At 56.3% G+C, this 81,409-nt stretch carries 73 protein-coding genes, 1 pseudogene and 1 riboswitch; of the genes and pseudogenes, 51 read left to right on the top strand and 23 right to left on the bottom strand.

What is annotated here, in order from left to right; all coding sequences use genetic code 11:
• Positions 1–2 precede the first annotated feature (2 nt).
• A complete protein-coding gene (locus DC28_RS14980) occupies positions 3–1,205 on the bottom strand; it encodes an IS256 family transposase (RefSeq protein WP_037545877.1) in 1,203 nt (400 codons plus the stop codon).
• A 104-nt stretch (positions 1,206–1,309) separates the two neighbouring features.
• On the opposite strand from DC28_RS14980, the gene DC28_RS15985 reads away from it, so the two are divergent.
• Positions 1,310–1,744, top strand: coding sequence for a GDSL-type esterase/lipase family protein (locus DC28_RS15985; protein ID WP_052078973.1), 435 nt, complete (start codon positions 1,310–1,312; stop codon positions 1,742–1,744).
• A 197-nt stretch (positions 1,745–1,941) separates the two neighbouring features.
• Entirely contained in the window at positions 1,942–2,628 is a 687-nt protein-coding gene (locus tag DC28_RS14970) for a DUF4386 domain-containing protein (RefSeq protein ID WP_037550448.1), read from the top strand.
• Positions 2,629–3,127: 499 nt separating this feature from the next.
• Here DC28_RS14970 and DC28_RS14965 read toward each other — a convergent pair whose 3' ends face one another.
• Both DC28_RS14965 and DC28_RS14960 read right to left on the bottom strand, forming a co-directional pair.
• Positions 3,128–4,405, bottom strand: a complete 1,278-nt coding sequence (locus tag DC28_RS14965; protein ID WP_037550445.1) for an ArsB/NhaD family transporter — start codon at positions 4,403–4,405, stop codon at positions 3,128–3,130.
• A complete protein-coding gene (locus tag DC28_RS14960; protein ID WP_037550442.1) occupies positions 4,402–5,295 on the bottom strand; it encodes a CBS domain-containing protein in 894 nt (297 codons plus the stop codon). The genes DC28_RS14965 and DC28_RS14960 overlap by 4 nt, the downstream gene beginning before the upstream one ends.
• Positions 5,296–5,603: 308 nt before the next feature.
• On the opposite strand from DC28_RS14960, the gene DC28_RS14955 reads away from it, so the two are divergent.
• From DC28_RS14955 to DC28_RS14935, 5 genes are all read left to right on the top strand, one after another.
• Complete coding sequence (locus DC28_RS14955; protein ID WP_037550439.1) at positions 5,604–6,023, top strand: GFA family protein; 420 nt, start codon at positions 5,604–5,606, stop codon at positions 6,021–6,023.
• A complete protein-coding gene (locus DC28_RS14950; protein ID WP_202962985.1) occupies positions 6,013–7,026 on the top strand; it encodes a serine hydrolase domain-containing protein in 1,014 nt (337 codons plus the stop codon). Before DC28_RS14955 ends, DC28_RS14950 begins: the two co-directional genes overlap by 11 nt.
• A gap of 61 nt (positions 7,027–7,087) precedes the next feature.
• Positions 7,088–7,795 (top strand): polysaccharide deacetylase family protein, encoded by a 708-nt coding sequence (locus DC28_RS14945; protein ID WP_037550437.1) that lies wholly within the window; start codon positions 7,088–7,090, stop codon positions 7,793–7,795.
• A 21-nt stretch (positions 7,796–7,816) separates the two neighbouring features.
• Positions 7,817–8,764 carry a carbon-nitrogen hydrolase family protein gene (locus tag DC28_RS14940; protein ID WP_238565831.1) on the top strand — a complete coding sequence of 316 codons (948 nt, stop codon included), beginning with the start codon at positions 7,817–7,819 and terminating at the stop codon, positions 8,762–8,764.
• 9 nt (positions 8,765–8,773) lie between these two features.
• On the top strand, positions 8,774–9,712 hold the full coding sequence (locus DC28_RS14935) for a hypothetical protein (RefSeq protein WP_202962984.1): 939 nt from the start codon (positions 8,774–8,776) through the stop codon (positions 9,710–9,712).
• 43 nt (positions 9,713–9,755) lie between these two features.
• Here DC28_RS14935 and DC28_RS14930 read toward each other — a convergent pair whose 3' ends face one another.
• Complete coding sequence (locus tag DC28_RS14930) at positions 9,756–11,045, bottom strand: helix-turn-helix transcriptional regulator (RefSeq protein WP_037550434.1); 1,290 nt, start codon at positions 11,043–11,045, stop codon at positions 9,756–9,758.
• 146 nt (positions 11,046–11,191) lie between these two features.
• Between DC28_RS14930 and DC28_RS14925 the strand changes: the two are divergent.
• Positions 11,192–11,521, top strand: a pseudogene (locus DC28_RS14925) (putative immunity protein); the annotation flags it as partial.
• Between the two features lie 45 nt (positions 11,522–11,566).
• Here the strand turns inward: DC28_RS14925 and DC28_RS14920 are convergent.
• Entirely contained in the window at positions 11,567–11,929 is a 363-nt protein-coding gene (locus tag DC28_RS14920) for a hypothetical protein (protein ID WP_037550431.1), read from the bottom strand.
• 341 nt (positions 11,930–12,270) lie between these two features.
• Between DC28_RS14920 and DC28_RS14915 the strand changes: the two genes are divergently transcribed.
• The 6 genes from DC28_RS14915 (at position 12,271) to DC28_RS14890 (ending at position 15,368) form a co-directional block, all read left to right on the top strand.
• Positions 12,271–12,621 carry a DUF4180 domain-containing protein gene (locus DC28_RS14915; RefSeq protein WP_052078971.1) on the top strand — a complete coding sequence of 117 codons (351 nt, stop codon included), beginning with the start codon at positions 12,271–12,273 and terminating at the stop codon, positions 12,619–12,621.
• A 56-nt stretch (positions 12,622–12,677) separates the two neighbouring features.
• Positions 12,678–13,199, top strand: a complete 522-nt coding sequence (locus DC28_RS14910; RefSeq protein WP_052078970.1) for a GrpB family protein — start codon at positions 12,678–12,680, stop codon at positions 13,197–13,199.
• A 138-nt stretch (positions 13,200–13,337) separates the two neighbouring features.
• A complete protein-coding gene (locus DC28_RS14905; RefSeq protein ID WP_037550429.1) occupies positions 13,338–13,760 on the top strand; it encodes a DUF3795 domain-containing protein in 423 nt (140 codons plus the stop codon).
• 11 nt (positions 13,761–13,771) lie between these two features.
• Complete coding sequence (locus DC28_RS14900) at positions 13,772–14,179, top strand: DUF5946 family protein (RefSeq protein ID WP_037550427.1); 408 nt, start codon at positions 13,772–13,774, stop codon at positions 14,177–14,179.
• A gap of 68 nt (positions 14,180–14,247) precedes the next feature.
• Positions 14,248–14,790 carry a GNAT family N-acetyltransferase gene (locus DC28_RS14895; protein WP_037550424.1) on the top strand — a complete coding sequence of 181 codons (543 nt, stop codon included), beginning with the start codon at positions 14,248–14,250 and terminating at the stop codon, positions 14,788–14,790.
• A gap of 173 nt (positions 14,791–14,963) precedes the next feature.
• The gene (locus DC28_RS14890) at positions 14,964–15,368 is read left to right on the top strand and encodes a DUF1801 domain-containing protein (RefSeq protein ID WP_037550421.1); all 405 of its coding nucleotides are present in this window, start codon (positions 14,964–14,966) and stop codon (positions 15,366–15,368) included.
• Positions 15,369–15,422: 54 nt separating this feature from the next.
• Here DC28_RS14890 and DC28_RS14885 read toward each other — a convergent pair whose 3' ends face one another.
• Complete coding sequence (locus DC28_RS14885; RefSeq protein WP_052078969.1) at positions 15,423–15,938, bottom strand: DinB family protein; 516 nt, start codon at positions 15,936–15,938, stop codon at positions 15,423–15,425.
• 115 nt (positions 15,939–16,053) lie between these two features.
• On the opposite strand from DC28_RS14885, the gene DC28_RS14880 reads away from it, so the two are divergent.
• The 12 genes from DC28_RS14880 (at position 16,054) to DC28_RS16320 (ending at position 31,580) form a co-directional block, all read left to right on the top strand.
• Positions 16,054–16,542: an arsinothricin resistance N-acetyltransferase ArsN1 family B gene (locus DC28_RS14880; RefSeq protein WP_037550418.1), complete on the top strand. Its 489-nt coding sequence runs from the start codon at positions 16,054–16,056 to the stop codon at positions 16,540–16,542.
• A gap of 127 nt (positions 16,543–16,669) precedes the next feature.
• Complete coding sequence (locus DC28_RS14875; RefSeq protein ID WP_037550416.1) at positions 16,670–17,548, top strand: GNAT family N-acetyltransferase; 879 nt, start codon at positions 16,670–16,672, stop codon at positions 17,546–17,548.
• Between the two features lie 55 nt (positions 17,549–17,603).
• Entirely contained in the window at positions 17,604–18,347 is a 744-nt protein-coding gene (locus tag DC28_RS14870) for a tetratricopeptide repeat protein (protein WP_037550413.1), read from the top strand.
• Positions 18,348–18,458: 111 nt separating this feature from the next.
• Positions 18,459–18,896, top strand: coding sequence for a VOC family protein (locus tag DC28_RS14865; protein WP_037550411.1), 438 nt, complete (start codon positions 18,459–18,461; stop codon positions 18,894–18,896).
• A gap of 362 nt (positions 18,897–19,258) precedes the next feature.
• Positions 19,259–20,446 carry an ROK family transcriptional regulator gene (locus DC28_RS14860; protein WP_037550408.1) on the top strand — a complete coding sequence of 396 codons (1,188 nt, stop codon included), beginning with the start codon at positions 19,259–19,261 and terminating at the stop codon, positions 20,444–20,446.
• A gap of 3 nt (positions 20,447–20,449) precedes the next feature.
• Positions 20,450–21,343, top strand: coding sequence for a carbohydrate ABC transporter permease (locus tag DC28_RS14855; RefSeq protein ID WP_037550405.1), 894 nt, complete (start codon positions 20,450–20,452; stop codon positions 21,341–21,343).
• Entirely contained in the window at positions 21,333–22,187 is an 855-nt protein-coding gene (locus tag DC28_RS14850; RefSeq protein ID WP_052078968.1) for a carbohydrate ABC transporter permease, read from the top strand. The genes DC28_RS14855 and DC28_RS14850 overlap by 11 nt, the downstream gene beginning before the upstream one ends.
• 77 nt (positions 22,188–22,264) lie before the next feature.
• Positions 22,265–23,533, top strand: a complete 1,269-nt coding sequence (locus tag DC28_RS14845) for an ABC transporter substrate-binding protein (protein WP_037550403.1) — start codon at positions 22,265–22,267, stop codon at positions 23,531–23,533.
• A 121-nt stretch (positions 23,534–23,654) separates the two neighbouring features.
• On the top strand, positions 23,655–26,192 hold the full coding sequence (locus DC28_RS15980; RefSeq protein WP_052078967.1) for a glycoside hydrolase family 31 protein: 2,538 nt from the start codon (positions 23,655–23,657) through the stop codon (positions 26,190–26,192).
• 17 nt (positions 26,193–26,209) lie between these two features.
• Positions 26,210–28,570 carry a glycoside hydrolase family 31 protein gene (locus DC28_RS15975; RefSeq protein ID WP_052078966.1) on the top strand — a complete coding sequence of 787 codons (2,361 nt, stop codon included), beginning with the start codon at positions 26,210–26,212 and terminating at the stop codon, positions 28,568–28,570.
• 235 nt (positions 28,571–28,805) lie between these two features.
• A riboswitch (NiCo riboswitch) is annotated at positions 28,806–28,906 on the top strand.
• 46 nt (positions 28,907–28,952) lie between these two features.
• Positions 28,953–30,149, top strand: coding sequence for a cation diffusion facilitator family transporter (locus DC28_RS14825; protein ID WP_081942251.1), 1,197 nt, complete (start codon positions 28,953–28,955; stop codon positions 30,147–30,149).
• A gap of 396 nt (positions 30,150–30,545) precedes the next feature.
• Positions 30,546–31,580 carry a YiiD C-terminal domain-containing protein gene (locus tag DC28_RS16320; RefSeq protein WP_081942250.1) on the top strand — a complete coding sequence of 345 codons (1,035 nt, stop codon included), beginning with the start codon at positions 30,546–30,548 and terminating at the stop codon, positions 31,578–31,580.
• A gap of 30 nt (positions 31,581–31,610) precedes the next feature.
• On the opposite strand, the gene DC28_RS14815 is transcribed toward DC28_RS16320, so the two are convergent.
• Genes DC28_RS14815 through DC28_RS14805 form a run of 3 tightly spaced genes read right to left on the bottom strand, consistent with a single transcriptional unit; the run spans position 31,611 to position 33,816 of the window.
• Positions 31,611–32,969 (bottom strand): serine hydrolase domain-containing protein, encoded by a 1,359-nt coding sequence (locus DC28_RS14815; protein WP_037550399.1) that lies wholly within the window; start codon positions 32,967–32,969, stop codon positions 31,611–31,613.
• Positions 32,966–33,184, bottom strand: coding sequence for a helix-turn-helix domain-containing protein (locus DC28_RS14810; protein WP_037550397.1), 219 nt, complete (start codon positions 33,182–33,184; stop codon positions 32,966–32,968). The genes DC28_RS14815 and DC28_RS14810 overlap by 4 nt, the downstream gene beginning before the upstream one ends.
• The gene (locus tag DC28_RS14805) at positions 33,184–33,816 is read right to left on the bottom strand and encodes a hypothetical protein (RefSeq protein ID WP_037550394.1); all 633 of its coding nucleotides are present in this window, start codon (positions 33,814–33,816) and stop codon (positions 33,184–33,186) included. Before DC28_RS14805 ends, DC28_RS14810 begins: the two co-directional genes overlap by 1 nt.
• A 229-nt stretch (positions 33,817–34,045) precedes the next feature.
• On the opposite strand from DC28_RS14805, the gene DC28_RS14800 reads away from it, so the two are divergent.
• The 3 genes from DC28_RS14800 (at position 34,046) to DC28_RS14790 (ending at position 36,260) form a co-directional block, all read left to right on the top strand.
• A complete protein-coding gene (locus DC28_RS14800; RefSeq protein WP_037550391.1) occupies positions 34,046–34,549 on the top strand; it encodes a DUF5946 family protein in 504 nt (167 codons plus the stop codon).
• Between the two features lie 39 nt (positions 34,550–34,588).
• Entirely contained in the window at positions 34,589–35,392 is an 804-nt protein-coding gene (locus DC28_RS14795) for an SDR family oxidoreductase (protein ID WP_052078965.1), read from the top strand.
• A gap of 289 nt (positions 35,393–35,681) precedes the next feature.
• Positions 35,682–36,260: an ACT domain-containing protein gene (locus DC28_RS14790; RefSeq protein ID WP_037550388.1), complete on the top strand. Its 579-nt coding sequence runs from the start codon at positions 35,682–35,684 to the stop codon at positions 36,258–36,260.
• Here DC28_RS14790 and mdh read toward each other — a convergent pair.
• Positions 36,257–37,186: a malate dehydrogenase gene (gene mdh / locus DC28_RS14785; RefSeq protein WP_037550385.1), complete on the bottom strand. Its 930-nt coding sequence runs from the start codon at positions 37,184–37,186 to the stop codon at positions 36,257–36,259. The two genes, DC28_RS14790 and mdh, sit on opposite strands and share 4 nt — an antisense overlap.
• A 17-nt stretch (positions 37,187–37,203) precedes the next feature.
• A complete protein-coding gene (locus DC28_RS14780) occupies positions 37,204–38,112 on the bottom strand; it encodes a malate dehydrogenase (protein WP_037550382.1) in 909 nt (302 codons plus the stop codon).
• Between the two features lie 369 nt (positions 38,113–38,481).
• Between DC28_RS14780 and DC28_RS14775 the strand changes: the two genes are divergently transcribed.
• Together DC28_RS14775 and DC28_RS14770 are read left to right on the top strand one after the other, a co-directional pair.
• Complete coding sequence (locus tag DC28_RS14775; RefSeq protein WP_037550379.1) at positions 38,482–39,888, top strand: class II fumarate hydratase; 1,407 nt, start codon at positions 38,482–38,484, stop codon at positions 39,886–39,888.
• Positions 39,889–39,973: 85 nt separating this feature from the next.
• Complete coding sequence (locus DC28_RS14770) at positions 39,974–40,654, top strand: tetratricopeptide repeat protein (protein WP_037550376.1); 681 nt, start codon at positions 39,974–39,976, stop codon at positions 40,652–40,654.
• 189 nt (positions 40,655–40,843) lie between these two features.
• On the opposite strand, the gene DC28_RS14765 is transcribed toward DC28_RS14770, so the two are convergent.
• Both DC28_RS14765 and DC28_RS14760 read right to left on the bottom strand, forming a co-directional pair.
• On the bottom strand, positions 40,844–41,590 hold the full coding sequence (locus DC28_RS14765; RefSeq protein WP_037550373.1) for a TylF/MycF/NovP-related O-methyltransferase: 747 nt from the start codon (positions 41,588–41,590) through the stop codon (positions 40,844–40,846).
• Positions 41,587–42,582 (bottom strand): quinone oxidoreductase family protein, encoded by a 996-nt coding sequence (locus tag DC28_RS14760; RefSeq protein WP_037550591.1) that lies wholly within the window; start codon positions 42,580–42,582, stop codon positions 41,587–41,589. The genes DC28_RS14765 and DC28_RS14760 overlap by 4 nt, the downstream gene beginning before the upstream one ends.
• Before the next feature lie 288 nt (positions 42,583–42,870).
• Here DC28_RS14760 and DC28_RS14755 point away from each other — a divergent pair, with 288 nt between their 5' ends.
• From DC28_RS14755 to DC28_RS14715, 9 genes are all read left to right on the top strand, one after another.
• Positions 42,871–44,202 (top strand): TrkH family potassium uptake protein, encoded by a 1,332-nt coding sequence (locus DC28_RS14755; protein WP_037550369.1) that lies wholly within the window; start codon positions 42,871–42,873, stop codon positions 44,200–44,202.
• Positions 44,199–44,915, top strand: coding sequence for a potassium channel family protein (locus DC28_RS14750; RefSeq protein ID WP_037550366.1), 717 nt, complete (start codon positions 44,199–44,201; stop codon positions 44,913–44,915). The genes DC28_RS14755 and DC28_RS14750 overlap by 4 nt, the downstream gene beginning before the upstream one ends.
• Before the next feature lie 123 nt (positions 44,916–45,038).
• Positions 45,039–45,824, top strand: coding sequence for a helix-turn-helix transcriptional regulator (locus DC28_RS14745; RefSeq protein WP_037550363.1), 786 nt, complete (start codon positions 45,039–45,041; stop codon positions 45,822–45,824).
• A 134-nt stretch (positions 45,825–45,958) separates the two neighbouring features.
• Complete coding sequence (locus DC28_RS14740) at positions 45,959–46,378, top strand: GreA/GreB family elongation factor (RefSeq protein WP_037550588.1); 420 nt, start codon at positions 45,959–45,961, stop codon at positions 46,376–46,378.
• 138 nt (positions 46,379–46,516) lie between these two features.
• Complete coding sequence (locus DC28_RS14735) at positions 46,517–48,085, top strand: MFS transporter (RefSeq protein ID WP_052078962.1); 1,569 nt, start codon at positions 46,517–46,519, stop codon at positions 48,083–48,085.
• 124 nt (positions 48,086–48,209) lie between these two features.
• Positions 48,210–48,812, top strand: a complete 603-nt coding sequence (locus DC28_RS14730; RefSeq protein ID WP_037550360.1) for an MEDS domain-containing protein — start codon at positions 48,210–48,212, stop codon at positions 48,810–48,812.
• 15 nt (positions 48,813–48,827) lie between these two features.
• Entirely contained in the window at positions 48,828–50,033 is a 1,206-nt protein-coding gene (locus DC28_RS14725; protein WP_037550358.1) for a sensor histidine kinase, read from the top strand.
• Positions 50,033–50,827: a 2-oxo acid dehydrogenase subunit E2 gene (locus DC28_RS14720; protein ID WP_037550356.1), complete on the top strand. Its 795-nt coding sequence runs from the start codon at positions 50,033–50,035 to the stop codon at positions 50,825–50,827. Before DC28_RS14725 ends, DC28_RS14720 begins: the two co-directional genes overlap by 1 nt.
• Before the next feature lie 150 nt (positions 50,828–50,977).
• Positions 50,978–51,457 (top strand): TrmO family methyltransferase domain-containing protein, encoded by a 480-nt coding sequence (locus DC28_RS14715; RefSeq protein WP_037550354.1) that lies wholly within the window; start codon positions 50,978–50,980, stop codon positions 51,455–51,457.
• Positions 51,458–51,588: 131 nt separating this feature from the next.
• Here the strand turns inward: DC28_RS14715 and DC28_RS14710 are convergent, their stop codons facing one another.
• From DC28_RS14710 to DC28_RS14700, 3 genes are all read right to left on the bottom strand, one after another.
• Entirely contained in the window at positions 51,589–52,617 is a 1,029-nt protein-coding gene (locus DC28_RS14710; RefSeq protein ID WP_037550352.1) for an Ig-like domain-containing protein, read from the bottom strand.
• Between the two features lie 141 nt (positions 52,618–52,758).
• Positions 52,759–55,017: an NADP-dependent isocitrate dehydrogenase gene (locus DC28_RS14705; RefSeq protein WP_037550349.1), complete on the bottom strand. Its 2,259-nt coding sequence runs from the start codon at positions 55,015–55,017 to the stop codon at positions 52,759–52,761.
• 79 nt (positions 55,018–55,096) lie between these two features.
• A complete protein-coding gene (locus DC28_RS14700; RefSeq protein ID WP_162180252.1) occupies positions 55,097–55,711 on the bottom strand; it encodes a TetR/AcrR family transcriptional regulator in 615 nt (204 codons plus the stop codon).
• A 112-nt stretch (positions 55,712–55,823) separates the two neighbouring features.
• On the opposite strand from DC28_RS14700, the gene DC28_RS14695 reads away from it, so the two are divergent.
• A complete protein-coding gene (locus DC28_RS14695) occupies positions 55,824–56,432 on the top strand; it encodes an NAD(P)H-dependent oxidoreductase (protein ID WP_037550346.1) in 609 nt (202 codons plus the stop codon).
• Here DC28_RS14695 and DC28_RS14690 read toward each other — a convergent pair.
• The gene (locus tag DC28_RS14690; protein ID WP_037550343.1) at positions 56,419–56,661 is read right to left on the bottom strand and encodes a hypothetical protein; all 243 of its coding nucleotides are present in this window, start codon (positions 56,659–56,661) and stop codon (positions 56,419–56,421) included. The genes DC28_RS14695 and DC28_RS14690 overlap by 14 nt on opposite strands.
• 248 nt (positions 56,662–56,909) lie before the next feature.
• A complete protein-coding gene (locus tag DC28_RS14685) occupies positions 56,910–57,914 on the bottom strand; it encodes a LacI family DNA-binding transcriptional regulator (protein ID WP_037550340.1) in 1,005 nt (334 codons plus the stop codon).
• A gap of 295 nt (positions 57,915–58,209) precedes the next feature.
• Here DC28_RS14685 and DC28_RS14680 point away from each other — a divergent pair, with 295 nt between their 5' ends.
• The 6 genes from DC28_RS14680 (at position 58,210) to DC28_RS14655 (ending at position 65,212) form a co-directional block, all read left to right on the top strand.
• Positions 58,210–59,604 carry an ABC transporter substrate-binding protein gene (locus DC28_RS14680; RefSeq protein WP_037550337.1) on the top strand — a complete coding sequence of 465 codons (1,395 nt, stop codon included), beginning with the start codon at positions 58,210–58,212 and terminating at the stop codon, positions 59,602–59,604.
• A gap of 70 nt (positions 59,605–59,674) precedes the next feature.
• Complete coding sequence (locus DC28_RS14675) at positions 59,675–60,559, top strand: carbohydrate ABC transporter permease (protein WP_037550334.1); 885 nt, start codon at positions 59,675–59,677, stop codon at positions 60,557–60,559.
• A gap of 9 nt (positions 60,560–60,568) precedes the next feature.
• On the top strand, positions 60,569–61,390 hold the full coding sequence (locus DC28_RS14670; RefSeq protein ID WP_037550331.1) for a carbohydrate ABC transporter permease: 822 nt from the start codon (positions 60,569–60,571) through the stop codon (positions 61,388–61,390).
• An 8-nt stretch (positions 61,391–61,398) separates the two neighbouring features.
• Entirely contained in the window at positions 61,399–63,087 is a 1,689-nt protein-coding gene (locus DC28_RS14665; RefSeq protein ID WP_052078960.1) for an alpha-amylase family glycosyl hydrolase, read from the top strand.
• A gap of 134 nt (positions 63,088–63,221) precedes the next feature.
• Positions 63,222–64,283 (top strand): glycoside hydrolase family 130 protein, encoded by a 1,062-nt coding sequence (locus tag DC28_RS14660; protein ID WP_037550328.1) that lies wholly within the window; start codon positions 63,222–63,224, stop codon positions 64,281–64,283.
• Positions 64,280–65,212, top strand: coding sequence for a DUF1861 family protein (locus DC28_RS14655; RefSeq protein ID WP_037550326.1), 933 nt, complete (start codon positions 64,280–64,282; stop codon positions 65,210–65,212). The genes DC28_RS14660 and DC28_RS14655 overlap by 4 nt, the downstream gene beginning before the upstream one ends.
• A gap of 11 nt (positions 65,213–65,223) precedes the next feature.
• Here DC28_RS14655 and DC28_RS14650 read toward each other — a convergent pair whose 3' ends face one another.
• On the bottom strand, positions 65,224–65,442 hold the full coding sequence (locus DC28_RS14650) for a hypothetical protein (protein ID WP_037550323.1): 219 nt from the start codon (positions 65,440–65,442) through the stop codon (positions 65,224–65,226).
• Between the two features lie 240 nt (positions 65,443–65,682).
• On the opposite strand from DC28_RS14650, the gene DC28_RS14645 reads away from it, so the two are divergent.
• Positions 65,683–66,021, top strand: coding sequence for a hypothetical protein (locus DC28_RS14645; RefSeq protein WP_037550319.1), 339 nt, complete (start codon positions 65,683–65,685; stop codon positions 66,019–66,021).
• A gap of 101 nt (positions 66,022–66,122) precedes the next feature.
• Here the strand turns inward: DC28_RS14645 and DC28_RS14640 are convergent, their stop codons facing one another.
• Entirely contained in the window at positions 66,123–67,577 is a 1,455-nt protein-coding gene (locus DC28_RS14640) for an aminotransferase-like domain-containing protein (protein ID WP_037550316.1), read from the bottom strand.
• A 216-nt stretch (positions 67,578–67,793) separates the two neighbouring features.
• Here DC28_RS14640 and DC28_RS14635 point away from each other — a divergent pair, with 216 nt between their 5' ends.
• A complete protein-coding gene (locus DC28_RS14635; RefSeq protein WP_037550314.1) occupies positions 67,794–68,111 on the top strand; it encodes a hypothetical protein in 318 nt (105 codons plus the stop codon).
• A gap of 126 nt (positions 68,112–68,237) precedes the next feature.
• Here DC28_RS14635 and DC28_RS15970 read toward each other — a convergent pair whose 3' ends face one another.
• Positions 68,238–68,714, bottom strand: a complete 477-nt coding sequence (locus DC28_RS15970) for a peroxiredoxin family protein (RefSeq protein WP_052078958.1) — start codon at positions 68,712–68,714, stop codon at positions 68,238–68,240.
• A 163-nt stretch (positions 68,715–68,877) separates the two neighbouring features.
• Here DC28_RS15970 and DC28_RS15965 point away from each other — a divergent pair, with 163 nt between their 5' ends.
• Positions 68,878–72,429: an insulinase family protein gene (locus DC28_RS15965; protein WP_052078957.1), complete on the top strand. Its 3,552-nt coding sequence runs from the start codon at positions 68,878–68,880 to the stop codon at positions 72,427–72,429.
• A gap of 7 nt (positions 72,430–72,436) precedes the next feature.
• A complete protein-coding gene (locus DC28_RS14615) occupies positions 72,437–73,057 on the top strand; it encodes a hypothetical protein (protein ID WP_156104711.1) in 621 nt (206 codons plus the stop codon).
• 16 nt (positions 73,058–73,073) lie between these two features.
• On the opposite strand, the gene pbpC is transcribed toward DC28_RS14615, so the two are convergent.
• Positions 73,074–75,407 carry a penicillin-binding protein 1C gene (pbpC, locus tag DC28_RS14610; protein ID WP_052078956.1) on the bottom strand — a complete coding sequence of 778 codons (2,334 nt, stop codon included), beginning with the start codon at positions 75,405–75,407 and terminating at the stop codon, positions 73,074–73,076.
• Positions 75,404–81,313 carry an MG2 domain-containing protein gene (locus DC28_RS14605; RefSeq protein ID WP_037550305.1) on the bottom strand — a complete coding sequence of 1,970 codons (5,910 nt, stop codon included), beginning with the start codon at positions 81,311–81,313 and terminating at the stop codon, positions 75,404–75,406. The genes pbpC and DC28_RS14605 overlap by 4 nt, the downstream gene beginning before the upstream one ends.
• Positions 81,314–81,409: the final 96 nt, after the last annotated feature.

Here is an 81,409-nt window from a genome sequence, read left to right as displayed (position 1 = left end):
GATTAAGCAACCTTTTTTCTGTAAATTTCTTTAAAAGCAGGGCGATCATTAGACTCGGGTAAGTACCGTTTTTCATTCTGCCATTGATCGTTCTGTTCGATCAGCATGGCCGCCGCAAGGCGAAGCAAACTATCGGCATTAGGGAATACGCCTACGACCTTTGTTCGCCTTTTTATTTCTTTCATTTGACGTTCAGCCAAATTTGAGGTTCGTAACTTCCTCCTGTGGTTTTCCGGGATATGAAATACGCTTAATCCCTCCCGGAGATTTTCATCAGCCCACTGGGCAAGACGGGGCTGGGTCTTCTCATACTTTTCTACCAGGCTCTGCAAGTACCTTTCGGCGTTCTGTTCATCTGGGGCATTGAAAACCTTGCGGATTTCCGCCGCTACCGCCGGGACATCGTCTTTCCTTGTCACGTAACCACGAGCATTTTGCTGCAAGTGAAATTGACACCGTTGCCACAAGATTCCAGGAAACACAGCATCGATAGCTGCTCGAAGACCCGCATGGTCATCACTGGTAATCATGGTCAGACCATGGAGCCCTCTACGAACCAGGCCTTCTAGAAACGATCGCCAATTTACCTCCGCTTCGCTATTGGCTACTTCTGTGCCCAAAATCTGACGTTTGCCTTCATAATCGACGCCTATGGCCATCAGTAGGGACTGTTTGACCACTTTCGAGCCTACACGCACTGATTCATATGTAGCGTCGAGCACGAGATACTGTATTTGTCCTACCGGCGAGGATCGCCAGGATGTTGCCTCTTCATCCAGCTCCTTCGCCAATCGACTTACCTGTGAGGAGCTCACCTCGGTGCCGCATAGGATTTCTACGATATCTGAAACCCGTCTAGTACTGACCCCTTTTACGTACATCTCGGCTATCGCAAGTTTTAAGGCTCGTTCACTCCGAATACCCTTTTCGATACAGCTGGGATAGAATTCCAGTCCGCGGACTTGAGGTATCTTGAGTAATACCTTCCCGGTAGCCAAAGCCAAGGTTTTGTTCTTAAACCCGTTGGCGTAGCCCATTCGATCTTCGGTCCGCTCATAGGGTTCGGCCTGAAGGGTTTTGGCTCGCTCAAGTTTCATTGCTTCGTTCACTACCTTTTCTATCACCTTAGAAAATTTACTGTCTTCCTTGGTGGCTAACATTTGGATCACTTGCTCTAAAAGTGTATACTCTGATTGGTAGGCCATCGGGCTCTCCTTATGGTTTGTTTCGTCACTTACCATTTGAGCCTGATCGGCCTGCTTTCTTCAACCTAATTTACAGAAAGAATTGTACACCAACTCTGCGGCAGGTGTTCCTTCTGATCGGTACAAACGATTTGACTGGCGGGGTTCCCGAAGAACAGATCGTAAGCAACATCATCGCTATTGTTGAAAGGATCCGAACTGAATCACCGCAAACAGAAATATATGTCCAGAGCGTACTTCCGAGGAGTGAGGATTATACTGCCCAGGTCGAGTCTTTAAATTCTGCCATCCAGGATGCCGTGGTGGGCCAGGCTATGTGGATTGATCTTTACCTGCTGTTTCTCGACGAGGAAGGAACAAGTATTGACGATGCACTAAGCACCGATGACTATATCCGGAAAGGCCGGAACGGTTTGCGGAAATCCTTTTCTGTTGCCCAAGTTCCGTACACGAAAAAGATAGCTGCAACGTCGAAGTACGAGAACGAGCACCACAAGGCCGAACAGCCCATGTACCTACCTGAGCTGTACCGGCCATAGACAGTGACATCTTCATCTATGGAGTTATTGAGTAGTGCGCAAAAGGTTGTAAACTACACCAGATATAGTGGCACAGCCCGGGAACCAATCCAAGGATGGTGTCGCTAGGGTGAAAAGTTACAGGCTTTTGCGCACTAAAGAACTATTGGGTACGATAAAAGGGGATTTGAATGCGATCATATAGATTGAATGCCGTAATGACCGGAGTGCTGTATTTCCTTGGCACAGTATTCGGGGTTCTCAGTGTAGGTATTGGCGGTGAAGTGCTCACGTCGATCACCAGCAGCAAACCAATGGAGGGTGTGGATATGTTGGGCCTCGTGGCGGCCAATTCATCACAGCTCACCCTAGCTGCATTCTTTACCATCATGATGGGGATTTCTCTGGTAGCGATGACGGTTTTTCTGTACCCAGTTATTAGGAAAGACAGCCAGGAGCTGGCAACCGGTATGGTGATCTTCCGTGGTTCCCTAGAAGGCACCGGTTATATCCTGTCGACAATCGCTATTTTGACGTTTGTCATACTCGGGAATGAACATGCAGCCGTGGGGGCAGGTTCGACAGAATTACCGTACATTGGCAATGCATTGTATAGGGTTATCGATCTGATGAGCCCGATACACTCCCTCATGTTCCTTATCGGGGCTACCTGCCTCTATGTTTCCTTCTACCGTACAAAGCTGATCCCTCGGTGGTTGAGTATCTGGGGCTTAATTGGCGTGGTTCCGTATTTTGCCTATGCCTTTTTACATTTCTTTCACCTAGATACCGGCTTTGGTATATATTTACAAATGGTGTTAGCGCCCCAGGAACTTGTGATGGGTGCCTGGTTGGTAATCAAAGGGTTTAATCAGGAAGCCCTTCAGGGGCTCATGGCTAATTAGCAAGGCTTTTAATAACCGTACCCTATCCATAAAGAAGGGTTACGAGACTCTATCTGCCAGCCTTGCTGCTGCATCAGCCTTTACGCATCCGTTTCGAGATATTCGGCAAGCAGTACACATCCTAGGGCCTGCAGCATATTCTGCTTTAGCAATAGAATTTGATAATAAAAAAAGGAATAAATCGGATATAACGAAATAATCCGATCCATCCAGAATATCAGTGCTGATGTGCTAGAACTGTTAGGGAATTACCCGGAGCGTGTTGAGGGGAGAAAAAGAATAGAGCAATTGCTCTATCATCTTGATCATGGCATACGGATGCTATAAGACGAGTGAGAGGGTTGTACTAAATATAGCCGCGGTATCTAAGAATTGTGTAGTGCGCAAAAGCCTGTAAAAATGTGCCTCGGCGACACTACCCCTGGAAAGTAAAACGGTGCGACACTCAACAGCTGGTGTTGTTTACAATCTTTTGCGCACTAATTGAGCGTGAAGGTAACTATAGCAGCACCAGCCAGAGATAGACTGAAGCGATAAGTAGTGTAACCACCGTTATGATTACTCCATATTTTGTGAATTCCAGAAAACTGATCTTATATCCGCTTCGTGATGAGAGTCCAACACTCACGACATTGGCGGAGGCACCGATTAAGGTTCCATTTCCGCCAAAGCAGGCCCCTAGTGAAAGCGCCCACCATACAGGCTCAATATTTTCCGGGCCTAACGACTTTCCCATATTTTCAACCAAGGGTATCATGGTTGCCACATAGGGTATGTTGTCCACCAGGGCGGAAAACAGTCCGGAGACCCAAACCAAGGATAGTGCTGTCACGTGGATGCTTCCCTTGGTCAGGTTCAGGATGACCTTTGCTAGTAGATTAATAACCCCTAATTCTTCCAGGGCCCCAACCATAATGAATAATCCGATGAAGAAAAAGATGGTTCCCCATTCTACCTCACGGAAAAACTCCTCAACCTCCTTCTTTCCGGCCAATAACATTAGTATCGCAGCTCCTGTAAGGGAAACAGTAGCCGGTTCAAGATGGGTGACGCCGTGTAAAATGAAGCCTATAAATACAAGTCCTAGTATAGCTAAACTCTTGATGAGTAACGGTTTATCAGTAATGGATCGTGTCTCGTCAAAATCCATGATTCTTGCACGACGTTCGTTGCTAACTACTAATTGTTTTCTGAAAAAAAACCAGAACGCTATAGAGCTAGCAAGGAGTGAAATCAGAACCACCGGTCCCAGGTTTACGATAAAATCGACAAAACTCAGCCCAGCAGCACTACCGATAAGTATGTTTGGTGGATCTCCGATAAGGGTTGCTGTTCCGCCGATATTTGATGCAATTGCGGAGGACACTACAAAGGGTAAGGGGCTTATGCCCAACTCAACTGCGATTAATATGCTGACCGGGGTAATTATAAGCACCGTGGTAACATTGTCCAGCAGTGCCGAAAGCACTGCGGTTATGAGGGAAAGCACGATAAGTAAGGGTAGGGGGCGACCGTGTACGGCCTTTGCTGCCCGTATCGCCAGGTATTGAAAAACGCCGGTATGTTTGGTGATTCCAACGATAATCATCATGCCCACTAACAGAAATATGACATTCCAATCCACGGCCATAAAGGCTTCATGCTGATGTACGAGGCCTAAGATGATAAATATTCCGCCGCCCAACAGTGCGGCTAGGGTCTTATTAATGAGTTCAGTACTTATGACCAGGAAGGATAATACAAAGAGTACTACAGCTGCTATCATTACCGGGGTCATGCGCGAATTACCTTTTTTAGGAGATCAGTAATGCTAAGTACCCCTACAAGTGTCTTATTTTCTAAGACAGGTATCTGACGTCGGTTCGTCTTAGCAAACTCGAGAGCCGCTTCAAATATCTTCTCGTCGGGTGCGAGATGTGGTCCCGGTTTTGCCATCGTATCAGCCACCAGAATCGAATCTTCGTTTTTGATTAGGTGCTCAAAGGGTTCAAAGGATTGCATAAAACCGAGATCACCCACCAAAAACGCATAATTTGGCAAGCCCACCCGAATTATATCGTGAAGGGTTATTTCACCTACCAGCCTGCCATCTTTGTCCAGGACTGGCAGATAGCTGATGGAGTACTTATATAGTAAATCAGCTACTTCCCGTAGCTTCATTTCTGGATTAACCGAAATAACCTCCGGGCTCATGATGTCCCGAACCTCCAAGCTCGTTTTGAGCTGGAATTTTTGGGTGTAGTCAATAAATGCATCTCTGGTGGGCTGTCCGATCCACTGGGAAAAGACATCGTTATCCCGGGACAACCGGGTAAGATACGAAAGAACCGGGAGGTAGTATTCAGAAACCTCAGCCGGCACAAGGAAGAGCACGACCAGCCTAACCTCAACCTCATTCTCCCAAAATGGTTCCGCAGGTACCCCGGGAAGGATCCACAAATCCCTGAGACCTGGAATCCTCGCATGAGGAATTGCCAGGCCGGTTTCAAAGACCATCCCCCCAAGGGCCTTTCGTGCATTCAGAAGTTCGGTTACTTGCTTTCGAGAAGCGCTTACATCCTCATACTGATACAGTTTGTCCAGCATGTGCTCAACCATACTATCTAGGGTGGTTGTTTTGGCTTTCCAGAGTACAAGCCGGTCATCTAGCAAACTCAGTAATTTCATGGCTTATAATCATCCAGCACTTATAATTTGTCAATTGCCCATTCCTGTACACCCTTCCAGTAATGTCATACCAGTGGTTTACGTAACCTTTACCATGGGACGGTGAAGGGGGTACGGGTATTCAGGAATTTGATTCGGGAGGACTGAACTGAAAATATAGTGCGCAAAAGGTTGTAAACTACACCAGATATAGCGGGGTTGCCCGGGTACAGGCCCCAGAGATAGCGTCGCAAATGGGGAATGTTACAACCTTTTGCACACTACAAAAAGAAAACCCTGCTACACTGATAGCTTGGATTGGAGGCAACATGAAACATCAAGGCTCGTGTCTTTGCGGAAGCATAACCTACGAGGTAACTGGGGAGTTTGAACAGTTCTTTCTCTGCCACTGCGCATCCTGCCGGAAGGATACCGGTTCGGCTCATGCGGCAAATCTGTTTTCAACAAAAGCACACCTGGAATGGCTGAAGGGGGCGGAAAGAGTCATAACCTATAACCATAATAACTCCGGTCATATTAAGAGCTTCTGCCCCGACTGCAGCTCGGCGCTGCCTAATCTCCAAATGGATGGAAGCTTGCTGGTTGTACCTGCAGGAAGTCTGGATACGGAGCTCGAAATGATTCCTACCGGGCATATCTACCTACAAGAAAGAGCTACCTGGGATCATAATCTTGAGAAGAGCCCTCAGTATGATGCCCTGCCGAACGAAGGCACCGATGAATCGTAAAATAAAAATCATCATTAGAATCGGCTTATTCTTGGGGACGCTCATCTCCTTGGTTTTCGTTCCATGGCCCATGGTAACCGCGTGGATTCAGCCGCTGCCGAAAACCATTCAGGAGCAGGTTGATAGGGCCGGGGATTACGGGTTTGACGGAATCGTTGTGGGGGTGCAGTACCATGGGAATCACTTCGAAACCTATACTTCCGGCTACAAGAACAGAGTGCGTAAAACCCCGGCTGACCCGGATGCCCTATTTAAAATCGCCAGTGTCGGAAAACTGTACACGGCCGTTGGGATTGCAAAATTGGTCCGGGATGGATCATTGTCCTTAGAAAAAACCTTGGGAGATTACCTACCTGAACTGATCGGTAGAATCGAGCATGCCGGCACCATCACCGTGAACATGCTGGTAACCCATAGGAGCGGGATTCCAAACTATACCGACACCTCCATGTATTGGGTTAATCCGAAAGAGACGGCGGATGAACAACTCGCCCTTGTACTGAACCTGCCTGCGGATTTTAAGCCCGACGAGCGCTACGCCTATTCCAATACGAACTACCTCTTACTCGGCAAAATAATGGACCGCGTTCTCGGGTACGATCATTTTCAATACATTCGTGAAGCGATTCTCGAGCCCCTGAATTTGACTCGAACCTTTGGATCTATTACCGAAGTGGACATGGAGGACGTCATGAGCGGGTATTATGTGGGCTATGATGCCGATTTGAAAACCGTTAACAACGGTTCCATCCTGGCAACCGCGGAAGACCTAAGCAAGTTCATCCGCGCACTCAACGATGGCTCTGTCTTCCGCGACGCAACAGAACAGAATATCTACCCTTCTATCTATGAGTACGGGCACACCGGCTTGATACCGGGGTACCAGACCATTGCCAACTATCATCCCGATATCGACGCTGTGGTCGTACAGTTTACAAACACCGTAGATTTTGAGGGCTATAATTGGAGCATGTCGGAAATAATGCATAACCCGGGTAGTTAGAATTTTGAGGAAGCAGAACGAACATTCCAAAGTGGACAATACTGATCAGTAGGGAGGGGGAATGAAAAAAGTCCTTCAATGTATATCGCTATTCTTGATCCTCCTTTTACTGTTGGGAGGTGCCGCGTTCCTGTACAGCCGTCCGTGGCAGAATGCCCTGTTTGTGAGGCCTCTTCATACCATCCCGGGGGATGAGAGGGTGGTCGCCCTGACCTTCGACGACGGGCCGGGTAAAGAACGGACGCCTGGGTTGCTCGGGCTGTTGAATCACCATGGAATACAAGCAACATTCTTCATGCTGGGAAAGAATATTGAACAGCACCCGGAGATTGCCCGGGCGGTGTACGAAGAGGGGCATTTGATCGGGAACCATTCCTACGATCACCCGCGGCTCATGTTTCGATCGCCGTCTTTTGTCAGAGATCAGATTGTTAAAACCGACGGGTTGATCAAATCCTTGGGGCAGAGGGAGGTCAGGTTTTTCCGGCCGCCCTATACCTCGAAATTCGTGGTTCTGCCATGGGTCCTGCGCTCTATGGATAAGGTGCTCGTTACCGGTAGCTATGATCCGCCGTCGGAGTATCATTCCCCCTATGATGCCCAGAACGTAGCCAGGGAGGTGATCGAGAATACCCGGCCCGGATCGATTATCTATCTGCATGATGGTAAGGATTCTGATGCCCAGGAGTTCGTTGAGTCCGTGGAGTTGATTATACTGGGACTGCGGGAACGGGGGTTTCGGTTTGTCAGGTTGGATTACAGGGAATAATAAGATCGGAGGTCGAAAACCATGAACACCAAGTCAACGTCTACAGAACCCGGCGAAACTATGAACATCGCGCTCCTGCAGATTCTACCCGAGCAGACTCTGGAGGGCAATCTGCAGAAGGGAATAGAGGCGTGCCGGCGGGCCAAGGAGCAGGGCGCCGATATCGCCCTGTTTCCGGAAATGTGGAGTGTGGGATACCGGATTCCGGAAGATTTCCAGGCCTTGAAACAGAGCGCCATTGAAACCGGCAGTCCCTTTGTAACCCGGTTCGGGACCCTTGCCCGGGAATTGGACATGGCCATCGGTATTACCCTTCTGGAGAAACACGAACCCCTTCCGAGAAATACCCTCTGCCTATTCGATCGCTTCGGACGGATGGTCCTATCCTACGCCAAGGTGCATACCTGCGATTTCGGGGACGAGTGCCGGCTATCTCCCGGGGATGATTTTTACGTTGCGGAGCTGGATACTGCCAGGGGACCGGTGAAGATTGGCGCCATGATCTGTTACGACCGGGAGTTTCCCGAGAGCGCGCGGATTCTCATGCTGAAGGGCGCCGAACTGATTCTGGTTCCCAATGCCTGCCCCATGGAAATTAACCGGCTCTCCCAACTCCGGGCGCGGGCCTTTGAGAATATGGTGGGGATCGCCACGGTTAACTATCCTGCGGGGCAGCCGGACTGCAACGGCCATTCATCCGCCTTCGACGGCATCGCATACCGGCCTGGGGAACCGGGATCCCGGGATACCCTAGTGGTGGAGGCCGGAGAATCCGAAGGGATTTACATGGCTGCCTTTCCCCTTAAGGAGCTTCGGGACTACCGAAAACACGAGGTTCATGGCAATGCCTACCGGTACCCTCAGAAGTATGCCATCCTGACCTCAGAAACCATTGACGAACCCTTCATCCGGCCGGATTTTGGGTTGAACCGAAAACCCGGGCCATCAACCCAGGCAGGAGGGAGGTGAATCACCCCCATGACAGAACCCAGAAACACTAGGATGACTACCGCTACGAAGAAGAACATAGCGGGATGGATCGGGGTGGCCATTACCATCCTGTTTTCCAGCCTCTGGGCCTACTGGGGCGCTTTCGAGAATTTTCATGAGGGTTGGTACTCCACATCCTTGGGGGAAAACCTGTTTATGTTTGTATTCCAATACCTGCTGTTCACTATTCTATTTGTGGTATTAGCCGTGGTTTCTCTCCAGTGGAAACGGATCGGCTTGGCCCTCCATGTATTGATCGGTGGTTTTTGCATTTGGTTCTTTTCCGGTGCAAATTTTTCGGTGTTAGGGCTATTGATCATCATCCCCTTCGCCGGTCTTGGAATTCTGTACTTTTGGGGTGATCCGCGGCCAAAGCGGTGGGCCTACCGCTTGATCATCCTTATTCCCCTGCTCATCATCGGCGCCATCTCGGTTCCCCAGGGCATTAAGGTTTCTCAACGGGTGGATGACCGGAACCTGGGGACGAGGATTATCCAGGGTAACGGCGTAACCCTGGCTTGGGCGCCCCGGGGGCCGGGATGGCCGGATAGGGGTGTATCCTGGGAGGAGGCCAGAGAGATCTGCAGGCACTTATCGGCGGACGGGCTCTCAGTCATGGAATCTCCCCAGAACATCTGGCGCCTTCCCACGGTGGATGAAGCGGTCCGGTCCATGAGCATACATGGGCAGAATGCCGGCGGGGAATGGCGCCAGGATCAGGGGGAGGCGGTGTACCGGAAAGCCCCGGATAAAGAATCGCCCCTCTGGGATGTGCATTCCAAGGTCATCTACTACTGGACCGCCCAAACCTCGCCGCAATCAGATTTATCCGCTTACATTGTCGTCTATCACGGCGGTGTGTTTGAAAAACGGAAGACCAATCAACAAGGCTATCTCAGCTTTAGGGCGGTTAAGGGGGTTCCATGACCGCCGATAGAATAACCCGTTCCTTCCTCACACGTGGTTCGTCTTAGCAGTATCCTAGGAGTGTTTCCATGGCCGAAACGGCCTCTTCCTCGGCGCTGCGGTTCTCCTCCAGGAGGCGGATCCGTTCTCCATCGTCCAGGGCGCGTTCCTTGATCCGGTCGAAGCGTGCTGCCTGGCTCCGGTAGTTTTCCCCGAGGCTGCGGCACAGTTCTTTGCCCCCGGGGATGTCCAGGAGCTCTTCCAGTTCGAGGAAGAAGGCTGAAGCCATGTCTCGGCATTCTTTCCAGACCATTCCGTTCCACCAGTTCCCGTGGCTATCGCCCCCGGCCTTTTTGGTGTGGGTAATCCAGTTTTCGTAAGCCCCGAATCCTACCCGGTAGCCTTCGCATTGGTGGGCCTCGGGGTTCCGGAAGAGGTCAAGGGCGTAACTGAGGGCCTCCCGGGTGTTAGACAACACGTTGGTCTTGAGTTCACCCCGTTCCAACAGATCGAACATGACCCAGCCTTCTTTTTCCAGGGCTTCCTCCCAGGTCCCGAAGGTCAGGCGCTGGAGTTGAACCTCGCACTCGTCCTCCCAGGGTTTCAGGAAGCTGAATCCCTCCTCGTCGAAGCCGTTCACCAGCTGATGCTCCAGGAAGGTAAGCATCACCAGGTTGCCGCCCTCCAGATGGGCCTTTAGTTCGGCCTCGGTTTTCCTACGTTCATCCATGGGGGTGGATTTGTCGAAACTCCGGTCCCCGGTATGGTTGATCCCCAGGTTGTGAAGGAGCTTGAGAAATGGTTCGTGGTTCCACACGTAGGGACTGCTGGGGCATAGTTCATGGTGGATGTTAATCAGAAAGGCGTGCCCGGAGAGCCCGAAGAGCATAGGTGGTGATAGATCCAGGTCGAAGTAGTCCGCGGTGCCCTTTACGCACCCCATCATGGTAGAACAGAACGGCGGTTGTTGTAATCGAATGATTTCCATAATACTGAATTCCTCCCGTAATCGGCTGATAAACCGTTTGTATTTGGAGTCGATCTGATACAGTTCTCCCGGGGGAATCCCGAAGTAGCTCCTGAAAGCGGTGGTGAAATTATCCTGGGAGCTGTAGCCGTACTTCAGGCTGACATCGGCAATCCGGCGGCCGGCCAGAATCTCCTTGGACGCCTCGGTCAGTTTCCGTTTCCGCAGATAGCCGCTGGGGGTGTCCCCCGTCACATTGAAGAACTTCTGCCGCAGGCGGTTTAAGGAGTAGCCGCTGTGTTCGGCCAGGGCCCTGGCATCCACCTCGGCGGTCAGGTTCTTCTCGATCCAGGCAATCATCCCGGCGACAATCTGTCTGTCGTTCATCTCGTCTCCTTGTAGCTATAATAGAGTATCCCGGGGCAGGAATCTTTTGATTTTACACCATCTTTAAGGGTTCGGAATTGTTGGTGTCGCCGGGGTGCAATGTTACAACCTTTTGCGCACTACATATGGGTTAAAAGGGTGATTTTTCCATGCCGGTAATCCGGGGAGCCTCCCTTTCGGCCCACGCCGCTGCCCGGGAGGCGAAGGGGAATCTCCCGGCGTATAATGCCGCCCGGGCAGCCGGCCAGGCGGTGGCGACGGTCCATGTCGCCCAGCACGCCTTCGGGGTATTCTATGCACTCCGGGCGATAGCGGCATCCCAGCCGGACCAGGCTGAACAGCGGGTTCGGGAAGAATACGCCTGGCAGGCCGGACATATTCCCCCCCACCTAAGGCAAGAGTATGAGAAACGGGTAGTGATTCAAACCCGTAAAAGAGGACTGTTTATCTCCTTGAATAAGGATGGTGATTTCTGAGAGCCGGCAGAAGGCAGAACCATCCCCCAGCCCTCAGCCTCCAGGTTACTCCATGGTTGCGCTTGTCTGGGTATCCGGATTCTTTGCCTCGATGTACCCGGGTACAAAGACGAGACTGAGGCTAACGAATACCAGACCGAGAATTATCGGCCCCAGCCATGACCGCTTCTCCGTCCGCCGGGGTCCGAAGAGCCGGGCCCGGATTACACAGGTGAGGCCGGCGAGGAAACAACAGGCCAGGGTTGCAATGGGCGCGAAGGTGCAGATGGACCGGTAGCCGAGCAGGTTGGGCCAGCTTGCCTGGGGATTCGGAATGAGGGTCAGAATTGCTGCGATGGTAAATAGCAGACTCAGACCCAGCAGGGGCTTGTAGGCCGGCAATACATCCTTTTCTTGGGGGTTTTGCATTTCATTCTCCTTATATAGTAGTGCGCAGACGCTTGTACACCATCATGCCGGATGTCGGCGAGGCTATCTCTGGGTTGTATCCCTAATAGCACCGCTTTATCTAGCGTAGTGTACGCTCTTTTTTTCGGGTAACCCCCCGGGGTTACCTGATTTATATTGAATGAACCGCGGATCGCGGGGTAAACCGGTATTGATGGGCCTGAGGCTTCACGGGTAGAGTATACCCAAGCCGGGGAGTCTGGCAATGCTTGGTGTGGGGGGAGTGTGCGGTGTTCACGACTGTTCGCCTCGTCGATAGGGTGTAAGCGGGGGGCCGTACACCGAAGGTAGGGGAGGTAGCTATGGATATTCGAATCATTAAAAACCATAAGGCAGAGATTTCTTACTGTCGATTTCCCGAAGGGCAGAGCATTGACACCGCTGGTGACTTTTTAGATGTTCTGGCGAATTGCGGGACGGATACAGTGGCCATGGAGAAGCACTCTTTGGCTGACACATTCTTTGACCTGCGGTCAGGGCTGGCAGGGGAGATTCTTCAAAAGGTTTCGAATTACCGGAAACGTTTGATGATTATCGGGGATTTTACCGGCATTGAAAGCGATAGCCTGAAGAGTTTTATCTACGAAAGCAACCGGGGAGGTACAGTACTCTTCGTCGGCGATCTGGAAACGGGGATAGGATTGCTCAGGTAAGCCGCCGACTCCGGCGCCGGCCTGGATGGGCTTTAGAACCGAGGAGCTTGAATCGAATGGAACGGGTAATACGCCCCTATACAGTGGAATGGATTGAGATGTTCACCCGAATTGCGGAATACCTTCGGAAGCATTGCACTGCGTACCTCGGGATCGAGCATGTCGGTAGTACCTCCATCCCCGGCATGGCGGCAAAACCTATTATTGACATTGATATGGTTATTGTTTCCCGGGCTGATTTTCACGTTATAAAAACAGAGCTCGAAGCGGTGGGATATCATTATGTCGGTGATCAAGGTATCCCCGGCAGGGAGGTATTTGACCGCTGGGGGGATGGTATTAGCCTCTTGGATGAGATCCCCCACCATCTCTATGTTTGTACAAAGGATAATCTGGAGTATAATCGGCATATACGGTTTCGCGACAGGTTACGGGCTGACCCGGGCCTGGTGGCGGAGTACAATTCCATTAAGAACCGGATATTAGCCGCCGTGGGAGATGACAATAGGGCTGGATACGTTGCTATGAAAGAAACTCAATACACTGAGTTTTTTGAGCGGGTTTTAAGGGATTTGTAGTGTACATAACCTTGTACTACACCCCGGAGACAGCCAAGTTCATTAGGGGTACACCCTGTGAGCAGCGTTGCAGGTGAGAAATGATAGCTTCATTTGCCTACAAGGGTTTAGATTGGAACCAACACGGAGGTATTGACCATGGAGTTGTCTACCAACGAAGAACGGATGATCGCGCCCTGCGGAGTAAACTGCACCTACTGTTATTCCCACCTGAAGAAGAAAAAACCCTGTCCGGGCTGTAGGTCGGAGGACGTCGGGAAACCCGGGCACTGTCTCGTCTGTAAGATAAAGACCTGTGCCCAGGATGTGGGCGTGGTTGTCTGCTCGGACTGCTCCCGGTATCCCTGTACCCTTATTAAACGCTTGGATAAGAGTTACCGGACCCGGTACAACGAAAGTCTTGTGCTGAACATGAAGGTGATCCACGAGAAGGGGCTGGCATATTACCTGGATTTTGAGAAGAGACGGCTGCGATGTCCTGCATGCGGCGGGGTACTATCGATCCACTATAAGCAATGTGCGTCCTGCGGAACCACCGTGGCGGTCCCGGGATTGGAGTGAGCGGGGTATCCATGGGGACGGTGTTAGACCAGTGGGATGATCGGTTTCATCGGATCCTCGGTGTGGAGTATGGGGATCCGGAGTATTTTCGTGTTCACCATCTTCTGGTGCTTACCTACATGATTCAGACACATTCTTACTCCCCCGAGGCCTTTCCCGAGGCAGTGGGGCTGTTGAAGGGGTTTCTGGCAGGCGAATCACCCCAGAATGTTAGAAAAACCGAGAAAACCAGCAAACTCTTGGATTCTTCCCAGCGGACCTGGAGGGCCCGGAGGGCTGACGATGAACGGCGGGGGGATGTGTTTCCCTGGAGCATGACCATTATGGATGTTAGGATTGACTCAGCCCGGGAGTATTGCGGCGATGTGGTTCGGTGGGCCAGGGATGTGCGGGATGTTCTGGTAGCTGCGGGGTTTTGAATCTGGGTTCGGACCCGCCAGTATGACCGCGTGGGCGGTTTGCGAACCAAGTAGGATAGGGGCAGGGTATGGAGTTTGGATACCTCGAATCGGGGTGGAAGCATAAAATCAGGGCATTGTTCGAGGGTGTTTTTACCGACTCCGAAGGTGCTGCCGAGGGGCGATTGATCGGTGAATTGGCAGGGGCACTGGCAGACCGGATTGATAACCGGGGGGTGCTCTGTTTCGGGGCCCGGGAGGGAGACGCTGTCGTGGGTGCTATTTTTTTTACTGCCTTAGAATTCGAGCAAAGCCCTGATACTGGCGTGTACATGCTTGCTCCGGTGGCCGTCAGCACCAGCAGCCAGGGGCGTGGTATTGGGACCAGGCTCATTACCTTCGGTCTGGATGATTTAACGAACCGCGGGGCGGACCTGGCCATTACCTACGGGGATCCGGCCTACTATTCCCGGGTGGGGTTTCGGCGGATACCGGAGGATACGATCCAGGCTCCCCTGGAGCTTTCCATGCCTGAGGGCTGGCTGGGTCAGTCACTGAAGGGCGAGAGGATACCGGTGCTGCCCGGGCGGCCCCGGTGCGTTGAGGCCTTCAACAATCCGGCCTACTGGTAGGACGGAAGGCTGCCAGCCCGGGCCGGGATAGGCTGAAATCAACCCATATAGAGGGTAGAGGAATGAAGAACCCTGATGTATTTATGGAAATTACCAAGGCCGAATTTGTCCAGAGCCATCATGGCATGGTCGAGTAACAATCGAATCACCCCCACCCGAAGAAGGAGGTATGCATGAAGAAGCAGCGCACCCCAAAATCCACCAGGAAGCCGCCGGAAACGCTGGCGGAGCGCGGGGCAATCGACGACTGGATTAACCGGGTTATGCCCGATCTGCATCCCCTGGTTAAACGGATAGATGAGCTGATCCGTAGGGCTGTTCCCGAACTGCAGTATGCGATTAAGTGGGGAAAGGTCTATTACGGGGTTCCTGAGCGGGGATGGATTATCGAGCTGGTAGCCTACGATGTATCGGTTAATATTGTCTTTTTGGCCGGGGCTGAGTTCCCAGGGTCCCAGCCTCCCCTGGGAACCGGGGAACGGTCCAGGTATATAAAGCTCAGGACCCTGGAGGAGGTGAATCAGCCCCAGGTTTTCACCTGGATTCAGCAGGCCGGTGAGACCAGGGGGTGGATGTGAGGGGGGCAAGCCTCGCTACCAACAGCCTTTGCCGACGATCCAGGTACATCCCCCCTACACTAGATGAAACAAATTACTGAAGTCGTTTTGGATGCCCAACTGGTCCAGGTACAGGGAGATCATGCCCCGGTGGTGGGTCTGGTGATTGAACATGTGCAGCACAAGCCCGCCAAAGGCCTTGGTGAATTCCTGGCCCCGGGAGTTGCGGTACACCAGATCCGAGGACAGATCCCGGTCGCTTAGCTCTCCGGCGAAGGATGAAATAAGGGAATCCAGGACGGGGCGTTTTTTCAGGTATTCGGTCCGGGATGTGAAGGCTGTATCTGAGAGAGTCAAATCACCCTGAAAGAGCGGATCCTGACTGTATGAGAAGTTCCGCAACCCGGTAAACCGTTTGAGCCAGATGAAATCGGCTATGTATATGTGGTTGCATAGTGATTCAATGCTGGGGTAGTAGCCTCCCAAGGCCTGCTTCCACTGAACGGGTTCCAGCTCGGCTAACTGGGCGTTCATCTGCCGGTTTACCTGCTCATTGTATTGGGCGAGAAGCAAAACGGTGGCCTTGTCCATGACGCCTCCTTACTGTTCTTTTGCGCACTATTTCCAGATTCATAGTATCACGGCCGGGCTTACGGTTCCAGATCGCAGGTTTTGACAGAGCGGCGTTTCCGGGTATAATTCCGCCATGATTCGACCTGCCAACGCCGAAGATGCCCGGCAGATCTGCGGCATCTATAACTATTACGTAGAGAATACTAGGGTGACCTTCGAGGAGCAGCCGGTTTCTCTTGAGGATATGGAACAGCGGATTGCAGAGACCAGCAGGTCTTTGCCCTGGCTGGTGTATCAGGAGGGCCAGCAGGTTGCCGGGTATGCGTATGCAAGCCCCTGGAAGGGCCGGTGCGCCTACCGGTATTCGGTGGAATCCACCGTATATCTGCACCGGGAGGCGGTAGGGCGAGGCATCGGATCCCGGCTTTACCGAGACCTTATCCATCGCATATGGGCAGCGGGGTTTCATACGATAATCGGTGGCATCGCCCTGCCGAATGTTCCCAGTCAGCGTCTGCACGAGGGCCTGGGTTTTACCCCGGTAGGAGTGTTCACCGAGGTCGGTTTTAAGCATAACAGTTGGATCGATGTGGGGTATTGGCAGCTTACCCGCCCCGAATAAACCGGGCGTACACGGCATTGTACCCAACGCCTGGGGTTGGGACGCCGCCTTCCATGCATTAGTGGCGTGCAGCCACCGGAAATGGGTACTACTGCCGCCACACGCTTACCTATAAAAACGAGGAACCATGGACTACTACACAGATTACAAGGAAGATGCAGCCCTCCGGGGGAGCTTTGATGCCCTCGCCCGGGAGGTATTCGGGATCAGTTTTGAATCCTGGTATCAGGGGGGATTTTGGGACGGGCGGTACGTCTGTCATTCCCTGGTAGAGGGGGGGACGGTGGTGTCCAATGTTTCGGTGACCCGGATGGATCTGGTCCTCCAGGGCCGGGAGGTCCGGGCATGGCAGGTTGGGACTGTCATGACCCGGGAGGGGTACCGGGGCAGGGGACTGGCCGCTCGGCTCATGAACCGGGTGCTGGAGCAGTACCGGGACCGGGGAGATCTGTGGTACCTCTTTCCCAACGAATCGGTAATGTCCTTTTACCCTCGGTACGGATTTCTCCCGGGCCGGGATGTGTACTACCGGCTCCAGGTTCCCCGGGGTGCGGGAGGATCGATCCCACCCGGGCTGGAGCTCACGAAGATCGATGTGAATGACCGGGCGCAACGTCGGAAGCTGGTGGATGGGGTGAACAGCCGTTCGCCCCTGTCTTCCCGTTTTGATACCCGGGGCTGTGCGTCTATTTACATGTGGCATTGTCTGAACGGTCTTCGGGACTGTATTTACCGAATTTCCGGTACGGATACCTACATTGTCTTTTATGAGGACGACAATACCCTTGGTTTGTTTGATATAATCGCGGACCGGCGGCCTCCGGTGCAGGAGATTCTCGGCGCCCTGGCAAGCCGGGCCGGGAACCGGGAGCTTCGGCTGCATATTCTGCCCGATGAGCTTCCGGATTATTCCTGGCCCCTGTCCGAACATGAGAACGAGGATATGTTCTTCCTGCCCGGGGCGCCGGAGACGAGTTTCGCCCACCAGCTCTTGGCTCACACCTGATCTACCTGGTTACTTAGTGCGCAACATCATGAAATTGACGCCGGGGAGGGTGAGCATGAAAACGAGGGTTTTGGTTGTATTCTTGAGTCTTGGTCTCTTATGGGGTACCGGGGTGCTCGGTGCGCAGCTGGTCGAGACGGTGCCGGGGCCGGATGCCAAGCTCATTTTGGGGCCCCAGGGCAGTCCGACCTCTCAGGAGGAGGCCAGGGTTCTCTATAATGAGGGTTCCCGGCTCTTACATGAGGGTGATTATGACGGGGCGGTGGAACAGCTGCTTCTGGCGGTGCAGATGGATCCGGGGTTTACCGATGCCATGGATCATCTGGGTATTGCCTACCGTCGAATGGGTAATCTTGAGGCTGCGGAGGAGTGGTACGGGCGGTCCTTGGAGGTTCTGCCCAGCAATACCGTTGCCTATTTGAACCTCTCTCTTATCTATCGGGCCCAGGGCAGGTTGGGGGATGCTCATGCGAATTACCAGAAGGTTATAGAGCTGGAGCCGGATAATCCCGAGGGCTATTACGGTATGGGGGAGATTTTCCAGCAGGTGGAGGAGTATGAGACCTCGGCCTACTTTTTGCAGACGGCTATCCAGAAGTACCTGGATGCCGATTCTGAGCATGTGTACGATGCGGTGTTTTTGCAGGGATTCAACTTCTACAAGCTCCAGCGCTGGGAGGATGCGGTTCGGTTCCTGGAACTGGCTCAGGCAGTGCACGGTGATAATCCGACCCTCCTTCAGGCCTTGGAGGAATCCCGGGAGCGCCTAGGAGCCGGAGAACCATCCGAGGTCGAGTAGGGGCCCTTGGGGTGTCCGGGGCATTCGAATCACCCTGGAAAACCAGAGCTTCAAACAACTGGCGAATGTACAATGGGTTTACCAAATAACGAATTATCTGGAGGTTGCACCATGAGTCGTGCCATAAATTGTACCAGGATCGGGTACGTGTACCTGCCGACCACGGATCTACAGCAGTCGGTTGCATGGTATACTGCGAATCTTGGATTCGAGTTGATCAATTCCTTTGAGGACCGGGGGTCCATGTTGGCGGTGTTGCACCATCCCCACAAACATGCTCCGGCCCTGCTGCTCATCGAGACCAGGGATGCCCAGCGCTTTGAGTTGTCCCGGAACGGCCGGGGTTTTCCGGTTATGGCCATTGCCTGCCTGGATATCGAGAAGGCCCACCGGGACCTGACTGCGGCGGGCGGAGAGGTTGAGGATCTGCATGTTCTTGGTAACGGCGAGGCGAAGTATTTCTACTTCCGGGACGATCAGGGCCATTTGTTGGAGGCCGCCTGGTCCATCTGGGATACCGAGGATGAGTTCCGGGAGGGGCTGGGGTAGAGCTTCACTCTCCATGGGCTATCCGGCCCTGAAACGGCAGAGATTTCCCTGGATAAACATCCCTTCCCGGTGTAACTGAGGTCCTGTGCTCTGCTTCCGGGGCAGTTTTTAACGGGAATGCCGGGATGGGAGGTCAGGCGTAATGCGGCCCCGGGAGACCGGTACAACCTCGGCTGGGTCGGTGAGGAGTCCGAAACAGGCTCGGTTTTTTCCTCTGGGGTATCCCTATTGCTAGGACACAGTAGGGGTACTTCGTTCAATAGTGACAACATATTTTCCTTGACATGAGCATTAAGCCGTTCCATACTATGTTTGTTCGACGCACAAATAAAGTACAGTAGGTACTGATTCGCGAGGGAAGCATGAAACGGACAGGGGATAACGATTTTATTAAGCAGCTCAACTATAAGCTGGTGCTGGATGCCATCCGGGTTCATGAACCGATTTCTCGGGTAGAGCTGTCCAGGCTTACGGGTTTGACCCGGTCAACCTGTACCTTGATTTGTGAGCGGATGATCCGTCAGGGAATCATCATGGAGACGGGTAAGGGTGATTCTACCGGGGGCCGCCCCCGGATCCTTCTTCAGCTGAATCCCCAGGCCGGGGTGGTTTTGGGGTTCAAGCTCATGGATGACGGGTTTTCCTGCGCGGCGGTGGATCTCCGGGGGGCGATCCTGAGCAAACAGAGCCGGGATATCCAAAGACATAGTGAATCCGCCCTCTATCTGGATCGGTTTAGCGGCTTTGTCCAGGAGAGTATTGATGCCCATAGCGCCACCTACCCGGGCATACCCATTCTCGGTCTCGGGCTTGGTCTCGGGGGGCGCATCTCAGCTTCCGAGGGGATGGTTTTGGAGAGCTCCATTCTCGGTTGGAAGAATGTTGCCATCGGGCCTTTTTTGGAGGACCGATTTAAGCTGCCGGTGTTTGTTGAGAACGATGTTAATACCTTCGCCATCGGGGAGAAGTACTTCGGGGCTGGGAAGCGGTTCGAGTCCTTTCTCTGTCTTTCCGTGGGAGAGGGGATCGGGCTTGGCATTGTATTGAACGGGAACCTGCTCAGCGGCGCCCACCATGGTGCAGGAGAAATCGGGCATATCACGGTAACCGCCGAGCCCTCGGCTCCGGTGTGCGCCTGCGGCCGAAGGGGCTGCTTGGAGGCCTATGCTGCGGACCGCGCCCTGGTTCAGGGGTACACGGCTCAGGGTGGGAAGCAAGTAAGCCCCGAGGAATTAACTGAGTTAGCCCGGGCACAGGATGTCCTGGCGCTGGAGGTTTTTAAGAAGGCCGGGAGCTATCTCGGGATTGCTATGTCCACCCTCATCAATCTCTTCGATCCCCAGGCAATCATCATCGGGGGGGAGCGGGCCAACGCCGCGCCCTTCTTCCTGCCGAGTCTCCAGGAGGCCGTCCGGCAGAGAACGGTCTACGGGTTGGGCGAGGAGGTTGAGATTATTCCCCTACAACCAGGAAACGACGATTGGATCCGCGGGGTTGCAGCCCTTGCGATCCGGGAGATCTTTGCTGCAGGAAATTCTTTGGAGGTATAATCCATGCGATTAAAAGGCTCGCCGGGGCAGAAGGCGGTTATTTGGCTCTTTCTTGCACCAGCATCCATCAGTTTGTTTGTCTTTTTTCTGTATCCAATCGGATACTCCTTGGTGCTCAGTCTCTTTAACTATGATCCTCTCAAACCCCGGGAGGCCATCGAGTTTATTGGATTGGGGAATTTTACCGCGTACCTCGGGGGCACGGACTTCGTATCCCAGTACAAGCACGTACTGTATTACCTGATTCTCTATATTCCCCTGGTACTAACTACTTCCATGATTCAAGCCCTGCTGCTTAACCGGGAGTTTCCGGGGAAAACGGCGTACAAGGTGCTGTTTTACCTCCCGGTTATCTCGTCCTGGGTGGCGGTTGCCTTGATTTGGCGCTGGCTTCTCCACGGGCAGTACGGACTCATTAACAACCTGTTGGCATTCTTTGGGGTGGAGGGACCGAGCTGGCTCAATAATCCTCGGTGGGCTATGCCCGGGGTGGTGCTGGCAGCGGTTTGGAAGGATACGGGGTACTACGCCCTCATCCTCCTCGCGGCCCTGAAGGGGATTGATAAGGGGTATTACGAGGCGGCGGTGATTGACGGTGCCGGATACATGCAGCGCTTTTGGCGGATAACCTTGCCCCTGGTTACCCCGACCCTCTTTCTGCTGGTGGTTATCAATGTGATTGCGGGGTTTCAGGTATTCGAATCCATTTACATCATGACCGAGGGAGGTCCTGCGGGTGCAACCCGGGTTCCCGTGGAGCAGGTCTACCGGAATGCCTTCACCTACTACAAAATGGGGTATGCCTCGGCGGTGGCGTGGATTCTCGGGTTTGTCATAATGATTGCTACGGCGATCCAGTTCCGGGTTGAAAAAAAGTGGGTGAACTATGAGTCTTAATACGAATCTAACCCTACAGCAGCGAACCTACCGGAAGATCGGGCTGTACCTCCTGATGTCGGTTATCGGGATACTGGCCTTGCTGCCCTTTTTATGGATGGTCAGTACCAGTCTTAAGTCCAGAGAGGCAATCTACACCATCCCGATTCGTTGGATTCCCCAGGAACCGAGTCTGGACGCCTACAAGGCCCTGTTTACCCTGGCAAATCTGGATTTTTTCCGCGGGTTGTTTAACAGCTTCTACGTTTCGGCCCTGCTGACCTTCATCCCCCTGATTACATCAGCCATGGCGGCCTTTGTCTTCGCAAAAATAGAGTTTAAGGGACGGCAACTGCTCTTCCAGCTCTTTATCGCCACCATGATGATCCCCGGGGCTATAACAATGATCCCCAACTTTATTACCCTGCGGTCGGTAGGATTGCTGAACACCTATTCCGCTCTAGTATTGCCGGCCATGAGTAATGCCTTCGCCATCTTCTTTATGAGGCAGACCATGATCGGCATCCATGATTCCTACATAGAGGCGGCGATTATGGACGGCGCTTCCCTGCCGCGGATTTTCATCCATGTGATTTTACCCCTTTCCACACCGGTGCTCTTTACTATGGGGCTCTTCAACTTTATGGGGGCGTGGAATGGGTTTCTCTGGCCCCTGATTGTCCTTTCGGACAGGAGCAAGTGGACCTTGCAGCTGGGCTTGGCGAATCTGGGCTCCCAATTCTACAACTACCAGCATTACCTCATGGCCGGAGCGCTGGTTTCCATTGTTCCCATTATCGTGGTGTACCTGATCAGCCAACGCTATGTCGAAAAGGGACTGGCCTCGGGGGGAATCAAGGGCTAATCCAGGGTGTAAACCATGGATAGTGCGCAAAAGGAAAAGACCGTTTCCCTAGGAAACGTAAAAAACAAGGAGGGAGTATGAATCTGAGAATTCGTACCATCGGGATGGTTTTCTTGATGTTGGGTCTCATCGTTCCGGTTTTTGCCGGGGGTGATTCTGAGGCAGATAGCGGCGTTACAACAATCCGCTACGCAAACTTTTCCGCGGGAGAGGAGAACGCGGATACCCTGCAGGCTATGGTGGATCTGTTTGAAGCCGAAAATCCTGATATTAAGGTTGAGCTGGAATCCATGGGGTACGGTGACAACTATTTTACCACCCTGGTTACCCGCATCGCCGGGGGGGACGCTCCGGATGCCTTTGAACTGAATATGGAGCAGTTTCTCGCCTATGCCATCCGCGGTGCGGTCCGGCCCCTGGATGAGTTGTTTGCTTCAACGGGAATGAGTAAGGACATCTACGGCGAGGGGCTTCTGGATGCGGTTCGTTTTAACAACCAGGTCATGGCCATACCCCAGTCATTCTCAACCGTTGTCCTCATTTACAACAAGGACCTCTTTGATCAGGCCGGGGTAGGCTACCCGACGTCAGATTGGACCTGGGATGATTCCCTGGAAGCGGCACGGAAGATTTCTGCTCTTGGGGATGATGTATGGGGCGCCTTTAATCCCATCCAGTTTTGGGAGTTCTATAAGGTGGTTCAGCAGAACGGCGGCAGCCTGATGTCCGAGGATGGCAGCCGATTCACCATCAACTCTCCCCAGAATATTGAGACCCTGCAGTACATGGTGGACCGGGTGTGGAAACACGAGGTTATGCCGAATCGAGAACAACTGGCAAACCGGCCTGAGGGCGACCTCTTTGTGGAAGGTAAGCTGGGTATGTGGTTAAACGGGGTATGGGCCTTTACCGATCTTCGAAATCGGGTGGACTTTCCCTGGGGCATCGAGATTGAACCGGGAAATACCTCCAAGGCAACCCACTTCTTCGGGAATGTGGCTGCACTCAGCACTACCACCAAGAATCCCGAGGCCACCTTCCGATTTGTGAACTTCCTGGCATCGGACCCCCGGGCTGTACAGCTGCGCTTGGATGCCCAGTGGGAACTGCCCACCGTGGCTGATCCGGCCATCATGGATCAGTACATTTCCGATACTCCGCCGGAAAACAAAATTGCTGTAGTGGAATCCCTTCAGTATGCGGTTAAGCCGCCGGCCCTGGAGCAGTTCAGCGAGCTCACCAATATTGTGAATACCCTCATTGAGCAGGTTCGCGACGGACTGATGTCACCCAAAGAGGCCCTGGATTTGGCTCAAGAAGAGGCTACAGCCCGGATCCGGCTGTAGGAATTTCCGCTATTCGGAACAGGCTCTCCTGGGGAGATGCCTGATTCCGAATAACTTCAAGACCCCCGGTATACGGTTCGAGCAGTAATCGGGGGTCGTTTCTATTATAAGGATATCGTAAATGGGAAACAAGCAACTAGAAATCATCCATATTCCCCAGGGCAACGGCCAGCCCTACTACCAACAGCCCATGGAGCGGATCCCCCGGATGCCAAGAATGGGGGATACCGTGGTCTGTTGTGCCGAGGTTCGGCCCATGGACGGGGCGGAGACTATGGATCTGGAGTGGGCCTGGGAGGGTGGTAATACGGTACATACCGTCCATTGTGTATGTATTGGGGACAGCGACAGTGTGGGAAATAGCGGGACCCATAGATCCTGGCAGGGCAGTATTCCTCCGGTGACCCAGGGCGGAACCCTAACATACCGCTTTATTGCCAGAACCGGGTTTGAAACCGTTCAATCTCAGTGGTTCTCCTTCAGGGTAGAGGAACCCCTGGTATTTGAGCGGCTTGAACATGCCCGGTTCCTACCAGACGGGAGTTTGGAACTGGGAGTTAGGAATTCCCGGAATACCATAAGCAGTCTCATTATCACCCGGACGCCCCAGGGGGTACACGCAGGTATGAGTATTGAATCGGATGACAATCCGGTTTCCGGACTATCTGGTGGGGACGTACTTCCCTGGGTTTCTCTGCACGAAGACCGGAGTACCGGCAGCCCCAGGAGCATTGCAGAACAACCCGGGGTACGTGTAATTATTGAACATGAACCCTTTTCGGTGATCCTAATGGACACTGAAACGGGATGTACTATATCTCAAGCAGGGCCCATGGTAGCCCGGGGTTTTTACACCCCGGATGACCGACGGCTGTTCTCCCTGGAGGTGAGGTTTACCAGTCCGGAGCATGAGAGGGTGTACGGCTTTGGAGAGCGGTACAACCGGCTCAATCAGCGCGGTCAGATCCTTTCAAACCGGGTGTTTGAACAGTATAAGAATCAGAAGCTGAAGACCTACATGCCGATTCCCTTTCTCTTTACCAACACCGGATGGGGGTTGCTTCTGCAAAGTGACAGGACCATCGACTTTGATCTCGGTGCCACCCAGCCGGATCAATTAACAATCCAGGCAGAAACCGATAACCGGTTGTCCTTGGTCTTCTTAACCGGGCATCCCGGAGAAATCCTGAAGAGTTTCTACGCCCTGGAGGGGAACCCGGCCCTGCCGCCTGATTGGGTGTTCGGACCTTGGATGAGCGGAAATGAGTGGAACAGCCAGGCCCGGGTTTCTGAGGTTGTAGCAAAAACCAAGGAACTGAATATTCCGGCGGAGGTCCTGGTTATCGAGGCCTGGAGCGATGAGGCGACCTTCTACCAATGGAACGATAGCATTGCTCCCCTGAGGGATCCGAACCAGCCCCCGCGTCTTGGGGACTACCGGTTTCCCGAGACCGGCTTATGGCCCGATCCCAAGGGAATGATAGATTCCCTCCATGAGGCGGGAATGAAATTGGTGTTATGGCAGATCCCTGTGGTCAAGTACATGGGCCAAGGAGCGGGTCATGCTCAGCAAGATGCCGACTGGAACCATGCATCACGAAGGGGGCTTGTCTTTACCGAGGCCGACGGATCGGACTACAGGGTTCGGCCCGGCTGGTTCCGGTCCAGCTTATTGCCGGATTTTGCCCTGGAGGAAACCAGAGATTGGTGGTTTTCCAGGCGGCGGTACCTGGTTGAAGAGCTGGGGGTGGACGGGTTCAAGACTGACGGCGGCGAGCATCTTTGGGGGTACGAGGTTTCGGCGCCCTCGGGGGGATTTGGGGACACTAGGATTAATACCTTCCCCCGGGAATACCTGGAAGCCTATACCCAGTTCCTATCCGGGACTGCAACCCCGGCGCAGAGGGGAATCATTTTTAGCAGGGCGGGGTACCGGGGGGCTCACCGAACACCCATGCATTGGTCGGGGGATCAGGATTCCACCTGGGATGCCTACCGGGGCACAATCCGGGCGATGCTCAATGCGAATCTATCCGGTATCTCCTTTATAGGTTGGGATATAGGGGGCTTTACCGGACCGCTGCCCGACCCGGAGCTGTACATGAGAAGCGCCGCAGCTGCGGTATTCTCGCCCCTCATGCAGTACCACTCGGAGTATAATCACCATAAAACCCCCATCGTAGACCGGACCCCCTGGAATATCGCGGAGTTTTGGCGGGATGACGAGGTGGTTCCGGAGTTCCGATTCCTGGCCTATCTTCGTATTGCCCTGAAACCCTACCTGGTCCAGGAGGCTCGGTGGGCTGTGGAGAACCGGCAGCCCCTGATGCAGCCCCTGTTTTTCCCCTGGCACGATGATGACCGGGCGTGGCAGATAGAAGACAGCTACATGTTCGGGCGGTTTATGTTGATCGCGCCGATTTTGGAGCAAGGCAGAACCAGCCGGGAGGTCTACCTGCCCGAGGGCCGCTGGATCGATCTTTGGACCGGGGAGGATCTAACAGGCCCATGTACCGTTGTTGCCCAGGCGGAGCGCTCCCGGGTGCCGGTGTATATCGCTGAAGCCCGGGCGCACCGGGAATTATCCAAGGATCCCTCCGTCATTGTTCCCGGTCAGGGGACACTTGATTGGGTGGCAGCACAGCTTGATACGCACTAAGTAAAACGAGGAAAACCATGTATTTTCATAAGATAGACCATCCCTTCAATTTTAGTCCCAGTGCTCAGCCGGAAATAGAACCCCTGGCTGAGTTCGGGCCCGATGTATTCCAGGTAGCCATTTCGGTACCCGGGGCGGAGTCTCCGGGCTTGGAATCTCAACTAGGTGACCTGCCCCGGCGGCAGGGCGATGCCGAGGTGCAAACTGGGGGGGAAGAAGGCCGTTTCCGCCTCGAGCATTCGGATGCCCAAGGGCTGATACTCCGGCATAGCTCGGGAGCTCCGGTGTTGAACTCCCACCCCGTTCTGCCCTACGGAACCTCGGGACAGAAGTGGATGTTCAGCTTCCGCTTGGGGGGAATTGAGGGGTTCTACGGGATGGGGGAAAAGAACATCGGGTTTGAGAAGAGCCGCATCCGGACGAAGTTCTGGAATACCGATGTTTGGGCGGATTTCGCCGGCCCGGAGGTGGAGTCGGGTACCACCGATCCCATGTATGCCAGCTTCCCGGTACTGATTCTCCGGAGTGGTGGCTATTGGATAGCCTTCATTATATCCGGCGGATACCCTGCTTTTATGGACACCGGGGCAAAACAGGTCATCGAGGGGGTAAAGGATCCTGGGGTGGATTTGGATTTCTTCTACCTCGGCGCCACCGGCCCCGAGGACCGGAAGGGCCGATGCATTCTCGCTGCGGCCGAATCCCTGGAGGAGCTGATTCCCCGGATCAATAGAATCGCCGGGCTACCCCGTCGGTTTCCCCTCTGGGCTCTGGGGTACCATCAGTCCCGGTGGGGATACGGTTCCCTGGATGACCTTGAGGAGCTGTCCGGGCGGTTCACCAGGGAGAATATTCCCTGTGACGGGTTATGGCTCGATATCGATTACATGCATGAGTACCGGGTTTTCACCCTGAATACCACTGGATTTATCGGAGCGGAGCAGCGTCTACTGGCCCTCGGGCAGACCGGCCGGAGGGTTGTTCCCATCCTGGATCCGGCATTGAAGCGCGAAGAGGGGAATCCCCTGGTGGAGGAAGCCCGTACTGGGGGTCTCTTTTCATTGAATCCCTCGGGGAAGCCCTATGTGGGGTTTGTCTGGCCAGGGGCGAGTTACTTTCCCGATTTCAGTCTGCCCGAGACCCGGGCTTGGTGGTCCAGAAACGCCGCAGATCTGGCAGCCCGGGGATTCGCCGGGTTCTGGGTCGATATGAACGATCCCAGCACCGGCTCATCGTCTGTGGATGACATGCTCTTTTCCCGGGGCAGCATTCCCCATGAGGCCTACCATAACGACTACGCCAGGGATATGACCCGTGCCACCATGGAGGGGTTGGCCCGGGCCTATCCTGACAGGCGGCCCTTCGTGCTTTCCCGAAGCGGGTCCCTGGGGTCATCCCGGTGGGGAGCCTTGTGGACGGGTGACAATATGTCCAATTACCATCACCTGAACAAGGGTATCGAAATGGTGCTGAGTCTGTCCTTGTCGGGAATGCCCATGGCGGGGATGGATGTGGGGGGATTCGGCGGCGATTGCACCGCCGAACTGTCCCTGGATTGGCACCGGGCTGCTTTTTTGTTCCCGATTTACCGGAACCACAGCGCCTCGGGAACGGCACCCCAGGAACCCTGGCAGTTTGACCGGCGGACCCTGGGAGAAATATCCCAGGCAATCCGAGCCCGGTATACATTTTTGCCCTATCTCTACCAGCTGATGATCCGGTATACCTCCGCGGGAGAGCCGTTGATCCGGCCCATGATCTACGGCTCCTTCAACCCGGACACCGCCCACTGCGCCGACCAGTACTATATCGGACCCCATCTTATTCAGGCTCCGAAATTATCTGCGGGCCAAAAAACCCGGGCCATCAATCTTCCTCCGGGCGACTGGGCCGGAATCTTTACCCCTCATGAGCTATCCGGACCTGAAACGGCGGAGATTTCCCTGGATGAACATCCCTTCCCGGTGTATCTAAAGGCCGGGGTTCTGCTCCCCATTCAGCCCTGGAGAGAGGACATTCAGTCCAGTGATCAGGTCGCCCTATCCAACCCTGGCTTCGTACTGTATCCCGGAGGGTTAGATGATGGGGTGCCTGCCGGGCAGCCCATCCTTGAAACCGGTGAATACATCCTGGACGAGCCTGACGGCTGGAAGTACACCCGACACCAGGAGGGTATCCGTTGGAGGGTAGGCAGCACTGCTGAGGGAATGGAAATCACCCTAGAATCCGGGAGCCTGGCGGGCCAAGAGTTCGATTTCTACCTTTGGGCCCGCCGGACTTCCGTCCTTTGTAATGGCAGCCCGGTCGTATTCAAGCCAGGGAAGAACCCTGTACCCGGTTCTCAGGTGCCGGTATGGAAGGCGCGGATCCGGGTCTGAGGGATGCACCGCTGGGCTAACCTGGTACGCCTGGGATGTATGGAGAGTCCGGATTCAGACCTGAAGGGGAGGCCAGGCGTAATGCGGCCCCGGGAGACCGGTACAACCTCGGCTGGGTCGGTGAGGAGTCCGAAACAGGCTCGGTTGACAGAGGGGGTTCTGGAACCTACAATGGAAAGTCCTGGGTAGTGTTGGGATCCATGGCTGATCCTTCATGCTGCCCGGATCAAGAATCGTATATAAAACTGATCAGGCCGCACCGGTACAGGTGTGTGGAGCCGGGCTGGAAACAGCAACAGGAAGCTGCGTTCCTGCTGCAAACCCTGTGGGACAGAACTATTGTCCTGCAGGTTTTTTTTTGCCTGCGGGGAAGGAGTGGGCTATGTCAAAGGGCAAGGGTATTCATGAGGAACGCCGAGCGGCGGGATTAGCTGCCGGGGGTGTGTCCCAGGTGCCGCCAAGCAAGGGCGGAGGTGCGGCGTCGGGAATAGCTGCCGGGGCTGAGGGCGCGGTACCGTCCCGCCAAGACGGAGCGGCGGCTGGAATAGCTGCCGGGGCTGAGGACGCGGTACCGTCTCCCCATGAAGGCGACCGGTCAGCGAGTCAAGAGCCGGACCAGAATCGAAGCCGCCGGATTTACCGGGTAACCCTGGTGGGTTTCATGGTGAATTTGCTGCTTTCGGCAGGAAAGCTGGTTGCAGGAATCCTGGGACATTCCGGTGCGATGGTGGCTGATGCGGTGCATTCCCTGTCCGATGTGGGAACCGATGTGGTGGTTATCGGGTTTATTGCCATTTCAGCAAAACCCCGGGACAGGTCCCATGATTACGGTCACGGGAAGTTTGAAACCCTGGCAAGTGTAATCATCGGGTTTGTGCTGGGGGCTGTGGCAGCTGGTATACTGGTGCAGAGTGTGAATCTCTTCCGGGATTGGGCAGCCGGGGTTATCCTGCCCCGGCCGGAATGGTTTGCCCTGGTCGCTGCGGGGGTGTCTATCCTGGTGAAGGAGGGCTTGTTCCGTTACACCAGGGCTGTTGGGAACCAGGTGAAGAGTGCAGCTGTTACGGCAAATGCCTGGCATCACCGCTCCGATGCCCTTTCCTCGGTGGGTACGCTCCTGGGGATCGGGGGAGCCTATTTCCTCGGGGATCCCTGGAGGATTCTTGATCCCATTGCAGCAGTGGTCGTAAGCCTTCTTATCGGAAAGGCGGCGGTTGACCTGGTGCTTCCGGGGTTGAGGGAGCTTCTGGAGGCATCCCTTCCGGAAGAGACGAAACGGGAAATCATAGATCTCGTACGGACCCATGCCAAGGTGCATGATCCCCATAACCTTAAAACCCGCCGGTTAGGAAATGCCATCGTTGTGGAGTTTCACATCCGGGTTCATCCTGCCATGACCGTCCAGGAATCCCATGGTATAACCGTGCAGCTGGAGGCTGAGTTGCGCCACCGGTTCGGCGCCGCGACCCAGGTGACGATCCATGTGGAGCCCCAGAAGGATTGTGATTTGGTCCAGCACGATCCTTTGGAGCCCCTGCCCGGCGAGCCTGCTGGGCAGCCGGAGCAGAAGCAGAACTAGAAGTAGAAGTAGAAGTAGAAGTAGAAGTAGAAGCAGAAGCAGAAGCAGGGCGGGAAACCGAAGTAGTAAAAACAGCCGCCATAAAGCGGGTATCTGAAGAAATAAGGACAGTAGGTGCGGGGCAGGAGGTCGTAGTAATACCCCCTGCAAGATGGTTTCCGAGACTCTGGCCGGAAAGGGTATAAACCTGATACTGTACAGCCGCGGCGGCGTGGAATCCCCGCGTAGAAAGTAGGTGCCCCGGGTGCGGCGGCGTTGCCTCCCGGGAGCAGAGATGGGTCGACCAGCCCTTCCCCAGAACCGGCGCGACCGTTTGGGGGATGACCGGGCCGGAAACAGCCGGGACCTGATACAGCCGGAATCCCCTTTCTTGGAGATAGTTTGGAGATAGTAATCATGACTACCTATACCACCCCACTATTGACCCTCAGCTGCCTGGAAGCGGATCAGGCCGGGGAGCTTCTGGATTTCGAGCTGCGGAACCGGGATTTTTTCCGGCCCTGGGAGCCCATCCGGGAGGAGGACTATTTCACCCTGGCGGGGACCCGACAGCGTATCCTGGGGGAACATCAAGGGAACAGCCGGGGCAGCGATCTGGTCCTGTACCTCCGCTTGGCCGGGCAGGAACAGATCATCGGCCGGGTAGCCCTAACCGGTATCATCATGGGACCCTTCCAGTCCTGTTTTTTGGGGTATAAGCTGGATCGGAACCACACCGGCCGGGGGCTCATGACCGAGGCTGTGGGGAAGATCCTGGAAATCGGCGAGTTAGAGCTGGGGCTTCACCGGGTCCAGGCTAATATCATTCCCCGGAACGAGGCATCCCTGAGAGTGGTGGAGCGTCTGGGGTTTTCCATGGAGGGATTAAGCCGGCGCTACTTGAGGATAAACGGCCGTTGGGAGGATCACCTGCAGTTTGTGCGGTTGCTGGAGGGTGATTCGACTGCCATAACAGCAGAATCACCCCGGGAAAACACCGGGGAGCTGGAGCAGTACATCCACACCCATATTCCCGTGGTTCAAAAATCCGGCTTTCGGGTAGAGACCGAGGCCCTGAGGGTCCGGGTAGGGGGCCGCCTGGCCGACCACGTGAACCACCGGGGGTCGGCCTTCGGCGGCAGTCTGGGCACGGCCATGACCCTGTCGGCCTGGGGCCAGGTGAGGCGGATGGCGACGGCCTGGGGCTATTCCCGGGCGGTGGTGGTGATTCAAAACCAGCAGGTGCGCTTCCTGGCTCCGGTTACCCGGGACTTTTTCAGCATCAACGATCCCATTTCAGAATCCGAGCAAACCCGGGTCCGGGAGCTGCTGGAACGCTTCGGTAAGGCCAAGCTTACCCTGCATGCCCGGGTCTATCACCACGGCGAAGACCGGGCCCGGGCGGATTTCCGGGGCACCTTTGTGGTGTTTGCGGGGGACGATCGGGCATAATTGATACGGGAGGTCATCTCCAAGTGGCTCCTAATCCACCCTCACCAGGGGATAGTCGGTGTCTTGGAATTGCATGGAGGCTCTTTCCTCTGGGGATTCTGGAAATAGGATGGTAAGGGGAAGGCCTACGACCAGGAATCTGTGTTTCCCCTGGTGTATCATCGGTGATAGGCGTACCAGGGAGCCTGTGGAGGTTGTTTCCTTGTAAACAAGCCGGCCCCTTTGGTTTTCGATGAAAATTAGGTTTCCCTCGGGGCCCTCCGATGCTAGACGATAGGTTCCTGTGTATGTTTCGAGAGCCCGGTCCGGGAGGACTGGCTCATGGATGTCCGCAAAGGAGGGAAGGGAAACGCTTGGGTCGAGGATGTGGAGGGCAATCCGCTGTAACTCATCATCCGCTGAGGAGTTAGCCAATAAGACCACAGCGGCTTTCCTATCCCTTCGGTACCCGATAAAGGCCTGATATCCGTCACCATCCCCGCTATGGTAGAAAATGGTACCACGCCCATGACCATGGACCTGCCACCCCAAGGGGTGCCCCTTCCAACCCTCCTCGGTTATCCATATGTTGGATTCCATGGGCGTGCCGGCGGGGTTCAAGTGAGCTTCCAGGAAGATGAGGAGGTCACGGGTGGTGGAGTGGAGTCCTCCGGAGCCAAAGGCAACAGAGGGCGTAGCATGTCTGGAAGCGGTGGTTTCGATGCCATCACGGTGGGGCTGGGCGCTATTACTATCGGAGACTCCGGTGTAGGAACTACGGGTCATGCCCAGGGGGGAGGTGATGTACCGCCCTGTCAATGTCTCTTGGTCCAGACCGCTCGCGGTTTGCAGGGCGAGACCGAGTACAGCCATTCCGACATTGGAATAGGCCCGGGGGGCTGCTTGGGATGCCTGACTGGTACTGTTTCCCATAGCTTGATCTACCAATTCCAGGAGCAGAGCCTCCCTATTTGATGCCAGAAGGTCCAGGGGAAGGTCTCGAGGCAGGCCCGCGGTATGGGTTGCCAGCGCCCCTAGGGTGACGGGGTTGCCGTCGAGTACCCTAGGCCAGATTTCCCCAAGGGTTGTGGCCGGTGTGACAATCAGATTCCGGGTCAACGCGGCCAGAGTTTCGGCGGTGAAGATCTTGGTAACCGAGCCCAGGGCAAATACTGTATCCCCGTCGGGTATGCGACCGTTCTCTGCGGCGGTGGTGCCGTATCCGAAAATGCTAGTTTTACCACGATGGATCTGCCCGATGACAATTCCAGTTCGGTTTCCGGAATCCACAGCCTCACGGACAGCGGCCTTGACCTCCCGGGTAATACCTCCGCTCTGGGTTGTGATACAACCGGTTAAGAGCACCGGGAAGGAAAGGAGGGTAATAATACTAGGTTTAACTATATTCATGATTCATCCTCTTCATATTCATAGTCGAGCAGGTCTCCGGGTTTGCATTCGAGTACCCGGCAGATGGCAGCCAAGGTATTAAAACGGACTCCCCGCACATGCCCGTTTTTAAGAAGGGAAAGGTTGGTGACAGAAATCCCGACTTCTGCGGCAAGTTGATTGAGGGATACTTTTTTTTTCGCCATTAGTTCATCCAGCTTGACGATGATAGCCATTACACAATCTCGTCATTGTCTTGCTGAATCTCCATGCCAAGGCGGAATGCCTTCGCCATCACTAGGAGTACGAGCCCGGCAAGGGCAAGGCCTGGATCTATTTCAGGGAGTACCCGCCATTGTGTTTCAGAACCGGCAGCTCCCAGCATGGTAGTTATGGTCGTATCCGGAGCAATCCTATCCATGAGAAGGACTTGCCATGCCAGAGAAGATAGCAGCTGCCACACCGGGAGTCCCATAAGCAAGATACCTCCCCAGAAGAGCTCCCTCGTCGTCTCCCGTGAAAAGGGGCGGTCTGAACCTAGGGCTTTGAAGAATCGCCGCATGATCCACATCAAGCCTATCCATAACCCACCGGTGAGAACCACATCAATAACCCGAAGCAGTCCCGCTAAGAAACCGGGAATGACAATGGTAAGTTGACCCTGAACAGCCGTCATGGCAGCCTCTGAATCAATTCGACTGACCATGGGCAGGGCGGATCCCACTCCCATTTTCTCTACCGTAAAACCCGTAATCAGGGCCTGATCGATACGGGGTGAGATAATCACGAAGGCGACTGCCACAAGGGTGCCCAGGGCCGCCACTGCTAAGAGGGCTGTGAATATCCAGTAAAGCAAACGTGCTGACATCTGAAACTCCTTACTGTATCACTATACAAAAATTTTTATGTTTTACGATAAAAACATTATGTTTAACGTAAAATTTCTTGATTCACTCGCAGATTGGTTACTCACGGTTTATACTGCGCCTAGGATTCTATCCTGTGACGGTCTCAGGGAGAGGTCCTAGGGACCGGGCCGGGAATGTTAATGCCCGACTGGATAGTTACATTCTCCATACCCGATTTACGGAGGAGCTATGACACCCACACAAACCTGTCCGTTCTGCGGGCTGCAAAGCGATGTAATCCAGGGACCGACCCACCGCTATCTGGTTTCGACTCCGGGATGTTGGAAGGTCTACGGGGATGTGTTGGCCCGGGAATACGAGGACTTCCGGTTCTTCCGGCTTCACGACCTGACCGTAGATGCCTACGCCCTCCAGCATCCCGGCGAACCCTCGGATCAGACCATCCGCTCGGCGGTCATTCACCTAACCAGCCTCTACGCATATTTTGAGGAGGGGGTGCCGGCCGCCAAGCTCTCCCGGGTAAAGCAGCTGGCGGCACGGTTTAAATCCGAGTTTACCTGGTTGGATCCCCCGGAGACCCTATCGGGTCTGAACTGCGCTACCCTGCTTTCCTGCGAAGACCCCGGGGAGTATGAGACCCGGCTCATTGCCTGGGCGGATTTTGTTTACACCAGGTGGCAGAATCACCATACCACCGCCCGGGAACTCTACCGGAGATTGGGCGGGGTGTAGTCATCATTTCCCGGGAATGACCCCTCAAAGGAGCTGACCATGCAGCAAATCACCACCGGAAAAACAAGTCGCTCCGGTAATAAACCCGCAGTCCTTATTACCGGTGTCAGCCGGAAGATCGGCATCGGCTACGCCCTGGCCCGGACCCTCGCCCGGGCAGGGTGGAACATCGGGTTTACCTATTACCGGGATTATGATGAGCAGATGCCCTGGGGCAGCCGCCCCGAGGATGTGGAGGATCTCATCCAGGAGTTGAAGGGCTACGGGGCAGCGGTATGTTCTCAGCCCGCGGACCTGGCTGATCCCGAAGAGCCGAGGCGGGTAATCCGGGAGGTCCGGGATAATCTTGGGCCCCTGAGTGCCTTGGTAATGTCTCACTGTTACTCTGTGGACAGCACTATTCAGGACACCAGTCTGGAGAGTTTCGAGCGCCACTTCCGGGTGAACACCCGGGCGACGTGGTTGCTGATTAGGGAATTTTCCCGGCTCTTTGCGGGGACATTCGGTACCGGGCGGATCGTGGCTATTACCAGCGACCATACCGCCGGAAATATGCCCTACGGTGCGAGTAAGGGAGCCATGGACCGGATCGTCTTAGCTGCTGCCCAAGAAAACCGGAGCAGGGGCATTACTGCTAATGTCATCAACCCCGGCGCAACCGATACCGGCTGGATGACCCCGGCCTTGGAGCAGCAAATCCGCCGTAACACATTCTTAAACCGCATCGGTACCCCCCAGGATTGCGCTAATCTGGTAGAATTTCTTTGTTCAGACCGGGGCTGTTGGATCAACGGCCAGGTGCTGTACAGTAACGGCGGGGTTGAACCAGGAGCCGGGGGATGAGCGAGACCTTCCCGGAGGGCCCCGAGGCTCTGCAGGGTGAGGGGAAAGGGGAGGCTGTCCCGGCCAGGGAGGTACTGCGGGATGGCTCCGGCCCCGCCGGGCCGGGGTACCCTGCCGATTTCACGGCTTTACCATCAATAAATCCCTGCAGAAGGGGGCAATAACCGGGATCTGGTACCGCATGAGCCCCAGCTCCATTGTGCATAGCTGGGAGGAGGTGTATCACCGGGGAATATCGTAGAATGCCGGAGTCGGGTAACCGTTCTTGGCTTTGTAAAGGGGGATTCGCATGTCCGGAGAAACGGAACTTACAGCGCTGTTACAGGGAATGTCCCCGGTGCTCAGCCCCCGGGACTATGTGTTTGTCTCGCTACCGGGGCAATACGGGGATTACAGCAGCCTGTCGCCCCTGGCAAGTTTCCAAGAGTCTGAAGGCCTGACGCTGATCCTTGAGGCCGAAACCGCCCGGAACGCCTGGGCTGCAGGACTTCTGTCTCTGCCGGCGGTACCGGAGCCGCCTGAAGGACAAGCTAGGAGGGCGGCAGCCCAACAACCCGGGGAAGTACCCGGGCCGGACGGGTCGGCAGCTTCGGAGCAGCGGGAGCCGGCCGGGCTGCCGGCACGGGAAAACCCGGTAAACCCGGCGACCCCGGTAAACCATGAGTTGTTCAGGGCGATTACCCTGGAGGTGCACTCAAGCCTGAATGCCGTCGGGCTGACGGCTGCAGTGTCCGGCGCTTTGGCGCGCCGGGGAATCAGCGCGAATGTGGTAGCGGCCTTCTACCACGACCACATTTTCGTGCCCGCCGGTCAGGCTCAGGAGGCGTTGGAAACTCTGGGGGCGTTGTCCCGGGGGGACGAGCCCTAACCCAGGCTGTTCAGCAGTTCCACGCCCCCCTCTACAGCCTTGGCGCTGTTATCCAGGGCGGATTTTTCCTCGGGGGTCAGTTCCAGTTCGTAGATGCGTTCGATACCCCCCCGGCCAAGAAGAACCGGTACTCCCAGGAAGATCCCGTGGTACCCGTATTCCCCCTCCAGATAGGCACTGGCCGGGAGAATCCGCTTTTCATCCTTCAGGACCGCTTCGGCCATCTTGGCTGCACTGGCACCCGGGGCGTAGTAGGCGCTTCCCTTTTTCAGGTAACTGACGATCTCGCCGCCCCCTGTCCGGGTCCGGTCTGAGAGTTCGGTGATCGTCTTCTCATCCAGGAGATCGCCGATGGGAAAGCCTCCCACAGAGGCGTACCGGCTTAGGGGAACCATGGTATCCCCGTGGCCTCCCAGGACCATTGCTTGGACATCCTGGGGCTGGACGTTCAGCCGCTCGGCTATGAAGTACCGAAACCGGGTGGAGTCCAGAACCCCGGCCATACCGGCTATGCGTTCCTTGGGGAAACCCGTCTCCCGCAGGCAGACCGCTGCGATTATGTCCAGGGGGTTTGCCACGGCAATCACCACCGCTTCAGGAGCATACTTGGCAATGTTCCGGGCGGCTTCCCGGGCTATGTTTACGTTGGTTTTCAGCAGATCCATGCGGTCCATCCCGGGCTTTCGGGGAATTCCCGCCGTGTGAATCACCACCTTAGCATCCTTAATGGCCTCGTATTCATTAGCCCCTGCAATCCGCACCCGATAACCCCGGAGGGGCGAGGCATGGAGAAAGTCGATGGCCTTGGACTGGGGAAATCCCTGGATCACATCCACCATAACGATATCTGCCACGTTCTGCTCAGCCACACAGTAGGCCGCGGTGGCCCCCACGTTTCCAGCTCCAATTATTGCAACCTTACTCATTATTGTTCCTTTCGTGACTACCGCTTTGCCAGACTCTGTAGCTCGGCGGCAGATTGGGTAATCTGTTTCTCGTGGTCGGGGCTCAACCGAGGAGCCATGATCTGCTCTATGCCGTTCCGGCCGATCCTGCAAGGCAGGCTCATGGCAACACCGGAGATATCGAAGGCCCCCTGGAACAGGTGGCTCAGGGAGTGGATGGCTCCGGTGTTTTTAATGATTGCCTCGCAGAGGTCCGCCGCCGCTGCGGACGGCGCATAGTAGGCGCTGGACCGCTGGGCAAGCTCTACGATATGGTCTCCGGCGTCCCGGAGTTCCTCGGTTATCTTCTCCAGTTGATCTTTGCTTAGCAGCAGCTCCACGGGAATGCCCCCCACCGAACAGTGGCTGTAGAGGGGAATCATGGTCCGGCTATCCCGGCCTATTACCTGGGCAACCACATCCTCAGCTGCAACCCCCAGTTCCCGGCTGAGCAGGTACCGCAGCCGGGTGGAGTGGAGAATTCCTCCCAGTCCCAGAACCCTCAGGGGGCTCAGGCACGATATCCGGACGAATTCGGGTAGAAGCAGATCCACGGGTTCCGTGGCTAGGATTACCACCCCGGGGGCATGGCGCAGTTCCAGAGCCAGTTCCGATATGGTGGGCAGGTTGGTTTCGAAGAGATCCTCCCGGCTCATCCCCGGGGTGCGGACCGATCCGGCGGCCACTACCACGATGTCCGCGTCATGAATCTGGGCAAGGGATTCCGCCGCCTGCACCCTGGTGCGGTACTTTCGAATGGGCGCTGCCTCCATCATGTCCAGGCTCTTGCCCTTGGCCAGACCCTCTTGAATGTCGTAGAGGTACACATCCCCTACGCCCTTTTCCGCGGCGAAAAATGCGGTGTTGGTCCCCACGTTGCCGCTGCCGATAATTCCGATACGTGCCATAGTTTACAAGCTCCTTCCTTGAGCACACTGCCCTGCAATGCACCCTCCGCTACAGACTCCCGGGATGAACCGCGGGTTTTTTACAGTTCCTGTTTCTAATCTCCGGAACCCTGTGCTACTATCTTAGTATTACATAGCATAATTGTCAGGTATTTTTTTGGGAGCAGCCCCGGGGTTAAAGAAGGCTCTGGCGCACATGGCGATCCATGGTTGGGTCAGGCGCTGCCATCCCGGCATTCCGGACGGTCCAGACGCACATGGCCATCCACGAGCCTGGGATCTGCCGTCCCGGTTGTAGGGAGGCCCCGGTTTTCAGCATGGCTCTAGGACAGACTTATGCAGTAGAATACATCCCTGGGAGGAGCATCCATGACAGATAAAAGCAAGCAACCATCAGACGAGGCCCTGCGTCAGGAACAGGACACCATGGGCCAGGTATCGGTTCCCGGCTGGGCCTACTACGGAGCCCAGACTCAGCGTGCGGTAGAGAACTTCCAGATCAGTCCCTACCGCCTTCCCCGGACCATGATAAAGGCCCTTGGCCTCATTAAAAAGCATGCCGCCGCCGCGAATTCGGTCCTAGGGCTCGTTCCCGACGATCTGGCTCAGGCGGTTCAGGAGGCGGCCGACCAGGTGATTGCAGGAAGCCTGGATGAACATTTTCCCCTGGATATCTTTCAGACCGGGTCGGGCACCAGCTCGAATATGAATACCAACGAGGTTATTGCGAACCTGGCGAACCGGAGTCTGGGACAGGCCCTGGGCAGCAAAACACCGGTACATCCCAACGACATTGTAAACCGAGGCCAGAGTTCCAACGACGTATTTCCCTCGGCGGTGCATATCGCCGACAGACTGGCGGCGGAGGATCTGCTTTCCGCATTGAAAACCCTCTATCTGAGCCTCGACCGCAAGGCCGATGAACTTGCCAAGGTGGTTAAGCTGGGCAGAACCCATCTCCAGGATGCAGTGCCTATGACCCTGGGCCAGGAATTCGCCGCCTTCGCAGTACAGATCGATAAAAACATCGGCCGCATACAAAACTGCCTGTACAACCTGGAAGACCTGCCCCTGGGCGGCACGGCCATCGGAACAGGGCTGAACTGCCATCCCGACTTTCCCCGCCTGGCAGTGGAGGGCATAGGCCGGGAGACCGGCATTCCCTTCCGCCCCGCAGCCAACAAGTTCGAGGGCATCGCCGCCCGGGACGCCCAGGTGGAGCTCATGGGGGCATTGAATACCCTGGCAACCAGCCTTATGAAGATTGCCAACGACCTGCGTCTGCTTGCTTCGGGTCCCCGGGGAGCCCTGGGCGAGATTGTACTGCCCAGTTTGCAGCCCGGAAGTTCCATCATGCCCGGCAAGGTGAATCCCGTAATCCCCGAAATGGTCATCCAGGCTGCTGCATTTGTCTGCGGTAAAGCGGTATCGGTGACCATTGCGGGCCAGAACTCCCCCCTGCAGCTGAATATGATGAATCCCTTGATTGCCCACGAAACCTTGACCAGCATGGAAGTGCTGACGAATACCTGCACCACCCTGGCGGAAAAAGCCATCGACGGCCTGGAAGCGGATGCCCAACGCTGCGAAGACTGGATCAGCTGGAGTCTCGCCCTGGTAACCCCCCTGGCAACAAGGATAGGCTACGACAAGGCCTCAGCCCTGGCATACCGGGCATACCGGGAACACCGGAAGATCCGGGATATCCTGGAGGAGGAGGCGATCCTTGCCCCCGAAGAGCTAGACGAGATTTTAGATCCCCGGAGCATGATATAATCACCGGCGCCCCGAACCGGGCGCCGGGAAAAAAACTGTTGAGCCCCAAGCCCGGGGGTATTACTCTATTTAGGAGGAGGACGACATGAAACATCTAAATCAGGCAGACCCTGCATATATCCAGGCCATGACCGAATACATGGCAGGAAACTGGAAAGAGGCAGAGGTCAGCTTCCGCAACCTTCACAGCAGCTACCCCAAGAGTACCTTCGTGCTCCTGAACCTAGGTCAGATATACTACAGTCTCGGCCAACTGGATGAGGCCATTGATACCTACAAAACCGCCCTGGACCTGGATCCGGACCTGGGAATCGGCTATTACCGCCTGGGGGTTTGCTATTTCCGGGCAGGCCGTCTCATGAAAGCCTTGGAAGCCTTCCGCCGGGTAACCGATTCCCCCAACCAAAGCCATGCCATGGCCAGCTACTTTGTGGGATTAATCTCCTTTTTTCTCGGGGAAGATTCCAACGCTGATGAGTTCTTCAGCGCTTTTCGCCAAGTCAGCAAGGAGTCTATGATCGCAAACTTCTTCCTTGCCCAGATCAAACTCAAACACCACGCCTACCAGGAGGCCCTGGAACTGCTCCAGGAACTGGCTGCCGAAACCCCCAAGTTTTCCGAGGTGCACTACATGATGGCCCAGGCCTATTACGGCCTTCACCAAAACACCGATGCCATCCGCTGTCTACGCAAGGTTCTGGAACTCAATCCCGGGGACGAGCGAGCAAAAACCAAACTAACCCTCATGACCGACATGGATTTTTAGGGTTGATATCCTGATACTTGGCAGCCGGGTGCAGACGATGTCTGCCACCCGGCTTTTTTTTGCTTGATTTCCTAGAGGACACCCCCCCCCTAAGGTCCGTCGGATATCGGAGGGAAGGGAAGCCTGCCCCGTGAAGCCTGCAGGGCAGAAATGTGCGCTTTTGGTGCAAGAGCTGCCGGGGATTCCCGGTTATTCTCCCTCAGGTTTCACTACCATCCGGCCGGTATAATCCAGGCGGTGAAAGATGGGAGAGATTTCCCGGGCGGCGAAGTACTCATCCACGGCCTTTCGGGCTCCGGTAAAATGGCCGTAGTCGTCGATAATTAATATTCCCCGGGGTGAAAGCCTGGGGTAGAGGATTTCCAGCTCCGCTTTTGTGGATTCGTACCAATCCGTATCCAGGCGGAGCAGGGCGATGCTTTCCGGTTTTGTGGTGGGTAGGGTTTGGGTAACATCCCCCTTTACCAGGTGGACCTGATCCATGGGAAGGCCGGACTCCCGCATACCCCGGGATACGAGGTCGATGGAAGCCTGCCACCAGCCCTCCTGCCAGCGTTCCACCATGGCTTGGCCGGAGTAGGCGGTGCGGTCCTCGGCACCGGGCTGGGGCATTCCCTGGAAGGTGTCGTAGAGCCAGAACTGACGCCGGCTCTGGGGATTTTCCTGGAGCAGGATGCGGGCGGCCAGCATGGCGCTTCCGCCCTTATAGACCCCGCATTCTACGATATCGCCGGGTATCCCAGCCTGTTCGATCCATTGAACTGCCTGGGCAAGGCCGAAGCCCCGTTCGGGGCTTGTAAGAGTCCAATCTTCAACTTCCTGCCAGTGTTTCCAAAACCAGTTGGGCAGATCACTGCGGTACTGGCTATTATGAACCACCGAGTAGTCCTGACGCCGTAGATGGGCCTGGGCCAGCCGGGTAAGTATTCTTGTCATGCTCCCATAATCGGCTGCTGCTCCTCGGGAATTAAGAGAACCTTGCCCACGGTCTGCCGGTTTTCCAGGTCACGATGCGCCTGGGCTGCCTGATCCAGGGGATACCGGGCGCCGATGGTAACCGACAGTGCCCCGGTGGCAGCCATGTCGAGAACCTGGGAGGCCCGGTTCATCAGGCTCGGGCGGTCGGCAATGTAGTGGAAGAGGGATGGGCGGGTTAGGTACAGGGATCCGTGACTGCCAAGCTGGGCTGGATCGAAGGGGGGGATTATACCGCTGGACTGTCCGAAACTGACCAGAATACCCCTGGGCTTGAGGCAGCCTAGACTTCCCTGGAAGGTAGACTGGCCAACCGAATCGTAGACAGCGTCCACTCCCTGGCCCTGGGTGAGCTCATTCACCGCCTCGGTGAAGTCCCGGGAGGTGTAGATGATGACCTCATCGGCGCCGTAGCTCCGTGCTAAGGCTGCCTTCTCCGGGGTGGAAACGGTGCCGATAACCCGGGCGCCCAGGGCCTTGGCCATCTGGATAACCAAGAGCCCTACGCCGCCGGCAGCAGCGTGTAGGAGAATGGTTTGGCCCGGACCCACGGGGTGGGTGTCGTGGACCAGGTAGTGGGCGGTCATACCCTGAAGCATCAGGGCTGCGGCGGTGTCGAAGTCAACCTCCTCGGGCAGGGGAACGGCCTTATCCGCGGGTATGGCATTGGAATCACCATAGGCCCCAAAAACCCCGGTGTACGCCACCCGCTGCCCCGGGGTGAAATCCCGTACTCCCTGGCCCAGGGCTGTGATCACCCCTGCCGCCTCCATTCCCGGAATGAAGGGGGTCTGGCGGGGATACAGCCCCGTGCGGTGGTAGATATCTATAAAATTAACCCCCACGGCCCGGTGGGAAACCACCACCTGGCCCGGGGCCGGTTCGGGTTCGGGTAGGTCCAGGTACCGGAGTACCTCGGGCCCGCCGGTTTGTTGAATCTGTACGGCTTTCATGGGTCTAGTATACAAAATCTTCACAGAATCTTTATAGGTTGAGTGGCAATTTTTACCCTTCCTTAACAAAGTGTCGGGCTATACTTGCCTGATGAAGAAGATAGTGTCCAGTGGGATATCTTTGGGAACTGTTGGATTATCAGTGGGAGTAACCTCACCAGACCTTCCCGCCGGCCTGCTCTGGGTCCAGATTTTTGGCATGATTCTAGGGCGATTGGAAATGTTTGTACTTTTTGTAGGGTTGGGTACTATGTACAAACATTCCCTCGGTAGATTACTGTAACCGGTGTGAGTGTTTTTCTACGATCCGAGAAATTACCCTTGTTCGCATATTTCATAGGGATTATTTTTATAGGTTCCGGACTCCTCAGTATTCCTGGAGCTTGGGATGGGGATGTACCCTTATCGTATTTGGATGCGCTCTTTACTGCGACCTCGGCGGTCTGTGTGACGGGATTAATTACGGTGGATACAGCGAGTTTTACCCTCTTTGGTCAAGCTGTTATTATGGGGCTAATTCAGGCGGGCGGACTGGGGATTTTAACCTTCACAACCTTATTCCTGCTCTTTCCAGGGAACCGGATATCCTTCCGGAACCGAAAACTCATCCGTGATTATTACCTTGAAAGTGTGGAGGCGGAACCCCAAGCCATTATTCGAACTATTTTATTGGTTACCTTCGGGCTCGAAATTGTTGGCGCCTTGATCCTTTACTCACAGTTCGATGGTGTCGAAAACCGGTTGTTTTCAGCATTCTTCCATGCAGTCTCAGCCTTTAGCAATGCAGGATTCTCAACCTTTTCTACCAGTCTGGAGGGCTATGCCAGGGAGAGTGTTGTATTGGTTACCATTGCAGGGTTGGTGATCTTCGGCGGGCTCAGTTTTGTAGTGATCCATGAGGTATGGGACTGGGCTTTTCGAAAGCGTCGACGGTTGTCCCTGCATTCTAAAATTGTTCTTCTCATGACCGGGGGGTTTCTCATTGCGGGCACACTAGCGTTTTACCTAATGGAGGGTTCTCGGCTTATAAGGCAGGGAGGGGCAGGGTTTGCTGTGGCGAATTCCTTTTTCCTTTCCGTAATGCCCCGAACGGCCGGCTTTAATGCCATTCCAGTGGCAGGATTGTCCATGGAATCTCAGATTATTACCGTACTATTCATGTTCGTTGGCGGGGCTCCGGGTTCCATAGCGGGAGGGGTTAAGGTAACTACCTTCTTCTTAATTTTATTGATTGTATTCCGGGGGGTGGATGATAGGGGGCAGATACGTGTGGGAAAACGACGGCTCTCGGCTAAATCTCTTTCCCATGCCAATATGTTTATGCTCAAAGCCTTTTTCCTTTTAGTTGCTGCTATATTTTCACTGTCGATTTTTGAAAGTGAACTCATAGCCCAGGGGGGCACATCCTTTCTGGAAATACTGTTTGAGGCGGTCTCAGCCTTTGGTACCGTCGGGTTATCCCATGGGCTGACTCCCTATCTGAGTAGTGGAGGAAAAGTTGTGATTATACTAACCATGTTCGCTGGTAGGGTTGGATTGGTAACCATGGCTTTGCGGAATCCGAGGAGACATGTTGAACACCTGGTGGATTATCCCAAAGGAGAGGTATTAATAGGATGAAACAGTTTGTCATTATTGGGCTTGGAAGTCTGGGGAAACGTATGATCGAAGAGCTAGGAAAGGTTGAATGTGAGGTTATGGTTATCGATCAGGATCCAGAACTAATTGAATTATATAAAGAACAGGTGAGCGCATCCTTTGTAGCCAACGCCCTTCAAGAAGAAGTCATAAAAAAATTAGTACCCAGCACGATTGATGCAGCTATTATTGATCTGGGGGGCAAGATTGAGGTTTCCGTTCTAGTGACAAATTATCTTAAAAAGCTCGGAGTGCATCGAATAATTGCTCATGCCGAGAGTGATGAGCATGGAGAAATCCTGCAATTAGTCGGTGCCACAGAGGTAATATTCCCGACCCTTGAAGCCGCAAAACGGATTACCCCCCTTCTTGTATCTTCAGAGGTGTTTAATTATCTGCCAATTAGTAGCGGATTGGTGATTGCTGAAGTACGAGTGCCTCGAATCATCCTGGGAAAGACTCTTATTGAAGCTAATCTGCGCCGCGATTTTGGTATTACAGTTATTGCCATCCGTAAAGAGCATGAGGAGGAGTTCGACTTTGTATCCAGTGATTACCATCTTGGTGCTCGAGATGTCCTCCTGCTAGCAGGAAAGGCCGAAGAATTAACGAGGTTTTCAGGAATTTCACCGAATTTAAAAAAAATGACCCAGAGCCCGGGGCTGTTGAAGAGCCTTTTCGGATGGAAGAAATAAGGTTTCCTCGGTGTGGAAACCCAGATGTTGAGTTAGAAGTGCTGATTCTCGATTTAGTACCGGTTATCAGAGCTTCATCCCATGGGTAGCACCTGTGGAGTGGTGTGATATACTGGGCCAGCTATGAGCCCAGTACCCCGTCCTACCCATTTTGAAACCGAAGAAGCCAAGGAGCGCATTAAAGAGCTGAACTGCCTTCTGGACATCTCGAACCTCCTGGCTGATCCCCATCTGGATCTCCACTCCCTGCTCCAGCAGGCTGTCCAGCGGTTGCCGTCGGCGTTTCTGCGACCCGAGGTAACCCTGGTGTGTTTGGTGCTGGGTGATCGCCGCTACTGTGCGGGGGCCGGAACCTCCGAAACCACCGGAACCACCCGAACTACCGGCGATGCCGGAGATGCCGGGAGGGCTGGGACTGAGGCTGTCCTGCGCCAGGTGGTGGGGTCCCGGGGGAGCAGAGAGGGATGGTTGGAGATCTACATCTCCGCGGACTCCGAGGCGGTACTGCTGCCCTACGAGCGGCGACTGGTCCGGGCTGTGGCACATCAGCTGGGAACGGTCATCGAAAAGAAGCGGGCCGAGGAGCATTTAACCAGGGTTGTGAGCCTCCTGGAGCAGCGGAACCGGGAACTGGAACGCAAATCCATAGCCCTGCAGGAGCTGCTCCAGATTTCCGGCGGACTGGGTAGATCCGGTGATTCTCCCGGAGTGATTTTTTCGGTCAGGGAGCACGAGATCGCCGCAGGCATCCGGGACGGCAAATCCACCAAGGATTTGGCGGATCAGTTGGGCCTCAGTGAGGCGACGGTGGAAAAGCATCGGTATAACATCCGTCGTAAACTGGGGCTTACCGGGGCTGGGCAGAATTTGCAGTCCTACCTGCGTCGGGGCTGGTTCGGCAGGACGTGAGGGTGGCGGGGGCATTGGAATCCCCCTGGAAGAATGTATAAAGTCGAACAACGACTTGGTAGTGTATGTACCAGGTTTATACCAGGTTTTTCCAGGTTGTGGTTGTGGCTGGTCCGGCCTACAGTGTCGGAGACATGAACACTCCAATTCGTACCTTCAACGCCCGGGATATTAACCGTATCCGGGGTTTCCTCGATCTCGCTGTCCGGCGCCAGGGTGGGCCCAAGTTTAAGACCTTGGAATCTCTGTCCCGGGAGCTTGCTTCATCAACTATTGTCGAACCTCAGGAGATGCCGGGGGATGTGGTGACTATGCGTAGCCGGGTGCTTCTCCATTATCCCGCTACCGGCACCCAGGAGGAGTTCGAATTGGTTTATCCTGCAGATGCGGATATCAGCCAGCGGAGGGTGTCGCTCCTAGCTCCTCTGGGTGCCGCCCTTCTGGGTCATAAAAAGGGCACCATGGTTGAGTATCCCGCACCTGCGGGTGTTCTCCAGGTTGAGATTGTGGATGTGCTCTACCAGCCCGAGGCCGCCGGAGATTTTGACGCCTGATCTACTACCCAGAACAAGGGAAGCGATGGTGTCCCTGCACCTTCCTCGGGGGAGATTCCCTCCCGTCGGGTATAGTCTCCCTCCTGATAGAAAAGAAAAATAGTAGTTTTTTGGGAGATCTGATTTTATACTGGCTTAATGGAAAAAACCGATCACCCCGGCACTCATAGTAAGACTGGCACCCAGGGTAAAACCGGCACATCCCGAGGTACAGCAAACCCCCAGACCGTAGACCTCGTAACCCCCGTAGCTCCCACGCCGGGAGCCCCTGAAGTGCCCGAAGCGCCCGGAGCCACGGAAATCTCCGGAGCCACGGAAATCTCCGGAGCTGCAGGAAGCACAGAAATCTCAGTAGCTCCCCCGCCCGGAGCCCCTGAAGTGCCCGGAGCGCCCAGAGCGCCCGAAGCGCCCCGAGCCACGGAAACCCTCCGAGCTGCCGGAAGCACCGAAATCCCCGGAGCAGAGCCAACCAAGCCGACCCGGCCGCGCCTCTGGGACCGTAATTTCATTTTACTCTGGCAGGGCCAGGCTGTGAGCACCCTGGGCGACGTGTTTTACCAGGTTGCCCTGGGCTTCTGGGTGCTGGCGGTAACCGGGTCCACGGGGCTCATGGGGGCGCTCATGGCGGCGTCGACGGTTCCCCGGGTGGTGCTTGGGCCCTTCGCCGGGGTGTTGGTGGATAGGCTGAACCGAAAATGGATCATGGTACTCATGGATACCCTCCGGGGAACGGCCATTACCCTGGTGGCGGTGCTGGCATTTGCCGGGAGGCTGGAGGTGTGGATGGTTTTCGCTGCCGGAGTGCTCATCGGGCTCTGCGCCGCCTTTTTTGATCCCAGTGTACGTTCCAGCATTCCCGACATAGTGGACCGGCAGCGGCTTCTCCAGGGAAACTCGGCCTTCGGTATGATCGAGAGCCTGTCGGGTATTTTGGGAAACTCCCTCGGCGGCGTCATATACAGTGTTCTGGGTGCGCCGGTGATGTTCCTGGTGAACGGCATATCCTACCTATTTTCTGCGGGTACTGAACTGTTTTTGAAGATTCCCCGGGTCATTCACCAGAATCGGGAGTTTAATTACCTTCAGGACCTTAGGGAGGGGATGCGGTTCATCCGGGACACCCCGGTGTTGGGGCTGTTTTTCATCAATGTGGGTATGCTAAACTTCTTCCTGTCCATGGGAGGGGTACTGTTTCTTCCCTATTTCCAGCGCAGCCCGGGGTTAGGGCCTGCCCAGTACGGAACCGCCATGGCGGTAGTAACCGCAGGAAGCGTGGCAGCCCTGCTGATCCTCTCGGGGGTTACCATTCCCCATTCGAAAAAAGTGCCGGTCTTCATTATCGGTGCATCGCTATTCGCCCTAATGCGCAGCACCATCTTTTTTTCTCACGCCGGGGCAGTCATGCTTACACAGTTCTTCATTATGGGGTTCACGGTGGCGGTGGTAAACTCCATCATCAGCACCACCATGCAGCTCCTCATTCCGTCCCAGATGCGGGGCAAGGTCTTCGGTCTCATGGGGGCCCTGGGCGGCGGTCTGATTCCCCTGGGAATGGCATTGGGGGGCGTGCTGGCCGAGGTTATTCCTATCAGGGTGATTCTGACGGTTACCGGCCTGATTACCGGGCTTGGGTTCCTGCCGGTGTTTTTAAGTTCCCATGCACGCCGCTTTATTGCCGGCCAGAACCCCGAGGCGTCAGAAGAATAATCCCCCCGACGCCCTGCATTGAGCGCACTGAAAAAACTACCTCTGTGCCCTGAACCCCGAGATTTCCCGACCCGCTTTGAAAAGCCCCGGGTAATGCACTATCCTGGGGGTATAGGAGCATAGTATGGGTACTCAGCAACTGTTTTCCGCCGGTCCGAATCAAGGCGGCTACCATCCCGGGATGCATGTCTGCCAGATTTATAACTCGGCAGATGAGCGGCTTGATACTCTCTACCAGTTCATTCGGGGAGGAGTTTCCTACGGTGATTTGATCGCCTGTTTTACTCCCGAGGCCCTGGGTACCCAGCTGGTGGAGTATGCAGTCAGAATCCAGGAAGAACAGGGCGGCGATCCGACGGTGGAAATTCTCGAACCCCTGGAAACCTACCTATTTGAGGGACAGTTTGATCCCGACCGGATGCTGAACAAGATCCGGGATTTTTACCGCGAATCCCAGCGCCGGGGGCTGACCTCCGCCCGGATCATCGGGGATATGCCCGTTCAAGTGCTGGAAAGCCCCGGAGGAAGCCGGGTCATGGAGTACGAGGCCCGGGTCAGTCTGCTTCAGGAAGAAATACCGGTTACTACAGTCTGCCAATACGAGGCTGGCGAGTTTTCCGGGGATGCAATCATGGAGGTGCTCCAGGTTCACCCCTACATCTTGAGTAACGGCAGCATTATTCAAAATCCCCTGTATATTGACCCCCGAACCTTTCTCGGTTCCTGACAAGGCCAGTTCCCTATGAATGCAGAAATCCTTGGTCACCTACTGGTTATGCAAGCTGTGCTGGTGAACCTTCCCACTTCCTTGAGCATTTTTCAATTCGTCCGCAAGGGTCTGGAAACCTTTCCCGGGATTACCAGTCTCCGGATTCTGCCCCTGCAGGAGGGTCTTGAGATTCCCCCGGAGACCCCCGGTAGAGCGGTGGTCTCGGATGCCGGCTACTCAGGGTATTGTTTAGTGGCGGAGCTTGAGCCTCGGCCAGCCGGCTCGAAGGAGGCCGGGGATAACTACGAACCCTATCTGCGTAATTTTCTTAACATGGTTCAAATCATCCTGGAAGAAAAAAACCAAAAACGCCTGCTCCAGGAACAGAATACCACCCTGACCGAGACGATCGAAGCGAAAAACCGCCTTCAGCGTGAACTGGTGGTCCAGGAAAAGATTGCCGGGCTGCTTCCCCTTTCCACCATCATTGCCCATGGCATGAACACTCCCCTGGGGAACATCATTACCCTGGGTTCCAACGTCCTCGATCGCTCCCGGGATGTGGCAAAACAGCTTGAGACAGGTCTGACCCAACGCCAGTTCACGGCCTACCTGGATAATATTCAGGACTCCCTGTCGGGGCTACTCATCGATGCACGCCGGGCCACCAAATTGGTGGAACGTTTTCAGAATGTCCTGAACAGCAGCCAGAACGTCTCGGCTAAGACCCGGTTTAATCTCCATTCCCTGGTTCTCCATACGATTGAAAGCCTCTCGGCTCAAGAAAACTGCGATGCCCTCGATTTTGAGATTTGTCTTACCGAGGATCTCTGGATCACCAGCTATCCCACCGCGATAAGCCGGGTGCTGGCAATCTTTTTAGAAAACGTCATTCATCACGCCTATCCGAACCTCCGTCGGCTGCATGCCGAGACCTCCGAGCCGCTGTCCGGTCTGGTTACGGTGTCGGGTGGCGTGAATTCCCAGGAGGGGCTTAACCTGGGGGTGCAGGATTTCGGTACCGGTATTGCACCGGACCGGCTGGAGAATATCTTTGACCCCTTCGTAACAACGGCCCTCCAGCGGGGGCATAACGGTCTGGGGTTGAGTATTGCCCACTACATCGCCACCGAACATCTTCTGGGCCGTGTAGAGGCCGAATCGCTTCCAGATCCTTCCTCGCCCTCCGGACATAGAACCCGGTTCTCCCTCATGATACCCCCCAGGAGTTTACTGTAATGAAGAAGGCGACCCAGAGATTCTCGGTGATTCCCCCCAGCCCAGAGCGTCGGGCTGTAGAGGGGGTTCTCCGGGCTGCTGCATCCAAGAGCTACATGCATAGTCTGCTGGAGGTGGATGTAACCCCGGCGCGGCGCCTTCTCCGGGAGCTGAAGCACTCCCAGGATGGATACTGCTCGTTTACCGGGCTGATCCTAGGGTGTATCGCCCGGAGTATCGCCCGGCATCCCCAGGTTCATGCCTGCCGGGATATCCGAGGCAGGTTCATTGTCTTCGAGGATGTGGATGTGAGCCTGACCGTGGAACGCACCATCCGCGGGGAAAAGGCGGTTGTGCCCTGGATTATCAGATCAGCCCAGGCGAAGTCCTTACCGGCTATCAGCCGGGAGATACTTGAGGCCCGATCCATGGAACTGGCCCGGAGCCGGGTTTATACCGCAATACAACGCCTTGGCCTGCTGCCGGGCTGGCTTCAAGCCCTCCTTTTCCGCCTAGTCGAGGGTTTTCCCCGGAAACTCAAGGATTTTGCAGGTACTGTATTGGTCACCTCCGGTGGGCTCTTTGCCAGGGGAAGGGCTTGGGGCGTTCCTGTGGCAACCCATCCGGTAAATATTACCCTGGGCGGCCTGGTCAAGGACCGGAAGCCCAGCGCCCAGGGTTTTGAGGAGCGGGAGTTCCTCTGTCTAACCGTCAGTATCGATCATGGGGTGGTGGACGGAGCCCCGGCGGCACGCTTCATCCATGATCTCAAACGCCGCATTGAAAACCCCTCGCCCCGGGAACTGGGAGTGTAGGGTTCTAAACCGTCTTGGGTATACCGTACTGTACTCCCGGTGAACCGGTCCCGGTACAAAACTGCCGGCCAGAGGGGAACCCGGGGAAACCATCCCCCTGTCAGGTTGTACAAGGATTCGCCCAGGCACATGGATTCAAGGAGGTCCGACATGGATACAACGATACAATTAATTGAGATTGGCCAGGTGAAGACTGGGGTGGATAAAACCGAAATCGTCCTGCGCCCCGAATACAGGGAGGGTCTCATCGGTTTGGAGGGGTTCAGTCATGTCCAGGTCTTATGGTGGGCGAATACCCTGGCAGATGAGTCATCGAGGCAGACATTGGAGGTATCCGGGTTGTTGAAACACCGTCGGGAGCCCCTGGGGGTATTTGCCACCCGGGCTCCGACCCGACCGAATCCGGTGATGAGCAGCACTGTGGGGATTGTGGAAATCGATCAAAAAGCCGGGCGTCTGGTCATCGGGTACATCGACGCCTACCACGCCTCACCCGTCCTCGATATCAAGCCCTACTATCCCATGGAACGGGTCCGCAGGGTTTCAACCCCGGGGTGGTGCAGCTCCTGGCCGGAATGGCAGGAGGATGCTCCGTCTTTCGATTGGGCCTCGGTGTTCAATATTGATTAAACGCTGGGCCGGAACCCCGGCTGAGGTCCCGTAATCCCCGGCCTCGGGGACCCTCAGGATGGGGAGGAATAAAAAAAGCTGCGCCGGAACCCCGGCGCAGCCCTCCAGGTAGAATTCCCCGGGGTGCTTTATTACTCGCTTACCCAGACCCGCAGGGGGATGGTTACGTTCGAGCCGAGGGCAGCCCATAAATCGATGCTATAGGTACCCGGTTCGATGGGCAGAGAGTGGTATGTCGGGTACTCGTTCAGATCGGAACGGGAAACGTTTTTGCTCTCCCAGCGCCACTCGACATTGGGTATTCCTGCTGCATCGTGGGATATGTTGAGCTTGTAGGGGCCGCTGTTCTCTCCGAAGAGGGCCTCAAGACCTTCCTGGGTAAGGGTAAAGCGGACGGTAACGGCGCTGTTGCCTGCTCCGGTGATGCTCTTAGCCGTCATGCTCGTTGTAACGGTGATTTCCTGGGAATCGTCGGTAATGGAATCCACGACCTTTATGGTAATGGTGGCGGAGACCGGGGATCCTGATTCGGGTACCTCTTCAGACGTGGCCGTAATATCCACAGTACCCACGCTGATACCCGAGACCAGGCCCTCATCGTTTACCGTCGCAATGCTCTCGTCGCTGCTTTTCCAGGTTACCCGTTGGTTGGTTGGGGGTGTTGTCCCGAGGGTGGTTCCGTATTCGTTCAGGTTGAACTCCAGGGTGATGTCCCGAGCCGCTCCGCCGGCGATAACCTCATTGAATTCGTTATGGTCAAAGCTAAGTTTGATGCTGTCCACATCGACCTTGGTATCTTCTACGGTAATGGTTATGGTTTTCTCCGAATCCCAGGTTGCGGCGCCCACGGATAGCCGGGCCTTCACACTGTAGGTTCCTGGTTCCATGAAGATAACCGTGAATGTTTCGGTAAAGGATCCTTCCACGGGAACCGTTGCGTAGGGTTCATCCGAGCCGCTTATCACCAGGGAGAGTTCCCCGGCCTCGGAGGTGGAACCCTTTACGGCAATATCTACATCACCGGTGTAGCCGATGGTTGAGGCTGAGTTTGAAAGGTAAAAACTGTCTATAGAAACCTCGGGCTCTCCGGGTCCGCAGGCCAGAAGGCTTACCAGCACGGCAATGAGTAGTGCTCCAAGAGCAGCTGATCGTAATTTCATGTAGTACTCCTAAAAAAAAGATTTGCACAGTCCCGGTGAAACCGGTCTTGTACAAATCTTACAAGGAGATACCTTAACTCAACCTTAACTGCCCCTGACTTTTCCGACCCCGGGTGTCCGGGGCCGGAGGGTTAGTAATCGTCAGGCGTTGTGCAGCCCGGCGGTAAACTCTTCCAGGATGGCGTTGAAGGTCTTGCTGGGACGCATCGCGGCCCCGGCAAGAACCGGGTCGGGACGGTAATAGCCGCCGATATCCGCCGGCTTGCCCTGGGCTTCATCCAGCTCCTGGAGAATGGCCTCTTCGGCTGCACCGAGGTTTTCCGCCAGCCGGGCGAAGTGGGGTTGCAGAGGCGAACCTGCGGCCTTCTCGGCCAGGGCGCGGCTCCAGTACAGGGCGAGGTAAAAATGGCTTCCCCGGTTATCCAGCTGGTGTACCTTGCGCTGGGGTGATTTGCCCTTCCGTAACAGCTCCCCGGTGGCTGCATCCAGACTCTCCGCCAGTAGCCGTGCGCCGGCATTATCGAAGACCCTGCCCAAATGCTCCAGGGAGACGGCTAAGGCAAGGAATTCTCCCAGAGAATCCCAGCGCAGATGGCCCTCCGAGAGGAACTGCTGAACGTGTTTCGGGGCCGATCCTCCCGCCCCGGTCTCAAACAGACCGCCGCCCTGCATCAATGGAACGATGGACAACATCTTCGCGCTGGTTCCCAACTCAAGGATGGGGAACAGGTCGGTAAGGTAGTCCCGGAGTACATTTCCGGTTATAGAGATGGTATCCTCTCCCCTACGTGCGCGGTCGATGGAGAACTGGGTTGCGGCCCCGGGCTCCATAATCCTGATATCCAGATCCCGGGTATCGTGATCGTTTAGGTAGGCAGAAACCTTGCTGATCAGGACTGCATCGTGGGCGCGGTTTTCATCCAGCCAGAATACTCCGGGGTTGCCCGTCAGCCGGGTCCGTTCCACAGCCAGACGCACCCAGTCCCGGATGGCATCATCCTTGGTCTGGCACATCCGGAATATGTCCCCCGGTTCAACAGGCTGCTCCAAGAGCACCTCGTCCTGGGCGGTGAGCACCTGTACGGTTCCCTCTTCAGGAATCTCGAAGGTCTTATCGTGGGATCCATACTCCTCGGCTTTTCGCGCCATTAATCCCACATTGGATACGCTGCCCATGGTTTTCGGGTCGAAAGCGCCGTGTTTCTTGCAATCCTCAATCACCGTCTGATACACCCCGGCGTAACAGCGGTCGGGAATGGTAAACTTGGTGTCTTGGAGTTCACCCTCCCTGTTCCAGCTCTTCCCGGAGCTGCGGATCGCCGCAGGCATGGTAGCATCGATAATAAAATCGCTGGGAACATGGAAGTTAGTAATCCCCTTATCGGAGTCCACCATGGATACCCCGGGGCCGGCATCCAAGGCAGCCTGGATATCCTGCCGGATGGCCCTTTGCTCCTCCTCTGGCAGCGCCTGAATACGGGCATAGAGATCACCCAAACCGTTATTCGGACTAATATGGAGGCTCCGGAAGGTATCCCGATATTTTTCAAACACATCGGCAAAAAAGACCGAAACCGCGTGGCCGAAGATGATGGGGTCGGACACCTTCATCATGGTTGCCTTCAGATGCACCGAGAACAGGACTCCCTGGTCCTTGGCGTTCCGGATCTCCCGGGCAAGGAACTCCCTGAGCTGCCGCCGCCGGAGAACCGCGGCGTCAATTACCTCCTTAGCCTCCAGGGCCAGCCCCTCCAGGAGAACCTGAGTCGTTCCCCCGGCGGTCTTCAGCACGATGGACACATCACAGTCCCGGGGAACCGTTGTTGATGTTTCGCTCTCATAATAATCCCCCTGAGACATGCTGGCCACATGGGACTTGGAGTCGGGCTTCCATTCACCCATGGAGTGGGGGAACATCCTGGCGTAGTCCTTCACCGCCCGGGCGGAACGCCGGTCGGAATTTCCCTCCCGGAGCACGGGGTTTACCGCGCTGCCCTTAACTCGGTCATACCGTGCCCGGTAGTCCCGCTGCTCATCCGTCTGGGGCGATTCCGGATAATCAGGCAGATCGAATCCCTTTTGCTGAAGCTCAGCGATGGCCGCCCGCAGCTGGGGAAGGGAGGCGCTGATATTCGGCAGCTTTATGATGTTGGCTTCCCTCTGTTGGACCAGCTCCCCTAGCTCCGCAAGATCGTCGCTCACCCGTTGTTCGGGCTTTAACCGCTCGGGAAACTGAGCAAGAATCCGTCCCGCCAGAGAAATATCCCGGGTCTCCACCCCCACGCCCACGGCGTCGGTCACGGTACGAATGATTGGTAACAATGAATGTGTTGCCAGAGCCGGCGCTTCGTCGGTCTGGGTGTACACAATAACTTGGTTCTTCGCTGTTGTTGTTTCCATGCCCCCAGTGTAGCCCATTCCGGAGGCTTTGCGTAGAGTCTGCCCGCGGCTTGGTCCGGCCGGCCGTATGTTCATGGTTCTAGGGTGATTCCAACGTCCCGGTAACCAACAGGGGGCGCAGAATACCGGTCAAATCCCCTAAAAGCTCTCCGGGATCCTGCTCGAAGATGTCCGGTCCTCCCGGACAGCTCCCGGGAGGAACACCCAGGGCTCCCGAAACCGCCAGGCTTGAAAGCCCGTGGACAAGCACCCACAGGAGCATGGCGGTCCGCTCCTTCCGCGGCCCCTCACCGGGAATCCTATCCAGAAGCACTTGGAAGGCCTGCTGCTGCAGTTCCAGCACCCGGGCAGATCCGCTGAGCTCCTGGCCGAAGAGAAGATTCAGGAGCCCCGGGCGGGCCCTAAAAAAATCGAGGTAGGCCCGGGCAATATGATCCGGAGACAGCTGTTCCCACCGGGCGATCAAATCCGTAAGTAGGGATACTGCGATCTCCTCCAGCAGGGCCTCCTTGGATGGGAAATGATGGTACACCGCCGTGGCGGAAACCCCAGCCTCCCGGGCCAGGCCCCGGAGACTCAGGCTCTTGACGGGTTGGGTATCCAGGGAGCCGGGGCCGCCCCGGGACAGTAGCTCTATTCCGCGCCGGATCAGCTCCCCCCGAAGTTCACCGTGATGGTAGGTGTTCGTGCTCATGGAAAAAGTATGCGATTCAATCTTGACGGCGTCAAGATTCCTGGGTATATTCCCTTTGAACTTAACACTGTTAAGATTAAATATACCAGGATAGAATAAAGAAGGAGCAGCCATGAGTTCGCTATTAGTAATAAACGGACATCCCCGCCCGGATTCGCTCTGCGATACTGCGGAGGAGGTGTATGCGGCTGAAGCCCGCACCCAGGGTCTGAAGGTGGAGGTTCTCCGCCTCAGGGATCTTGATTTTGATCCCAACCTCCGGTATCCCCTGGATCAATCCGGTACCGCCATGGAGGAGGTGCTGCTGAAGGCCCAGGAACGCATCGGGGCTGCCCAGCACATCACCCTGATCTACCCGAATTGGTGGGGTACCTTTCCGGCCCTACTGAAGGGGTTTATAGACCGGAGCCTCACGCCGGGGTTTGCTTTCAAGTACCGCCGGGGCACATCCCTCCCGATACAATTACTAAAAGGGAAAACAGCAAGTCTAATCATTCCCATGGACGGGCCAGGCTGGTGGTACCGGGTCATGATGGGCGCCGGTGGCGATAAGGCCATGAAACACAGCACCCTGGGATTCTGCGGCATCCGGGTCATCAGAACCCTCCATCTTGGCAACCTCCGGGGCGTGGGGCGGACCCCCGTGGAGCATCACCTGAAACGGGTTACTACCGCCGCCCATCGGGATGCCCGGCGGCTTGGTAAACCTAGGGCGAACTAGGGGCGGTCTCAAAGCTCCAGCCTCGGGCTGCCGGTCGGTACAGATTCGCCTCAGAATCCCAGGAGAGGTAGGCGGGGTACCCTGCGCCCTTGGCAAGGACGGGGATCGGCCGGGGACCTGACCAACCCCGGGGCGGGCGGTAATGCTCATAGGTAATGGTTATTTCATCACCGGGATTGAGCCGGGAGGCCGAGCGGTGAACCCGGTCAACCCGGGCGGTGAGCCGCACGGGTACGGTTCTGGATAGGCTTAGGAGTGGTTTCTCTACCCGCAGAATCGTCAGTTCAATGAACTCCGGTGCATCCGCCTAGTAGTCCGCATAGACCTGGGGCGAGAGCTCGGAGAAGGCTGGAACGAGAACGAACCCAAAAAAAACCAGGGCGGTAATACCCTTCGACCAGAATTGTTTCCTCATCATTCCCTAAGAATACCCCGGCATCGGGAAAAATCCATAACAGAGTAGCCAGCCCTGGGGGATTAGACCAGGGATCGCACCGAACCCCGCTCGACGAGCTGGGTTTCCAGGTACACCCGGAGGGCGGCTTTTTGGGGGGCTGTCAGCAGAAGGTCCATCTGCTCAATGGCCTTGGCGGCAAACTCCCGGCGGTCGATTTTAATGGAGGTGAGGGGCGGGGAGGTTTCCTGGGCTGTCTCAGTATCGTCGAAGCTGATAATGGAAATCTCCTGGGGGACGGTGATATTCTGATTTCGCAGGGCCTCGATAAGAAAATAGGCCGCCCTGTCACAGTGGCAGATGAAGGCTGTGGGTAGTGTTCCGGGGAGGGGTAGGTTCAGGGAGTACATGCCGGTATTCAAGTCGTAGTTGTCGATATTCCACTCCTGGGGGAGTTGTAAGCCATGCTCTCCCAGAGCCTTCTGTACCCCCATTATTCGGTCGGTAACATTGGAGCTAATCTGGGGTCTTCCGACGAAGCCAATTTCTGTATGGCCCTGGTGGAGGAGATAGGAGGCAGCCTTGTAACCCAGGTAATAGTTATCCACCGTAATATGACTAAAGGCCTGCTGGGGGCTAAAATAGTCGACCACGACGACGGGAATTTGGAGTTCTGCAAGACGCTCCAGGTAGGTGCCCGAAAGCTCACCCCCCACAAATATTCCCGTGAGACCGGGTTCCATCATCTGACTGGGGAGTACGCCCTGTTTCTCCATTTCGGGATTAATAATGTGAAGACTCATAATATGCCGCTTTTCATCGCAGAACCGGTGCAGGTAATAGTAAATATCCGTGTAGAAGTGTTCGGTTTTCAGAAAAAACCGGGTTGGAGTGATAAATGCATAGTGTTCCTGGTGTTTGGTATCCCTCAAGGACTGTACTTCATACCCCATCTCATGAGCCGTGGACTGAATGGTCTCCCGGAGGGATTCACTAACCCCCGGTTGCCCCTTTAATGCTCGGGATACAGTAACCTTGGAGATGTCCAAGGCGGTAGCAATGTCCTGAAGTGAAATTTTGTTTCTCATATTGTTACTTTACAAAGTCTTTACAAAATTGGCAATTAATTATTTGGCATCTTCAAAAACTTCTCTTGTTCCCCAATTCAGGTTCGTGAAGATTCCCCCCCCCGGTCACAACTCTTTCTATTACAAGAGTCTGGGGTCGCTGTAAATCAGTTCCTCCGTGACTGTAGAAAACAAACGATGGGTGAGGGCGCCCATTATTGCAAATTAAAAATTGACAGACACAGTCACTGGATTTATACTGCATTTAATACTTAACGTTAAGTTGCTTATTTAAGCAACTGTAAAGGAGGAGGAGATGAAGGTTTGCAATCGAGGAAGGCTCCCAGGTATCGTTTTGCTGTTGATTACCCTGGTGCTATCGGGAGGTTTCGCCAGCGGGGGTGCTGAGGGCGCTTCCGGATCGGACCTGAGCGTAGATTTTTGGACCGCACCGAACCAGGGACAGTTCGATTTCTGGAGTGCTAAGGCGGAGGCCTTTAATCAAGCAGGAGTGCAAGTAGAGGGGAAGTCTGTGTATGTAAATGTACAGATGATGCCCGAGACTCCTTCCAGTGAGGCGGGGATACAGAATGCCTTGGCTACGGGTGTTGCGCCGGCGGCATCAGAGAACATAAACCGAGGGTTTGCCGCCACACTGGCTGCCTCCGGGCGAGTATATGAGCTCTCGGATATTCCGGAGTTTCAGGCGGTGGTGCAGGCCAGGCAGATGGAATCCATCCTACCGGGGTGGGCAATAGACGGAGGACAGTACGTTATCCCCCTGTATGCCAATGCCATGGGCTACCACTGGAACGTTCAGGGTTTGAAGGCTCTGGGGTTCGATGAAGATGTACCCAGGACGGTCGCTGAAATTCGCACCCTGATTACCCGGTTCTATGAAAGACGCCAGGCATTGAAGGAACAAGGGATTTCTCATTTGTTCATTCGACCCCAGCTCCTGCGTCCTGAGTGGTGGTGGGACCGCTGGTTTGACTTCCAGATGCAGTACCTTGCGTTTTCCGAAGGCGGTGATTGGGTTTCGGGGGATAGAATCACCCTTGACCCAGGGATAACCGAAGAGGTGTTCGAGTATTTTGGCATGTTCGGCCAGAGTCTGCAAACCGCCGAGGATTGGACTGCCTTTGAAATGGATACCGTACCGGTGGTTTTTCAGGTATCTGCCCCCTGGGATATTCCAAAATATGAGGCTGCCGGGAAGGTTTACGGATTTGGCGGCGACTATGTGTACGGTCCCCCCATTGTCAAGCAGGCTTTAGATCAGCCCTATACCTTTGCGGATTCTAAGGGAATTGTATTTTATAAGGGTGGCAACATTTCCGATTTAGACCATCAAGGGATTTTAGCATTCATTTCCTGGGTACTGACCGGGGAGCGTGGAGCCCAGACGGACATCGACTGGGTGAAGACCACAGGTATGCTGCCGGTTCGGGGGGACCTGTTAGAGAACCCGGCCTTCGAATCTATTATCGCGAGCAACCCGGCCTACGCGTATCAGGCAGAGGTCATGCCCTATGCGGTACCGGCCATGGCCCATGAAAAAATGGTGGATATCCAGACCGCCCTGGGAGAGAAGGGATTAACCCCCTACATACAGTCTATTATGAATAGCACCTCCCTTAATCCGGCGGATGCCGCACCCTTTGTGCATGATGCTTTTGAGGCAATGAAACGGGAAGGGGAGCTTCGCTAACCCATGGTTGCAGCCTGCCTGGAGGTTCCGGGCGGGCTGCGCTGCTTGGAGTATTACCTATGGAGTGGTTATGAGAAAGGGAATTTCCGAACGTACGAAAATTGGAGTCATTTTTAGTACGCCGTACTTTGTATTTGCTATTGTGTTTTTTCTGATTCCGTTGGTATGGGCTGTCTGGTTATCCACCATGGACTGGAACCTCATGGCGATAGAGAAGACCTGGGTCGGTCTGGGAAACTACCTTTCCGCCTTTACCAGTGAGCGGGTTCAGGCTGCGTTCTTGAATACCTTTAAGTACATGGCTGTGCTTATACCGGGGGTTACTATTTTTGCCACGGGAATCGCAGTGCTGCTGCATAACCTGCCTCAGTCTATTAAGGGTGTGTATTCAGTCTCGTTTTTCATCCCCTACCTCACCTCGGGGGTGGCGGTGTCGGTGGTGGTCAGGTATTTCTTTAGTTACAGCTCGGTTTTTAATACCTTCTTGCGGGATCAGCTGAATGTTGATGTCCGCTGGTTCCAGGATCCGACGCCTGCGTTCTTCATTATTACGGGGATTATTATCTGGAAGATAAGCGGGTACTACGCCCTTATCATCCTGGCAGCCCTGGAATCCATTCCCAAGGAGATTCATGACGCCGCTGCGGTGGACGGAGCAACGGGTGTACAGGGGTTCTTCCGTATTACCCTGCCCATGATCGTTTCTTCCTACTCGACGGTCATTGTACTCCTAGCCGGGCTCATTTTCGGTATTTTCAGCGAGCCCTTTCTGTTAACCGGGGGCGGGCCGAATCTCGCCACCACCAGTTGGTATTTGGAGTTGTATACCACCTCCTTTGTGAAATTTGATTCCGGAATGGGGGCGGCTATCGCTATCCTGAATGCCATCCAGATCTTTATAACCATCCGGTTAATTACCTACGTTCTGAACAAGATCGATTACAACGCGCGGTAGGGGGAGTTTATGTCAACAAAATCGAGAAAGAAAACGGTATTGGTTCTTCTGGCAACCGCTCTGGTGTTGTTCATGATGTTTCCTTACTACTATATGCTCATCCAATCCCTGGCACCCTGGGAGAAGGTGGATCAGAGCTTAACCCCCGCCGGGTTTTCTCTGGATAGTTTCCGGTTTCTCATGACGAACGGAGGAAATCAGAACCCCTACATGTGGCTCAGGGCTCTGGCAAACTCCGTTATTGTTACGACCACAACATCCTTATTAGCGGTGGTCACGGGGATGCTGGTGGGGTATGCCATTATAAAACTGCGTTTTGCCGGTCATAGGTTCGTATTCAATGTCCTGCTGTTTCAGATGTTTTTTCCCGCCATTATCATGTTGGTACCGATTTACTTGATGATGAAGCCCCTGGCCAATACGTATCCGGGAATGATCCTGCCCACCAGCGTGTCTCTCTGGGCAATATTTATGTTTATCAACTATTTCAAGACCCTGCCGGAGGAGGTGTTTGAGGCCGCCCGATTGGACGGTGCCTCGGAATTCAGGATCCTCTGGATTATTGGCTTCCCTGCCGCACGTACCGTGGCGGTGATTGTATTTTTGTCGATCTTTATGGGCCGGTGGTCGGAGCTGATGTGGGATATGCTCATAGCCCCGAATATTAAGATGCAGACCCTGAACGTATTAATAACCACCCAATTCAAACCCATGGGGAATCTGCCCGGACCGCTGTATGCAGCATCGGTAATCCTGACACTTCCCATTGTTGCCCTCTGTCTGGCCTTTTCCCGGTATTTCAAGGAAGGCCTTACCTTCAATCTGAAATAGGAGCCGGTATGTGGTGGAAGGATGCAGTGTTCTATGAGATCTACGTTCCGGCTTTCAGGGATTCTACCGGAAGGGGGATAGGCGATCTTCGGGGTATAACCCAAGAGATTCCCTATCTTGCCGACCTGGGGGTTGATGCCCTCTGGCTCACTCCGGTGTATGCCTCTCCCATGGATGATAACGGCTACGATATTTCCGATTACTACGGGGTGAATCCCCTCTTTGGAACCATGGAAGATATGACCGAGCTTATCGGAGAGGCTCAATCCAGGGGTATACGCGTCGTACTAGACATGGTGTTAAACCATACCTCCCTAGAACACCCCTGGTTTCAACAGTCCTGTAGCGCCGATCCCGGGGAGGCCGCGGATTGGTATATCTGGAGCAGGGAACCGGGAAATAATTGGGAATCCTTTTTCGGCGGCTCGGCGTGGCAATGGAACGAGGCCAGGAAGGCGTATTTTTACCATTCCTTCTCCCCGTCCATGGCCGATCTCAATTGGGAGAATCCCCAGGTACGGGAGATGATGTACGCAGTACTGCGGTTCTGGCTGGACCTGGGAGTGGACGGATTTCGCCTGGATGTCATCAACCACCTGAAGGCCGGCAATCCCTGGCAGCGGAATAACCCGGTTTCTGCCTCGGGGGAACAGATCCACCGGTACGACTGCGACGCCCCGGGAATACCGAAAATTCTCCGGGAGATCCGGGATCTTTGTGAGGATTACGGCGATATCCTGCTCCTGGGAGAGGTGGGATCCGAGCAGCCCGAGGTCCTCGCACGCTACCAGAGGGACACGGCCCTGGATCTCGTGTTCGGGTTTCACACCGGAAGCATCAAAACGCTGTCCCCTCAACGGCTCTCGGCAGCCCTGGAGGAATCCTGCCGCTGCTTCTCCGCGCCCTGGGAACAAACCACCTCCCATTTTACCACCCACGATATGGGACGGCTCGCATCCCGGATGCGTCCTGCCGGAGGGGTGATGCTGCGCGGACTCTTGAGTGCCCTGGTCTTCGGTCCCGGGATTCCCCTTTTGTACCAGGGGGATGAACTCGGTTTGGAGGATTACCGGCCCAAAACCATATCCCAGATCTTTGACGTGCAAGCCCTGGGCCACTTCCACCATGGGATCAACCAGGGACAGCCGGAGGAACAGGCCTTTGCCCGAGCTCTGGAAAAATGCCGGGACGGATCCCGGATGCTGTTGTACGGCAGCCATCCCCCGGGCACCGGGCAGGAGTCCGTACGCACCCTTGTTCCCCCGGGAGATGGGACGGTGGAATCCCTCCGAAAGGAACAGCAGGAGGACCCGAGTAGCGTCTACACCTGGGTTGCTTCTTTGCTTCAGCTCAGAAGGATGGCCGTGGAAACCAGCTCCGATGCCCCGGATGGCTTCGAGATCCGTACAGGCGAATCCCATGTCTGGATTTTTACCCGGACCATCCACGGGACCAAAATCACTACGGCGGTAAACGCCGGGGATAGGGCTGTTGAGCTGGGCACACCGATGGCGGGGGACGTTGTCCTGAACTACCGCTTCTTGGGGGACGCCCGGGAGCTTCCGGACGGCGGGGTATCGAAAGCCCGGGGTGTGCACCAGGGGCTGGACATCCTTGAGGGACAGTCGGTAGCAGTGTTGATTGCGAGCCGGGACACCCTCTCGGAGGGGACCGGTAGCCGCCCCCTGATTACCTAGATGGCGGGCGAAGGTATGGAAAGAAAGCCGGATACCCGGGCTCCATCCTGGGGCCAAACCGCGGGTAGGGTTGTCAGGACCGAATCCCACAACCCGTGGTGCACCAACGATTAACTTACTACATGGAGATTTATATGCAATCATTTTCACGCTTTTCAGAAAACCCCCTGCTCGTGCCCGGGCAGGTCGTACCCTCCCAGCCGGATATGAAGGTGGAGGGGATATTCAACTGCGGGGCAGTACAGGTTGAGGGCAGCATCGTGCTGCTTTGCAGGGTGGCGGAATCGGTATCGGCGGAACAGGGCGAGGTCTCTGTTCCCGTGCTTTCCGGGACGGCCTCCAAGCCGGGGATTGATACCAAGCGCTTCGATCAGAAAACCGGGCATCTTGATTTCTCTGACTCCCGGACCATTAGCAACCGTGCCACGGGGAAGGTCGAGCACCTGACCAGCTTGAGTCATTTTCGCCTTGCCCGGAGCACCGACGGCCGGTCTTTCACCCTGGATGAAAAGCCCTGGATATTTCCTCAGGGCGTTTCAGAGCAATGGGGCATTGAGGATCCCCGGATTACCCGGATCGACGACCGATTTTACATCAGTTATTCCTCCATCAGCCCCGACGGGATAACGGTTTCCCTGATTTCTACCCAGGATTTTATTGGGTTTGAGCGTCATGGGGTGATTTTACCGCCTTCCAACAAGGACGCGGCGTTGTTTCCCCGGAAAATCAACGGGCGGTACTGGATGCTTCACCGCCCGATAACCGGGGCCATCGGGAACCTGAACATCTGGGCTGCCAGTTCGGAGAATCTCCTGGACTGGGGGAACCATACCCTGATCTATCGGGCCGGGGAAAGCGGTCCGTGGGAACTCGACCGGGTGGGGGTTGGGCCGCCGCCGGTCTGGACGCCCCGAGGCTGGCTGGTAATGTACCACGCGGCTGATGTTCAGAGCCGGTATGTGGCAGGACTGCTGCTCCTGGATGAAGAGAATCCCGCCAGGGTCATTGCCCGGGGAAGGGCACCCTATTTCGTTCCCCAGGGGGAGGCGGAGCAGTCGGGTTTCTTCTCGAATGTCGTCTTTCCCTGCGGGCTGGTGGAGCAGGAACAGGGGCTTCTGGTGTATTACGGGGCCGCGGATGATAAGGTCTGCGGCGGATTCGCATCCTGGGATTCCATCTGGGAGGTGCTGACATGAGTCGAGGGACCTTGGAATTCAACAGCCGGGATATGTATCGAAGCTTCATGCCCCCGGAGGTGGTAGAGGCGGTGCAGCTCAGGTTTCCCGATATTATCCATCGGGATGTTTACAATCTTACCCAACCCTTTCTGGTCGATGGATCTAGGTACCTTGCTGCACGGGTGGAACCCAGAGAAAACCATGATTCTCGGGTCTACCTGTTCCGGCCGGGTACCCGGGCTGATGAGTGGTGGATAGAACCACGATGGACACCCATGGTATTGGAGGATCCCTTCTGCTTCTCCCTTAGGGGAACCCTGCATCTTGGAGGGGTTCAGACCTTTCCCGATTCCCGGGGGATCATAGAATCCTGGCGGACGGTGGTGTACGATATCAGCGCTATTGATGCGCCGAAACTGGTCTTTGCCGGACCGAAGGGCATGAAGGATCTTCGGTTTCTTGAATACACAGCGGGTTCCATCGGGGTCTTTACCCGGCCCCAGGGCGACGAGGCGGGCCGGGGAAGCATTGGCTATCTGGAGGTCGGCGGCTTAGAGGACCTGACGGATGATGGGATTCTCGCAGCCCCCTTGATCTCTCAGCCCGAAGCGGACTCCTGGGAGGGGGTAAATCAGCCCATCCTACTGGAAAGCGGGGAGGTGCTGCTCCTCGGACATGTTGCCTGGATGGAGCAGGGCGGTATCCGCCACTACCACGGAGCAGCCTGTCGGTTCAATCCCCGGACCCAGAAAAAAGAGCCCTGGAACCTGATCTGTACCCGGGAAATGCTGCCTCCGGGCCCGGCCAAACGCCCCGATCTGACCGACGTGCTCTTCCCCGGGGGGCTGGGACTTACCGCCGACAAGAACCTGGAACTGTACCTGGGGGTATCAGATGCCCAGGCTTGGCGGTTGGTGATTCCTTCCTTGCCCGGGCTTTTTGATTGACCCGGTCCGTCCTACTCCAGATTGTACCGGAACATGCGGTAGGAGGCGGTGGAGGTACCCGATTCGGGCCGGTAGTACAGCGAAGCGAACAGGCTGTCTCCTGAGACGTGAAGGTTCCGAACCATCCCATCCAGCACCTCGGTGCTCTCACCCCGGTCAGTGATGGTAAAAACACCGCCGTCCAGGGAGGGCGCATCGGAGTGAATGAAGAGCCTGCCCCCCGAGGTCATAACGGCCCCGGCCCTCTGCCATAGCGGCAATCCGAATGCCGGGCAGCCTGAATCGGGATCGAGATTGAGACGTTCTAATCATCATTTACTCCTTTGATTTCCCCTAGTGTAGTTCTGAATGTATTTATTATCAACTTTATCAAAATTGATAAAATTACTAAGGTATAAATGAGTCATTTATTTATTGATTAGTTCTATTTTGGGCGGTATGCTGGCGGGCTTAGAAGGGAGGTGATTAGTATGAAACGGACTATGCTGATAATTCTGGTGGTATTGCTCCTGGGAACGGGCTGTGTTTCGACTACCATGGTACGGTTTGAAACAAATGCCGGGGATGCGACCATCACGGTGGAAGGTAAGGAGATACAGGAGCACGAAGGAATCCGGCTGTCCAATGCGGCTTGGAAGAATCCGGATATCATGGTGGAGGCTGAGGGATACAAGACCTACTACGGCGAGGTGGAACGGGAGATTAAGGTGGCAAACGCCATCTTCGGTGCCCTGTTGTGGCCCTTTTCCTGGCTCTACGTGTGGGGTCCCGAGGCCCATCAGTTCATTGTGCTCCGAGAATTGGATTAGGTTCCCGAAGTCCTTATCTTAGTGCGCAAACGGTTGTACGTTTCAAAGCCAGACGACCTATTCCCACACCTGCACCTGGATCAACGTGGGCTCCTATGACCTCAATGGGCTCCTGTTGTTGTAGCGGCAATCTCTCGAGCCAGGGCGCCGACCCGAATAAGCACGGCTTCGACCCGGGGATTCCAGACTCCAATGTTTATTCGTAGGCAGGATGAGAGGCCGGCGTTGACGGTAAAGAGCATGCCCGGGGCAAGGAGAATATCCTCCCGTATCGCCCGGTCGTAGAGGTATCCGCAGTCAACCTCCCGGGGAAGCTCGGCCCATAGGGCCAGGCCACCTTGGGGGCTTGAGACGGCCGTTCCTTGGGGGAATTCCCGGAGAATAACCTGACGGATTGCATTACAGTTTCCGCTGATAATTCTCCGGATGCGACGTAGGTAGCGGTCGTAGCTCCGGCTTTCTAAAAACCCGGCGAGCATGGCCTGGCTGGGGGTGGAACTGGCCAGATTCATCATGGTTTTTCTGGCGGCCAGGGCATCAAAGTAGGCTTTATTAATTATCCAGCCTACCCGGAGCCCCGGGGCGATGGTTTTAGAACAGCTGGAACAGTAGATGACCCGGTCTTCCAGATCAAATGCCTTGAGGGGTTTGGGGCGGGAGCCCCGGTGGGGTAAATCGCCGTAAATATCATCCTCAACGATCAGGGTATTGTACTGTCTGGCAAGTTTGATGAGCCGCAGTTTATGATCCTCGGGCATCAGACATCCCAGGGGATTGGAGAAGTTCGGACTGCAGAGGACTGCCCTGACGGGCTGGCGGGATAACACAAACTCCAGGATGTCCAGGTTTAACCCGGTTTCGGGATGGTTGGGAATCTCGATGATCTGAACATCCAGGTGTTTCAACAGGCTTAGGAAGGCGAAGTAGAGGGGGCTTTCCACCACCACTACATCCCCGGGTTTGCAGAGCAACCCGAGGGTCAGGGAAATAGCCTCGTTGCAGCCTCCGGTTATTAGGATGGTTTCCGGCTCCACAGCAAGCCCCCAGAGGGAGAACTGTCGGGCCAGAGCCTTTTGAAGAACCGGTAATCCCGGGGCCATAGCGTATTCGAGCAGCCGCTGTTCCGATATGCCCGGGAGCTGACCCGCCCAGCGCACCATGGATTTCCAGCTCGGCCAAAGCTGGGAGTCGAGTTGGACAATGGAAAGGGCGGCGGAGGCTCCGGACTTCACCCGGTTTACATGTTGGTCGTATATCCGGCAGAGGCTGACCTCCGTCGGATGGGAAATGGCGGTGGTGGATGGTTTTAGGGCCTTTTCGCGGCTGCGGACGTAATGCCCCGACTGGGGAAGGGTTATGATGATCCCCCGGCGTTCCAGGTCCCAATAGGCATCGCGTACGGTATTCAGGCCAATTCCCAGGGTGGATGCCAGGGTCCGGAGGGATGGTATGGCATCCCCGGGTTTTAAGCTGCCTTTATTTATAAGGTTCTCAATATATTCAGCCGCCTGGCGGTACTTGGGGAGTCTGCGGGTCTGGGTTACATCTGATTTCATACCACTATTGTAAAGTATTTTCCTCGGGATTTACTCACAGTTTACCCTTAGGATAACCACACAGTTCGATTATAAGCTGGATTGTTCCCACACAGAAGGGAGAATCTCGTTCTGTTTTCCTGTTCCCGGGCTCTGTACCCTTTGAACACCGGTTGGGTGTTGAAGAGGAACCGAGGTGCTCCGCTTCCGGACTCCGGCCGGTGACAGGAGGGTGCTATGGAACATACCCGGGGAGGAAACTCTTGGGCAGTCACCTGGCCTGGAGGCCAGGACTTGTTGGTTCACCCAGGTGATAAGCTCACCATGAAACGTCGAAGAAAGACACAGGGGGAGTTTGTTCTGGAAGCCGGGGCCGCCTGGCTTGCAGGGCCGGGTACACCCCTGGCAGGGACACAGCTCTTTGCCGGCTGCCGTCAGCCCTTTTGGCATACATCTTCGGAGCTGTACCACACTGCCGCTGCCACCGGGGAAACCAGGCGGTTCGTTCTCAGCCGGGCACAGGTAATGAATATGTGGTTTTTACCCCTGGGATGATACAACCCTACCGCGGTGCCTACAAGAAGGTACCCCCGCCTCTCAGCGGGGCTATTCCTGGGGCGGGGGCTCCGGCAGCCCCCTATGTCCGGGGTGGTTTACACCCTGCTCCGCCCTATCCAGAACCTACCGAAGCTGGGCAAGAATCCGGTCGGATCCGCCGCCGTTCCAGGCAGCCAGGGCCTTTCCCTGGGGATCAATCTGCACGAAGGTGTGCTGGTATGTGACCCTGTATTCCTGTTTCAAGGCGTCGGAGGAATCGTAATCGACATACAGAAGGGTGAGATCATCGGGCATGGTATCCAGGCGGGCGGCGATGTCCTGCTTCGCGGCTCGGCAGGTAGGACACCAGGATGCATAAAAAAAGAGGACCACCCGCCGAGTGCGGGCAAGACTTTGGGCTGACGGCAGATCCGTAAAGCTGCGTACCTGGGCCCCCTGGGATCCGGTTTGGGCTTGGACAAGCTCCTTCCCGGACTCCGGGGGTTCGGAAGGCCCCTGGGCTGGGACAAGACGGGGTATGAAAACCATCAACAGCAGCACCATCAAGGGCAGGCCGAATCGGTGCCAATTTTGGTTCTGTGGATGGGAATGGGTATTCATGGTAAACCTCCATGAGACAATGTTAACTCAGCTGTACAAAAAGTCAAGCCGATTTTACATACACGTGAGGGAATGATCTGTTGACGGCGCAGGGTGACTGTGCTTGACGGGAGCGGGGGCCAATGAGTATGGTTATCTATTGCCGTTCCCAGGATGGAGGGGCATGAGAATCACCTTGGAAAAAAAAGGAACATACATGCTTGAAGCAGGTCAGAACATACATGGTTTTACAATTACTCGGCTGGTGGATTTGCCGGAATACCGGAGCACCGGGGTCGTTGCCCGGCATGATGCCACGGGCTGTGAGGTTTTTCATACCGTAAACGATGATACGGAGAATCTTTTTGCCTTTTTGTTTAAGACGGTTCCCGAGAATTCCAACGGGGTTGCCCATATTTTAGAGCATACCGTGTTATGCGGTTCCCGGGATTTTCCGGTGAAGGATCCCTTTTTATTGATGATGAAGGGTAGTATGCAGACCTTCCTGAACGCCTTTACCTTTCCGGATAAAACGGTGTACCCCGCCAGCTCGACGGTTAAGCAGGATCTGTTCAACCTCATGGAGGTGTACGGTGATGCGGTGTTTTTTCCCCTCTTGAAGGAGCAGCTCTTTAATCAGGAGGGGCACCGGCTGCAGATTGATGAATCCGGACGGCTGGTACGGACCGGGATTGTGTATAACGAGATGAAGGGGAATTATTCCACCCACGATTCGGTGGCGGGGGAATGGTGTTACCGGGGGCTCTTCCCCGATACTCCCTACGCCTACGATTCCGGGGGGGATCCCAAGGAGATCCCGAACCTGACCTATGAGGATTTTCTGGCATTCCATGGAAAATACTACCATCCCTCCAATACCCTGGTGTACCTCTACGGGAATACCCCTACGGAGGAGTACCTGGAGTTCCTGGATCGGCGGTTTTTGTCCCGGTTCGAAGCCCAGGAACCGGTTGCTCCCCTGGTGTTGCAGCCCCGATGGACCCAGCCGCGCCGCCTGGCGGTGAGTTATCCAGCCGGGGAGGGGGATTCCCAGGACGATTCCTGTTCCATTACCCTCAACTGGCTGCTGTTTCCCGTGGAGGACAGCTTGAGACTCTTGAGCTGGGAGGTGTTGACCGAGGTGCTCATGGGCAGTGCTGCCAGTCCCCTCCAGAAGCTGGTAAGCCAGTCCAGCCTGGGGGATGATCTTTCTCCCACCAGCGGGTTTGAATCTGAGCTGCGGGAAACGGTGTTTTCAGTGGGGATTCAGGGTACCGGAGCCGACAAGGCCGAGCAGGTTGAGACCCTTTTCCTGGATGAATTACGGCGCATTGTCCGGGATGGACTCAATACCGATCTGGTGGAGGGAATTTTACGAAAATTTGAGTTCCGCAGCCGGGAAATCAAGGGGGGCGGTCCCTTCGGGTTACGGCTGCTGCGTAAGCTCTCCCGGGCCTGGCTTCATGGGGCCGAGGCTGAGCATAGTCTTCTCTTTGAGAGGCATATGACCGAGCTGCGTAACCTGATCGACGGGGGGACCCGCTACCTCGAAACCCTTATCCAGGAGGATCTGTTGGATAATCCCCATCGGACCACGGTGACAGTCTACCCCGATGCCCAGCAGAACGAGCGGGAAGCCCGGGAAGAAGCCGAGGATCTGGCTTCCCTAGAGGCCGGTCTCTCGGAAGCCGAGAAAGAGTCGTTCAGAGCTGCCGTTCAGAAGGCTCAGGTGGAGCTGGAGGCGTTTCAAAGCCAGGCTGATAGTCCCGAGGATATGGCGAAGATCCCCTTCTTATCGGTAACAGATATTCCCCGGGAGGTTGAATCAATTCCCGGTAAGCAGTCCGAACTGCGTCCTATTTTCGGCGGTCTCTCCTCGGAGTCTCAGGGGCAGCGGGGGGGCGCGGACGGGGCCCAGGCCAATGGCGGCGGGGCAACTGATGTTCCCCCTCAAGGGGGCGTGAATCCCCGGACCGTTCCAAGGCCGGGTGCCGGGATTCCTGACCAACCCGCCAAGCCCACCTCGCCGGCAGCACCCTCCAGACCCGCATCTCCGGCATCGCCCGCCCGGTCCGCTGAATCCCCCCGGTCCGCCGAACCCACCCGGTCCGCTGAATCCCCCCGGTCCGCTGAATCCCCCCGGTCCGCTGAATCCCCCCGGACCCAGGGAGGGGACGGCTTAACCCCCGGGGGGCCTGCAGCAGGGGGTTCCGGGGCCGCGCCGGCCAGGGTCTGGTACCACGATCTCTATACCAACGGGATTACCTATCTGGATATCGCCTTTGATCTCTCCCGACTCACCCCCCGGGAGCAGCTCTTGGTGCCCCTCTTCGCCGCCTTTGTGCCCTCGGCGGGGCTGCCCGGCATGGGGTATGAGGAGGTGAGCCGGCAGCTCGCCATGGTGAGCGGCGGGTTTTCCGCCTATCCCGAGGTTAATGCCGGCGTGGATCTCCTGGCCGGTGCCAAGGGTGACCGGAGCAGAGCAGGCTCCGCCCGGATACACAGCCACCTCTTTTTCCGGTTGAAGGCCCTGGATTCTACCGCGGCCCAGGCTCTGGGCTGGGTTCAATCCCTGGTAACCCAGGCTGATTTCACCGACCTTGATCACCTGGCCGAGGTGTTTTTTGAGATGCGCAACGATATGAAGTCTTCCATCCTGCCCGGGGGAAGCTCCTATGCGTCCCTGCGGGCGGAAGCGGGGCTGCATCCGGTGCAGGATACCGAGGAGCGGCTTCGGGGCCTCACCCAGTACCTCTTCCTGGAGGAGCTGGCAGAGCCGATCGCCGCCCAGCGCAGGGAACGGGAGGCCAGGGGGTCCACCCCCGAGGGCCAGCCAGCACTCTGGGAATTGGCCCAGGCGCTGTCAGCCCTTCGCCGGAAGATTATCTCCCCCCAGGGTGTGAAGCTGAACATAACCGCCCAGGCCGGGCAGGTCCGGGCCCTGGATGCGACCCTTGCCCGGTGGCTGGGGGAATTGCCTGCCCTGGTGGCCCGGGCATCGGGATACCCCGAAGGGGAATCGTCCCCGGGGAACCCCGCCGTTGGTCCTGCCTCGGTGACCGCTGCTGCAGAGGCCGCCCTCAAAGCCATGGAACTGCCCGAACCCCTTCAGCGCACCGAATTCTTGGACTATCCATCCAAGGTGGCCTACGTGGCGGCAGCCATGCCAGGGGCGTATTTGGGCAGCGCCGAACAGGCCTATGAGCAGCTCTTGGCCCATGTACTGAAGACCGGACCACTCTGGGAGGATATCCGCATGAAGGGAGGGGCGTACGGCGCCCATGCCAGCTCCGACGGGATGGGAGGCATCTTTAGTCTTGCCTCATACCGGGATCCCCAAACCATCCGGACCCTGGAGGTGTACCGTCAAACCCTTCAGGCCATGGCTGCAACACCCCTGGACCGGACAAGCCTGGATCTGGCGAAAATCGGCAGTATCTCCCGGGAACTCAAACCCCTGAGCCCGGGAGAAAAGGGAATCGTAGGGTTCAAACGCAGTCTCTACGGAATATCGGACCGAATCCGTCAACATCGCCGGGACCTGACCCTGTCCGCCGAGCCCGGGGATCTACAGAAGGCGGCGGAGCGTCTTGCCCAGGCCCTGGATACATCCGGCAGACGGGCCATTCTGGCCGGTAAGGAACTGCTTCAGGCGACTGAATCCCAGGTACGGGAGGGAAACCCGGACCTGGGAGGACAATTCGGTACTCCAGTAATCCGGCCCTTGAGCCGATAAGGACGGTATGATGAAGCACAATCAACCAGGATTTCGTGGAATATTCCTGCTCATGGTGGTATTTCTGACCATTGTGGCTCCTATGGCAGCCCAATCCGGGGCAAAAAGCGGAGATGCCCCTCCCAAAGAAGAATTTCCCGGGGACATTGATGTGGCCTTGTACGCCGTGGGATCCCTCTCGGCCAGCAACCTGTACCTGAGCTACCTCGTGCTCGGTACCGTTGCCGATTCCTACTCCCAGGGGATCTACACCGAGGAGGTTGCCGCCAGCCTAACCAATGAGGCGATGTTCATGAATACCAACGCCCAACGCGCTCTGGAACAGCTCCTGTCCCGGGGACGCCTCGCAGCGGAGGATGCGGCGGCGGTGCAGCGTATCGCCCAGACCTATTCAACCCTTACCAAGGAAGCTGAGGCTCTGATTCTCTTTATTAATGACAAGGAGAATACCGGGGAGGAATTCCAGACCTACCGGCGCGAAGCCTGGCAGCAGATTTCCACCCTACTGGGGTTGGATTCTTCAGGTGATTCCACTGCCTCCGCTTCGGAAGAAGCCTCTGATTCCCCGGCAGCCCAGTCCTCGGCTCCTGAGCCCGAGACTACCGAGGATACCGGCTCGACTCCCTAGTCGACCCTCCGAATACCTACCTTCCGGTAACACCTCCCTGCTCCAGGGTAAACCGGCTGCTCACCCGTCCGCCCCGATCGTTTACCAGGGTCAGGCGGTGGGTACTACCGGGCTGAGCATCCCCGGCTGTAATGTCTATCCAATGCTGCCCCGGGGTATCCGTACTTCCCAGATACCTTCCATCCAAATACCAGTAGAGCCGTCCCCCCTCCTGGGGATAGATTCCCCGCATCCGCAGAGTACCGCTTTCGGGCAGGATGATATTGATCCCATCCTCGGGGTAGAGAATTCTATGTTCTGCCGGCTGGGAGACTGCAATGGTCTGCAGCCATACCGGGGTTAATCCCAGGGATTGAGCCTGGTAGAAGTTGAGTATCCGCGGATCAATGTTATCCGAATGGAAGGGGCAGAGAGCCAGGGGCGCTGCGTTCCGGGGCATGGAGGATACTACGACCTCCGGGCAGTCAGGGCCGGCCCGGTAGCCCGTATGGGCGCAGATCTGCACCTCTCGGAACCACTCGGGATCCCGGACGAACCAGGCTCCCCGGTCCGAGGTAGTTCCGTGATGCGGGGAGGATGCCTGGCCTTCTGGGGCGGGGGCAGGCTGCCAGCCTCCCAGAAGGCGCATCACCTCGAAGAGCAGGGAGCCCGCGGACTCGGTGCTGCTGAGGTTGGCGCTTGGGCTGCCTGAGAAATTCCCGGCCCAAACCACCACGGTCCACAACGGGGTGAATCCTGCGGCCCAGGCATCCCTCTGACCGTAGCTCGTCCCGGTTTTCCACGCCACCGGGAATCCCTCCAGGGTATGTTCCCAGCCCCGCTGGTTTTGGGGCCGGCTGGGCAATTGGAGGATTTCGGCCAGCTGGAAAGCGGCTGCGGGACTCAGGACGGCCGGACCGGGGCCCCGGTCGTTGCGGGGTTCCAGATGGATGGGGGCGGCCCGGCCCCCCAGGGCGAAACTCCGGTACAGGGAGGCAACCTCCCAGGGGCTGGCCTCGGCTCCGCCCAGCACCAGGGATAACCCGTATTCCCTACTGGATCTGAACAGTCCACGAAACCCGGCAGTTTCCAGGGCGCGGTACAGGGTTCCTACCCCCAGGGACTCCAGCATGGCAACCGCCGGCAGGTTCAGGCTTTCTGCCAGAGCCCGGCTCAGGGGTATGAGACCCCGGAAGCGCTGATCGGCGTTTTGGGGGGCGAAGCTGCCGAATTGCATAGGGATGTCGGCTACCAGGCTTTCCGGTAGCGCCAGACCGCGGTCGAAGGCCAGGCCGTAGAGCAGGGGTTTGAGGATGGAACCCGTGCTGCGCCGGGCGGTTACCCCGTTTACGAACCCTGAGGTATTTGAATCACCGTAAAAGGGATTCCCTACCAAGGCCCGAACCTGTCCGCTGGGATTGTGCACCACCAGGATACTCAGGTTCTCGATACCCTGGGACTGAAGCCGGTGACCGGCGAGGCGGGCCTGGGATTCCACCTGGAGCTGCAGTTCACCGTCCAGGGTTGTATTCACCCGTCCCGGTCCCGAGGGGGCGACCATGTCTGCGGCATGGGGGGCCACAAAGGGCAGGGGGAAGCGTCCCCGGGGGAGGGGTTCGGCCTTGGCGGCATCCAGGCCTTGGCGATCAAGAAACCCTTCATCTGCCAGGGAATCCAGGAGATTGTTACGCCGAAGTTCTAGTTCCCGGGTATTGGCTCCGGGGTGGATGAGCCCAGGGGCATTGGGGAGCACCGCCAGGAGGGCTGCCTGCGCCCAGGTCAGCTGTCCCGGAGCGGTACCGAAGTAGAGTACACTGGCGGCCCCGATGCCCCGGATATTCCCCCCGAAGGGAGCCTGGGCAAGGTACCAGACCAAAATCTGCTCCTTACTGTAGCGGCGCTGGTACATAAGGGCTTGAACCGCCTCGATGGATTTATGTACCAGGGTGCGGGGACGCCTGCCCACCAGCCGGGTTAATTGCATGGTCAGGGTGGAACCCCCGCTTACGACCCTCCCGGATCGAAGGTTCTGGCGGATTGCTCGAAACAGCGCCCAGGGATCGATTCCCGGATGGCTGAAAAACCGCTTATCCTCCGCGAGGGTAAGGGCGTGGACCAGCTTGGAATCCCGGGAAAGACCCAGGTCCGCCACGGCTTCCTGTTCCAGGGGAAAGTACCATTCTCCCCGGCTTCCCCGATAGGCTCGCAGCAGCTCTCCCCGGCGGTCCATTACCAGGGTGCTGACCTCCCGGGGATCCGGCCGCGGATCGGGCAGGGGGCCGTAGGTCAGAAAGAGCATCCATACCGCCGCCGTAAGACCCGTCCAAGCCAGGGTCATAAGTACGGACCGGGTCCGGAGGACTCGCTTCATTGTGCCGGTTCGGATGCCCGGACCATCACCTGCCCTCCGGGGTAGAGGGCCCGGTACCGGTGGTCGTACATTCCCCCGGCGCTTACCGGCGGCAGACTGTACCGTCCCGGGGTTACCGCTTGGAGTTTTACCAGAAAGAGCATGCTGCGCCCCGGGGAGAAGCTGTCGAAGAACCAGAGGGATCGGTCGTCCCGGAGATCCTGGTACTCCACGGGCAGGTTGGTGGTGCCGTATTCCAGGTTTCCCGCCCAAACAGGGGGCGCCTCGCCGGTGAGCCGGGTGGGCACAATCTCCCAGCCTCCGGGAATCCCGAAGTCCAGGTAGGCTTCCTCCAACCGGTCCCTATCCATGGCCAGTCGGATGAGGGCGTAAAATTCCTGGCCCTGGTCAAGCTGGCGGACATCCAGGGGTGAACCCTGGGGGGTAAACCAGGAGATGCCCAGGTTCATACCCTGGGTTTGTTCTTGATCCTGGCTGGTCAGGCTGATACCCGACCAGCTCAACCGGGCGAATACCCGGGGTGCTGCCCCGCTCCGGTAGGAAAGTCCGATGGTCACCGGCTGGTCAGGATTGTCCAAAGGAAACACCTCAGTTCCCAGGTCTAGGGTTGAACGCAGACCGGACATCACAAGCTCCCGGGTCCCTCCTCCGGGGAGGTTCAGCCGGATGCTGGGATTTTGGCCGGGGGTTTGAGGGTGATTTGATTGGGTCCCGCCTCGTGGATCCCCCTGGATACCCAGGTATTTACCCAGGGCCGCTAAGCTGTACCCCAGGGTCTGGGTTGAGTACCAGGTCCGGGAGGCGATATCCGCGGAGAGATCTGCAAAGAGCTTATCGGCTGTTTCTTGATCTCCGAGGATTAGGGCCTGTTCCAGGATTAGGGCCCGGTCCCGCTGGGGACTGCCGTAGGTCCGGTAATCCACCTCGGTGGATGCCACCCGGGTACCCGCAGTCTCCCGGATACTCCGGGCGAGGTCCTCCAGTCCCGAGAGGTGGTAGCTGCCCGCCAGCAGCCACAGCTCCGGATCGGTTAGTTCCCCGAGAGCTGTTTCCCGAATAAGGTTCATCGCGGCGATCTCGGGTTTTCCCGCCTTGGCGAGCAGGTAGAGGCGGTACACCCGGTTGGTCATGTCTTCCCGGGTTGAGCGGCTACGGATGGACTGAAACTCCAGCCAGCCTTCCATCATACCCTTGGGAAGTTCATGCCCCGCAGCCTTGGCTTCCAGAAGAAAGGCGCCGGCGTAGTTCGTGCCCCAGGGGCTGGCCTCGGATTGTCCGGGCCAGTAGCTGAAGCCTCCGTTGGGCAGCTGGAACCGGGTTAGGGTTTCCAGGGCCCTGGATATGTTCCGGTCTATGGCTGCCTCGGCAGGCAACCGGCCCCGGGGATCCCGGGTTTCCTGGAGTACCTGGGGATCCACCAGACCCTCAAGAAAGAGCTGGGGAAAGACCGCAGAAATCGTCTGTTCAAGACATCCGTAGGGATAACCCAGGAGCCAGGAGAGGCGTTCTTCCAGGTTCAGGTTTGGCACCGTGGAAACCGAAAGGCTGAGGCTGTTTGTTCCCGGCAGTCCGTCGGCCAGGATACCCAGATTCTCAGTTCCGCCTTGGGGAATCCGCACCTCACTGCTGCGGCTGATCTGGGGTGTTGCGGGTTGTACATCCAGCTGGAGGGGGTACCGGTCTTCCCGGGATGTACCCACTGAATCCCGGTACTCGACTACCAGTTCCAGGTCGGCTCTACCCACCTGAAGAGGAGCTGTCAGGGGCAGGAGGATGGTGGTGCCCCCCTGATTCTGAGTGAGGTCTACTAGCCGTGTTTGAGAGCCCGGCGTTAGAATCCCCTTGGAATCCAGGGTCACCCTCACCTGGCTGATATCCTTCTCCAGGGGTATGAGACTGACCGGGAGCTCGAAGCTGTCCCCGGGGCCCAGGAACCGCGGCGGGGAGGGTAGGGTGACCAGGGGGCGCTGAACCGGGCGGTCTATGTGGGTGCTGCCGAAGGCCATGCCCTCCAGGGCGACGGCCATGATCCGTACCGATCCCAGATAGTTGGGTAGCTCGAATTCGGCCTGAACCCTGCCGCGGGAATCGGTGGTCAGGGGCCCGGCGACCAGGGAGAGGGGCTCAAACTGAAGCCCCCGTTCCTCCTGCCCCCCTGCTTTGTCCATGGCTGCTTCCATCATGGGGGCTGCTGCTCGGGCGGCGAAACTCTCCTCCCCTTCGCCCCCGCCGATGGAGAACCGGCGGTACACCGCGTCATGGAAGGCTCCGATAACCTGATCGAACATGTCAGCCCCCCGCACGCCCAGGGCAAGTTTTCCGTAGAAGGATTTCCATGGATCGGGTGTTTCAAATCCCGTCAGGTTCAACAGCCCTTCGTCCACCAGGGCAATGACTACCTGGGCCGGGCGGCCGGTTTCGGTTTCTACCTCCAGGCTCACCCTGCTCTCGGGTTCAAGGGTTTCGGGGGCGTGAATTTTTAGGGGAATCCGGGTCGCCGGATCGGTAACCTCCAGGTGGCTAACGCCGAAGAGGCGCAGGGCCTGGCCGGAATCCGCCTTTTCCAGGGGCAGGATCGCGCTGATACTCAGGTACACCCCCGGGGCGTGCTCGGCCATGAGCTCCACGGGAATCTCGGTCTGTCCGCCCTGGGCCGGGTACCAGTAGCTGTCGAGGATGGCGGCGCCCCTGGAGAGGGTGACGAGAATTTGGGTGTCTCGCGTGGTGGGGATGGTTACCCGGGCGGTGTCGCCCGGCCGGTAACTGGTTTTATCGGTTTTCAGTTCCATGATACCGCTGTCCGGGGCGTTCCCCGGGCTTGACCAGCTGCTTGCCCGGAAGAAGATGCCGGCGCTATGCCCCTGGGGGTCCTCAACCTCGAGCATGTACTCGCCCCACTCATCCGGGGTAAGCCCCAGGTTTTTGGGCAGGGTTCCGGTGGTTATGGTGCCCTGGCTCACCACCTGGGTATGCCGGTCGTTCTTATAACTCAGGCGGAAATCCCGGTAGTCGTCATATTCCCACCACCAATACCGGTCGTTTTTATAGAGACGGTACTGGAGGGTCCGGTTTTCTATGGATGAACCCCGGGGATCCGTAAGGATGATCTGAAATTGGCTCTCTTCCCCCAGGGGTGCGTAGCCGAAATCAAAATCGGGTGCCCGGATTCCTACATAGGCATGGTAGGGATCGTAGGGCACAGCGGTGATGCCCCGGACCGACCGTCCCCCGGCCTCGGTAACCCGGCCGGAGAACCCCAATACCAGGGCACCCGGCGGGTCTTTCATCACGGGAATATCTACATCCACCGAAACCCCGCCGCCCTCGTCCAAGGGGCCGGAGTACAGTACCTCGCTGTAGGGCTGAGAGGGCTTGGTAGGATGACTGAAATGAAATTCCTCATAGCCGGGGATTCGAAGGGGCCTATCCTCCACGGTAAGGCTGATCTCTCCCGGCAGACCCGCTGCAGGACTGCCGAAGAGGTACTCACTGGTCAGATTCACCGTCAGTTGCTCCGCCCGGGGCTCCAAGGTCTCGGGCTCAGCATCCATGGATAAGCGCAGACGGTCTGGCAGAATCGTTTCCACCCGGATAATGTGGGTAAAGGTTGCATCCCCTGCCTGAATCTGGACCCGGTAGCCCCCGGTGGGGTCACTTGCCCGGGTAGGGATGGAAAACCGGTAGAGCCCGTCCCTGCCGTCGGTAGAACTGCGCTCCAGGTACAGCTGTCCCCGGGGGTTGAAAACCTCCAGGGTAACAGGATGGTTATCAGGAAAACTTCCCTGGGAGTTGCGGATTACAGAGAACAGAGTGACCGTATCTCCGGGGCGGTACACCCCCCGTTCGGTAAAAAGGTAGCCCCGGAGCCCCGAAGGCGTTTCCTGCTGCCCCCCCACATCGAACCCCGAGAGGTTCCAGGTGAACTGGTCCAGGGGCAATACGGCCTGGGAATCTCCGGTCCGGGCGAATACGATGAAGGGGGCGGCAGTCGGACCTTCACCACTCGGGCCGGGTAATCCGGGACCGGAGGTAACCATCCCGCTTCGGGCAGATCCTGCCGCCCCGGAACTATCCCCGGCTCCTGGACCTGAAGCGCCAGACCCGCCGGTTCCCGTGCTCCCCGGGCCCCAGAAAAGGCGGACCAGACCACGGCTGTCGGTTCTACCCCGGGCGATAACCTGGTTCTGGAAGGAGTACACCTCCACCTCAGCCCCGGAGAGGGGGGTGCCTGCGGGTATGTGGGTGACAGCGGCAAGCCCGTCATGCTGTCCCGCCAGAAAGGTCAGCCCCAGGTCGCTTACCAGGATGGGTTTGTAGCGCCGGCCATGCTGATACAGGTAGCCCCAGCTGGAGGGGTTTTCATAATAATCGTTTCCGTAATGGTACTCACCATCCTCCGGGCTCTCCCAAATCATATCCTCCCGGTCGAACTCCAGGGACACCAGGTAGAGGCTCTGGCTGCTATCCGGTAGTAAGGGGGATAAATCAAGCTCGTGGACCAGCCATTCGTTTTCGGTCTCACCGATCTCCAGCTCCTGGCTGGCCAGGGTACGGCCCACCCGGTTGACCTCGTAGCCGTCGAATTCCCGGGAGCGGTCGATTTCGCCCCCGAGACTCTGGGTCTGAAGGAACTGAACCAGATTGTTCTCAAACACCTCCTGGATCCGGACACTCAGCCCCCGGAGATTCATGGTCCGGATGTAAATCCGGGAATCCGCTCCGGAGGTGAGGATGGAGCCGCTCTGTAAAAACTCGACCTTGGGTTTATGGTTCGGCACCCCCCCCTGGAAGGTAAGTTCCTTGGATAGGCGGCTTCCGTAGATGCTCCGGAGGGCAGGGGTAATGGTAATTTGATAGATCTCGCCCCGTTCGAGCCCCTGGGTAATGATGATTCGATTGCCCCGCACCTCAAACACTAAATCGGTTTCCGGTGTGGTAAACACGGCCCCGCCAAGCTGCTGAGCCGGATCAATATCCTCGCTGAATACCAGCTCCAGCACCTCATCCTCCACGACCTCTTCCAGCTGGAGGCTTCCCCGGGGGGGAACCGTCCACTGGGCCTGCCAGGTCTGGGGTAAATCAAGGTAACCCCGGGGGATCTCAATACCCAGAGTCTGGGTGGACTGCCCCCGGGAAATCGGACTTGTACCGGTTACCAGCAACTCAGAACCCTCCAGGCTCACCCGGGCCGGAATAGAACCCCGGGCTGTTTGGAAGGAAAGCTCCGGAGCGGAATCAATATCGCCGGTCCCGGGCAGAATGCCCAGGGAAAGCCGGACCTGGGGATACAAATCCTCCCCGGCCTGGCCCTGACCGAGACTGAACCGGCTCTGGTAAATACCCTGGACCGCCACCTCGGAGGAGAAGCGAAAAATCACATCGGCCGAGGGTTCCGCCCCGCCCCGGCCATGGAGGGCGCTGAGGTTCATCCAGCCCTCCAGGACCCTGCCCTGGGGCCAGGGCTCGCTTTCGGGGTAGACCACCATGGTCCGGGCATCCTGCCACCGGGCGGTAAGCCTGCCAACATCCTGAATCCCTACCACCTGGGAAAGCAGATCCTGGGAGAGCGCTTCTCCCGCCCGGCCGTACTCGTGGTGAAACCGGAATACTAACCCGTCTCCGGGATTGATCCGTGGTCCCGGACTGAAGGCCAAAAAACGGGCTGCCTCCTGCTCACCCGCCCCCCGGGGCAGACTTCCGGTGCTGCAGCCTGCCAGCAAAACGCCAAGAATAAGAATAACCGCCGCCGTACCCACCCTCCGGGCCCGGCGGATAACCCGGGCCGCCGGGGAGTGCCTGTCTGAGGAACCGACAGAAGAACCAACAGAAGATCCGGGCCGGGCCTCATCAACGGGATCCGGGGTTATTGAAGGGCTCTGGGGATTATTATGTCCGGGGTGTATCATAGCTACGCTCCTGATTCTGCATTGTATCCATAACAGCCCAAACAGGTATTGGTTACTCCGGGGCGTTTATCGCTGGTTTGCGCAGAACAGTATAAC

It is taken from the genome of Spirochaeta lutea (assembly GCF_000758165.1).
Taxonomy (GTDB): domain Bacteria; phylum Spirochaetota; class Spirochaetia; order DSM-27196; family Salinispiraceae; genus Spirochaeta_D; species Spirochaeta_D lutea.
Note: the sequence above shows the minus strand (reverse complement) of the source record. Positions and strands in the feature narration are given on the sequence as shown.

Bases quoted from the DNA above. Each gene is read 5' to 3' on its own strand.
- DC28_RS14950 (WP_202962985.1), top strand. From the start codon at position 6,013: ATGAATCGTAAAATAAAAATCATCATTAGAATCGGCTTATTCTTGGGG.
- DC28_RS16320 (WP_081942250.1), top strand. From the start codon at position 30,546: ATGACTACCTATACCACCCCACTATTGACCCTCAGCTGCCTGGAAGCG.
- DC28_RS14945 (WP_037550437.1), top strand. From the start codon at position 7,088: ATGAAAAAAGTCCTTCAATGTATATCGCTATTCTTGATCCTCCTTTTA.
- DC28_RS14770 (WP_037550376.1), top strand. From the start codon at position 39,974: ATGAAACATCTAAATCAGGCAGACCCTGCATATATCCAGGCCATGACC.
- DC28_RS14860 (WP_037550408.1), top strand. From the start codon at position 19,259: ATGAAACGGACAGGGGATAACGATTTTATTAAGCAGCTCAACTATAAG.
- DC28_RS15965 (WP_052078957.1), top strand. From the start codon at position 68,878: ATGAGAATCACCTTGGAAAAAAAAGGAACATACATGCTTGAAGCAGGT.
- DC28_RS14660 (WP_037550328.1), top strand. From the start codon at position 63,222: ATGCAATCATTTTCACGCTTTTCAGAAAACCCCCTGCTCGTGCCCGGG.
- DC28_RS14895 (WP_037550424.1), top strand. From the start codon at position 14,248: ATGGAGTTTGGATACCTCGAATCGGGGTGGAAGCATAAAATCAGGGCA.
- DC28_RS14765 (WP_037550373.1), bottom strand. From the start codon at position 41,590: ATGACAAGAATACTTACCCGGCTGGCCCAGGCCCATCTACGGCGTCAG.
- DC28_RS14780 (WP_037550382.1), bottom strand. From the start codon at position 38,112: ATGGCACGTATCGGAATTATCGGCAGCGGCAACGTGGGGACCAACACC.
- DC28_RS15970 (WP_052078958.1), bottom strand. From the start codon at position 68,714: ATGAATACCCATTCCCATCCACAGAACCAAAATTGGCACCGATTCGGC.
- DC28_RS14635 (WP_037550314.1), top strand. From the start codon at position 67,794: ATGGAACATACCCGGGGAGGAAACTCTTGGGCAGTCACCTGGCCTGGA.
- DC28_RS14715 (WP_037550354.1), top strand. From the start codon at position 50,978: ATGGATACAACGATACAATTAATTGAGATTGGCCAGGTGAAGACTGGG.
- DC28_RS14745 (WP_037550363.1), top strand. From the start codon at position 45,039: ATGAGCCCAGTACCCCGTCCTACCCATTTTGAAACCGAAGAAGCCAAG.
- DC28_RS14645 (WP_037550319.1), top strand. From the start codon at position 65,683: ATGAAACGGACTATGCTGATAATTCTGGTGGTATTGCTCCTGGGAACG.
- DC28_RS14920 (WP_037550431.1), bottom strand. From the start codon at position 11,929: ATGCAAAACCCCCAAGAAAAGGATGTATTGCCGGCCTACAAGCCCCTG.
- DC28_RS14800 (WP_037550391.1), top strand. From the start codon at position 34,046: ATGACACCCACACAAACCTGTCCGTTCTGCGGGCTGCAAAGCGATGTA.
- DC28_RS14890 (WP_037550421.1), top strand. From the start codon at position 14,964: ATGAAGAAGCAGCGCACCCCAAAATCCACCAGGAAGCCGCCGGAAACG.
- DC28_RS14825 (WP_081942251.1), top strand. From the start codon at position 28,953: ATGTCAAAGGGCAAGGGTATTCATGAGGAACGCCGAGCGGCGGGATTA.
- DC28_RS14955 (WP_037550439.1), top strand. From the start codon at position 5,604: ATGAAACATCAAGGCTCGTGTCTTTGCGGAAGCATAACCTACGAGGTA.
- DC28_RS14900 (WP_037550427.1), top strand. From the start codon at position 13,772: ATGGGGACGGTGTTAGACCAGTGGGATGATCGGTTTCATCGGATCCTC.
- DC28_RS14965 (WP_037550445.1), bottom strand. From the start codon at position 4,405: ATGACCCCGGTAATGATAGCAGCTGTAGTACTCTTTGTATTATCCTTC.
- DC28_RS14720 (WP_037550356.1), top strand. From the start codon at position 50,033: ATGAAGAAGGCGACCCAGAGATTCTCGGTGATTCCCCCCAGCCCAGAG.
- DC28_RS14605 (WP_037550305.1), bottom strand. From the start codon at position 81,313: ATGATACACCCCGGACATAATAATCCCCAGAGCCCTTCAATAACCCCG.
- DC28_RS14970 (WP_037550448.1), top strand. From the start codon at position 1,942: ATGACCGGAGTGCTGTATTTCCTTGGCACAGTATTCGGGGTTCTCAGT.
- DC28_RS14980 (WP_037545877.1), bottom strand. From the start codon at position 1,205: ATGGCCTACCAATCAGAGTATACACTTTTAGAGCAAGTGATCCAAATG.
- DC28_RS15975 (WP_052078966.1), top strand. From the start codon at position 26,210: ATGTATTTTCATAAGATAGACCATCCCTTCAATTTTAGTCCCAGTGCT.
- DC28_RS14615 (WP_156104711.1), top strand. From the start codon at position 72,437: ATGATGAAGCACAATCAACCAGGATTTCGTGGAATATTCCTGCTCATG.
- DC28_RS14815 (WP_037550399.1), bottom strand. From the start codon at position 32,969: ATGAATATAGTTAAACCTAGTATTATTACCCTCCTTTCCTTCCCGGTG.
- DC28_RS14805 (WP_037550394.1), bottom strand. From the start codon at position 33,816: ATGTCAGCACGTTTGCTTTACTGGATATTCACAGCCCTCTTAGCAGTG.
- DC28_RS14910 (WP_052078970.1), top strand. From the start codon at position 12,678: ATGGAACGGGTAATACGCCCCTATACAGTGGAATGGATTGAGATGTTC.
- pbpC (WP_052078956.1), bottom strand. From the start codon at position 75,407: ATGAAGCGAGTCCTCCGGACCCGGTCCGTACTTATGACCCTGGCTTGG.
- DC28_RS14695 (WP_037550346.1), top strand. From the start codon at position 55,824: ATGAGTTCGCTATTAGTAATAAACGGACATCCCCGCCCGGATTCGCTC.
- DC28_RS14675 (WP_037550334.1), top strand. From the start codon at position 59,675: ATGAGAAAGGGAATTTCCGAACGTACGAAAATTGGAGTCATTTTTAGT.
- DC28_RS14865 (WP_037550411.1), top strand. From the start codon at position 18,459: ATGAGTCGTGCCATAAATTGTACCAGGATCGGGTACGTGTACCTGCCG.
- DC28_RS15980 (WP_052078967.1), top strand. From the start codon at position 23,655: ATGGGAAACAAGCAACTAGAAATCATCCATATTCCCCAGGGCAACGGC.
- DC28_RS14670 (WP_037550331.1), top strand. From the start codon at position 60,569: ATGTCAACAAAATCGAGAAAGAAAACGGTATTGGTTCTTCTGGCAACC.
- DC28_RS14810 (WP_037550397.1), bottom strand. From the start codon at position 33,184: ATGGCTATCATCGTCAAGCTGGATGAACTAATGGCGAAAAAAAAAGTA.
- DC28_RS14740 (WP_037550588.1), top strand. From the start codon at position 45,959: ATGAACACTCCAATTCGTACCTTCAACGCCCGGGATATTAACCGTATC.
- DC28_RS14855 (WP_037550405.1), top strand. From the start codon at position 20,450: ATGCGATTAAAAGGCTCGCCGGGGCAGAAGGCGGTTATTTGGCTCTTT.
- mdh (WP_037550385.1), bottom strand. From the start codon at position 37,186: ATGAGTAAGGTTGCAATAATTGGAGCTGGAAACGTGGGGGCCACCGCG.
- DC28_RS14710 (WP_037550352.1), bottom strand. From the start codon at position 52,617: ATGAAATTACGATCAGCTGCTCTTGGAGCACTACTCATTGCCGTGCTG.
- DC28_RS14655 (WP_037550326.1), top strand. From the start codon at position 64,280: ATGAGTCGAGGGACCTTGGAATTCAACAGCCGGGATATGTATCGAAGC.
- DC28_RS14930 (WP_037550434.1), bottom strand. From the start codon at position 11,045: ATGAACGACAGACAGATTGTCGCCGGGATGATTGCCTGGATCGAGAAG.
- DC28_RS14650 (WP_037550323.1), bottom strand. From the start codon at position 65,442: ATGACCTCGGGGGGCAGGCTCTTCATTCACTCCGATGCGCCCTCCCTG.
- DC28_RS14705 (WP_037550349.1), bottom strand. From the start codon at position 55,017: ATGGAAACAACAACAGCGAAGAACCAAGTTATTGTGTACACCCAGACC.
- DC28_RS14750 (WP_037550366.1), top strand. From the start codon at position 44,199: ATGAAACAGTTTGTCATTATTGGGCTTGGAAGTCTGGGGAAACGTATG.
- DC28_RS14760 (WP_037550591.1), bottom strand. From the start codon at position 42,582: ATGAAAGCCGTACAGATTCAACAAACCGGCGGGCCCGAGGTACTCCGG.
- DC28_RS14725 (WP_037550358.1), top strand. From the start codon at position 48,828: ATGAATGCAGAAATCCTTGGTCACCTACTGGTTATGCAAGCTGTGCTG.
- DC28_RS14960 (WP_037550442.1), bottom strand. From the start codon at position 5,295: ATGAAATTACTGAGTTTGCTAGATGACCGGCTTGTACTCTGGAAAGCC.
- DC28_RS14850 (WP_052078968.1), top strand. From the start codon at position 21,333: ATGAGTCTTAATACGAATCTAACCCTACAGCAGCGAACCTACCGGAAG.
- DC28_RS14940 (WP_238565831.1), top strand. From the start codon at position 7,817: ATGAACACCAAGTCAACGTCTACAGAACCCGGCGAAACTATGAACATC.
- DC28_RS14665 (WP_052078960.1), top strand. From the start codon at position 61,399: ATGTGGTGGAAGGATGCAGTGTTCTATGAGATCTACGTTCCGGCTTTC.
- DC28_RS14775 (WP_037550379.1), top strand. From the start codon at position 38,482: ATGACAGATAAAAGCAAGCAACCATCAGACGAGGCCCTGCGTCAGGAA.
- DC28_RS14905 (WP_037550429.1), top strand. From the start codon at position 13,338: ATGGAGTTGTCTACCAACGAAGAACGGATGATCGCGCCCTGCGGAGTA.
- DC28_RS14935 (WP_202962984.1), top strand. From the start codon at position 8,774: ATGACAGAACCCAGAAACACTAGGATGACTACCGCTACGAAGAAGAAC.
- DC28_RS14730 (WP_037550360.1), top strand. From the start codon at position 48,210: ATGGGTACTCAGCAACTGTTTTCCGCCGGTCCGAATCAAGGCGGCTAC.
- DC28_RS14640 (WP_037550316.1), bottom strand. From the start codon at position 67,577: ATGAAATCAGATGTAACCCAGACCCGCAGACTCCCCAAGTACCGCCAG.
- DC28_RS14880 (WP_037550418.1), top strand. From the start codon at position 16,054: ATGATTCGACCTGCCAACGCCGAAGATGCCCGGCAGATCTGCGGCATC.
- DC28_RS14700 (WP_162180252.1), bottom strand. From the start codon at position 55,711: ATGAGCACGAACACCTACCATCACGGTGAACTTCGGGGGGAGCTGATC.
- DC28_RS14845 (WP_037550403.1), top strand. From the start codon at position 22,265: ATGAATCTGAGAATTCGTACCATCGGGATGGTTTTCTTGATGTTGGGT.
- DC28_RS14885 (WP_052078969.1), bottom strand. From the start codon at position 15,938: ATGGACAAGGCCACCGTTTTGCTTCTCGCCCAATACAATGAGCAGGTA.
- DC28_RS14735 (WP_052078962.1), top strand. From the start codon at position 46,517: ATGGAAAAAACCGATCACCCCGGCACTCATAGTAAGACTGGCACCCAG.
- DC28_RS14790 (WP_037550388.1), top strand. From the start codon at position 35,682: ATGTCCGGAGAAACGGAACTTACAGCGCTGTTACAGGGAATGTCCCCG.
- DC28_RS14870 (WP_037550413.1), top strand. From the start codon at position 17,604: ATGAAAACGAGGGTTTTGGTTGTATTCTTGAGTCTTGGTCTCTTATGG.
- DC28_RS14685 (WP_037550340.1), bottom strand. From the start codon at position 57,914: ATGAGAAACAAAATTTCACTTCAGGACATTGCTACCGCCTTGGACATC.
- DC28_RS14795 (WP_052078965.1), top strand. From the start codon at position 34,589: ATGCAGCAAATCACCACCGGAAAAACAAGTCGCTCCGGTAATAAACCC.
- DC28_RS14680 (WP_037550337.1), top strand. From the start codon at position 58,210: ATGAAGGTTTGCAATCGAGGAAGGCTCCCAGGTATCGTTTTGCTGTTG.
- DC28_RS14915 (WP_052078971.1), top strand. From the start codon at position 12,271: ATGGATATTCGAATCATTAAAAACCATAAGGCAGAGATTTCTTACTGT.
- DC28_RS14875 (WP_037550416.1), top strand. From the start codon at position 16,670: ATGGACTACTACACAGATTACAAGGAAGATGCAGCCCTCCGGGGGAGC.